The sequence below is a fragment of the Pseudomonas citronellolis genome (genome assembly GCF_900112375.1).
GTDB lineage: Bacteria > Pseudomonadota > Gammaproteobacteria > Pseudomonadales > Pseudomonadaceae > Pseudomonas > Pseudomonas citronellolis.
On sequence record NZ_FOLS01000001.1, the window covers coordinates 57672 to 170857 of the forward strand.

Genomic DNA, 113186 nt, shown 5'->3' on the forward strand with positions numbered 1-113186 from the left:
AGCCTGCAGCCGCTGTCGGTGCTGATGCTCGACCTGGACCACTTCAAGCGCATCAACGACCAGTACGGCCACAGCCACGGCGACGAAGCCCTGCGCTGCGTGGCCAAGGCGATCAAGGCCAGCCTGCGCAACGTCGACATGGTCTTCCGCTTCGGCGGCGAGGAGTTCCTCGTGCTGCTGTCCAACACGCCGAGCAGCAGCGCCGCCCAGGTCGGCGAGAGGCTGCGGCATGCCATCCAGGAGCTGGCCTTTGCCGTCGATGGCAAACCGGTGCCGCTGTCCGTCAGCCTCGGCTGCGCCACCCTGATCGCCGGCGAGCGCGTCGACGACCTGCTGCACCGGGCCGACGCCGCGCTCTACGCGGCCAAGCGCGACGGCCGCAACCGCCTGGCCTGCGCTGGCTGAGCGGACTTTCCGGAAGACGAAAAAAAGGGCTCCGCGGAGCCCTTTTTTTCATGCCTGACGCTTAGCGCTTGAAGCCCGGGCGCATGCCGTCGCCGGCCGGCTGCGGGCGGCGCTTGTTCAGCGGCTTGCGCGCCACCGGCTTGGACGGGCGCTCGTCACGCTCGGCGCTCGGCTTGGCCGGACGCGAACGCGGCGCCTCGCCGGCCGGGGCCTTGCCACGGCCTTCCGGACGCGGCGCGCGGGCCGGGCGCTCGGAATCCTGACGCGGGCCACGGGCCGGACGGTCGGAGTCCTTGCGCGGGCCGCGGGCCGGACGCTCGGCATCCTGGCGCGGACCACGGGCCGGACGCTCGGAATCCTGACGCGGACCACGGGCCGGACGATCGGAGTCCTTGCGCGGACCACGAACCGGACGATCCGAATCCTGGCGCGGACCGCGAACCGGACGATCGGAGTCCTGGCGCGGACCGCGAGCCGGGCGATCCGAATCCTGACGCGGGCCACGGGCCGGACGCTCGCTGGCGCCCGGACGCGGGCTGCGGCTCGGACGCTCGCCCTCGAAGGACTCCTTGCGCTGACGGTTGCCGCGACCGGCATCCGGGCGCTCGCTGCGCGCCAGCGGCTTGGCCAGCTTGCGCTGCTGGCGTTCGAGCTTGTCCTTGGCCTTGGTGGTCATCTCCGGCAGTTTCACCGGCTTCAGGCCGACCTCTTCGCTGAGGATGTCCAGTTCGCGCTGGTCCATCTCGCGGTAGCGGCCCATGGTCAGCTCGGAGGTGAGGAACACCGGGCCGAAGCGCACGCGCTTCAGGCGGCTCACCACCACGCCCTGGGATTCCCACAGGCGGCGCACTTCGCGGTTGCGGCCTTCCATCACCACCACGTGGTACCAGTGGTTGAAGCCTTCGCCACCGGGCGCCTGCTGGATGTCGCTGAACTTGGCCGGGCCGTCTTCGAGCATCACGCCGGCTTTCAGGCGCTCGATCATCTCTTCGTCGACTTCGCCGCGCACACGCACGGCGTACTCGCGGTCCATCTCGTAGGACGGGTGCATCAGGCGGTTGGCCAACTCGCCGTCGGTGGTGAACAGCAGCAGGCCGGTGGTGTTGATGTCCAGGCGGCCGACGTTGATCCAGCGGCCACTGCGCAGGCGCGGCAGGCGGTCGAACACGGTGGGACGGCCTTCCGGGTCGTCACGGGTGCAGACCTCGCCCTCGGGCTTGTTGTAGATCAGCACGCGGCGCACGTGCTCTTCGGCCTGCTCGCGGCGGATCAGGTGCTCGTCGACGGCGATGGCGTCGTGGCCTTCCACGCGCTGGCCGAGGCTGGCGACCACGCCGTTGACCTTGACCCGGCCTTCCTCGATCCAGGCCTCGACGTCACGGCGCGAGCCGACGCCCAGGCGCGCCAGGACCTTCTGCAGCTTCTCGCCGGCGGGGGAAATTTCGGTGGTTTCGTGCGTGTCGTTCATCTGGGCACCTCCCGGTGTGTCATGCAACGAAGAAAAAGGTCGCGCATCATACGCGCTTGGGCGCGGCAAAGCACCGTCCGTGATCGGGAAAGCCTAGCCGCTTTTGCCATTCGCGCCGCTTTCAGGGGGAAACCGAGTTGAGCGACGAATCCGCCTTCACCGGCGCCAAGCTGGCGCTGTTCCACGACGGCCACCTGGTGGTCTACCGCCGCGACGAAAAGCCCGGCATCCCCTTCCCCGGCTGCTGGGACTTTCCCGGCGGTGGCCGCGAAGGTGCGGAAACCCCGGCCGAATGCGCTTTGCGCGAGCTGGAGGAAGAGTTCGCCATCCGCCTGAGCCAGGAGCGCATCGAGTGGCAGCGCCGCTACCGCGCCACCCACGGCCCGGCGCCCTGGGCCTGGTTCCTGGTGGCGCGGCTGCGGGCGGCGGAGTTCGAAGCCATCCGCTTCGGCGACGAGGGGCAGTATTGGCGGCTGATGGCGGTGGAAGAGTACCTCGGGTTGGATGAGGGGGAAGCGGTGCCCTATCTGCAGGAGCGGTTGCGGGATTATCTGGAAGGCTGCTCGTCGTAGGGCGCATAACGTCTACGGCGTTATCCGCCGAATCGCGGACAGAGTCCGCTCCTACGGTTCAGGGAAGCACGGTCGTAGGAGCGGACTCCGTCCGCGATTGGAATCACCGAGCTCCCCGCCCCCATAAAAAAGCCCGGCACAAGGCCGGGCACGTCCGATCGTGGGACAGCTCAGTGTGATTCGAGCAGCGCCAGGGCCTCGCGCGACAGGCGCTCGACCGCGGCCCAGTCACCGCTGGCGACCGCAGCCTTGGGCAGCATCCAGGTGCCCCCCACGCACATCACGTTGTCCAGGCGGTAGTAGTCGTTCAGGTTGTCCGGCCCTACCCCGCCGGTGGGGCAGAAGCGCACCTCCGGGAAGGGGCCGGCGAAGGCCTTGAGCGCTTCCACGCCGCCGCACACCTTGGCCGGGAACAGCTTGAAACGGCGCAAACCGTGGCGGTAGGCGGCCATGATCTCGGAGGCGGTGGCCACGCCGGGCAGCAGCGGCACCGGGCGGCTCACCGCGTGCTGCAGCAGTTCCTCGGTGCAGCCGGGGGTGACGATGAACTGCGCGCCGGCCTCTTCCGCTTGGCGGAAGGTTTGCGGGTCCAGCACAGTGCCGGCGCCCACGCACAATTCCGGGCGCTGTTCGGCCAGGGTGCGGATGGCGGTCAGGCCCAGCGGGGTGCGCAGGGTCACTTCCAGCACGGTGATGCCGCCGGCGGCCAAGGCGTCGGCCATGGGCAGGATGTCCTGCTCGCGATCGATGGTGATCACCGGCAGGATGCGGGCGCGCTCGGCGAGGGCGTCGATGCGCTGGATGTGGGAATCAAGGCTCATGTTGCGGTAACTCCGTGCCTCAGGGGCACCAGTGGATCGACAGGGGAGCGCGGAGGAAGGCGCTCACCGGCATGCTTGCTTCGTCTTCGGCGGCCAGCGCGGCCCTCAGGGTGGCCAGCTTGGCCTCGCCCTGGATCGCCAGCAGTTGCACCCGCGAGGCGGCCAGCAGCGCACGGCTGAGAGTCAGGCGCTGGTGCGGCACGCTCGGCGCCCAGGCCGGCAGGCAATGGCGCACGCCGGCGGGGTCGAGGGCCTCGGCCAGGCCGGGGCTGGCCGGGAACAGCGAGGCGGTGTGGCCGTCGTCGCCCATGCCCAGCACCAGCACGTCGATCGGCAGGGCCAGCTCGGCGACCTGGCGGTCGGCGATGGCCGCCGTTTCCTCCAGGCTCGGCGCCGAGTGATACAGGCCGCAGAACAGCGCCTTGGCCGCCGCGCCCTTGAGCAGATGGCGGCGCACCAGGCCGGCATTGCTGTCCGGGTGGACTTCCGGCACCCAGCGCTCGTCGGCGAGGGTCACGGTCACCTTGTCCCAATCGAGGACTTCGCCGCTCAGGGCTTCGAGGAACGCCACCGGGCTGCGTCCGCCGGACACCGCCAGCAGCGCGCGGCCGCGCTCGGCGATGGCCCCGCGCAATTGTTCGGCCACATTGGCGGCCAGGCCGCGGGCCTGCGCCACCGGGCTTTCCCAGGCCGTCCAGCGCACGCCGGCCGGCAGTTTCAGATCAATGGTCGCCATACCAGTCCTTCCCGTCTCTCGCGATCAGCGCCACGGCCGCCTGGGGTCCCCAGGTGCCGGCGGCGTAGGGTTTGGGGGCATCGCCCAGGCGTTCCCAGCCGGCGATCAGGTGGTCGCACCACTTCCAGGCGAACTCCACTTCGTCCTTGCGCACGAACAGGTACTGGTTGCCCTGCATCACTTCCAGCAGCAGCCGCTCGTAGGCGTCCGGCACGCGCGCGGCCTGGTACGCCTCGGAGAAGCTCAGCTGCAGCGGCCCGGTGCGCAACTGCATGCCCTTGCCCAGGCCCTGGTCCTTGGTCATCACCTGCAGGGAGATGCCCTCGTCCGGCTGCAGGCGGATGATCAGGCGGTTGCTGATCAGCGAGCGCTGCTCCGGGGCGAAGATGTAGTGCGGCGGGTTCTTGAAGTGGATGACGATCTGCGACAGCTTCTGCGGCATGCGCTTGCCGGTGCGCAGGTAGAACGGCACGCCGGACCAGCGCCAGTTGCGGATGTCCACGCGCAGGGCGACGAAGGTCTCGGCGCCGCTCATGCGGTTGGCGTGTTCCTCTTCCAGGTAGCCGGGCACCGCCTTGCCGTCGATGAAGCCGGCGGTGTACTGGCCGCGCACCACGCGGCTGGCCAGTTGCTCCGGCGGGATCGGCTCCAGGGCGCGCAGCACCTTGACCTTCTCGTCGCGGATGCTGTCGGCGGAGAGGTCGCTGGGCGGGTCCATGGCGATCAGGCAGAGCAGTTGCAGCAGGTGGTTCTGCACCATGTCGCGCAATTGCCCGGCGCGGTCGAAGTAGCCCCAGCGGCCTTCGATGCCGACCTTCTCGGCCACGGTGATCTCCACGTGGGAGATGTGGTTCTGGTTCCACTGCGTCTCGAACAGGCTGTTGGCGAAGCGCAGGGCGATGAGGTTCTGTACTGTTTCCTTGCCCAGGTAGTGGTCGATCCGGTAGATGCGGTTCTCCGGAAAGAACTTCGCCACCGCCTCGTTCACCTCGCGGGAGGACGCCAGGTCGTGGCCGATGGGCTTCTCCAGCACCACCCGGGTGCGTTCGGCCAGGCCGAGGGCGGCGAGGTTCTCGCAGATGCCGCCGTAGACCGCGGCCGGGGTGGCGAAGTAGGCCACCAGCGGCAGGCCGGCCGGCACCGCATCGCGCAACGCCGGGTAGGAAGCGGCGTCGAGGAAGTCCATGCTCAGGTAGCTCAGGCGCTGCTGGAAGCGCGCCCACACGGCGTCGTCCCATTCGCGCGCCGGCACGGCCAGGCGCAGGCGTTTCTCGAGGGTGGCAAGGTGGGCGGCGGGGTCGCCTTCTTCGCGGGCCAGGGCGAGGATGCGGGTGTCGCCGTGGAGCAGGCCTTCACGGTCGAGCTGGTAGAGGGCGGGGATCAGCTTGCGGAGGGCGAGGTCGCCCAGCGCGCCGAACAGCGCCAGGGTGCAAGGCAGAACGCGGACATCAGGCATTTGTTGTTACCAAACAGATTTTGAGGAACATTTGCCGAATACACCGCGCCATTAAGGCAAAAATGTAGTAATTAAACAACATATTTTTCCCAAGGCACGGTCCAGTTGGTCGTCTGCCGACCTGACGTTAGGATAGCGCCGCTGGCCGCAGGCACGTCCCCGGCCGTCGATTGCCCCACAGGGGCCACCAAGGAGAACGGATGAAGAACCTGCTGGAGCAGATCCAGACGCGCCTGGAAGACTTGAACAAGGCCGAACGCAAGGTCGCCGAGGTGATACTGCAGAACCCGCAGCAGGCCACCCGCTTCAGCATCGCCGCGCTGGCCCAGGCCGCGAGCGTCAGCGAGCCGACGGTGAACCGCTTCTGCCGTTCCTTCGGCATGAGCGGCTACCCGGAGCTGAAGATCCAGCTGGCGCAGAGCCTGGCCAGCGGCGCGGCCTTCGTCACCCAGGCGGTGGCCGAGGACGACGGCCCCGAGGCGTACACGCGGAAGATATTCAGCAGCACCATCGCTTCGCTGGACGCCGCCTACAAGCTGATCGACGCACGCGCCGTGGACCGCGCAGTGGACCTACTGATCCAGGCCAGGCAAATCCACTTCTTCGGCCTCGGCGCCTCCAGCTCGGTGGCGCTGGACGCGCAGCACAAGTTCTTCCGCTTCAACCTGGCGGTGTCGGCGCAGAGCGACGTGCTGATGCAGCGGATGATCGCCTCGGTGGCGCACACCGGCGACCTGTTCGTGGTGATCTCCTACACCGGCCGCACCCGCGAGCTGGTGGACGTGGCGCGCCTGGCGCGGGACAACGGCGCCTCGGTGCTCGGCCTGACCGCCGCCGACTCGCCGCTGGCCAAGGTCTGCACCCTGACCCTGGACATCCCGCTGCCGGAAGACACCGACATCTACATGCCGATGACCTCGCGGATCATCCAGCTGACGGTGCTCGACGTGCTGGCCACCGGCGTGACCCTGCGCCGCGGCGTGGACTTCCAGCCGCACCTGCGCAGGATCAAGGAGAGCCTGGTGCCGACGCGGTACCAGTTGGACGAGGAAGACTGACGCCCCGTCGCGGTGATTTCGTAGGAGCGGATTCATACGCGATTTCGGCGCAGGGGATCGACCAATCGCGGATGGAGTCCGCTCCTACGCTGTTTTCTGGGTTCCCGCGTTCACGGGAATGACGGGTTGAGAATCGTGTTTTCCGACGTCATTCCCGCGAACGCGGGAACCCAGAGACTCTGGCGCCCTGCCCGCTCCTACAGTTCCAGGGAGGCACGATCGTAGGAGCGGATTCATCCGCGATTTCGGCGCAGGGGATCGGCCGATCGCGGACGGAGTCCGCTCCTACATGGCAGGAGGAGCACCGTCGTAGGATGGTGTTGAGCGAAGCGATACCCATCACCATGGTTCGATGGGTATCGCAAGCTCAACCCATCCTACGAAGAGCGCCTTGGCGCAGTCGGCAAGACCGTTGTTCCTACGCTCAAGCCCCGTGCAGCGGAAACCGTCAGACCAATCCGGCCTTCAGCCGCAGGCGCATGCGCTCGCCCTGGGCCAGGATCAGGCCGCCGGGGCGGTAGCCGGCGGCGCCGATGCACAGGAAGCGGTCGGCCTCGCCCGGCTCCACCTGCTCCACCGCGCGGCTGCCGGGGTGCCAGATGACGCTGCCGGCGGCGGCGTTCTTGTCGATGCGCAGGCGGCGCTGCCAGCCGGCGTCTTCCAGCACCAGCGCGCCGGTGTTGTACAGCACCTGCTTGACCGCGCCCCGCGGCGTCCAGGTGTTGGGCAGCGGCGCAGCCGGGCGCTGGCCGCCCTCCAGCTCCATGCCGTGGACCACGCTGCGGCGCAGCGAACCGATGCGCCAGTAGGGTTGCAGGGCGAAGCTGAACAGGCAGTCGCTGTCGTCCTCGTGGTAGCTGGACAGTTCCATCTCCAGCTCGCGGCCCAGGCGCGCGTCCAGGCGCACGTGCCAGTCCTCGATGTCCAGCTGCCAGCTCACCTGCACCAGGCTCTCGTCGGCGTGGGCGTCGAGCAGGCGCCATTCGCGCTGGCGGGCCCAGCCGTGGGGCGGCCAGTCGGGCTCGCTGGGGTGGCTGCCGAACCACGGCCAGCACACCGGGATGCCGCCGCGGATGGGCGCCGTGCTCAGCGCCGGCCACTGGCTGGAACACCACAGCATGGAACGCTCGCCCTGGGGCCGGAAGTGCAGCAACTGCGCGCCCTGGCGGCTGAAGACCGCCTGGCACAGGGGGTGATCGATCAGCAGCAGGTCGCGGCGCTGGAAGCGCACCCAGTCGAAGGGGCGCTTGGCACGCATGGAATGGAAGAAGCGCTGCAGCGGATGCTCGAGCATTGTCCGGAGGTCCTGAATCAATCCCTTCCCGGACGCTCCCGGGGCATGACATCTATGTAGTTTTACTACACGTTGGTGAAAAAAGCGCAGATTCTACCTGAAAAGCATAGAACCCCAGTCACATGTCCGGATTTTTTCGTCCGCGGGAGCAATAAGCCCCCGTAGGAGCGAGCTTGCTCGCGAACCGGACCACGAAAGCCGCTGTATTCCCGCGTTCGCGGGAATGACGGGGTAATAGAGGTATCAGCCATGTAGGGCGCATAACGCCTACGGCGTTATCCGCCGTCTAGCCTCGCTGCCCGGCGGCTCCCAGGGTGGCCTGGGCGTTGGCTGTAGCCCCCGGCTGCTCCAAGGTTGACCTGGGCGTTGGCTGTGACCCCGGCGTATCGGCGGATAACCGCGAACGGTTATCCGCCCTACGAACAAAAAACCCGCCCCGGTGATGGCGGGCGGGCCAAGTACAGCAGCACCTCAGGAGCGATTCGATTGGCGCATCAGAAGCTGGACTGGACCTTCAGGCCGGCGACCAGGGCGTTGTCCACCTCGTAGACGCCGCCGGGATGCTTGATGTACTGCAGGTTCGGCCGCACCGTCAGCCAGTTGGTCACGTGCACCCCGTAGTACAGCTCGGCGTCGTATTCGCTGTGCTGCACCGGCTGGAACAGCGGGTTGTCGTAGTCGTCGATGCCGGAGACTGCGTTGAGCTGCTTCTGGTGTTTGGTCACGTCGTCGTTGATGTGGATGCGCGCCACCGCCAGGCCGATGTCGTCCTTCGGCCGGGCATCGAACAGGCCTTTGTAGACCGCGCCCACCTGCTGGTAGTTGTCGATGCTGTTGGTCGCCTGGTCATGCACGGTGAAGTTGGCGAACAGGCTCAGGCCGCGCGCGGCGTCGCCGTTGTGCGCGGTGACCTGCTGCTGCGCCACCACCCACCAGCCGTGCTTGCTGCCGTGGGACTTGAAGGCATTGCCGGTCAGCGCCTGGGGCTGGCCATTGACGTCCTCGTAGACGTCGTCGGCCTTGGCGGTGCTGTAGTAGTAGCCCAGGCGGTATTCGCCCGGCAGTTGCTGCGCCCCCACCTTCGGCGACCACACCAGCTCCACCGGCAGGATGGCGCCCTTGGTGCCGCTGCCGCTGAGCTTGAAGCCGTTGCCGGTCTCCAGGTTCGAGGGGTTCTGCTCGTAGGCGCCGACCTGCACGAAGAACTCGGGGCTGAGGTTGTACTTCACCCGCAGCGCCCACTGCGCCACCGGCCAGTTGTACCAGATGCCGCCGACCCAGTTGCCCACCTGCGAGCCGCAGAAGGCCAGGTTCTGGAAGTCGCAGGGGAAGCTGTTGAAGTCCTCGCCCTCGCCGAACTGGCCGACCTTGATGTCCAGGGCGTCGTCGAGGAAGGTCTGCTTGTACCACATCTGCGTCAGCCGCCAGGTCTGGCCGCGGCCCCAGACTTCCTGCACCGAGCTGAGCTGGCCGGCGCGCGGGTCGCTGAGGCGGTCGTTGGAGAGGTTGTTGCCGCTGCGCTCGGTCACCGTCAGCTGGAACTCCGCGCCGTGCCAGCCGAGGATCTTCTGCAGGTCCAGGTGCGTGCCCAGCGCCCACTGGTCGGTGTAGCGTGCGGTCTTGTCGTCGTTGTAGCCGCCGTGCAGGTTGCCCGCGGCCTCGCCGACGTAGTCCAGCTTGAAGTCGTAGCCCTTCTCCAGCAGCTCGCTGCGGGTGCCGCCCCAATCCCCCAGGCCCCATTTCGAATCGGCGGAGAAGGCCTCATCGGCGCAGGCCAGGCCATTCAGGCCGACGGCGCCCAGGGCGAGCAGGCAGCCCAGGGCGGGCCGGATCTTGTTGTTCTTATGCATTGCTGACGTCCTCGTTGGTGAAATGCCTTGCGGCGTTCAGTGCTTGTGCCGGGCCAGCGGGGTGACCTTGGCCTCCCCCGCCCCGCCCGGTGCCTTGCGCAGGCGCTCGCCGCTGCCCGTGTCGAACAGCAGTACCCGCGCCGGGTCCATGCGCAGTTGCAGGGTCGAGCCCAGGGCCGGCGCGGCGTCCGGGGCCAGGCGGCAGCAGACCTTGGCGCCGTTGAGGGTGACGAAGGCCAGGGTGTCCGGGCCGGTGGGCTCCAGCACCTCGACCTCGGCGCGCACGTCCACCAGGCCGTTGCCGTTCTCGGCCACGCCGATCTGTTCCGGACGCACGCCGAGGATCAGCTCGCGGCCCTCGGCCACTTCGGCGTCCAGCTCCAGCGGCAGCTCGCAGCGGTCCTGGCCGCTGTCCAGCAGGCCGACCAGGCGGCTACCCTGGCGCTGCACGCGCAGCGGGATGAAGTTCATCGGCGGCGAGCCGATGAAGCTGGCGACGAACAGGTTGGCCGGGTCGTTGTAGATCTGCTGCGGGGTGCCGAACTGCTGGACGATGCCGTCCTTCATCACCGCCACCTTGTCGCCGAGGGTCATGGCCTCGATCTGGTCGTGGGTGACGTAGACCGTGGTGGTCTTCAGGCGCTGGTGCATCAGCTTGATTTCGGTGCGCATCTCCACCCGCAGCTTGGCGTCGAGGTTCGACAGCGGCTCGTCGAACAGGTAGATCTTCGGCCGCCGCGCCAGCGCCCGGCCCATGGCCACGCGCTGCTGCTGGCCGCCGGAGAGCTGCGAGGGCTTGCGCTGCAGCAGGTGCTCGATCTGCAGCAGCTTGGCCACCCGCGCCACCTCTTCGTCGATGGCCGCCTGGGGCAGCTTGCGGATCTTCAGGCCGAAGGCGATGTTCTCGCGCACCGTCATGGTCGGGTACAGCGCGTAGGACTGGAACACCATGGCGATGTCGCGGTCCTTCGGGCTCATGCCGCTGATGTCGCGGCCATCCACCAGGATGGCGCCGCCGCTGATGTCCTCCAGGCCGGCGATGCAGTTCATCAGCGTGGACTTGCCGCAGCCGGAGGGGCCGACCAGGATCAGGAACTCGCCGGACTCGATCGCCAGGTCGATGGACTTGAGGGTGTCCGCCAGGCCGCCGCCGTAGGACTTGTGCAGGTTGCGCAGTTCGAGTGTTGCCATGTCCGATTACCCCTTGACCGCGCCGGCGGTCAGGCCGCGCACGAAATACTTTCCAGCCAGTACGTAGACGATCAGCGTCGGCAGCGCGGCGATCATCGCCGCGGCCATGTCGACGTTGTATTCCTTGACCCCGGTGCTGATGTTCACCAGGTTGTTCAGCGCCACCGTGATCGGCTGGGCGTCGCCGCTGGCGAACACCACGCCGAAGAGGAAGTCGTTCCAGATCTGGGTGAACTGCCAGATCAGGCAGACCATGACGATGGGCGTGGACATCGGCAGGAGGATGCGCGTGAAGATGGTGAAGAAGCCGGCGCCGTCGAGTCGCGCGGCCTTCACCAGGGCATCCGGGATGGCCACGAAGTAGTTGCGGAAGAACAGCGTGGTGAAGGCCAGCCCGTAGATGCAGTGGACCATCACCAGGCCGGTGGTGGTGTTGGCCAGGCCGAGCTTGCCGAGGGTGAAGGACATCGGCAGGAGGATCACCTGGAACGGCAGGAAGCAGCCGAACAGCAGCGCGCCGAAGAACAGCTGCGAGCCGCGGAAGCGCCACATGGACAGCACGTAGCCGTTCAGCGCGCCGATGAAGGTGGAGATCAGCACGCCGGGCACCGTGATGCGAACCGAGTTCCAGAAGAAGTCGCCCACCGCGCCCCAGGCCTTCACCCAACCGATCAGGGTGAACACCTCCGGCAGCGCCAGCAGGTTGCTGTTGCGGATGTCCTCGGGGCTCTTGAAGCTGGTCAGCAGCATCACCAGCAGCGGGATCAGGTACAGCGCCACGGCGCCCCAGAGGGTGGCGTGGACCGCCAGGCGGCCGAGGCTCGGCTTGAAGGTCGCGTCACGCATGGCGCTTGCCTCGCAGTTCGGAATACAGGTAGGGCACGACGATGGCCAGCACCGCACCGAGCATCAGCATCGCGCTCGCCGCGCCCAGGCCCATCTGGCCGCGGGTGAAGGTGTGGGCGTACATGAACATCGCCGGCAGGTCGGAGGAGTAGCCGGGGCCGCCGGCGGTCATGGCGGCGACCAGGTCGAAGCTCTTGATGGCGATGTGCGCGAGGATCATCAGCGCGCTGAAGAACACCGGGCGCAGGCTCGGCAGGACGATGCGCAGGTAGATGGTCGGCAGGCTCGCGCCGTCCACCTGGGCGGCGCGCACGATGGCCGGGTCGACGCCGCGCAGGCCGGCGAGGAACAGCGCCATGACGAAGCCCGAGGCCTGCCACACGGCGGCGATCACCAGGCAGTAGACGACGCGCTGCGGGTCCACCAGCCAGTCGAAGCGAAAGCCCGTCCAGCCCCAGTCGCGCAGCAGCTTGTCCAGGCCCAGGCCGGGGTTGAGCAGCCACTTCCAGGCGGTGCCGGTGACGATCATCGACAGCGCCATCGGGTACAGGTAGACGGTGCGGATGAAGCCCTCGCGGCGGATGCGCTGGTCCAGCAGCACGGCGAGGAACACCCCGAGCAGCAGGCAGATGACGATGAACAGGCCGCCGAACAGCAGCAGGTTGCGGCTGGCCACCCACCAGCGGTCGTTGTCCCACAGGCGCAGGTACTGGCCGAGCCCGGCCCAGCTGTAGCTGGGCATGAAGCGCGAGTTGGTGAAGGACAGCAGCAGCGTCCAGCCGATGTAGCCGTACACGCAGACCAGCACCACGAGCATGCTCGGGGCCAGCACCAGTTTCGGCAGCCAGCGCTGCAGGCCGTCGAGCAGCAAGGCGCGCGGGGCCGCCGCGGGGGTGAAGGTGGGGTTTTCTGTCGCCATGGGTCTTCCCGGGTGCGAGTGAAGCCGTCCGGGCCATGGCGATGGCCCGGAGTGGGTCGGCTGGGAGTGGGGCGGCGCCTGGCGGAAGGCGCCGCGCGGCTTACTGCGCCGCCGCCTCGATGGCCGCGTAGAGCTGCTGGGCAGCCTTCTGCGGGTCCGCGGCGGGGTCGTTGAAGAAGTTGGTCACCACATCGAAGATGGCGCCCTGCACGTAGCTGGAGGCAGCCATGCTGTGGGCCATGCTCGGCACCAGGGTGCCGGCCGCGGAGGCCGCCTTGAAGTCCTTCATCGACTGCTGGGCGCAGGCGTCGAAGGGCGCCATGTCGGCGTCCAGGCGCACCGGGATGGAGCCCTTGGCCAGGTTGAAGTCCTTCTGGAACGCCGGGTCGAGCACCGCGCGGGCCAGGTCTTCCTGGGCCTTGCGGTTCTCGGCGTTGCTCAGCTTGAACATCACCAGGGAGTCGATGTTGTAGTCGAAGTCCTTCTGCGTGCCGGGGAACGGCAGGCACTGGTAGTCCTTGCCGGCGACCTTGTTGGCGGCGGTGAACTCGCTCTTGGCCCAGTCGCCCATGATCTGCATGCCGGCCTTGCCGTTGATGACCATGCCGGTGGCGACGTTCCACTCGCGCCCGGCGGCGTCGGCGTCGATGTAGCCGCGCAGTTTCTTCAGCGCGCTGAACACCTCGACCATCTGCGGCCCGGTGAGGGTGGCCTTGTCCTGCTCGACGAAGGCCTTGCGGTAGCCGTCCGGGCCCATCTTGCTGAGCACCAGGTTCTCGAACAGGGTGCCGTCCTGCCACGGCTGGCTGCCGTGGGCCAGGGCCACGAAGCCGGCGGCCTTGAGCTTGTCGGCGGCGGCGAAGAACTCGTCGAGGGTGGTCGGCGGCGTGGCGCCGGCCTTCTTGAAGACCTCGGGGTTGATGTACAGCCAGTTCACCCGGTGCACGTTGACCGGCACGGCGACGTAGTCGCCCTGGTACTTCATGACCTGCGCCACCTGCGGCGGCAGCAGCTGGTCCCACTTGCCCTCGGCGGCGACCTGGTTGAGGTCGGCGAGCAGGCCGAGCTGGCCCCACTCCTGGATGTCCGGCCCCTTGATCTGCGCGGCGGCCGGCGGGTTGCCGGACACGGCGCGGGTCTTCAGCACGGTCATGGCGGCCTCCCCACCGCCGCCGGCGACGGCGAAGTCTTTCCAGGTGTGGCCCTTGGCCTGGACGAGTTTCTTCAGGGTTTCGGCGGCGCGCGCCTCGCCGGGGGAAGTCCACCAGTGCAGGACTTCGACTTCGCCGGCGTGGGCCGGGGTGGCGAGATAAAGCGAGGAAAGACAGACAGCGGCGGAAAGGCGGCGGAGCGCATTCATGGGGGAGGACCTGTTCTTGTTATTCGGGGCAAGTCTGCGCTTGCGGTAGTCCGAGTCTATCCAAGGCATTTCCTGCTCCGGGTAACGAAGGGATGGTGGATTGTCACGGGGTGGTGACATTTGGGGTGGCTGGGTTGGGGTTGATTTGAAGAGCCAAGAGCCCCTCTCCCTAACCCTCTCCCTGAAGGGAGAGGGGACTGGTTCTGAGTGGCTATATGTCCTGAGTCATCCTGATAGTCGAATGTTGCCGGCGAGCGCCATCGCCTCGCTTCACTCCGAACTGCCCCCTCTCCCGTCAAGGAGAGGGGCTGGTCCTGAGGGGCTATATGTTCGGCGTCATCCTGATAGCAAGATGTTGCCGGCTAACTCCATGATTGCAGCCCGCGCCGAACGGCCCCCTCTCCCTTCAGGGAGAGGGCTGGGGAGAGGGTTGCGAACTCGAATCGAGCGCCAGGCGTATCGCCTCCAGCACCGAATCCATCTTCAACAGCACGTCATGGTTCCAGAACCGTAGCACCTGGAAACCTCGGGCGCAGAGCCAGGCGTCCCGCTCCAGATCGGTAGCAGAGCCCAGGTGCTGGCCGCCGTCCAGTTCGATCACCAGCATTCTTTCCAGGCAGATGAAGTCGACTATGTAGTGGCCCACGACCTTCTGGCGCTTGAACTTCAGCTCCATGAAGCGGTGGCCGCGGAGTCGTTGCCACAGGGCTCGTTCGGCGTCGGTCTGGTCCTTGCGGAGTTGGCGGGAGAAGTCGCGGTATGAGGGGGACATCCTTGATCTCCTTTTTTGTGAGATCAGGGAAGTTACTAGGCTCGGGTTGAAGAGCCCCTCTCCCCAGCCCTCGGCTGCGCGCCCCGCCCTGAAGGGAGAGGGGGCTGTCCTCTGCGAGATGGAATTACGGAGTACGCCGGCAATATCGGAGTCGGAAAGAAGAACCGTCCTTATTCCACAACCAACCTAGGCAACCGCAAGGTCACCCTCAGCCCCCCTTCCCGCCTGTTCTGCAAACTCACCTCCCCACCATGGGTATGCGCGATATTCCTCGCAATCCCCAACCCCAACCCATACCCCTGCCCCCGCTGCGACAGGCGCACCCGCGGTTCGAACACCTGCTCCAGACGCTGCTCCGGCACCCCGGGCCCCTCGTCGTCGACGTGCACGAGCAGCGCTTCCGGGCCGTCCTCGACCTGCAGTTGCGCGCGTTCGCCGTACTTCAGGGCGTTGTCCAGCAGGTTGCCGATGCAGCGGCGCAGGGCCAGGGGCTTGCCGGGATAGGGTTCGCCCGCCTCCCCCACCAGCTTCACGCGGCCGTCGGCCAGGTAGGGGCCGGCGACGTGCTGTAGCAGCTGGTTGACGTCCACCGGCTCGATGTTCTCGTGGATGTCGGTGTCCTTCACGCATTGCAGGGCGCCCTTGACCAGCAGTTCCAGCTCGTCGAGGTCCTGGTTGAGCTTGTCGCGCTGCGGCTCGTCGTCGAGCAGTTCGACGCGCAGGCGCAGGCGGGTGATGGGCGTGCGCAGGTCGTGGGAGATGGCGCTGAACAGCTGGCCGCGCTCGCTGAGGTAGCGGTCGATGCTCTCGCGCATGGTGTTGAAGGCGCGGCTGACTTCCACCAGCTCGCGGGCGCCGCGCTCTTCCAGCGGCGCCGCCGGGCTGCCCAGGGCGACTTCGCGGGCGGCGCGGGCCAGGCGCTTGAGCGGGCGGCTCTGCTGGTGCACCAGCAGGCCGGCGAAGAGCAGCAGCAACAGGCTGGTCAGGCCGATGGAGAGCAGTTGCTGCGGCTGCAGCGCCTCCGGCTCCAGGCTGACGTAGGGCGCCGGCATCAGGCTGGCGATGTAGAGCCATTCGTTCTCGCCGATGCGGATCTGCGTCACCAGCACCGGCGGGTTCACCGGCTCCAGGGTCAGCGCGTAGTGGGCCCAGGAGCGCGGCAGCTCCTCCAGCTTCAGCTGGCTGTTGAACAGGCGCAGGTCGTCCGGGGCGACGAACTCCACTTCCAGCTCCACGTCCTTGCCCAGCTTCTGCTGCAGCACGTCGCGGACGATGTCCAGCACCGCCTGCTTGTTCGGCGTGTCCGGCAGGCTCTGCATCTGCAGCGGGCGCTCGTTGAGCGAGACGAAGAAGCGCGTGCCGCCCATGCTGCGCAGTTGGTCCAGCACCAGCGGGCGGTAGCCGATGGGCAGCGAGCGGAAGTAGCTGACGCTCGCGGCCATGGAATAGGCCAGGCTGCGCGAGCTGGTGAGCAGGCCCTCGCGCTGGCTGGAGCGCAGGTGCGAGAGCCAGAACAGGCTGGACAGGCCCTGGGCGACGAGGATCGCCAGCAGCGTCAGCAGCAGCATGCGCCCCAGCAGCGAACGCGGGACCAGCGGCCAGCGCCGCCGCTCGCCCATCACAGCCCCAGGTGCGGGCGGACCTGCGCCGCCAGCAGGTAGCCGCTGCCGCGCACGGTCTGGATCAGCCGCGGCGCCTTGCCGGTGTCGCGCAGGCGCTGGCGCAGGCGGCTGACCGCCATGTCGACGATGCGCTCCAGCGGCAGCACCTCGCGGCCACGGGTAGCGTTGGCGATGGTGTCGCGGTCGAGGATCTGCTGCGGGTGGTCGAGGAACAGCTTGAGCAGGGCGAAGTCGGCGCCGCTGAGGAAGAACTCCTCGCCGTCCTCGTGGAACAGCCGGTGGCTGACCGTGTCCAGGCGCCAGTCGTCGAAGGCCAGCACCTCGCCGCCGCGCACCTGGGTGAACTGCGCGCGGCGCAGCAGGGCCTTGATCCGCGCCAGCAGCTCTCGCGGGCTGAAGGGCTTGCCCAGGTAGTCGTCGGCGCCCAGCTCCAGGCCGATCACCCGGTCGGTTTCGTCGGAGCTGGCGGTGAGCATGATCACCGGCATGCAGGCCAGGCGCTGGTGCGAGCGGATCCAGCGGCACAGGCTGAAGCCGTCCTCGTCGGGCAGCATCACGTCGAGGATGGCCAGGGCGGCCTCCTCTTCCAGCAAGGCCTGGCGGAAGGCCGCGCCGTCGGCGGCGCTGCGCACCTGGAAGCCGGCGCGGCTCAGGTAGGTTTCCAGCAGCTCGCGGATTTCCTGGTCGTCATCCACCAGCAGGATGGATTTGGCGGGTGCGTTCACGGGGCATCCCTTGTTGTTGTTCTAGTGGTTGCCGTTGGTCGTTCAGGCTTTTGCCAGCAGCGCCTGCTCCAGGGCCACGCCGGCGCCGAACAGGCCCGGATGGCTGGCGGTCATCACCCACACCGGCACCTGGCTCAGGTAGGGGCCGCTGGTCTTGCCGCGGGTGCAGAAGGCCTCGGCGAAGCCGCTGCGCTGGAAGCGTTCGAGGAAGCGCGGGACTATGCCGCCGGTGATGTACACGCCGCCCAGGGCGCCGACCGTCATCACGGCGTTGCCGGCGACCCGCGCCAGCCACACGAAGAAGTGCTCCAGCACCGCGTCGCAGTAGGCGTCGCCAGCCAGGGCGCGCTCGCCGATCTGCGCCGCGGAGAGCGCCAGCGGCTCGATGCCGTCGACCTTGCAGCTGGCCTGGTAGATGTTCTCCAGGCCGCTGCCGGACAGCGCGCGCTCGGCCGAGACGTGGCCGTACTTCTCGCGCAGTTGCTGCCAGATGGCGAAGTCGCGCTCGCCGGTCACCGGCAGGTCGACGTGGCCGCCCTCGCAGGGCAGCACGTCCCAGCCGCCGCCGGGCAGCGGCACCAGGCTGCCGACGCCCAGGCCGGTGCCGGGGCCGATGATCAGCTTGGCGCGGCCCGGCAGGGCCTGGCCGTCGCGCACCTGCACCAGGTCCTCGCCGCCCAGGCGCGAAGCGGCCCAGGCCATGGTGCTGAAGTCGTTGACCAGCAGCAGGTGGTTCAGGCCCAGCTCGGCGCGGAAGGCCTCGCGCCTGATGACCCAGTGGTTGTTGGTGAAGCGGAAGTCGGCATCGCCCACGGGACCTGCGCAGGCCAGGCAGACGCTATGGATGGCGCCGAGCGGCTGGCCGACGCGCTGCAGGTACTCCAGCACGGCGTCTTCCGGGCGCGGGTAGTCGGCGCAGGCCAGCACCTCGATGGCCTCCAGGCGCTGCTCGCGCCAGAGGGCGAAGCGGGCGTTGGTCCCGCCGATGTCGCCGACCAGCGCGATGCCGGTCGGTGCTTGGGATTTGTTGTTGGAATTCATCGCAAGCTCGGGCAACTGAAAGGTTTGAGCGGGTTCCGGGAGGCGAATGCTCCGCCAAGCATAGCCCCTACCGCAAGCTGTCCAGCTCGGCGGTGAAGGCGCAGGCGCCCTGCTCCGCGGAACTGAACGACTGGCGCATGAAGGCGAACAGCTCGCGGCCCATGCCGCTGCCGTCGTCCTCGGGCAGCGGCGCCAGCGGGCGGGCCTGCCATTCGGCGGCGTCGACCAGCACGCGCAGCTCGCCGGTGGTGCCGTCGACGCGCACCACATCGCCGTCGCGCAGGCGCGCCAGCGGGCCGCCGGCGCTGGCTTCCGGGGACACGTGGATGGCCGCCGGCACCTTGCCGGAGGCGCCGGACATGCGCCCGTCGGTGACCAGCGCCACCTTGAAGCCGCGGTCCTGCAGCACGCCGAGGAAGGGCGTGAGCTTGTGCAGCTCGGGCATGCCGTTGAAGCGCGGGCCCTGGAAGCGCACCACGGCGACCAGGTCGCGCTCCAGCTCGCCGGCCTTGAAGGCCGCGGCCAGGCTGGCCTGGTCGTGGAAGATGCGCACCGGCGCCTCGACCACCTGGTGTTCGGCGGCCACGGCGGAAACCTTCATCACGCCGCGGCCGAGGTTGCCTTCCATCAGGCGCAGGCCGCCCTCGGCGGAGAACGGGCGCGACAGCGGGCGCAGGATGTCCTCGTCCAGGCTGTCGGCCGGGCCCTCGCGCCAGACCAGCTTGCCGCCGTCGAGGAAGGGTTCCTCCAGGTAGCGGCGCAGGCCCTTGCCGACCACAGTCTGCACGTCTTCGTGGAGCAGCCCGCCGTCGAGCAGCTGGCGGATCAGGAAGGACATGCCGCCGGCGGCCTGGAAGTGGTTGATGTCGGCCTGGCCGTTGGGATAGATGCGCGCCAGCAGCGGCACCACCTCGGAGAGCTCGGCCATGTCCTGCCAGGTCAGCTGGATGCCCGCGGCCTGGGCGATGGCCAGCAGGTGCAGGGTGTGGTTGGTGGAGCCGCCGGTGGCCAGCAGGGCCACCACCGAGTTGACGATGGCGCGCTCGTCGATGACCTCGGCCATGGGCGCGTACTGGCCGTTCTCCGGGGTCAGGCGGCTGGCCTGGCGCGCGGCCTCGCGGGTCAGCTCGTCGCGCAGCGGGGTGTTCGGGTTGACGAAGGAGGCGCCCGGCAGGTGCAGGCCCATCACTTCCACCAGCAGCTGGTTGGTGTTGGCGGTGCCATAGAAGGTGCAGGTGCCCGGTGCGTGGTAGGAGGCCATCTCCGAGACCAGCAGTTCCTCGCGGCTGGCCTTGCCTTCGGCGTAGAGCTGGCGCACCGCGGCCTTCTCCTTGTTGGAGATGCCGGTGGGCATGGGCCCGGCGGGGACGAACACCACCGGCAGGTGGCCGAAGCGCAGCGCGCCGATCAGCAGGCCGGGAACGATCTTGTCGCACACGCCCAGGCACAGCGCGGCGTCGAACATGTTGTGGGACAGCGCGATGGCGGTGCCCATGGCGATCACGTCGCGGCTGGCCAGAGACAGCTCCATGCCCGGCTCGCCCTGGGTCACGCCGTCGCACATGGCCGGCACGCCGCCGGCGAACTGGCCCACCGAGCCGATCTCGCGCAGGGCGTCCTTGATCAGCGCCGGGAAGCGTTCCAGCGGCTGGTGCGCCGAGAGCATATCGTTATAGGCAGAGACGATGCCGACGTTGGCCTGGTTCATCAGGCGCAGCGCCTGCTTGTCGTGCTCGCCGCAGGCGGCCACGCCGTGGGCCAGGTTGCCGCAGGGCAGCGTGCCGCGGTGCGGGCCCTTGGTGGCGGCGGCCTTGACCATGGCGAGGTAGCGCTGGCGGGTGGCGGCGCTGCGTTCCTGGATGCGACGGGTGACTTCGAGCACGCGCGGGTGCATGGCAGCATTCTCCTGCAGACTAACGATTGTTGTTTTTACAACATAATCATCGGTTAAAGGATATTTACTTTTGTTTGACGAAAAAATTTAATTGTTTTTACCACAAAAACACAAAAGAGACGACCTCCATGACCATTCGCCTGGCGATCAACGGGTTCGGCCGCATCGGCCGCAACGTCCTCCGCGCCCTTTATACCGCCGACTACCGCCAACAGCTCGAAGTGGTGGCCATCAACGACCTCGGCGACGCCGCCATCAACGCCCACCTGCTGCAGTACGACAGCGTCCACGGGCGCTTCGCCGGGCAGGTCGAGCACGACGACGAGAGCCTCACGGTGAACGGCGACCGCATCGCCGTCACGGCCCTGCGCGACCCGGCGCAGCTGCCTTGGAAAGGCTTGGACGTCGATATCGTCCTGGAGTGCAGCGGACATTTCACCCAGCGCGACAAGGCCGCCGCGCACCTGGCCGCCGGCGCGCGCAAGGTGATCGTCTCGGCGCCGGGGGCCGGCGTCGACGCCACCATCGTCCATGGCGTCAACCACGAGCTGCTGCGCGCCTCGCACCAGATCATCTCGAATGCCTCCTGCACCACCAACTGCCTGGCCCCGGTGGCCCAGGTGCTGCACCGCGAGCTGGGCATCGAACAGGGCCTGATGACCACCATACACGCCTACACCAACGACCAGAGCCTGTCCGACGTGTACCACGGCGACGTCTACCGAGCGCGCTCGGCCACCCAGTCGATGATCCCCACGCGCACCGGCGCCGCCGAGGCGGTGGGCCTGGTGCTGCCGGAGCTGGCCGGCAAGCTCACCGGCCTTGCGGTGCGGGTGCCGGTGATCAACGTCTCGCTGGTAGACCTGACCGTGCAGGTCGGCCGCGACACCACGGTCGAGGAGGTCAACCAGTTGTTCAGGATAGCCAGCCAGGGCTCGCGCATCCTCGGCTACAACAGCCAGCCGCTGGTCTCGGTGGACTTCAACCACGACCCGCGCTCGGCCATCTTCGACGCCAACCACACGAAGGTCAGCGGCCGGCTGCTCAAGGTCATGGCCTGGTACGACAACGAATGGGGCTTCTCCAACCGCATGCTGGACAACGCCCTGGCGCTGTGGCGCGCACCGGCCTGAGGCGTGGCGGCGCAGAAGGCGGCAGGGCCTTGCGCCCCGCCGCTGCGAACGAACTCAGGCGAAGAACTCGACCTCGCCGCCGTTCAGGTGATAGAGCGCCCCGGCCAGCTTGATCCGCCCTTCCCGCTCCAGCTGGGCCAGCACCTCACTCTCCTTGCGGATGTGTTCGAGGGTGAGGCGCACGTTGGTCCTGGCCACGGCATCGACGAAGGCGGCATTTCTGGCGTTGCGCTCGCCGTCATAGGGCGTTGCGGCGACGGCCGGCTCGATCTTGTCCAGCAGGCCGGTCAGGTGGCCGAGCCGGGCATCGTCGATGGCGCCCTTGATCGCGCCGCAGCCGGTGTGCCCCATGACCAGCACCAGTTTGGCGCCGGCCACCGCGCAGGAGTATTCCAGGCTGCCGAGCAGATCGGCGTTGATCACGTTGCCCGCCACGCGGGTGTTGAAGGTGTCGGCGATGCCGAGGTCGAAGAGGATTTCCGCCGGCGCGCGGGAGTCGATGCAGCTGAGGATCACTGCCGCCGGATACTGGCCGTCGCGGCTGGCGCGCTTCTGTGCCAGGTAGTCATGCTGCGATGCCTGGCCGCTGCGGAAGCGCCGGTTACCCTGGCGCAGGCGTTCGATGACCTGGTCGGGCGTCAGGGCGTCGCGCTCGGCCTTGCCCAGCGCAGCGGCATGGGCCTGGCCCGGCGCGCCCAGCCAGCCGGCGGCCCCGAGCAGGCCGAGGGCGGCGAGGCCGGCGCCGCCCTTGAGCAGGGCGCGGCGGCGCGGGTCCTCGGGTGCATGGTGCGGGCAGCAGTGGGATTCGTTCATCGGGGCTCCTGGTGGCTCGGTTGAGGTTGGCGCCACTTAACATCAGAGCCCGGCTCTCGCTGAAGGCCCTGGTTCCGCGAGTGTCGTGGGCCTTTTCCTGTCCAGGGGGAATTGATAGCTGGCGTCCATCGGCCTTTGCGGCGGGTGCCTTACCGGAGACCCCATTGTTTGGGCGAACTCCGCTCCCTCTCCCCAACCCTCTCCCTGAAGGGAGAGGGGGCCGTCCGGTGCGGACGGCAAGTACAGAGCCAGCCTGCAAGGCCGTGCCAAGGCGCCCTTCGTAGGAGCGAGCTTGCTCGCGAACAGAACCGCAGGGCGGATAACCGTTCGCGGTTATCCGCCGCCATCCGTGCCACCGGGGCGTCCGGCGTGGCGGGGTGAGTCCAATCGCGGACGGAGTCCGCTCCTACGCCCGTGCTTCCCTGAACCGTAGGAGATGATTCCCTTGTCCGGGCGAACTCCGTTCCCTCTCCCCAGCCCTCTCCCTGAAGGGAGAGGGGGCCATCCGGTGCGGACGGCAAGTACAGAGCCAGCCTGCAAGGCCGTGCCAAGCCGCTCTTCGTAGGAGCGAGCTTGCTCGCGAACAGAACCGCAGGGCGGATAAACGTTCGCGGTTATACGCCGCCGCCGTGCCACCGGGGCATCCGGCGTGGCGGGTGAATCCAATCGCGGACGGAGTCCGCTCCTACGCCCGTGCTTCCCTGTCACCGCTAGCGGTATTTGCGCCGCCCCTGCGCCTGCAGCACCAGCAGGCGCATGTCGGCTTCGGCCAGCACCGCCAGGCGTTCGGGCTTGTCGAGTTTTTTCCAGGCCTTGACCTCGGCGCGGCTGCGGCCGCAGCCGCGGCAGACGCCGTCGTCGAATTCGCAGACCTTGATGCAGGGATCTTTCACAGGGCCTCCCGGTGCGTTCCGCACACCTCCACCATGGGGGTGCGCCGGGCCTACTTGAAGGCACAGGCGACGAAAGGTCCAACGCAGAAAAGACATCGCCCCGATTGGCCGGGCCAATCAGGGCGATGTCGTGGTTCGGCAAGCCGGCTCAGAGCAGGGTGAACTGGCCTTCCTTCACATCATCCGAGTCCAGGCCGATCATCACCTTGAACTCGCCCGGTTCCGAGGCGTAGCGCAGGTTGCTGTCGTAGAAGCGCAGGTCTTCCTCGCGAATCGGGAATTCCACCACCTTCGACTCGCCCGGCTGCAGCATGACCTTGCGGAAGCCCTTGAGCTCCTTCACCGGACGGCTGATGGAAGCCACCTCGTCGCGCAGGTACAGCTGCACCACGGTCTCGCCGGCGCGCTTGCCGGTGTTCTTCACCGTCACCCACGCCTTCAGGGTGTCACCCTTGTGCAGCTTCGGGCTGGACATCTGCACGTCGGAAACGCTGAAGCGGGTGTAGCTCAGGCCGTAGCCGAAGGGGTACAGCGGGCCGTTCTGCGAGTCGAAGTAGCGCGAGGTGTACTTGTTCGGGTGCTCGTGGTCGAACGGGCGGCCGGTGTTGAGGTGGTTGTAGTAGATCGGGATCTGCCCCACCGAGCGCGGGAAAGTCATCGGCAGCTTGCCCGAGGGGTTGTAGTCGCCGAACAGCACGTCGGCGATGGCGTTGCCGCCCTCGGTGCCGCTGAACCAGGTCTCCAGCACCGCGTCGGCGTTCGCGGTTTCCCAACGCAGGTCCAGCGGGCGGCCATTCATCAGCACCAGCACCAGCGGCTTGCCGGTGGCCTTCAGCGCCTTGAGCAGGTCGTACTGGCTCTGGGCGATGTGCAAGTTGGTCTTGCTCGATGCCTCGTGGGCCATGCCCTGGGCCTCGCCGATCGCCGCCACGATCACGTCGGCCTGCCTGGCCTTGGCCACCGCCTCGTCGATCATTGCCTGCGGGCTGCGCGGGTCGATCTTCACGTCCTCGTTGTATTCGTTGAGGTACTTGATGATCTCTTCGTCATTGGTGACGTTGGCGCCCTTCGCGTACAGCAGCGCGGCCTTGCCGCGGGTGGCGTGGCCCATGCCTTCGAGCAGGGTCACCGCCTGGAAGGCCTTGCCGGCGGCGGACCAGCTGCCCATCACGTCGCGCTTGCTGTCAGCCAGCGGGCCGACCAGGGCGATGGTGCCGCCGCGCTTGAGCGGCAGCACGTCGCCTTCGTTCTTCAGCAGCACCATGCCGCGGCGCGCCACGTCGCGGGCCTCGGCGCGGTGCAGGCGGCTTTCGGCGTCGGTGTCGAGCGGGTCGGCGCCCTGCAGGTAGCGGTACGGGTCCTTGAACAGGCCCATGTCCCACTTGGCCGCCAGCACGTCGCGGCAGGCGCGGTCGATGTCGGCCTGGGTGATGGCCCCGGTCTTGAGCAGCTCCGGCAGCTCCTTGCCGTAGAGGTCGTCGTTCATGTTCATCTCGACGCCCGCGGTCATCGCCAGGCGCGCGGCCTCGCGCGGTTCGCCGGCGACGCCGTGCTTGATCAGCTCCATCACCGCGCCATGGTCGCTGAGCAGCACGCCCTTGTAGCCCCACTGCTTGCGCAACACGTCCTGCAGCAGCCACTTGTTGGCGGTGGCCGGCACGCCGTTGACGCTGTTCAGCGAGACCATCACCGCGCCGGCGCCGGCGTCGATGGCCGCGCGGTACGGCGGCAGGTAGTCCTGGAACATGCGCGGCAGGCTCATGTCCACGGTGTTGTAGTCGCGCCCGCCTTCGCCGGCGCCGTACAGGGCGAAGTGCTTGACCCCGGCCATGATGGTGCCCGGCTGGTCCAGGCCCTTGCCCTGGTAGGCCTTGACCACGGTCCCGGCGATGCGGCTGACCAGGTAGGTGTCCTCGCCGAAGCCTTCGGACACGCGCCCCCAGCGCGGGTCGCGGGCGATATCGACGGTGGGCGAGTAGGTCAGGTTGAGGCCGTCGGCGCTGGCTTCTAGAGCGGCGATGCGCGCGCTGGTAGCGACCGCGTCCATGTCCCAGCTGGCGGCCAGGCCCAGGCCGATGGGGAACACGGTGCGATGGCCGTGGACCACGTCGTAGGCGAAGAACAGCGGGATTTTCAGGCGGCTGCGCATGGCCGCGTCCTGCAGGTCGCGGATGCCCGGGCGGACCACGGTGTTGAAGATGGCGCCGGTATTGCCGGTCTTGATCTCTTCCAGCAGCACCGGCTTGGGATGCTCGGGGCCGACGCTGACCAGGCGCAGTTGGCCGATCTTCTCGTCCTGCGTCATCTGCTGCATCAGTTGGCTGATGAAGGCGTCCTTGGACTGCCCCGGCAGCGGAACCGCCGGCCCCTCGGCAGCGAACAGGGAAACGCTGTTCAACCCCAGCAGGAGGCCGAGGCAGAGGTGTGTTCTCTTCATTATGTATGCGCACTCAGTGGCCCGCGCCAGGGCGGCGGCCGACTGTTGAATGTTGGAAGGATCGATGACGGCCATGCCCGGCGCTGTTCCGGCGGCTCCCCCAGGTGCTGCCGCCGGCGCCCGTGCGGCGCGGCACATAAGGTCGTCCCGCGCGCGATGGAAGTCAACGGTTGAAAGCTTTCAGGGGCGGCGCCCCCGACTTTCGGACGCGCGGATCAGTGGTCGCGTTCCCTGGCCATGGCCTCGAGTTCCTCACGCATGGCCTCGGCCAGGGCGCGCTCCTCGTCGTATTCCTCGGCCTCGGGCGCCGGCGCGGCGGGCTCTGCGGCGGGTTCCGGGGCTACCTCGACGGCGTCGTCGGGCGCTGCCGGAGGGGCTTCTTCGGCCGCTGCTGGGTCGTCCACGGCGTCCGCTTCGGCGACCGGCGGCGGTTCGATCAGGTCGTCGAAGTCGGTCTTCAGGCCCTGCTCCATCTCGTCCAGTTCGGCCAGCAGGCTGCGGAAGCTGGTTTCCTCGGGCTTCTCCTCCGGCGGCGCGGCTTCCGGCTCCTCGCCGGCCTCGCGCAGCGCCTGGTCGGCCAGGGCCTGGATGGATGCCGGCACGTAGTCCTCATCGAGGATCGGGCTGGGCAGGTGGACCGGCACCAGTTGCACGTCTTCCGGCTCGGCTTCCATCTCGCGCAGCTCGGCCAGCGGCGGCAGCTCTTCCAGGCTCTTGAGGTTGAAGTAGTCGAGGAAGGTGCGGGTGGTGGCGAGCATCGCCGGGCGCCCCGGCACCTCGCGGTAGCCGACGATGCGGATCCACTCGCGCTCCATCAGCGTCTTGACGATCTGGGTGTTCACCGCCACGCCGCGGATGTCCTCGATCTCGCCGCGGGTGATGGGCTGGCGGTAGGCGATCAGCGCCAGGGTTTCCAGCAGCGCGCGGGAGTAGCGCTGCGGGCGCTCCTCCCATAGCCGGCCGACCCAGGGTGAGAGCGGCTCGCGGATCTGCAGGCGGTAGCCGCTGGCCACTTCCTTGAGTTCGAAGGCGCGCCCGGCGCAGGACAGCGACAGGATCGCCAGGGCGTCGCGGAATTGCTGCGGCTCCGGGCGCTCGGCCTCCTCGAACAGCTCGCCGAGGCGCTCCAGCGACAGCGGCCGGCCGGAAGCCAGCAGGATGCCTTCGAGCAGGGTCGCCAGTTCGTGGGGGTCGGAGAGGTTCATCGGGTCGCTCGGTTCGGGTTGCGGGAATCGCCGGTCTGGCGGGAAAACTACTCAATGCGCGGCGCCAGGGCAACGCCGGCGGCTCAGAGCGGCTCTTCGTCGAAGTCCTCGGCGTCCGCCGTCTCGTCGAAGCCGCCGTCCTCGAAGGTCGGCTCCGGCGCCGGCGCCTCGACCGGCTCGAAGACGCCCTCGTCGCCCTCTTCCAGCTCCTCGAGCGGCGCTGCGCCCTCCTCCACCTCGATCCGGGCGCGCACGTGGATGGGCGCGAAGGCCTGGTTCTGCACCAGCTCCACCAGTTGTTCCTTGACCAGTTCCAGCACCGCCATGAAGGTCACCACCACGCCCAGGCGGCCTTCCTCGACGCTGAACAGCTCGATGAAGGGCACGAAGCCGGCGTCCTTGAGGCGTTCGAGGATTTCGCTCATGCGCTCGCGGGTGGAGAGCATCTCGCGGGTCACCTGGTGGCTCTCGAACAGGTCGGCGCGGCGCAGCACCTCGGCCATGCACAGCATCAGCTCCTGCATGTCCACCTGCGGCAACAGCTTGCGCGCCTTGGCCTCCGGCGCCGCCACGGTCGGCACCACGTAGTCGCGGCCCTGGCGCGGCAGGCCGTCGAGGTCCTCGGCGGCCTGCTTGAAGCGCTCGTATTCCTGCAGGCGGCGGATCAGCTCGGCGCGCGGGTCTTCCTCGTCCTCCTCGGCCTCGGCCGAGCGCGGCAGCAGCATGCGCGACTTGATCTCGGCGAGCATGGCGGCCATCACCAGGTATTCGGCGGCCAGCTCCAGGCGCACCGACTTCATCAGCTCGACGTAGGTCATGTACTGGCGGGTGATTTCCGCCACCGGAATGTCGAGGACGTCGATGTTCTGCTTGCGGATCAGGTACAGCAGCAGGTCGAGCGGGCCTTCGAAGGCTTCGAGGAAGACCTCCAGGGCGTCCGGCGGGATGTACAGGTCCTGGGGCAGCTCGGTGACCGCCTCGCCATAGACGAGCGCCAGCTGCACCGGTTCGCGATATTCGGCGGGGCTGGGCGGGGTTTGCGGCTCGTTCAGGTCGCTCATCGGCCTCTCGTCGGGCGGGGCGGGCTCAGAGCGGCATTATCCCTGCTTTTCAGCGGCGATGGTGAGGGAATTGGACGGAATGGCGCCCACCCACACCATCCCCTGTAGGAGCGCGCCCTGCGCGCGAATCGCGGGCAGGGCCCGCTCCTACAGGTTGCACGGTATTCCTCCCCCGTAGGAGCGGACCTTGTCCGCGATAGCCGGAACCGCCGGCGCGATTCGCGGATGAGATCCGCTCCTACGCTGCCCCACCCACGCCATTTCCCTGTAGGAGCGAGCTTGCTCGCGAACCGCATGGCACCGCGTTTGTTCGCGAGCAAGCTCGCTCCTACGAAAAGCCATGCTCGCCTGCAACGCAGGATTTTGTCCGCAATACCGGGCAACCTAGCGGTACACCAGCCCCATGGCCTGGCGCACTTCCACCAGGGTCTCGCGCGCCGCCTCGCGGGCGTGTTCGGCGCCCTCGGCGAGGATGCTGCGCACCAGTTCAGGGTTGTCCTCGTAGTCCTGGGCGCGCTCGCGGATCGGCGCCAGTTCCTGGTTGATCGACTCGATCAGCGGCCGTTTGCAGTCCAGGCAGCCGATGCCGGCGCTGCTGCAGCCCTCCTGCACCCACTGGCGGCAGGCGTCGTCGGAGTAGATCAGGTGCCACTGCCACACCGGGCAGCGCTGCGGGTCGCCCGGGTCGTTGCGCCGCACCCGCGCCGGGTCGGTGGGCATGCGCGCGATCTTCTCCTCCACTTCCGCCGGGCTTTCGCGCAGGCTGATGGTGTTGTCGTGGGACTTGGACATCTTCTGCCCGTCCAGCCCCGGCATGCGCGAGGTGCTGCCGACCAGCGTCTGCGGCTCGGGCAGCAGCACGCGGCTGCTGCCTTCGAGGTAGCCGAACAGCCGCTCGCGGTCGCCGAGGGTCAGGTTCTGCTGCTCCTTGAGCAGTGCCCGCGCGGTTTCCAGGGCATCCTCGTCGCCCTGTTCCTGCCAGGCCTTGCGCAGGCTGCTGTAGAGCTTCGAGGTCCTCTTGCCCAGGCGTGCGACGGCGGCCTGGGCCTTGTCCTCGAAGTCCACCTCGCCGCCATAGAGGTGGTTGAAGCGCCGCGCCACCTCGCGGGCGAACTCGACGTGGGCCAGCTGGTCCGAGCCCACCGGCACCAGGCCGGCGCGGTAGACCAGGATGTCCGCCGCCTGCAGCAGCGGGTAACCGAGGAAGCCGTAGGTCGACAGGTCCTTGTGGCCGAGCTTTTCCTGCAGCTCCTTGTAGGTCGGCACCCGCTCCAGCCAGGGCAGCGGACAGATCATCGACAGCAGCAGGTGCAGCTCGGCGTGCTCGGGCACCTGGGACTGGATGAAGAGGGTCGCGGCGCTGGGGCTGACGCCCACCGCCAGCCAGTCCACGGCCATGTCGCGGACGTGCTGGCGGATCGGCCCGACGTCATCGTACTCGGTGGTCAGGGCGTGCCAGTCGACGATGGAGAAGAAGCATTCGTACTCGTGCTGCAGGCGCACCCAGTTCCGCAGCACGCCGTGCAGGTGGCCCAGGTGCAGGCGCCCGGTGGGGCGCATGCCGGACAGCACACGGCGCTGGGATTCGACATTGCTCAAGCGCGGGACCTCGGCAAGGGCGGCAGTATGGAAGAGCGCTTCAGGCGTAGGCCTCGAAGGGGGCCGGGTCGCCGCAGCCGACGCGCACCACCTCCGGCTCCTCGCCGGTGAGGTTGATCACCGTGGAAGCCTCGACGCCGCCGTAGCCGCCGTCCAGCACCAGGTCCACCTGGTGTTCCAGCGCGCCGCGCATTTCATAGGGGTCGCTCATCGGCTCGGTCTCGCCGGGCATGATCAGGCTCACGCTCATCAGCGGCTCGCCCAGCTCCTGCAGCAGCGCCTGGGCGATCGGGCAGGCCGGCACGCGCAGGCCGATGGTGCGGCGCTTGGGGTGCAGCAGCATGCGCGGCACCTCGCGGGTGGCGTCGAGGATGAAGGTGTAGGGCCCGGGCGTGTGGGCCTTGAGCAGGCGGAACAGGCGGGTGTCGACCTTGGCGTACAGGCCCAGCTCGGACAGGTCGCGGCACACCAGGGTGAAGTTGTGCTTGTCGTCGAGCTTGCGCAGCCGGCGGATGCGCTCCACCGCGCCCTTCTCGCCCAGGCGGCAGCCCAGGGCATAGGAGGAATCGGTAGGATAGGCGATCACCCCGCCCTGGCGGACGATCTCCACCGCCTGCTTGATCAGGCGTGGCTGGGGGTTTTCCGGGTGGACCTGGAAGAACTGGCTCATGAAGTCTCCTCGAGGGCCCGGGCCGCGCCGGCGAAGCGCGTCCACAAGGGCGGAAGGTCGTCCGGCACGGGCCGGTACAGCCCCAGCTCCGACCAGTCGCTGGGGCCGTGGAAATCGCTGCCGGCGCTGACCAGCAGGCCGAATTCGCGGGCCAGGATGCTCAGCACGCCGACCTGCTCGGCCGGCTGCAGGCCGTTGACCACTTCGATGGCGTGGCCGCCGGCGTCGATGAAGTCGGCAATCAGCTTGCGCCGCTTGGTGCGGGTGAAATCGTACTGGTAGGGGTGCGCCAGGCTGACCCAGGCGCCCGCCGCGCGCAGGGTGCCCACCGCCTCGGCGAGGCTCGGCCAGTGCTGCTTGACGTCGCCCAGCTTGCCGGCGCCCAGCCACTTGCGGAAGGCTTCGGCGCGCTCGGCGACGTGACCGGCGCGCACCAGGAACTCGGCGAAGTGTGGGCGCGCCGGGGCATTTTCACTGTCGCCCAGCTCGCGCTGGACGGCCCGCGCGCCCTCGAAGGCGCCGGGCATGCCCTTGGCTTCCAGGCGCCGGCCGATCTCCTCGGCTCGCGCCCAGCGCCCGCGGTGCAGGTCATCGAGGGCGCGAACCAGTGGCTCGGCGGCGCTGTCGAAGGCGTAACCCAGGACGTGGATGGTCGCCCCGCCCCAGGTGCAGGACAGCTCCACGCCGTTGACCAGGGTCACCCCCAGCGCCTCGGCGGCGGCGCGCGCCTCGGGCAAACCTTCCAGGGTGTCGTGGTCGCTCAGGGCGAGCAGGCGTACGCCGCGCTGGTGCGCGCGGGCCACCACGGCGGCGGGCGGCAGCTGGCCGTCGGAGGCGGTGCTATGGCAATGCAGGTCGACACGCATGGGCATACCGGGACGGGTTTTACTTCTGTATAGACGCTGCGCGGCGGCGATTCACGGCGTGCGAGCGCAACGGCACGAGACGGGTGACTATTTCAGTTCTTCCGCAGGTTGGTATTATGCCGCCACAACTGGGCTCTGGCTGCCGTAATGAAGCAATTCATCGATTTCATCCCCCTCATCCTGTTCTTCATCGTCTACAAGCTGGACCCGCGCACGGTCGAACTCGCCGGACACTCCTTCAGCCTGGGCGGCATCTACAGCGCCACGGCGGTGCTGATCGCCTCCTCGGTGGTGGTCTACGGCGCGCTGCTGATCAAGCAGCGCAAGCTGGACAAGGGCCAGTGGCTGACCCTGGCCGCCTGCCTGGTGTTTGGCGGCATGACCCTGGCCTTCCACAGCGAGACCTTCCTCAAGTGGAAGGCCCCGGTGGTCAACTGGCTGTTCGCCCTGGGCTTCCTCGGCAGCACCCTGGTGGGCGACCGCCGGCCGCTGATCCAGCGCATCATGGGCCATGCCGTGCACCTGCCGGAACCGATCTGGCAGCGCCTGAACCTGGCCTGGGTGCTGTTCTTCGTGTTCTGCGGCTGCGTCCAGCTGTTCGTCGCCTTCACCTTCGAGCGTTTCTGGGTGGACTTCAAGGTGTTCGGCAGCCTGGGCATGACCCTGCTCTTCCTGATCGGCCAGGGTGTGTTCCTGGCTCGCCACATGCACGACGCCCCAACCGGCGAAAAGCCCAAGGACTGACATGCTCTACGCAATCATCGCCCGCGACATCACCGCTTCCCAAGAACGCCGCCTGGCCGCGCGTCCGGCGCACCTGGCCCGCCTCGAGCTGCTCAAGGACGAGGGCCGCCTGGTCCTGGCCGGGCCGCACCCGGCCATCGACAGCCCCGACCCGGGCGCGGCCGGCTTCACCGGCAGCCTGATCGTCGCCGAGTTCGAGTCGCTGGCCGCCGCCCAGGCCTGGGCCGATGCCGACCCGTACCGCGCCGCCGGCGTCTACGCCGAAGTCGTGGTCAAGCCGTTCAAGAAAGTCCTGCCGTAAACCGGCGAGCGGCGGCGTACGGACGGCGCCGCATGGCCGGACACACAGGCCCGGCCCCGCGACCGGACAGCGCCCGGAGCGCGGTGCCCGGCGGCTCATCAGCGTACAAGGAGTTCCGATGTCCCGACGTCATCTGCTGCCCCTGCTGTTCTGCCTGAGCCTGCCGCTCGCCGCCCACGGCGAGGAGCCCGTCACCGACGACCCCGGCGCCATGCCGGCTCCCACTGCCGCGCCGGCCCCGGCCAGCGACGACTTCGCCCAACTGCAACAGCGCCTGGACGAGAGCGAGAAGCAGCGCGCCGACCTCGCCGCCCAGCTGCAAGGGGCGGAAAGCGCCGTGGTGGGCCACCTGCGCCAGGAAAACCAGCGCCTGAAGCTGCAATTGCGCGAGCTGCAGGCCCAACAACCGCCGCGCCTGCTCAGCGACGAGCAGACCTGGTTCGCGACCGGCGGCGCCGTCGCCCTCGTCGCCTTCGTCCTCGGCGCCCTGAGCCGCGGCCGACGCCGCCGGCGGCGTGAATGGATCAACTGAAAGAAGCCCGAGCAATGAGTGAGCTGCTGCTGATCGACGACGACCGTGAACTGTGCGAACTGCTGTGCACCTGGCTGACCCAGGAAGGCTTCAGCGTGCGCGCCAGCCACGATGGCGGCGCGGCCCGTAGCGCCCTGGCCAGCCGCACGCCGGACGCCGTGGTGCTGGACGTGATGCTGCCCGACGGCAGCGGCCTGGAGCTGCTCAAGCAGCTGCGCAGCGAGCACCCCGACCTGCCGGTGCTGATGCTCTCGGCCCGCGGCGAGCCGCTGGACCGCATCCTCGGCCTGGAGCTGGGCGCCGACGACTACCTGGCCAAGCCGTGCGATCCGCGCGAGCTGACCGCGCGCCTGCGCGCCGTGCTGCGCCGCAGCCATCCGGCGCAGCCCAGCGCCCAGGTCGACCTCGGCGACCTGAGCCTGAACCTGGCCCGCGGCGTGGCCAGCGTCGCCGGCCAGGAGGTCAGCCTGACGCTGTCCGAGAGCCGCATCCTCGAGGCGCTGCTGCGCCAGCCCGGCGAGCCGCTGGACAAGCAGGCCCTGGCGCAGATCGCCCTGGGCCGCAAGCTGACGCTCTACGACCGCAGCCTGGACATGCACGTCAGCAACCTGCGCAAGAAGCTCGGCGCGCACCCGGACGGGCGTCCGCGCATCCTCGCCCTGCGCGGGCGCGGCTACTTCTACGCGCCCTGAGCGAACGGCCGGGAACCCCGCCCTAGAGCGGTAGACGCAATCTTTACCGAAGCTTTACCCGGCCCTGACCGCCCTTGACCTTGCCATCCCTAGACTGGGCACATCCGGTTCAGAAACCGGTCCACGAAAGGAGAAGATTCATGCGCAAGACCCTCACCGCCCTGATGTTCGCCGCCGCCCTGCCGACCCTGGCCATGGCCGCCACCCCGGCGCCGACCGACGCTCCCCCGCCGCCCGCCGGCGCCCCGATGATGGACGGCCACGGCCCGCGCTTCGGCCACGGCGACCGCGGCGGCCCGATGCGCGAGCTGAACCTGAGCAAGGAACAGCGCCAGCAGGTCGGCAAGCTGATGGGCGACTCGATGAAGAGCCGCCACGACATCACCGACAAGTACCTGAGCAAGCTCTCGGCCGCTGACCGCAAGGCCATGCAGGATGAGCTCAAGGCCAGCCACGACAAGACCCAGAAGGACATCCGCGCGCTCCTGACGCCCGAACAGCAGAAGAAGTTCGACGAGCTGAAGACCCAGCGCGAACAGCGCAAGGCCGAATGGGCCGAGTTCCAGCAATGGAAAGCGCAGAAGGATGGCAAGACCAACTGATAGCGCCAGCCACACGGGCGCCGGGCTCACCCCCGGCGCCTCGGCGTGCCCGCGCCCCTGACCCGAAACGGACATGCGACTGAACCGAAAGACCATGCGCTCGCTCTTCTGGCGAATCCTCGCCGCCTTCTGGCTCGCCCTGCTGCTGGTCGCCGGCCTGTCCATCCTGCTCGGCCGCGCGCTGAACCAGGACACCTGGATCATCGCCCGCTACCCCGGCATGCACGATCTCGCCAAACAGTGGACCCAGCTCTACGAGAACCAGGGCCCCGCCGCTGCCCAGCAACTGCTGGAGCAACGCCGCCGCGACTATGACCTGTCGGTGCAGGTGCTCGACGAAAGCGGCCAGCGCCTGGTCGACGGCACCTACCTGCCGCGCCCGCCGCGGCGCAGCAACGAAGGCTTCGACCGCCGCAGCCTGCCGCGCTTCCCCTGGCGCCAGCTCAGCCAGGAATACACCAGCGCGGACAGCGACCACACCTACCTGTTCATCTACCGGATTCCCCACGGCGCGCTGGAAGCCTGGCACCGCGGCAGCCTGCTGTGGCCGCTCAGCGCGCTGGGCATCGCCCTGGTGGTGCTGACCATCTTCAGCCTGCTGGTGACGTTTTCCATCACCCGCCCGCTCAACCGCCTGCGCCGCGCCGTGCACGACCTCGGGCAGACCGCCTACCAGCAGGACAGCCTGGCGCGCCTGGCCCGCCGCGGCGACGAGCTGGGCGTGCTGGCCCGCGACTTCAACCGCATGGGCGCGCGCCTGCAACGGCTGATCAGCAGCCAGCGCCAGCTGCTGCGCGACGTTTCCCACGAACTGCGCTCGCCGCTGGCGCGCCTGCGCATCGCCCTGGCCCTGGCCGAGCGCGCCACGCCGGAACAGCGCGCCAGCATGTGGCCGCGCCTGGAGCAGGAGTGCGACCGCCTGGAAGCACTGATCGCCGAAATCCTCGCCCTCGCCCGCCTGGACGCCGAGCCCGGGCCGACCAGCCGCGTCGAACTGCTGCCGCTGCTCGAACGCCTGCGCGAGGACGCCCAGTTGCTCGCCCCGGAACAGCACATCCAGTTGCAGGTCCCCGCCAACCTGGCCCTGGACGGCTGGCCCGACATGCTCGAACGGGCGCTGGACAACCTGCTGCGCAATGCCCTGCGCTTCAACCCGACGGACAAGCCGCTGGAAGTGGAGGCCGACAGCGACGGCGCCGTGCTGCGCGTGCGCGTCCGCGACCATGGCCCGGGAGCCGACGCCGAGCACCTGGCGCAGCTGGGCGAGCCCTTCTTCCGCGCGCCCAACCAGGACAGCCCCGGCCACGGTCTGGGCCTGGCCATCGCCCGCCGCGCGGTGGAGCGCCACGCCGGCCGCCTGCGCCTGGCCAATCATCCCGACGGCGGTTTCGTCGCCACCCTGGAAATACCGCTGGCGCGCCACGCCGCCTGACCCCGGAGCCCGATCATGAACCTAGCCGCCGAATACCTGCCGTCCCCCTCCCCGGCCCTGCCGTTGGCGGCCGCCGGCCTGCCACGCGAGCGCCCGCGGGACGAGCCGCAGAGCCTGGTGCTGGCGGTGGAGCTGGGGCTGCTGGCGCAGCGCTGGCGGCGCCGCTGGCCGGAACTGCGCCTGAGCCTGCCGCGCGGCGGCACCTGGCCGCTGCACAGCTGGCCGCAGGCGCTGCACGAAGCCCTGGATGAATTGCTGGATACCGCGGTGGAATGGCAGCAGGACGCCGCCATCGTGCTGGAACCGCGCCTGGAGCGCGGCCTGCTGCGCCTGGACCTCGGCGGCACCGACGAACAGGCCCGGCGCTGGCTGCCCCGGGCCCTGCGCGCCGCCCAGCGCCTGGCCGCCTGGCAGGGCGGCCGGCTGCTCTGGCGGGCCGGCGGGGCGCGCTGGAAAGTCCGCCTGAGCCTGCCGCTCAGCCCCGCCAGGCGCTGACGAAGGCCGCCGGGTCCAGCGGCGCCGGTTGGCGCAGCTCACCCATGGGCGTGCCCAGGTAGATGAAACCGACGATGCGCTCGTTGGCCGCCAGGCCCAGCCCCTGGTGCACAACTGGATCGAAAGCCATGGCGCCGGTGCGCCACATGGCCCCCAGCCCCTCGACGAACGCCGCCTGGACGATGCCGTAGGCAGCACAGCCGGCGGCCAGCATCTGCTCGATCTCCGGCACCTTGGGGTGCTCCTGCAGGCGCGCGATGGCCACCACCAGGGTCGGCGCGCGCAACGGCATGGCGCGGGCCTTGGCCAGCGCCTCGGGGCTGGCGTCGGGTTGCTCGGCGCTCAGCGCGCGGGCGAACAACTCACCCAGCTGCTGGCGCGCCTCGCCTTCCACCGTGAGGAAGCGCCACGGGCGCAACTGCCCATGGTCCGGCGCGCGCAAGGCAACGCGGAACAGCCGCTCGAGCTGCCCGGCAGTGGGCGCCGGCTCGCCCAGGCGGGCATGGGATACACGGTTGACCAGCGCTTCGTAGGCCTCCATGGGCTACCTCCTGTACACACAAGGACGGCCATTGTAGTCGCAAAGGCTTCTCATCTGCCTGCTCACCTGCAGCCAGGGTGCTTCGTATCCGTGTAGGAGCGAGCTTGCTCGCGAAGGGGGCTTACCGGCGACTCCTGCGTTTCGGGTTAGCTCCGATCCCTCTCCCCAGCCCTCGGCTGCGCGCCCCGCCCTGAAGGGAGAGGGGGCTTGTCCGTGCCGAGAAGGGCTCTGGTTTCAACCGGATACTCAATGCAAGCCGGCTAACGCCGAAGTGTCAGCACACCCCGAACGGTCCCCTCTCCCTTCAGGGAGAGGGTTAGGGAGAGGGCGCTCTCAGGATGAACACCAGCGTTCGCCGGTAGAGCTGTTCGCGAGCAAGCTCGCTCCTACAGGGAGCCCAAAGTCATGCGCCCACAGTCAAGCCACCCGCTCCGGCGACGGCGTGATGATCGGCTGCAGCGGCGGCAGGCCGTAGGCGGCGCGGGCCGTGTCGCAGTTGGGGTTGTGCTGGCCGTCGAGCCAGGAGGCCTCGAATTCCCGGCAGGTGCTGGAGCGCTGCTCGTAGACCGTGCAGCGCACGCCGCAACCGACCTCGCCCAGCAACCCCACGCAGCGCACCGGCTTGGCCTCGGTGCCGCGCATGGCGGCATGGTACGGGCCGACCTGCACCACCAGGTCGTCGGGTACGCTGCCGCCGGCGGAACGGCACTCGCCCCAGTAGAAGGACACACGGAAATACGCGCAGCAGGCGCCGCAGTTCAAACACGGATTGTCGATGGACATGATGTGCGAATGCACCAGAAGAAACCGGCGAGCGCCGGCGGGCAGCGCAGGATTCTAGCGATTGCGCAGCCGTTGTGAAGAGCCCTCCGGCGCGCTGCGCATCGCGCCGAGGGCAGGTACAATGGAGGGTTCATGTCCATCGAGTCCGCTTCATGGCGCTGCCGACACTACGCACCCTCGGATACATCATCGGCCTGTTCCTGATCACCCTGGCGGTGGCCATGCTGGTGCCCATGGCCACCCTGCTCTACTACCACCGCCCGCAGGAACTCTCGCCCTACATCTGGTCGAGCCTGATCACCTTCAGCGCCGGCCTCGGCTTGGTCCTGCCGGGCCGCCCCGAGCAGGCCCACCTGCGCCCGCGGGACATGTACATGCTCACGGTGTCGAGCTGGGTGATCGTCTGTTTCTTCTCCGCCCTGCCCTTCATCATCGCCCGCCACATGAGCGTCACAGACGCCTTCTTCGAGAGCATGTCGGGTATCACCGCCACCGGCTCGACGGTGCTTTCCGGGCTGGACAAGATGTCGCCGGGCATCCTCATCTGGCGCTCGATGCTGCACTGGCTGGGCGGCATCGGCTTCATCGGCATGGCGGTGGCGATCCTGCCGATGCTGCGCATCGGCGGCATGCGCCTGTTCCAGACCGAATCCTCCGACCGCAGCGACAAGGTCATGCCGCGCTCGCACATGGTCGCCAAGTACATAGTCGCGGTGTACGTCGGCATCACCATCCTCGGCACCCTGGGCCTATGGTGGGCCGGCATGGGCCTGTTCGACTCGCTGAACCACGCCATGTCGGCGATCTCCACCGGCGGATTCTCCACCTCCGACCAGTCCCTGGCCAAGTGGCACCAGCCGGCGGTGCACTGGGTGGCGGTGGTCATCATGATCCTCGGCAGCCTGCCCTTCGCCCTCTACGTCGCCACCCTGCGCGGCCATCGCAAGGCTCTGCTCAGGGACAGCCAGGTGCATGGCTTCATCGGCCTGCTGGTATTCACCTGGCTGGTGATGGGCACCTGGTACGCCTTCAATTCCGACCTGTCCTGGCAGGATGCCTTCCGCATCGTGGCGGTGAACGTCACCTCGGTGGTCACCACCACCGGCTTCGCCCTGGGCGACTACAGCCTGTGGGGCCACTTCTCGATCATGGTGTTCTTCTACCTGGGCTTCATCGGCGGCTGTTCCGGCTCCACCGCCGGCGGTTTGAAGATCTTCCGCTTCCAGGTCGCCTACATCCTGCTCAAGGCCAGCCTGTACCAGCTCATCCACCCGCGCGCAGTGCTACGCCAGAGCTACAACGGCCACCGCCTGGACGAGGAGATCGTGCGTTCGATCCTGACCTTCTCGTTCTTCTTCGGCGCCACCGTCGGCGGCCTGGGCCTGGCCCTGACCTTCCTCGGCCTGGACTGGATGACCGCGCTGACCGGCGCCGCCAGCACCGTCTCCGGCGTCGGCCCGGGCATGGGCCCGGTGATCGGTCCCTCGGGCAACTTCTCGTCCCTGCCGGACACCGCCAAGTGGCTGCTGTGCGCCGGCATGCTCGCCGGGCGCCTGGAGATCCTCACCGTGCTGGTGCTGTTCACCCCGGCCTTCTGGCGCCACTGAGGCGCGTCAGCCGAGGATGCCGGCGGCGATGTTGATGCTCAGGCCGAGGATCGCCGTGTTGTACAGGAAGCAGATGATCGACTGCGCCAGGGCCACCCGGCGCAGCGCCGGCGAGGCGATGGCCACGTCCGAGGTCTGCACGGCGACGCTGAGGGTGAAGGAGAAGTAGGCGAAGTCCCAGTAGTCCGGCTGCCGCCCGCGATCGGGGAACTGCAGCGGCGCCTCGCCATCCGCCGCCGTGTAGAACATGCGCGCGTAGTGCATGGCGAAGATGGTCCCGATGAGGAACCAGGAACCCAAAACCGTGCTGCCGGTGAAGGCGTAGCGCAGCAGCCGCTCGCTCCCCGGCAACTGGCGCGCGCCGGCCAGCTCATAGACGATCGCCACCAGGCTGGCGATGGCCGCGGCGCTGACCAGCACCAGCACCGCCTGGGCGTTCTCGTCCTCGATGGCAGCCAGGCGCTGCACCTGGTCCGCCCCGGCGCGCAGGGCGAGCACGGTGATCAGCAGCACATAGCCCCAGGCGGCGACGTTCCAGCCGACCAGCGTGCGCATCAGCGGCGGCAGGTGGTAGCAGGCCAGCCCCAGCGCCAGGCCGGCGGCGCAGGCGAGGAGCAGGCGCGGATGGGTGTGCAGCAGGGTACGGCTGAGCAGCATGCGTGGCGTTCCAGGCGGGGGACCTGGGCTGAGCCTAGCTCAGTAGACCGGCGGCCGCAGGCGCTGGGCGAATTCGTCGAGCTGCTTCTGTTCCTGTTTGTCAGCCAGCAGCCGCGCTTCCTCGCGGTAGCGTTCCACCAGCTTGCGCAGGCCTTCCAGGCGGGCGTACTTCTCCGACCAGGTGACACGCGCCTTCTCCACCACGTCCTGGTGCCAGGCCAGGCTGCGGTTCTGCTGCTCCACGGCGGTTTCCAGCTGCGCCAGGAAGCGTTGGTAGTCCAGCAGCCACTGGCCGCTGACGCCCTGGCGGCCGCGGTCGATCCACTGCTGCTGGTAGTCGGCGCGGAAACGCTCCAGTTCGGCCAGCTTGCGCTGCGCCTGGAGCAGTTGGTTCTGCGCCTGGCCGAGCTGGCGCGCGGCCTCGCGTTCGGCCTTCAGGGCCATTTCCACGACAGGAGCCAAACGGTCGGCGCGGCGATTCATGGCAGGCGGGCCTCAGGCATGATGCGGCAACCTCAGCCGGCCTTGCCGGACAGCACGGCGTCCAGCAGCTGGGCGCTGTCTTCCAGGCTCTGGCTTTCGTTCAGGCCCTGGCGGAGGAACTGGCGCATCACCGGGAAGCGCTGAATGGCCAGGTCGGTCTCGGCATCGCCGCCGGCGACGTAGGCGCCGACGCTGATCAGGTCGCGGCTCTGCTGGTAGCGCGACCACAGCTGCTTGAAGCGCTGGGCGTGCTGCAGCTGCTCGGGGCTGACCACCTGGGGCATCACCCGGCTGATCGAGGCCTCGATGTCGATGGCCGGGTAATGGCCTTCCTCGGCCAGCCGGCGCGACAGCACGAAGTGGCCGTCGAGCACGCCGCGGGCGGAGTCGGCGATCGGGTCCTGCTGGTCGTCACCCTCGCTGAGCACGGTGTAGAAGGCGGTGATCGAGCCGCCGCCCTTCTCGCCGTTGCCGGCGCGTTCCACCAGGCGCGGCAGGCGGGCGAACACCGATGGCGGGTAGCCCTTGGTCGCCGGCGGCTCGCCGATGGCCAGGGCGATCTCGCGCTGGGCCTGGGCGAAGCGCGTCAGCGAGTCCATCAGCAGCAGGACGTTCTTGCCCTTGTCGCGGAAGTATTCGGCGATGCGCGTGCAGTACATGGCTGCGCGCAGGCGCATCAGCGGCGCGTCGTCGGCGGGGGATGCGACCACCACCGAGCGCTTGAGGCCCTCCTCGCCGAGGATGTGCTCGATGAATTCCTTCACCTCGCGGCCCCGTTCGCCGATCAGCCCGACCACGATGATGTCGGCCTTGGTGTACTTGGTCATCATGCCCAGCAGCACCGACTTGCCCACGCCGGTGCCGGCGAACAGGCCCAGGCGCTGGCCGCGGCCGACGGTGAGCAGCGAGTTGATCGAGCGGATGCCGACGTCCATGGGTTCGTGGATCGGCTCGCGCTTGAGCGGGTTGATGGTCGGGCCGTCCATCGGCACCCAGTCCTCGGCGCGCATCCCGCCCTTGCCGTCCAGGGCGCGGCCGACGCCGTCGAGCACCCGGCCGAGCATGGACATGCCCATGGGCAGGCGGCTGCTGTCGGGCAGCGGCACCACGCGGGCGCCGGGGGCGATGCCGGCGAGGCTGCCGACCGGCATGAGGAAGATTTTGCTGCCGGAAAAGCCCATGACCTCGGCCTCCACCTGCACCGAGTGGTAGCCGCTATCGTTGATCACCATGCAGCGGCTGCCCACCGCCGCCTGCAGGCCCTCGGCCTCCAGGGTCAGGCCGACCATGCGTAGCAGGCGGCCCTCCACCACCGGCTGCGCCGGCAGTTTGGCGGCTTCCATATAGCCTTCCAGGCGCTTGGCGAAACTCACCCGGTCAAGGCGCATCGGGCTGGTCCAGGTCGATGTGCAGGTCCGGCTCCAGGGCGTGGGTGGCCTGCTCGCGCTGCTGCTCGAAGAGCTGCTTGGTGATCTGCGCCAGGCGCGTCTCGATGCTGGCGTCGATGCGCGAATGCTCGGTCTCGATGCGGCAGCCGCCGGGCAGCAGCTGCTCGTCCTCGAGGATGCGCCAGCTTTCCTCATGGCGGTCGCGCAGCGCCTTGACCAGCTCGAAGTCCTGCGGATTGACGTGGATGCGCACGTTGTCGCTGCCCATCGGCAGTTGCTTGAGCGCCTCGCGCAATACCTGGCGCAGCTGGCTGGAGTCGCCCTCCAGCTCGCGCTGGATGACCTGGCGCGCCACCTGGCCGACCAGGTTGACCAGCATCTGCTCGATCAGCAGGTCCTGCTCGGCGATGGGCTCGAACAGCTGGCCCATCAGTGCCTCCAGGCCAGCCAGGCGCTCCTGCAGCGCCGCCTCGGCCTCCTGCCGGGCCTTGAGCTGGCCGGCGTGGAAGCCGTCCTTCTCGCCGGTGGCGAAGCCTTCGTTGTAGGCGTCCTGGCGGATCGCTTCCAGCTCCTCGAGCGTCAGCGGTTTGACTTCCTCGACGGGGACTTCCTCCACCGCCGGGGTTTCCGGCTCCTCCGGCTCGGGCGCAGGCTCCGGCGGCCGCTCCACCACCGGGTCGAAGCTGGGCAACGCCCAGCGGTCGAAGCCGGCGACGTCGCGCGCGCGGATCAGGCCATCGTGTTCCTCACCCTTGGGTTTCGCGGGACCACTCACTTAGATCATCTCCTCGCCACCCTTGCCGCCGAGAACGATCTCCCCGGAGTCGGCCATGCGCCGGGCGATGGTGAGGATTTCCTTCTGCGCGCCCTCCACTTCGCTGACGCGCACCGGGCCGCGGGCCTCCAGGTCGTCGCGCAGCAGTTCGGCGGCGCGCTTGGACATGTTGCGGAAGATCTTCTCGCGGATGCCCTCGTCCGAGCCCTTGAGAGCCAGCACCAGCACGTCCGAGGACACTTCGCGCAGCAGCGCCTGGATGCCGCGGTCGTCGACGTCGGCGAGGTTGTCGAAGACGAACATGAGGTCCTCGATCTGCCCGGAGAGGTCTTCGTCGACATCGCGGATGGCGTCCATCAGGGCGCCCTCCACCGAGCTGTCGAGGTAGTTCATGATGTCCGCCGCGCGCTTCACCCCGCCCATGGTGGTGCGGGTGGCGTTGGCGTTGCCGGCGAACTGCTTCTCGAGGATCAGGTTGAGTTCCTTCAGCGCCGAGGGCTGCACGGTGTTCAGCGAGGACACGCGCAGGACGATGTCCAGGCGCACCTTGTGGTCGAAGTGGCTGAGCACTTCGGCGGCCTGGTCCGGGTCCAGGTAGGCGACGACGATGGCCTGGATCTGCGGGTGCTCGTAGCGGATGACGTCGGCCACGGCGCGCGGCTCCATCCACTTCAGGCTGTCCAGGCCGCTGGTGTTGCCGCCCAGCAGGATGCGGTCGATGAGGTTGTTGGCCTTGTCCTCGCCCAGGGCCTGGGTGAGCATCTTGCGGATGTAGCCGTCGGCGCCGACGCCCAGGCTGGTCTGGTCGCCGACCACCTCGACGAACTCGCTCATCACCTGCTCGACCTGCTCGCGATGCACGTTGCGCATCTGCGCCATGGCCACGCCGACCCTCTGCACTTCCTTCGGGCCCATGTGCCGCAGCACCTGGGCCGCGTCGGTCTCGCCGAGGGACAGCAGGAGAATGGCGGCCTTGTCGACCTTGGTCAGTTTGGCGTTCAACCGGGTCTCGCTCATACCGCATCACTCATCGGAGTTGATCCAATCCTTCACTACCTGGGCCACGCGGCCCGGGTCCTGAGCCACCAGGCTCTTGATCGCGTTCAGCTGCGCATCGTACCCCTCGCTGGGGCTGGGCAACAGGATGCTCGGCGGGCCGCCCAGGCTGACGCGGTCCTCGGCCAGCTCGCCTTCCAGGCCGCCCATCTCGCCCAGGGCCATGTCGCCGCCGGCGCCGGCCACCAGGGCCTTGTTCTTGTTGCCGGCGAGGTTGTTCAGCACCGGGCGCAGCACGCCGAACACCAGCACCAGAATGAAGACGATGCCCAGCACCTGCTTGACGATGTCCCAGAACCACGGCTGCGAGTAGAACGGCGGCGAGGCGATCTCCAGGTTCTGCTCCGGGGCGAAGGGCGCGTTGATCACGCTGACGCTGTCGCCGCGGCTGGCGTCGTAGCCCACCGCGTCCTGCACCAGGCGGGTGAAGCGCGCCAGTTCGTCGGCGCTCCAGGGCTTGTGGCTGACTTCGCCGGTCTTGGGGTCGGCGACCATGTGGTCGTCCAGCACCACCGCGACGGAAAGCCGGCGCAGGCGGCCCTGTTGCTGCTTGGTGTAGCTGATGGAGCGGTCCAGCTCGTAGTTGCGGGTGTTCTGCTCGCGCTTGTCGGTGGGGTACGGCGCCAGCACCGGACGGCCGGTCTTCGGGTCGATGATGGTCTGGCCGTTGGCGTCCTTCAGCGGCTGGCCCGGGGCGACGAAATCGCCGCCGGCGCTCTTGCCGGTCTGCTGCGGCGCGCTGGCCGGGCCCGGCGGCTGGTTCGACAGCGCACCCGGCACGCCCTGCGGGCCGTTGCTGTTCTGGCGTTCTTCGTTGTTCACCTGCTCGCTGCGCAGGGCCGGCTGGTCCGGGTTGTAGGACTCGGCGGTGGATTCCACGGCGCTGAAGTCGACGTCGGCGGACACCTCGGCCTTGTAGCGGCCGTCGCCCAGCACCGGCTGCAGGATGCTGTGCACGCGCTGGGTGAACATGCTTTCCATGCGCCGGGAATAGTCGAACTGCTTGCCGGCCATGGTCAGCTCGGACAGCTCCTGCTGGTCGGAGAGCAGGTTGCCCTTCTGGTCGACCACGGTGACCTGGGACTTGTCCAGTTCCGGCACGCTGGTGGCCACCAGGTTGACGATCGCCAGCACCTGGCTGGGCTCCAGGCTGCGCCCCGGGTACAGCTCGACCAGCACCGAGGCGGTGGGCTTGCGCTCGTCGCGGACGAACACCGAGCTCTTCGGGATGGCCAGGTGCACGCGGGCGGCCTTGACGTTGTTCAGGCTGGAGATGGTGCGCGCCAGTTCGCCTTCCAGGCCGCGACGGTAATTGGTCGCCTCCATGAACTGGCTGGTGCCCAGGGCCTGTTCCTTGTCGAGGATCTCGAAGCCGACGTTGCTGTCGGTGGGCGTCAGGCCGGCGCCGGCCACCTTGATGCGGGCGCGGCCGAGGTCGTCGGCCTTGACCAGCAGGGCGCCGGAGTTGGGGTCGACCTTGTAGTTGATGTCGGCGGCGTTCAGCGTCTCGACCACCTTGTTGGCGTCGACGCCGTTGAGGCTGCCGTACAGCGGCTTGTAGTCCGGCTGCTGGGACCACAGCACCATGCCGAAGCCGATGGCGATGCTCGCCGCCAACCCGACCAGCAGGCCGACCTGGCGCAGCACCGGCATCTCGGCGAGGCTTTCGAGGAACTGCAGGCCCATCAGCGGCTTCTTCAGCATTTCGGCTGCGCCGGCTTTGGCGGGGACCTGGTTGTCTATAGTGGCTTCGGCCATGAACTATCTACCTACCCCGTGGCTCAGATGGGCATCTGCATGATGTCCTGGTAGGCCTGGACCAGTTTGTTGCGCACCTGGGTCATGGCCTGGAAGGACACGCTGGCCTTCTGCGAAGCGATCATCACGTCGGTCAGGTCGACGTTGCTCTGGCCCACCTCGAAGGCATTGGCCAGCGCGCTGGCGGCCTGCTGGGTGGAGTTCACCTTGTTCACCGCCTGGCCGAGCATGTCCGAGAAGCTCGGCGCGCCCTCCACGGCAGCCGGCGCCGAGGCGGCCGGCTTGGCCTTGGCCATGGCGTCCATCTGCATGGAGCGCATTTCCAGCAGCAGGCGGTTGAACTCGATACCCTGACTCATTGGCTTTCCCTCTGACTACGGGCCGCGGCTTTTTTGACGCCGCGGCGCTTTGGCATAGGGGATTGCAACAAGGGTGCCAGGTTTCAGGGGGGACTTGTAGGATGTGGCTATTGGGGTAAAGAGCCCCCTCACCCCAGCCCTCTCCCGGAGGGAGAGGGAGCCCTCCTCTGCCGTGCGAATCAAGGCATGCAGCCTGGCATATCGGCGTCAGCCACACCTATGCGCCAGGAGAAAACCATCGCCTATCGCCGCGCCGAACGGCCCCCTCTCCCTCTGGGAGAGGGCTGGGGTGAGGGTGCTTCAACCAGACTCCAACACCAACAGAATGGCCTCCAACACCCCCTCCGTCCGCACCAGCACGTCATGGTTCCAGAACCGCAACACCCGCAGCCCCTGGCCCCTCAACCAGGCATCCCGCTCGACATCCGCGGCACTTCCCAGGTGCTGCCCGCCATCCAACTCCACCACCAACTGCCGCTCATGACAGTAGAAATCCACCACATACGGCCCCAGCGGCACCTGACGCCTGAATTTCCAGCCGAGTAGCCGGCGATCCCGCAAACGACTCCACAACAACCGCTCCGCGTCGGTTTGCCGACGCCGCAGTTCCCGGGCGAATTCCGTTGGCTTCGACATGCCCTGCCCTTCCTTCATGGAAAAGCAGAACCCTGCGCCACCCACTGCCCTCACGACTGCCGGCAAGCGCTGAAACCACCACGGGAAACTCCCCTCACCAGACAAAGAAAAGGCCCGCGAACAGCGGGCCCGAACAGGGGAAATCGGCGCCACTCAACTGGCGTACAAGTAGGCCTCCACATCCATCCCCGCATCACGCATCTGCGCCAGCTTGTAGCGCAGGGTACGCGGGCTGATGCCCAGGCGTTCGGCGGCTTCCTTGCGGCGGCCACGTTCGCTGCGCAGGGTGTCGATGATCATCTGGAACTCGCGGCGGCGCAGGTCTTCGCCGAGGCCGCCGGCGTTGTCCGCGGGCGCCGACGGAATTCCGGCGCTGGCGGCGGCCGCCACCGGGGCGGGCTGCACCAGGGGGATCACGGGCGCTACGGGCGCCATGCCGATGGGGGCGTTCAGGCACAGGTCCAGGGCGCGGACCTGGCCGCCCTGCTGCAGGATCAGCGCGCGCTGGATGGCGTTGTCCAGCTCGCGCACGTTGCCCGGCCAGGGGTGCGTCAGCAGGGCGTCGCGAGCATCGGCGGCCAGGCTCACCGCGCCCAGGTTCATCTTCTTCACGTACTTGGCCAACAGGCGCTCGGCCAGCGGCAGGATGTCCGCCGGGCGCTCGCGCAGGGCGCGCCAGGCCAGGGGGAAGACCGACAGGCGATAGTACAGGTCCTCGCGGAAGCGCCCCGCCGCCACCTCGCCGAGCAGGTCGCGGTTGGTGGTGGCCAGCACGCGGATGTCCAGTTCGATCGGCTTGCGCGCGCCCACGCGCTCCACCTCGCGTTCCTGCAGCACGCGCAGCAGCTTGGCCTGCAGCGCCAGGGGCATCTCGGAAATCTCGTCGAGGAGGATGGTGCCGCCGTCGGCCAGCTCGAACTTGCCCGGCTGCGCGGCGATGGCGCCGGTGAAGGCGCCCTTCTCATGGCCGAACAGGGTGGCCTCGAGCATGTTGTCGGGGATGGCCGCGCAGTTGATGGCGATGAAGGGTTTGTTGGCGCGCGGCGACTGCTGGTGGATGTAGCGCGCCAGCACTTCCTTGCCGGTGCCGGACTCGCCAGAGATCAGCACGGTGGAATCGCTGCGCGCCACCCGCGCGGCCAGCTCCAGCAACTGGCGGCTGGCCGGTTCCACGGCCACCGGCCCCTCGCCTTCGGCGACGGGCGCCTGGCCCAGGGCGTGGCGGGCCACCAGTTCCAGCAGCACCTTGGGCTCGAAGGGTTTCACCAGGTAGTCGGCGGCGCCCTGGCGCATGGCGTCGACGGCGCGCTCGACGGCGCCGAAAGCGGTCATCAGCAGCACCGGCAGTTGCGGGTAGCGGGCACGGATCAGGCCGAGCAACTGATGGCCGTCCATGCCGGGCATGTTGACGTCGCTGACCACCAGGCCGAAGGCCTCGCGCTGCAGGGCGACCAGGGCCGCCTCGGCGCTGTCCACGGCGGTGAACTCGCAGCCGCCGATCAGCAGGGTATCGGAGAGGGCTTCGCGCAGGGCGCGGTCGTCTTCGACGAGCAGGATTCTGGCGGGCATGGGGTTATTCCTTGTGTTCACGGACGGGGGCCGCGATCAGCGGCAGGACCAGGCTGGCGCAGGTGCCACGGCCCGATCGCGATTGCAGGCGCAGTTCGCCGTGGTGCGCCTTGGCCACCGCCTTGACCACCGCAAGGCCGAGGCCGGTGCCGGTGGTCTTGGTGGTGAAGAAGGGCTCGCCCAGGCGCGCCAGGGTGGCGGCGTCCATGCCCGGGCCGCTGTCGCTGATGGCCAGACGCAGGCTGTCGCCACGAGCGTAGAGATGGACTTTCAGGCGCACGTCCTGGCCGCCGGCCTGGATGGCGTTGTGCAGCAGGTTGAGGACGCTGCCGACCAGGGTGTCGCGGTTGCACAGCAGCTCGCCGCCGCGCACGTCGCATTGCCAGCGCAGTTGCAGGCCGGCGACATGGGCCTCGGCGGCGGCGCGCAGGCCGGCGAACAGCTCCGCCGGGCTCAGGCGATCCGGCAGCGGCAGGTCGCCGCGGGCGAACACCAGCATGTCGCGCACCTGGTTCTCCAGCTCCTGCAGGCGCTCCTTGAGGCGCCCGGCGAAGCGCTGCTGCTGCTCCAGCGGCAGCGCCTGCTCGCTCAGGTGGCCGGCATAGAGCATGGCCGCGGACAGCGGCGTGCGAATCTGGTGGGCCAGGGACGCGACCATCCGGCCCAGGGCCGACAGGCGCTCGTGGCGGGCCAGTTGGTCCTGCAGGCGGCGGGTCTCGGTGAGGTCGTTGAGCAATACCAGTTGCCCCGGCTCGCCGTTCAGCGAGCGGGTGGCGATGGACAGGCGGCGCCCGTCGCGCAGGGAAATCTCGTGGCCGTCATCCTTGCGCGGCGCGAAGCAGCGGGCGATGACCTGGCGCCACAGCATGCCCACCAGGGGCTGGCCGAGCAGGCCGCGCGCCGCCGGGTTGGCCTCGCGCACCACGCCCTGGCCGTCGATGACGATGACGCCGCCGGGCAGCAGGTCCAGCAGGCTCTGCAGGCGGTTGGCCAGGCGTTCCTTCTCCGCCAGCTCCTGCATGCGCTGGGCGCTGACCAGGGCCAGCTGTCCCTTCAGTTCGCTGACCCGCGCCTCCAGCATGCTGTACGACTGGTTCAGCTGGGTGGACATCTGGTTGAACAGGGCGAAGGCCTGGTCCAGGCCGGCGCGGCCGTTCTCCTCCGGCGCATCGCTGGAGGTCGGCTGGGACTGCTGGGGTACGGCTGGCATCATGCTGTCTCTCTTCCATCCGACGTCGTGAAAGCGTCGGCTGGCAGAGTCTTAGCAATCTGCGTGCCTAAAAATTAGTCCTTTATTTTCAGGCACTTATTGGAAGGCAGTGGCAAGCGGCGTCAATCCTCCGCCACTTCCTCCTCGCGACGGCTCATGCCGTACTTGCGCATCTTCTCCACCAGGGTGGTGCGGCGGATGCGCAGGCGCTCGGCGGCGCGGGCGACCACGCCGTTGGCGTCGTCCAGGGCCTGCTGGATCAGCCCCTGCTCGAGGTTGGCCAGGTAGTCCTTGAGGTCGATGCCCTCGGCCGGCAGCATCGCCGGCGAGTCTAGGCCCGGCAGCCCGGCGGTGATGGCGGCGCGCTCTTCCAGCTCCTCGCGCAGGCTGCTGGCGAGTTGCTCGTCCTCGTCGTCGACGTGGCGGAATTTCTTCGGCAGCTCGCCCACGCCGATCACCCCGTAGGGGTGCATGATCGCCAGGCGTTCCACCAGGTTGGCCAGCTCGCGCACGTTGCCCGGCCAGTCGTGGCGGCACAGCGACATGATGGCGGCGGAGTTGAAGCGGATGGAGCCGCGCTTCTCGTGCTCCATGCGCGAGATGAGCTCGTTCATCAGCAGCGGGATGTCTTCCACCCGCTCGCGCAGCGGTGCCATCTCGATGGGGAAGACGTTGAGGCGGTAGTACAGGTCCTCGCGGAAGCTGCCGCCCTCGATCATCTTCTCCAGGTTCTTGTGGGTCGCGGCGATGATGCGCACGTCGACGTTCTGCGTCTTGTTGCTGCCGACGCGCTCGAAGGTGCGCTCCTGCAGCACGCGCAACAGCTTGACCTGCATCGGCAGCGGCATGTCGCCGATCTCGTCGAGGAACAGGGTGCCGCCGTTGGCCAGCTCGAAGCGCCCGGCGCGGCTGGTGATGGCGCCGGTGAAGGCGCCCTTCTCGTGGCCGAACAGTTCGCTTTCCAGCAGCTCGGCGGGAATGGCCCCGCAGTTAACCGGCACGAAGGGCGCTTCGCGGCGCTTGGAGTGGTAGTGCAGGTTGCGCGCCACCACTTCCTTGCCGGTGCCGGACTCGCCGAGGATGAGCACGCTGGCGTCGGTGTCGGCCACCTGCTGCATCATCTGCCGTACCTGCTGGATGGCCCGGCTGGTGCCGACCAGGCTGCGGAACAGGTTGGGCTCGCGCTGGCGGCCGCGCTCACGGGCCTGGTCGTACATCTCGCGGTAGACCTGGGCGCGGTGCAGGGAATCGAGCAGCTTGTTGTAGCTGGGCGGCATCTCCAGGCTGGCCAGCACGCGGCGGCGCAGCTCTTCCGGCCAGTCGGTCGGCGCCGAGTCGCCGATCAGCAGCACCGGCAGGAATTCGTCCCAGGCCGAAAGCTGCTTGAGCAACTCCAGGGCGCCGCCCTTGTGCTCGACGCTGCCGAGCAGCACGCAGAGCACGCCGCGGCTGCCGTTGGACAGGTCGTCGACCGCCAGACGCCATTCGCGGCTGCGGCAGGACAACTGGTCCTCGCCGAGGAAGTTGAGGATGGTGGAGAGTTCGCGGCAACGCTCCAGGTCGTCGTCAATCAGCAGAATCTTGGTTTCACGCCACATCTTGCTCTTGTCTTCCGAAGGCATGTGGGCCGGCGAACGGCAACGGGAAAGAGGCGGAAACAATCCGCCATCATTTAGCCACCAAGTAAAGTCAAAAATGTGGCAGGAGTCAAATTTATGGCGTGATTTATTCGTTGTTTCCGACGGAAGAACTTACCTGCTGGCACGAACGGCGGCAACGGCGAAAACGGGGGGCCGCGCCGAACGGGCGACCCGCGGGGCTCAGCCGAAAAGCTGATAGACCTTGGCGCCTTTGTGCGACCGATTGACGCGGATGATTTCCTCGGCCACGCCCTGACGCTGACGGGTGACTTCCTGGACCAGTTCACGGTACAGCACGAGCAGGCCTTCGAGGCTGCGCTTGAGGTCGCTGTCGTCGTCCAGCGGCTCGTGCATGGCGGCATCCACGTGCTGGCGGCACTCCAGGTCCAGCCGGGCGATGGCTTCCCAGTCCTGCTCCGCCAGGGCGGTGCCCAGGGCGCTGCGGGTTTGTTCGATACGCTCGACGGCGAGGGTCATGCTTCGTGTCTCCTGGAGGGACGGTATTACTGCGGGATACCGTCCCAACCTTCCTTGATGCTGCGAAGCAGGTTGGCCACTTCGTCGAGCATATGTTCGTCGTTCTGCCGGTTGGCCTCAAGCAGGCGGCGCCCCATGTAGATGTACAGGGCGTTCAGGCGCTCGGCATAGTCGCCGCCGGCTTCCAGGTTCAGGCCGTCGCGCAGGCCACCGACGATGGCCACGGCCTTGCCGATCAGCTGGCCCTTCTCCGCCATCTGGCCGCGCTGCATGGCGCCGCGGGCCTGGGCGATGCGGCTCAATCCGCCTTCCATCAGCATCTGGATCAGGCGGTGCGGACTCGCCTCGTGGAGCTGTGCCTGGACACCCACGTTCTGATATTGGCGAAGCGCTGCCATCGCATTCATTTCGAGATCCCCTGGTGTGGAAGGTTTCATATCCGATGTCCAGGGTATCGGCGCGGCGGCGCCAGACTTTAATCGCGAATTGCGTCTGCGCCGGGCGCTGCCGGTCGGCTAGACGCCGCCGGCATCAGTCGTCGGAGCTCTTGTTCAGCGCGTTCAGCGTGGTCATCACGCTGTTGCTGGTGGCATTGAGCTGGGCGACCAGGCTGTCCATGGCGTTGTACTTGGCGTACAGGATGTCGGTCAGCTTGGTGGTGCGGTCGTCGAGATCGGTCTGCTGCTTTTTCAGGCTGGCGATGGTGGAGTTGATCGAATCGGTCTGCTGGTCGAGCAGCCCGTCGGTCTTGGCGTAGGTGTCGACGGCGTTGTACATGCGCTTGAGGAAGCCGTCGCTGCCGGTGAAGAAGCTCTGGATGCTGCTCGAGTAAGTCGCCAGGCCTTTTTTCAGCTGGGTGCTGTCGACGCTCAGGGTGCCATCTTTCTGGCTGGTGATGCCCAACTGCGACAGTACCTTCAGCGAACCGCTGCTGCTGGAGAGGTTGACGAACTCGTTACGCAGGCTGTTGAGCAGGCTGCGGGTCATGGCATCGCTGGCCAACGGCCCGACGCTATTGCTGGTGGTGCCGTCCTCGTTGGTGGTAGTGGTGATGTCGGTCAGGCTGGACACAGCCTTGATGAGGGTGTTGTACGCATCGACGAACTGCTGGATGTTGGCGGTCAGGTCGTCGGTGTTGGTCGCTACCGTCACTGTGGAGCTGCCAGTGCTCACCAGGTCGAAGGTCACACCGCTGACGGCCTTGTCCAGGGTATTGCTGGAACTGGTCATCGACAGACCGTCGAGCTTGAATTCGGCATCGCCGGCCTGCACCAGGTAGCCACCGGTGGAACTGCTGTAGGCGGCGCTGCCATCGATGGCCAGCTTGCCCAGGGTGCTGTCACCCGAGGTCTTGACGCTGATGTCGGTGCCGGCGCCGGTGGTGGTGGAGCTGAGCACCAGGCGCGAACCGCTGGAGTCGGTGACGACGTTGGCCGAGATGCCGCTGGTTTCGCTGAGCTTGTTGATGTTGTCGCGGATGGTCGACAGCGAATCGCCGGCGGACACTGTCACGAAGTAGCTCTTGCCGCCCTGGCTGAGGGTCAGGCGGCCGGCGCCGTACTTGTCGGAAGTGCCGACATACTGGCTGGCCACCTTGGAGGAAGTCGCCAGTTTTTCGACGTCCAGGGTATAGGTGCCCGGGGTCGCCGAAGAGGTGGTGCTGGCGGTTACCGCGTCCTCGTTGGAGGAAGTGGCCTTGAGCCCGGAGAAGGAGTCGGCGGTGTTCAGCGTCGCCAGCGCCAGCTGGAAGGTCGACAGGGCGCTCTTGAGCTGGCTGGTCGCCGACAGCTGGGTGGTGCTCTTGGTGGTGAGGTTGGTGATCTGCGTCTGCTTGGCGCTGGTCTGTGCCTTCACCAGGGCGCTGACGATATCGTCAATTTTCAGGCCCGATCCCAGACCTGTCGAAGCGATACTGCCCGTTGCCATTGCCAACCTCCTTCAATCGATTTCTTGACGCATCGGCGTCTGTGCCCGTGCTTTCAGCAAGAAGCAGGCCAGGCTGTCAGGCCTGCTCGCGGAACAGCAGGTTGCCGGCTTCCTTGATGCTCTCCGCCAGCTTCACCGCGACCTCCGAGGGAATCTGCCGGATCACGTCGCCACTGGTGCTGTCCACCACCTTGACCACGGTGATGCCCGACTCCTGGTCGACCGAGAACTCCAGGTTGCGATGGATGACCTGGGCATTGCTGCGCAGGCTGTCCAGCGCACGATCCAGGGTAGCCTTGTCCGGCTCGGCCTGGGCGCTGCCGGTGGACGGCGAGCCCTTGCCGTCGACGGCAACGGTTTTGCCGCCGGCCGCGATGGGCGTGGCCGCCTGGGCCTGGTCAGCCCTGACGGGGGCTCCCAGTCCGATCGTAGAGAAAGTCACGCTCATCATCGACTCCTCATTATTCTGGACAAATGCAGGAAGGGCGCAGTGCGCCCTTCCTTCGTATCAACCGCCGATGACCTTACTGCAGCAGCTTGAGTACGGCAGAAGGCAGCTGGTTGGCCTGAGCCAGTACAGCGGTGGCTGCCGACTGCAGGGTCTGCTGCTTGGTCATCTCCGCCGTTTCCGCGGCGAAGTCGGCATCCTGGATCGTACTGCGTGCCGAGGTGGCGTTCTCCGCGATGTTCTGCAGGTTGGAGATGGTGCTGTCCAGACGGTTCTGCACCGCACCGAGGGCCGAGCGCTGGGTGTCGATCTGCTTGAGCGCGCCGTCGATGACCTGGATGGCCTTCTGGGCACTGTCTGCGCTCTTGATGTCCAGGGACTGGATGTTCAGCGAGCCGGAGGTCATGGCCGCACCGGTCACGTCGGAACCGCCCAGCGCCTTGCTGGAGGTCAGGGTGATGCTGCCCGAGCTGTCGGCCACGGCGGTGATGCCGCTGATGTTGCTGTTGAGCGCGCTGACGATGTCGTTGACGGTGGCGCCCTTGTCGTAATCGACAGTGTAGGCCTTGCCATCGACGCTCAGGTTCAGCGAACCGGCAGCGCTGGCACCACTGGTGGTGGCATCGAGCTTGGAGGAGATGTCGACGGTGCCCGAAGCCGAGGAGTAGGTGCCCTTCAGCGCCTGGGCGCTCATGTCGTTCAGGGTGAAGCTGACGGTTTCGTTGGCGTTGGCGCCGACCTGGAAGGTCATGGTGCCATTGGTGCCGGCGTTGCCGTTGAGCAGGGTCACCGCGGTGCTGCCGCCACCGAAGGTGGTGGTGTCGGAGATACGGGTCAGTTCGGCGGTCAGCGATTCGAACTCCTGGTTCAGCGAGGAGCGGTCGTCTTCGCTGTTGGAGCCGTTGGCGGACTGCACGGCCAGGACACGCATGCGTTGCAGGATGTTGGTGGATTCCTGCAGCGCGCCTTCTGCGGTCTGGGCGATGGAGATGGCGTCGTTGGCGTTGTCCACTGCCTTGTTCAGGCCGTTGATCTGGCTGCTCAGGCGGTTGGAGATCTGCAGACCGGCGGCGTCGTCCTTGGCGCTGTTGATGCGCAGGCCGGTGGAGAGCCGGGTCATGGCAGTGTTCAGGTTTTTCTGAGCGTTGTTCAGGTTCTTCTGAACGGTCAGCGAAGAGATGTTGGTATTGACGGTAAGGGCCATGACGAGATCCTCGTGGATAGGCGACTGCTTTCAGTTGGTCCCTGGCCGCTGGCTAGTGCCGCCCGATATGGCCTGGAGAACCTTCGTTAGGGTTATCGTCCGTGGCGGATTTTGCTTTAGGGCGATTTTCGATTTTTTTTCAAGCCCTTCTTGCACAGGGCTCCGGAAAAAAGTCGAAAGCCCCGGGAAACGGGGCTTTCGAGGTTCCGCACGGACAGGCGAAAAGCCTCAGTCCGGCTGCCAGGCGTAGTGCCAGGCCTGCAGGTTGTCGCCCTGCAGCATCCATTCGGCACGCACCCTGTCACGCAGCTCGTCGCCCATTCGCGCCGTGGCGTCGAGGTCGGCCAGGTGCATGCGGATCGCCTCCACCCAGTCGCGGAAGCGGTTCTTCACCCGGGTCACCGGCAGGTCGCCGGCATAGGCGCGGTTGTCGCTGCACACCACCGGGAAGCCGCAGGCGCCGTATTCCAGCAGGCGCAGGTTGCTCTTGCACTGGTTGAACAGGTTGTCTTCCAGCGGCGCCAGGGCCAGGTCGAGATCCAGGCTGGCGAGCTTGGCCGGGTATTGCTGTATCGGCAGGCCCGGGTGGAACTCGTGCACATAGGGACGGATCCTTTCCGGGCACATGCCGAAGAAGACCCACTCGACTTCGTTGGCCAGTTCCTTGACCACGTCGGCGATCAGTTCCAGGTCGCCGGTGTGGCTGACACCACCCGCCCAGCCCACCCGCGGCTTGGCTCCACGACGGCGCAGGCTTGACGGCAAGCCGCCCCACCAGCCCGGAGCGAGGCAGTTATGGGCGACGCGGATGTCCGGGTGCAGGTCGGCGAACGCCTCTGCCAGCGGCTCGGTGGAGACCACGAAGCGATCGACATAACCCAGGCCCCGACGCAGCGAACGGACGATGTCCTTGGGCATGTGGCTGCGGTGCACGCTCTTGACCGGCAGGTTGGGCAGGTAGTCGTCGAGCTCGTAGACCTTGAAGGCGTTCGAGAAGGCCTTCATGCGCCGCATGGCGTCCAGGCGCTCGTCGCCGATCTGGCGCTGCAGCAGTATCACGTCCGGCGCGAAGCGCTCCAGGTCGACCACCGGCAGCAGCGAGTGGGTCACCACGCCCTCGATCAAGCCCTGCTCGCGCTGCGCGAGGTACGGCTGGATGACGCGGTAGTGGCCGCAGCCGAAGGTATCGGCGAAGTGCGCCAGCACCGTCGGCACCGGCTGCCAGGTCAGCGGGCGCCAGGTCAGCTGGGTATCCGTGAGGACGAAGCCGGCGCGGCTGCGGACCCGCGAGAAGTTCGGGTTGTACGCCGGGTCGCGGGCCAGGCGTGGCAGCCAGCGGGCGTAGAAGGCGTCCTGCAGCTCCACCGGTTCGGCTTCCGTAGCCGGGCTGTGCAGCAGGGTCGCATGGGGCGTCCACACCACCAGGTAACCGGCCTCGCCGGCGCGCAGGCAGAGGTCGACATCGCCGCCACGCTCGGCGAAGTCGCCCTCGTCCAGGCCACCCAGTTCGTCGAACAGCGCCTTGCGGATCATCAGGCAGCCATCGGAGACCGCACTGTAGTTCTGCGCCACCTGCAGGCGGTTCATGTAGCCGGTGGCGTTCATGTCCTCGCCGATGAAGGCGTGCCCGGCGATGCCGCGCAGGCCCAGCACCAGCCCGGCATGGGTGATGCGTCCGTCACCGTCGATGGTCCGCGCGCCGACGACGCCAACCTCCGGACGCTGCGCCTGGTTGACCAGCTCGCCCAGCCACTCGCCCTGGAAGACGGCGGCCTCCGGGCGCAACAGCAACAGGTAGTCGCCACGGGCGTGGGCAGCAGCCAGGTTCTTCAGGCGCGCATCGGCCAGCGGCTCGCCCGAGCGCAACACGCGGACGCGCTCGGCGGCCATCTGCTCGACGCCTTCCAGCCACTGGCGGGTGGCCGGGTTCTCGCTGGCGTTGTCCACCAGCAGGATTTCGTAGTTGGGGTAGGCCGTGTGTTCGAGCAGGCTCATCACGCAGCGCTGCACGGCCGCGAGCTGATCGCGCAGGACGATGAGGATGGATACCGGCGGCTGTCCGGCATGGCCATAGTCGATCTGGTAGCGGCCCGGCAGCGGACTCAGGACCCGCGCCCGCTCGTAGCCACGCGCCAGCAGGTGGCGCTGCAGGGTGCGCTCCTCGTCGGGGTTGGCCTGCAGGCGCGCGGCCGGGGTGCTGAGCAGCGGTTCGGAAAGATGCGCCAGGCCGCCCAGCCCGCCCTCTTCCACCAGGCGCAGCAGCAGGTCGAATTCCAGGGCCCGTGGATAGCCCGCATCGAAGCCGCCCATTTCGAGGAGCGCCTCGCGGTTGTACAGGCAGTGACGCGCCTGGGACGCCGGGAAGCTGATCAGCAGGTCGAGGTTGAAGTCCGGGCGCAGCGCCGGCCCCTGGGATCCGTCCTCGCCGCGCATCACCAGGTCGGTGGAAACGGCTCGGCACCCCGCGGCCGTCATCAGTTCGAGGCCGGCGATCATCAGGCCGGAAGTGGTGAAGATATCGCCGGCGTCGGCCAGCAGGAGCCAATCCGCCGTACTGCCGTGCAGCGCCGCGTTGAGCGCTACGCCAAGACCATCGGCATCCACCGGCTGGTGCCGCAGGCGCAGCCCGTTGTGCAGTTTCGGAGGCTGGTCGGCCAGCAGCGTCACGCTGACGTTCGGATAGAGCCCGGCGGCGACCGCCAGGCTGTCGAGCGTCGCCTGCAATGCCGCGGCATCCTCGCCCACCAGCAGCACCTCGATGTGCACGCCCATGCCGTTGGCCTGCAGGTGCTCGTCGATCAGGCGCTTCTGTACCGGGCTGGGCTTGCGCGCCTCCAGCCACTCGTCGAAGCGCTCGATCATCTCGCTCAGGGCATGGGCCTGGCGCAAGGCGGCAAGCAGGTCGACGCGCTCCGGAACTTGTTCCCGATGCAGCGGCGAAACACCAACCAGCTGGTCGCCGCCCTCGATGTACCAACCCAGGTCACGCACGGCCTGGCGGAAGTCCTGGTGGCCCTTGTCGCCGATGCCCGGCTTGTCGCGGCCGAGCTGGCTGAACTGCTCGCGGGAGACGCGGAAGTCCACCAGGGGGGCGGAGAGGAACGCCAGGTCCCCCTTCTGCAGCAGCTTGACATAGAGCGCCAGGTCGCCCACCCAGCGGATGGGCACGCCATTGAGCGCCATGACCTGGTCGCCGAACGCAGCCACCGCCTCCCGGCGGCACAACACGGTGCTGGGCTCGCCGATGAAGTTGACCGTGTGTTCGGCCAGGAACGATGTCAGGCCGATACCATCGACCAGCGCATCCTCCACGAACGGCAATGCGGTGGCCAGGATGTCCGGCAGCTGCCGTCCCTGATCGTCGATGCGCCGCCGCCGCGAACTGACCAGTTCAATCCCCGGCCGCTCGCGCATGGCGTCGACCATGCGTTCGACGCACTCCGGATGCAAGACGTCGTCGTCATACAGGAACTTCAGGTATTCGCCGCTGGCCAGGCTGACGCACTTGGCCAGGTTCTTCGATTCGTGCAGGCGCGTCTCGTTGTACGAGTAGTGCACGGGGAAATCGAGAATGCCGCGGTACTCGTCCACGACCGCCCGGACTTCGTCCGTCCGGCAGTCATCGCAGATCACTAGTTCCAGGGGGCGATAGGTCTGATCCTGCAGGCTCTGCAGGGCCTCCTTGAGGTAGGCCGCCTTATAGGCCGGCATTACGACGCTGACCAGCGGGTTGATATCGTTGGGTTGGTTCACCATCACACCTCAACTTGGCTTCAGGCAATCCGCGGGCACCATGCCCACGGCTTGCGAATTGAACTCGTCAGAACAGCAGATCCATCGCATCCACATCGAATACGGGAATGCCATGGCGTCGGGACACGTCCAGACGTTCGGGAAAATGGTTGTCGATGAAGATCGCCGGCGCGCGCACATGGTCGGACTTGGGCTCGCCTTCACGCAGATGGACGATCCGTTCGAACATCGTCAACGGGATATGCGCGGCCTCCAGGGTGGCCGTCAGATCACCGGCATGGCGCGTGAGCAGCACCAGCCGCTTGTCCAGTTGCAGCAACCGGTAGGCAAGGCGCATCGCCTGGGGGTTGGCGCGGCCAGCGCACACCAGGGTGTCGTCCAGGTCCAGGTAGCAGGTATCGAAGTCGTAATCGAGCACCGCCTTGTTCTCCAGGCGGCGCTCGACCAGTTGCAGGCGCGGCTCCGGCAACAGCAGCAAGTCTCGCCCGAGGTAGTCCTGCACCGCCAGCAATGGCAGGTTGACACCAAGGGCGCGCGCCACGACCGAGCCGGTGGACAAGCGACTGCTGAACTCCAGCAGTTTCCAGTCGCCCTGGCGGTCCCGGCGAACCTGGAAGAACCAGGGCCCACGCAGGGCGAGCCGGGCGTTGAGCGTGGTGGCGATGTCGTTCAGTTGCGTATCGGTGGGCCGAGGTCCCGAGCGCATGGCGATGCCGCCCACCACACGCTCGCGGGAGCGCGCCCCGACGTGCAGCAGTTGGCCACGATGACTGGTGAAGCAATCCACGGTCAGCTCTTCGCCCGGCAGGTACTCGCAGACCAGCGGTTGCTGCACGACAGCCTGCGCCACGGCCAGCTCATCGGCATCGGCGACCAGGGTCACCCCCTGCCCGCCCTGCCCCTGGTCGGGCTTCACCACCACGGGCCAGGCCTCCACGGCCGCGGCATTGGCATATCGACGCGGAACCCATGGCGTATCGTCCAGCAATTCATAGGTCAACGATTTGCGCCGGGCGATGCGCGCCGTTCGAGCGTCACCGTTGACCAGTTGCACGCCAAGGCCTTCGACACGGGGCGCCAGGTAGTCCTGCACGCTGTCGTGGGTGGCGAACACCAGGTCGATGTTCCACTGCGCCAGCAAGTGCGCGAAGCACTCATCGAAGGTCGCATCGGCAATGTTGGGCAGGTGTGCGTGCCGGACATAGGCCTGCTCGCCGTGGTCGACACGGCTGGAGGCGCCGTGCAGCTCGACGTGCAGCGAGTGCTCCAGGGCACGGGCGATCTCCAGCCCCACTTCGGTGCCGCAGGGAAACACCAATACCCGGACCTTGCTCATTCCGACGGCGCCAGGTGGTGGTCGGCGAAGTATTGGGAAATGCACTCGCCGATAGCCGGATCGCGGTAGAAGAACACGTAGCGCTTGCGCGGGCCGCCAGTACTCATCTTCAGCGCGATGGCGGGGGTGCGGAAATCAACCTTCACGCCGAAGCGCCTGCCGATCTCGATGAGCGAGCGACCGGAATAATAGGAGGTGTGCCCTTCTTCGAACGGATAGGTGACAGTCTCCAGCGGCAGGTCATCGCGCAAGTTGGTACTGGCGATGACCAGCCCGCTATCGCGCACTTTGTGCAGCAGGTTGGCGAAGTCCTCGTCCAGGTCGACGAAGTGCTCCACCACTTCGCAGGCGACCATCAGGTCGAATTCCGCCTCGCGCGAATCGAAGGAGACGAAATCCTGCGCTTCCTGGAAATTGCCCAGGTCGGATACGGCGACCCTGGAAACCGGCAATTGCTGCTGGATCAGCACATGGTCCTGGGACAAGCCGGCGCCATAGACCACCACATCGGGAGCGAAGGCTTTGCCGAAGTGATTTTGCAGGATCTCGATGCCCATCTCCGCCATCCGGTACTCGCGGCGCGGAGTAACCCCATCGCCAGCGCGCACGCTGGTCTCGGGCTGGCTGCCGGGGTCGAAGGGGGCGCAACGATAATCGTGGGTGTTGCCCGGGTTGCCAGCGTACCCGCAGCAACTGCAGATCACGAAGTCACAGGTTTTACCCAGCCATTTCTGGATGGTGCAGGTAACGGTTTCGAAGGAAAGGTCGGTGCTTCCGCACGCGCTGCATTGTAGGGTGGTCATGATTCTGATCCTTGCGGTTCTGGCAACCTGTTTCGCTTAAGGCAGGGGGCGGCGCAACTCGGCCGAGTGCCCGACGGGCAACTTGGGCGGGCGCTGCAGTATCGGTAGGCTGGTGATGACGTAGAGCAAGGCCAGCCAGCGCGGCGAACGAGCCAGGGACGTGTCCAGCGACTGGGACCTGATCGGCTCCCCCCGCAGGTTGCGCACGATGTCCGCCAGCGTGAGCGCAGGTGAGTATTCGGTGTTGCTTCCATGGCTGTACATGGAGTCGGTCAGGTGGGAAATCTCCTTGACCACCTCGGGGTTGAATCTGTTGCGGGCGAAGTGATCGATCGACCAGTCGAACAATGTGCGCATGGCGTCGACTTCGTCCTGCAGCGGCAGCCGGCAGAGTTCGCGGGCGAACTTCGGCAGTTCGCGCTCCATGGCCTCATGCAATGCCATGTCGCAGTCGCGCGGCGGAATCACCGGCATGAAGTCTCCGTCACGCAGCTCATAGCCGCTGGTGCTCGCATAGGGCAGGTTGGCGAAGAGGGTCTCCACGAACAGCAGCGATGCCCTGCTCACCGTCAGGTTGTACCGCGCCCTGCCGGGCTGGCTGCGGTAGATGCTTCGCGCGTAGTAGAAATCGGCAGGCACGGGGCTGCCCGCGGCCAGCTCCAGGAGCCGCGCCAGGCAATCCTGGGTATAGCCCCGCCCCCAGTACTCGACGAAAGCGAAGCGTTGATCGAAATCGATCTGCGAACGCAGGTAACCAATCGCCGTGGGGCGCTCCCGGTTCCCCACCTCCAGCAAGTGCCGACGGTATCGCTCGGCGTTCTTCGCTTCGTGCACCACCAGGGTGACGAAGGTCGTCGGCAGATCATCCCGCCTGGCAGGCACGCTCAGGTCGGGGAAGAACTCCGCGAACTGGCTGGCGTCAAGCCGCAGCCCTTCCAGCAGGCCGTCGAAGGAAATCGCCCCCGTGTAGGCGAGAATGCTGGCGAAGAACTCCGCATCGATCTCATCGACATAGGACGCCACCCACCAGGCCTGGCGCGAGCCATAGAGATAGCGGGTCTGCAACGGCAAACCGCACTCCTCTATGATCGCATCGGCGATGCGCTTGAGATGGTGGCCATCGCGGGCGACGAAGTACAGGCACTCGATACCGCGCGCCAGCGCATCGCGCACCACCCACATCGCATAGCAAACCAGATACAGGGAGGCCCGGGTGTAGGCATAGCAGGCCTTGCCATCCTGATTCCGATGGCGGAAGCGAGCCATGAGCGCGGCGACGCAATAGGCGTCATAGCTGCCCAGGCTCTCGACGATCTCCCGCTCGAATGCATCGAACTGCGGTAGTTCATGCAGTACCGGAGCGATTCCCAGCGCAGCGGCACTCTTGCCGTCGGCGTTGGGGTTGTCGCCATGGTGGAGCCATCTGGAGAAACGATATCCCGCCTCCCGGAACGCATCCAGATAAAGGGTACGGGTGCTTTTCTGGGTGCCTCGCGTGGACGAAAGGAACAGCGGCAGCTCGGCCAGGCGCGGCTCGGCCTTGGCCAGCAAACGCCGGATGAAGTCCTCGGGCAGGTACATGTCGGACAGCAGGATCACCCGTTCGCCGCGCTGCAACAGTTCGAGAGCGTCAGCGATCTTGTCCGGGCATGGCTGGCAGGAGACGAACTCGCTTTCCAGCTCCTGCTCGCGCAGGAATGCCGCCTGTTCCGGCGTCAGCCCATAGACATCGGCCAGGCGCTCGATGACTTCGTCAAAGGTGATTTCCAACAAGTCGCTGCCACGCTGAAGCTTCGTGGCGCTGTACATGTAGCGAACGTTGGACTCGGCCCCCATGCGCGCTTTCGGGTAGTCGGACAGCAGCGATTGAGGGAAGCCCAGGCCGGAATCGCGCATCGCCCGCTGTACCCGGAAGAACACCCCTGCAGGTTCCAGCGTCGTGCGCTGAATGAGGGTGTCGAACACGTCGAACGAATACAGGGTGGGTGAGACCAGGGCCGGCGTACGGAAGGCGCGCGCCGACTCGATCAGGTAGTCGTTGTTGTCCGCCCGGGAGTACGACCAGAACAGCTCGGAAATGGCCGCCCGCTCGTGGTCGGACTGCTCGCGGTAGCGACCTAGCGCCTGCAGAAGCTGGTCGAAGTCATCGCATTCGAGGCCACAGGTCATTTCCCGGCAGTCGTAGACGAAATCGCGGCAGTTGCCGTTGGTGCCGTAGTCGAAGAAATAGCGGATGAAGTACGGAACCCCGGCTGCCAGCAAGTCGTAGAAGATTGACGAGTAGTCGATGATCGCCGCATCGACCTGGCCCATGACCTCGTAGAAATCCTCGTGGTTGTCCCAGAACAGCAGACGAGGCTGGTCGGCATAGCGCTGCTTGAGCGCCTTGTACTTCTGATACCCCTCGATCATCGGATGGACCTTGAGGATGAACAGCAGACCGTTCTCCTCCAGCGTGCCGAGCAGCTTCTCCATGTCCGGCAGGGCGCGATTGAAGAAGTCGTTATGCGACTTCTCCCGATAGGTGGGGCAATAGGCGACGATCCGAGTGTCCGGCGGCAGGTTCCTGCGCCCCAGCAGGTCGTGGTCGAAGGTCTTGACCGCGACCGTCTCATGGCAGCGGGGATAGGCTCCCCGCAGGATCGAATGAGGCTCCAGGGCGCACTGCTCGATGAAGTGCTTCTCCATCAGCGGAGAAGTGGTCAGAAACAGCTGGTGATTGCGATAGGTTTCGTGATGGACGATGTGCTTCTTGACGATCCTTTCATGCAGGAAACCGCTGCTGACGCCCCGCTCGACCGTCTTGCAGCCCACGCCGTGCCACAGGTTGAGGATGGTGATCCCCTGCAATTCCTCCTGGATGACTTCCTTGAAGTTCTCCACCACGTACACGCCGGCTTGCCGCATGATCCGGCGGGCAGCCGGCGAGTCGTAGCGATGGGCGCTCCAGCCTTGCCGGCGCACCAGCGCAATGGTCTGGTCGTCGTCGCACAGCCAGTGCGCCTGGATATCGGGCCGCTTGTACTGGATGTAGGCAAACAGCCATTTCGGATTGCCAGCGAAGTTCATCCCGGCATTGAACACCCAGATGCTGTCGTTTCTGCTGTTCTGTGACATGGTGCGGTCCATTGGTCAGCTTGTTGCAGGCGCTCATGCGCCATCGGCGGAAGTCAGGGAAGCCAGGGCTATGCGGTGGCCGGAGTGGCGTCGCTCCAGCGGAGGCAGTTGCCGGAAGTCGCCATAGATGCTGGTGAGATAGGCCTCGGTCTGCTCCGGCGCGCGGAAATCGCGCCCTTCGAACACGACCGAAGCCCCCTTGCCGAACACCTGGGTGGGCACTATTTCGCGCTCGCCATACAGGCCGTACAGGTTGCCTTGCCACCCGCTATCGCTCAGCGAAACCATTGCCACCAGGCGGTCGTAGGCGGCGAAAAGCAGGGCGCGGGGCACCAGGCTCGCAGCCAGCGCCACCAGCGCGAAACGCCAACGCTGGCCCGGCGGGACGGGACGCGGGTAGTAGCCCTTCTGTTTGTTCATGGTCATCGAGCGCAGCAGCGCGATGGACTTGTGCAACAGACGGCGACGCAGGCCGGGAGGCGGAACACCGTCCAGCGGGAAGACGTCCACCCCGATGCCCCGGTCGAACGGGCGTGCATAATCCACCACCCAACGCGAATGGCGATCGGTCACCACCAGGAACGGATAAGGCGTATGGGCATCGATGGACGGATGGATCGCCCGCAACGTCGACGGCAATCGATCCAGCAACCCGAGCAGACGGCGGTAATCCTTGCGCGGCACGACAATGTCGATGTCGTCATCCCAGGGAATGAAACCGCCATGGCGCACGGCGCCCAGCAGCGTGCCACCGACCAAGTAGTAGTCGATTGCATGGGCCCGGAAGAAATCGACCAGCGCGCACAGCACGGCGAAGGCCCGCTGCTGGATCTGCTCCAGAGGCACGCCGGCCACCGTGGCCCGATCAAGCATGACGGCGGACATCGAACACCATGCCTGTCAGGGTCGAGCCCAGCGCCTGCAGGGTAGCGAGCGCCACCGCCGAAGGGTCCAGCAGGCTCTCGACCGGCTCGGCACCGAAGTTGCGCGTGCGCATCGGCGTGCGGGTCCGTTCGGGGTTGATGCAGACCACGCGGATTCCTTCGCTCGCCCACTCCTCGGCCAATGCCTGGGTGAGGTTGACCACGCCGGCCTTGGTGGCGCTGTAGGCGGCGTAGAATGCGCGGCCCCGGGTGTAGGAGCTGGAGGCGAAATTCACCAGGCAGCCGCGGCTTTCTCGCAGATACCCATGGGCGGCCTGGGCCAGGTGGATGGTGCCGGTGAGGTTGGTGGCGATGAGTTGCTCGACCTCGGACTCGCTCAGCAGCGTCAATGGCTTGTGCAACAGCATGCCGGCGGTATTGACCACCGCGTCTATCCGCCCTTCACGCTGTGCCACTTCGGCCAGGAAGCGTTCCACGTCGCTGCGCCGGGAGATATCGATGTTGCCGTCGCCACGGCTGGCGCCATGGACGCGAGCGCCATGGGCCCTGGCCAGCTCGGCCACCGAAGCGCCGATGCCGTAGCTTGCGCCGATCACCACCACCACGCGGTCACGCAGCAGCCCTTGCAGGCCGTCGTCCTGCGCAGCCTCGGTGCTGCGGATCTGGATCAGCTTTTCGGCGATATACAGGTCCACCCCGTCGGTAATCTTCAGATTGGACGGAGAGCCGGAAACAGTGGCGATGGTCACCTCGGGCATCTCCCGGCGCAGTACGCCGCAATCGCAGGTCACGCCCTCCAGTCCATGCCGCAGGGCGAGCCGATAGGCTTCACGCAGGATGCCCAGCCGGAACCCTTGCGGCGTCTGCCCACGGCGCAGCCGGCTGCGGTCGGGGATGTCGCGGATGTGCCCCTCTTCTGCCACCTCGACGATGGTGTCGCTGGCTGGCACCACCACGTCCACGGCCTCGTATCGCTCCAGCGCATCGAGGCAACGAACGATGGTCGGCTGGTCCAGCAGCGGGCGAGCCGCATCGTGAATGAGAATCCGCGCCTGTTCCGGCTGCCCGTCCAGGGCGGCGATGGCCGAAGCGGTGGAGTCGGCACGGTCGCGGCCACCGGCGACGATCTTCGCCACCTTGCGCCAGCCGTTGCGGGTGACCGCCTCCCACAGCACGCTTTCGTAGCCGCCGGGCACCACCAGCACTATCTGCTCCACTGCCGGCGAGTGCTCGAAGACTTCGACGGTATGCTCGATGACCATGCGCCCAGCCAGCTTGACGAACTGCTTGGGCACCTCGCTGCCGAAGCGCAGGCCACGCCCTCCAGCGAGCACTACGGCGATGACCGGGGATTCGATTGCACGGGTGGTCATGCTGCATCCTCCAACTCGCCCATCGACAGCATCCGCTCGACGGCCTGAGGCGGGTTGTGCATCAGCACATCGATCATCGACAGGCCTGGCATGAAGTTCTCCACTTTCTGTTGCTGGTAGGCAGGAAAGCAGCCATGCACGAAACGCAGTTGCACGTGCTGTTCCCGGAACGCGGCGGCGCTGTACAGCGAACGGCCACCGCTGGCGTTGTGGTAGGTGTCGGCGTCAAAGAGCCGGCAAAGCTCCAGAATGCGCTCCTGCCCCCGAAGCGCGCTGGGCCTCTGCGAAGCGAAGGAAACCGAAAACGGCCTGCCGAGATAGGCGAACACCGCCTGGATGGACGCGGCGCAGACGCTGGCGACGCTCTGCTCGGGCATCCTGCAAATGGACTCGACCAGGGCGAAAACCTCGTCGAAGAACGGAGCCTGCCGGTAGGCATGACGCAGCACCTGAAGGAACTTGTCGTGCTCACCGACGAAATGGTGCTGGTCGATCCGCATGTTCTGGCTGGCCCCAGCCACCGGCAGCGTGAAGCGGAACGGCTGGCCGTCGAGCAGGATGTTGTTGCGGTGGATGAACCCCCGGCGGATGAATGCCACATCGTCCAGGAAGACGAAGTGATCCACGCTCCCCGCCAACTGGTAGTAGCCCAGGTAGGGGAAGAAATAGGGTTGCATGACCGCGAGAATCACGCCCGGACTCCTGCGCTGACGACCAGGTCGCAGATGCGCTCGACATCCTCGTCGGCCAGGTCCGGGTAGATCGGCAGGCACAGGACGCGGCTCGCCACCTGGCGGGCGACCGGCAGGTTGCTCGGCTCGGCCGACGGCAGCCCGCGGTACATCGGGAAGTCGCTGATCAGCGGATAGAAGTAGCGGCGCACCACGATGCCCTGATCGCGCAGCAGTTCGTACAGCCGGTCGCGCTCCAGGGCGAAGTCCTCGTCGATCAGCACCGGGAAATAGGCGTGGTTGGGCACGCAACCGGCGCGGAACTCGATGAAGCTCAGCCCCGGCAAGCCGGCCAGGCGCTCGCGGTAGAGGCCGTCGATTTCCTTGCGCCGCGCCAGCGCGCGGTCGATGTGCTGCAGCTGCAACAGGCCGAAGGCGGCGTTGATCTCGCTCATCTTGCCGTTGATGCCGGGGGCCACCACCGTGGTTTCGTTGACGAAGCCGAAGTTCTTCAGGTGGCCGATGCGCCGGTAGGTCTTCTCGTCGGGGCAGATGATCGCCCCGCCCTCGAAGGTGTTGAACACCTTGGTGGCGTGGAAGCTGAGCACGCTCAGGTCGCCATGGCGCAGGATGCTGCCGCCGGCGTCGCGCACCGAGAAGGCATGGGCCGCGTCGTAGATGACCCGCAGGTTGTAGTTGTCGGCGATGGCCTGGATGGCCTCGACGTCGCTGGGGTTGCCGTAGCAGTGCACCGGCATGATCGCGGTGGTCTGCGGGGTGATCGCCGCCTCGATCTTCGCCGGGTCCAGGCTGAACGTCTGCGGGTCGATGTCGACGAACACCGGGCGGATGCCGTTCCACAGCAGCGAATGGCCGGTGGCGACGAAGGAGTAAGGCGTGGTGATCACTTCCCCGGTGACGCGCAATGCCTGCAGGGCGGTGACCAGCGCCAGGGTGCCGTTGGCGAACAGGGCGATGTGTTCGACGCCCAGGTACTCGCACAGCGCTTTCTCCAGCGCACGGTGCATGTCACCGCCATTGGTGAGGATGCCGCTGGCCCAGACCCGTTCCAGGTAGGGCAGGAATTCTTCGAGGGGCGGCAGCAGGGGCCGGGTGACCGGGATGATCTTGGTCATGACTACTCCCTGCCGACCGACATCGGACAGACGCAGCGACGGGAATACGACAGGGGGAAGTCGGGCTTCCCCTCGTATCCATCATTCATGCGGAGGCGGTTCGAAGACTCCTGGCCAATACCGGACCTGGCCGGGGCTCCAGAGGGAATGATCGTGTTCGACATGCTGCATCTCTCCCCGCCTGCCGCTGCGGCAAGGTCTGGCGAAGGTTCCGAAAGCACTGGCGGTTGAGCTCCCGTAGGAATCCAGCCAGTGGACGGGGCGTCAATTCGCTGACTGAAAGAACCGCCCCGACAGGACCTCAGCAAATTGAATGCCATCTTCCGCGAAGGTGCGCGGGACGCGGCGTATGAGGGATTGGGGAAGGCTTGAAGCGCTGGCAGGAGAAGGCGGGAGGCAGCGGCAAGGGATTGCCGCCGAAGGAAACGCCGCGCGCCCTCCCACGGAAGACGCACGGCGATCGAGTAGGCTCAGAGCTTGTTGAACAGACTCAACTGGCTGACCCGGGCGAAGGCCGCCTGGGCCGCTTCGAGCATGGTCTGCTGCAGCACCAGCTTGGAGGTGGCCTCGGCCATGTCGGTGTCGCGGATCGACGACTGGGTGGTGCTGTTGGTCAGGCTCAGGCTCTGGTTTTCCTGGCTGAGCACGTCGATGGTGTTCAACCGCGAGCCCACCGACGACTGCACGTTCATCACCTGGTTCATGCCGTTGTCGATGTTGGTCAGCGCCGAGGCCACCATGTTGCGGATGTTCAGCTGGGCCTGGGGATCGTCGGCGGTGGAGGCGCTCAGCGCAGTGCGCAGGTCGCCGATGGTGTTGAGGATGTTCTGCCGCTCCGGCGAGCTGGCGGTGACGCTGAACTGATCGCCGGCGGCCGGCGAGGCGCTGATCGAGAGGTCGACGCCGGCCACGCTGATGGTCTGCGGGAAGGTGCCGCCGAGGGTCCCGCTGGAGATCGGCGTGGCGCCCTGGCTGGCCGGCAGCGCGTAGACCTCGTAGTCGGTGGCGCTGGTGAACTTCAGCTGCACGCCGTTGGCCGGGAACTGGGTGGCGTAGGCGGTCTGGTTGCTGACCGTGCCGCTGGTGATCTGCGCGCCCGAGGTGTTGGTGGCGCTGCGCTTGATCGAGATGTCGTCGGGGGCCATGCCGAAGCTGAAGCTGTAGCCGCCGACCAGGCTGTCCATGTCGCTGGCGTCGTCGCTGCTGGGCAGCGAGACGTCGAGCTGGAACTGCGCGCCGCGGAAGCTGATGGCGTTGCTGTCCGCGGAGGTGGCGTCATAGGTGCCGTTGGTGTTGGCCTCGCTGGTGACGTCGTTGCCGTCCTTGTCGAGGATCTGGTACTGGGTGCCGCTGAGCACGTTCAGGGTGTAGGGCGCGCCATCGCGGAAGCTGGCGTTGTAGGTGCTGTCGCTGGTCACCGTGCCCTGGGAGAGGAACGCCCGCTGCACGCCGTCGCTGTTCGGGTTGCTGCTCAGCGAACTGGTGGTGCGGCTGGCGTTGGCCGCCATCTCGAAGATGCTCCAGCCGTTGTCGCTGGTCGGCAGCAGCAGGTTGTCGGCGATCTGCAGGTTCAGCGAGCTCTGGTCGCCCTGGTAGCTGTAGGTGCCGTCGGCGTTCTGGATGAACGGCTGCACCGTGCTCTTGCTGCCGGAGAACAGGTAGTTGCCGCTGGCGTCCTTGCTGTTCATCAGCGTCAGCAGTTGCTGCTGGATCTGCCCGAGCTGGTCGGCCAGGGCCTTGCGGTCGTCGTCGGTGAGGGAGCCGTCGCCGGCGCGTACCGCGACCTCGCGGGCCTGCTGCAGCACGTTGGTGATCGAGGACAGCACGCTCTCTTCCTGGTTCAGGGCGTTCTGCGCGGTGGTCATGTTACTGCTGTATTGCGTCAGCAGCGCCTGCTGCTGTTGCAGTTGCAGCAGGCGTGCGGCGCCGACGGGGTCGTCGGCGGGGGTCTGGATGCGCACACCGCTGGAAATCTGCTCCTGGGTCTTGGCCAGGCTGGCGTAGCCGCGGTTGTAGTTGTCGATGTTGGAACTGAAGATCTGCGGGGTGGAAATACGCATCACGGCCGCCTCAGATGTTGTTGATCAGGGTGTCGAAGAGCGTCTGCGCGGTCTTGATGATCTGCGCGGAGGCCGTGTAGTACTGCTGGAACTTCACCAGGTTGGCCGCTTCCTCGTCGAGGTTGACCGCCGACAGCGAGTCGCGGGTGTTCTGCGCCTGGGTCAGCACCGCATTGGTGGCGGTGGCGTCCAGCTGGGCCTGGTTGGCCTGGGCGCCGACGGTCTCGGTCAGGCTGCTGTAGGCGCCGGTCAGGCTCATGCCGCTGCCACTGCCGGTGCCGCTGCCCACGGTCTTGGCGCTCTGCAGGTCGATGAGCTTCTGCGCGTTGCCATTGTCGGCGTCGCCATCGGAATTGAAGGCGACGGTGAAGCTGTCGCCGCTGCCGGGGTAGCCGCCGATGCTGGTCTGGAAGCTGAACGACGGCGTGCCGGGCACGGTGACGCTGATGTCGTTGCTCTGCCCCGGCACTATGCTGCCGGTGCCCAGCGAGTTGCCGGCGGAATCGTAGATCGTGTAGCCCTGGGTGCCGTCGCCGGCGGCGGCGTCGAACACCAGCTTGACCGGCATGCCGGCCTTGATCGCCGCCGCCAGGTCGGCGCTGTTGCTGGCGTCGAGCTCGGTGGTCAGGCTGGTGCCGCTGATGGTGCCGCTGCCGATGTTGCCGGTGGTGGTGGTGGAGACCAGCGGCGAGGCCAGCGCCAGGCGGTTGGCGTCGGTCATCGCCACGGAGATGTCCGCCGCCGCGGTGCGCGTGGGGATCACCGTGAAGCGGTCGCCGGCCTGGATGGTGCCGACGCTCTGCTGGCTGAGGCTGAAGCCGTCGAACTCCTTGGGCGGATCGTCGGTGAGGTCGCCGCTGCCCATCACCTCGCCATCGGACAGGCGCCTGACGGTGTAGCCGGTGGCCGAGGTGAAGGTCACCTCGTAGTCGCTGGTGGTCAGCGCGCTGCTGTCGTCGATGCTGACGTTGAGGTTGCCGGTGCCGCTGTTGAGGCCGTTGGCCAGGCTGCGGTTGCCGATCACGCTGGCGTCGTTGATGTCCTTGAACAGCGCGGCGCCGAAGTTGCCGTTGAGGTCCAGGCCCTGGGCCAACTGGCTGTTGAAGGTGTCGGCGAGGACGATGGCCATGCGCCCCAGTTCGTTCTGGGTGGTGTTCAGCACCTCGCTGCGGTAGCGCAGCAGGCCGCCCATCTGGCCGCCGGTGACCACCGAGGTGACGTCCACGGTCACGCCGCTGGAGCTGGAGTTCAGCGACAGGCTGTACTGCGACGGGTTGCTGGCGCTGGGCGCGGCGCTCAGGGTCGAGGCGTTGCTGCCCACCACCAGCGGCTGGCCGGAGCCCAGGTAGAGGTTGTAGCTGCTGCCCTGCTTGACCACGCTGACGCCGATCATGTCCGACAGCTGCACCACCGCCTGGTCGCGCTTGTCCTGCAGGTCGTTGGCGCTGGCGCCGGCGGACTCGGCGGCGGTGATCGCCTGGTTGTACTGGGCGATGGTCTTGGCCAGGTCGCTGACCTGCCCGGCCAGGCTGCTCATCTGGGTGTTGACGTAGCCGTTCTGGGTGCCCAGCTGGGTGGAGATGGAATTGAAGCGTTGCGCCAGGTTCTTCGCCTGGGTCAGCACCAGTTGCCGCGAGGCGGAGTCGGTCGGGGTGCCGGCCGCGGTCTGCAGCGAGGCGAAGAAGTTCTGCATCACCGAGGACAGGCCGGTGGTGCTGTCCGACAGCAGCGAGTCGACCTGGTTGACCTGGCTCAGGTAGGTCTGCGCATCGCTGTTCACCGCCGTCGCGCCGCGCAGCTGGTTGGCCAGGAACTCGCTGTACATCCGGCGCACGTCCTGCACCGTGGTGCCGGTGCCCACGTAGTAGCGCCCGGAGAACTGCGCTGCCGAACTGACCTGCATCGACTGCTGGCGGGTATAGCCGGCGGTGTCGACGTTGGTGATGTTGTTGCCGGTGGTGCTCAGCGCCGTTTGCGAGGCGTTGAGACCGGACAATCCTATGGATAACAGGCTCATGGGCTTTCCTTAGAGCGTTCCATTCTTCAAAGCGTACGGGTCGGGGCGTCGGCCATGGCCACGGTCTGGTAGACCTGCACCTGCCTGGCGATCTGCGAGACCTTGCGCGCGTATTGCGGGTCGGTGGCGTAGCCGGCGCGCTGCAGCTCCTTCATGAACTGCTCGGGGCGCGCGGCGGAGTCCAGGGCGCCCTGGTAGCGGTCGTTGTTCTGCAGGAAGCTGACGTAGTCTTGGAAGCTCTGCTCGAAGGAGTTGTAGGCACGGAACGAGGCCACTTCCTTCACCTGCTTGCCGTTCTCGTACTCGCTGGTGACCGCTCGCGCCGAGTCGCCCCTCCAGCTCGAACCGCTCTTGATGCCAAACAGGTTGTGGCTGCTGCTGCCGTCGCGCTGGGCGATCATCTTCTTGCCCCAGCCGGTTTCCAGCGCGGCCTGGGCCACCAGGTAGCGCGGGTCGACGCCGATGCGCTTGGCCGCGCGTTCGGCCATGGGCAGCATGGTGGCGACGAAGTCGTCGGCCGAGGCGAACATGGACTTGCCCGGCTTGGTCGAGATGGCCGAGGTATCGGCGACGGCGGCGCTGCCGGCGGTATCGTCCTGGCGGGCGTAGCCCCTGCCGTTGCGCCAGTCGCCGCTGGCCAGCTGCGTCGGCTGGCTGGCGCTGGTGGCATTGGCGTCCGGCACTATGCCGGCGGCTATGCGCTTGGCCAGCGTGCCCGGCAGGGCCAGGCGCCGCGCGTTCAGCGCCTGGCGGTCGTCGCGGCCGGGCTCGGGCTGCGCCAGCGGCTTGCCGCTGGCGGACCACAGGCTCCTGGCCCGCTGCCGGTCCTGCCCCGCTACAGCCTGGGTGGCCTGGGTAGCCTGGGTGTCGGATTGCGCCTGCACCTGGGCGAAGGGGTTGTTGCCGGTGTGGCGCACGCCCTGCATCTTCTCCATCTGCTTGACCAGCACGTCGGCCAGGCCGATGCCGTGCCCCTCGCGCGCCAGGGACACCGACAGCTGGTGGTCGTACATGTCCTGGTACTGCTTGGCGGTCTCGCTGTTGAGCGGGTTGTCCTTGGCGAACACTTCGTTGGCCGAGCGCATCGACTTGAGCATCTCGTTGAGGAACAGCGACTCGAACTCCTGGGCCACCTTGCGGATGTTGCCCTGGCTGTTGCGGTCGCCGCTCTTCAGCTGGCTCAAGCGGTTGAGGTCGGTGTAGGCCTGGCTGTCGCTGGCGCTGGTGCCGGAGTTGAGCAGTCGTGCGTCCATGGCGGCGTCCTCAGATGACGATCAGCTCGGCCTGCAACGCGCCGGCCTGCTTGAGGGCTTCGAGAATGGCCATCAGGTCGCTGGGCGCCGCGCCCACCTGATTCACCGCGCGGACGATCTCGTCCAGGGTGGTGCCGGGGCCGAACTTGAACATCGGCTTGGCTTCCTGCTCGGCGTTCACCCGCGAGCGCGGCACCACCGCGGTCTCGCCGTTGGAGAAGGGGCCGGGCTGGCTGACGATCGGGTCCTCGGTGATGGTCACGGTGAGGCTGCCGTGGGTGACGGCGGCCGGCGACACGCGCACGTTCTGGCCGATGACGATGGTGCCGGTGCGCGAGTTGATGATGACCTTGGCCACCGCCTCGCCGGACTGGATCTCCAGGTTCTCCAGCACCGACATGTAGTCCACCCGCTGGTTCGGGTCCAGCGGCGCGCTGACGCGCACCGAGCCGCCGTCGATGGCCTGGGCCACGCCCGGGCCGAGCATGTCGTTGATGCGGTCGACGATATGCTTGGCGGTGGTGAAGTCCGGACGGTTGAGGTTCAGCGTCAGGCTGTTGCCCTGGTCGAAGCCGCTCGGCACCGCGCGTTCGACGGTGGCGCCGGAGGGAATGCGCCCGGCCGACGGCACGTTGACGGTGATCTTCGAGCCGTCGCGGCCCTCGGCGTCGAAGCCGCCCACCACCAGGTTGCCCTGGGCGATGGCGTAGGTCTGGCCGTCGATGCCCTTGAGCTGGGTCATCAGCAGGCTGCCGCCGCGCAGGCTCTTGGCGTTGCCGATGGAGGAGATGGTCACGTCGATGGTCTGGCCCGGCTTGGCGAAGGGCGGCAGGTCGGCGTGCACCGACACCGCGGCGACGTTCTTCAGCTGCACGTTGCCGCTGCCGGCCGGCACCTTGATGCCGAACTGCGCCAGCATGTTGTTGAAGGTCTGCAGAGTGAAGGGCGTCTGCGTGGTCTGGTCGCCGGAGCCGTTGAGGCCGACCACCAGGCCGTAGCCGATCAGCTGGTTGCTGCGCACGCCCTGGATGCTGGCGATGTCCTTCAGGCGCTCGGCGTGGGCCGGCAGGCAGAGGAACAGGCACAGCAATGCCAGGCCGTAGGCGCGAGCTTGCTCGCGAACCCTTCCAGCGCCGATTTTCGCGAGCAGTCTCGCTCCTGTGAAAGCCATGTCGGCCACCCTCAGAACGGCCACAGCGGGCTGAGGAAGAAGCGGTCCAGCCAGCCCGGCTGGCTGGCGTCGGCGAAGGCGCCGGTGCCCGAGTAGGTGATGCGCGCATCCGCCACGCGGGTCGAGGACACGGTGTTGTCGGTGGCGATATCGTCGGCGCGGATCAGCCCGGCGATGCGCACCAGCTCGTTGCCGGTGTTCAGCGTCATCCACTTCTCGCCGCGCACGGCGAGGATGCCGTTGGGCATGACTTCGGCCACGGTCACGGTGATCGAGCCGGTCAGGCTGTTGCTCTGCCCCGCCGCGCTGTCGCCCTTGGTCTCGCGGTTGCCGCTGTACTCGGCGCTGAGGCTCAGGTCGCCGCTGCCGAAGGGGTTGTTGGTGGTGGCCTTGCTGCCGAACAGCGAGGTCAGCCCCATCTTGTTGCTGCTGTCCTTGGAGATGTCCGAGTTGGCCTTCTTGCTCGCCTGGGTCTTCTCGTTGAGGGTGATGGTGATGATGTCACCGATGCGGAAGGCCTTGCGGTCGCCGTAGAGGTTGTTTTCGAACCCGGCCTGGTAGATGGAACCGTTGTTCTGCGCCGCGGGCATGGGCGTGCGTGGCATGACCGGCGCGTAGTACGGGTCGTCCGGCTTCGGCGGAGGACTGACGCAACCGGCCAGCGCGGCGAGCGCCAGCAGCGGGAGAAGATGGGAACGGTTCATTGCAACTACCTCTCGGGGAGAGCCACTAACTGGCGGGCCGCGGGGCCCGCGTCATGCATCAAAGGTTCTGGGTGATGAAGGACAGCATCTGGTCGGCGGTGGAGATCACCTTGGAGTTCATCTCGTAGGCGCGCTGGGTGGTGATCATGTTGACCATCTCCTCCACCACGCTGACGTTGGAGTTCTCCAGGGTGTTCTGCTGCACGGTGCCGAGGCCGTTCAGGCCCGGGGTGCCGACCTGCGGCGCGCCGCTGGCGGCGGTTTCCAGGAACAGGTTGTTGCCGGTCGCCTGCAGGCCCGCCGGGTTGATGAAGTCGGCGGTCTGGATGTTGCCGATGATCTGCGGCTGCGAGTTGCCGGCCACGGTCACCGAGACGGTGCCGTCGTTGCCGACGGTGAAGGTCTGGGTTTCCGCCGGGACCACGATGGCCGGCTCCAGGGCGTTGCCGTTGGAGGTGACGATCTGGCCGTCGGAGTTCAGGTGGAAGCTGCCGTCGCGGGTGTAGGCGACGGTGCCGTCCGGGGTCAGCACCTGGAAGAAGCCGCGGCCGTTGACCGCCATGTCCAGCGGGTTGTCGGTGGTCTGCAGGCTGCCGGCGGTGAAGTTCTTCTGGGTGCCGACGATGCGCACACCGGTACCCAGCTGCAGGCCCGAGGGCAGCTGGCTGTCCTGGGTCGACTGGGCGCCGGGCTGGCGCTTGATCTGGTACAGCAGGTCCTGGAACTCGGCGCGATCGCGCTTGAAGCCGGTGGTCGAGACGTTCGCCAGGTTGTTGGAAATGGTGGTCAGGTTCATGTCCTGGGCGGACAGGCCGGTCTTGCTGACCCACAGTGCCGGAAGCATATGTCTTCTCCTCGGGCGTCGGATTCATGACGCCTCGATCTGGTGATTAGCTAAATTGCAAAACCCGCGCCATGGCCTGGGAATCGTCCTCGGCGGTACGCATCATCTTCACGTGCAGCTCGAACTGGCGGGACAGCGCCAGGATCGAGGTCATCTCTTCCACCGCGTTGACGTTGCTCGCCTCGAGGAAGCCGGACTGCACGCTGGCGTTGGCGTCGGGCTGCGGCGCCGGCTGGCCCTGCTTCATGCGGATCATGCCGTCGGTGCCCTTCTCCAGTTGCTTCGGGTCCGGGGTGACCAGCTTGATGCGGTCGACGGTGGCCAGCGCGTTGGGATTGTTGCCCTGGCCGCGGACGGTGATGGTGCCGTCCTCGCCGATCTCGATCTTTTCTTCCGGCGGAATGGCGATCGGCCCGCCGTTGCCGAGCACCGGCAAACCGTCGCCGGTGCGCAGTTGGCCGAGGGCGTCGATTTCCAGGCTGCCGGTGCGCACGTAGGCTTCGCCGCCGTCCGGGGCCTGCACGGCGATCCAGGCGTCGCCCTTGGCGGCGACGTCCAGGTCACGTCCGGTTTCCTGCAGGGCGCCGGCGGTGAAGTCGGTGGCCGGGCGTTCGCTCATGGCGAACACGCGCGCCGGAAAGCTGTCGCCGAAGACCGGCATCGCGCGCGCCTGTTCGAAGTCGCGACGGAAACCGGTCGTGGAAATGTTCGCCAGGTTGTTGGCGTGAGCCTGCATGGCCTGCGTGTTCTGGCTCGCGCCGCTCATGGCGACATACAGCATTCTGTCCAAGGCATTCCTCCAGTGCCGGGTCGGATTCCCGGCGGTGCTGGAGGTGTCTCAGCAAGGGCTGTGCCAGAATTGAAAAATCAGCGCAAGCCGCTGATTCGAAAGGACGAATGAAAAAGAAAAGGCTCCCGAAGGAGCCTGAGGGGCCGTCAGGCGGCGAGGGGCTGCCGCCTGCGGCAAGAGCGCTTTGCCGCCATCAACGCAGGTTGATGATGGTGTCGGAGATGGTGCTCTCGGTCTGCACGGTCTTGGCGTTGGCCTGGTAGTTGCGCTGCGCGACTATCAGGTTGACCAGCTGCGCGGTGAGGTCGACGTTGGACTCCTCCAGCGAGCCGGAACCCACCGAGCCCAGGGTGCCGGAGGTCGGCGTGCCGATCACCGCCTCGCCCGAGGCCAGCGACTGTTTCCAGGCGGTGCTGCCGACCGGGGTCAGGCCCTGGGTGTTGGCGAAGTTGGCCAGCACCAGTTGGCCGATCACCTTGGACTGGCCGTTGGTGTAGGTGGCATACATCTGCCCGTCCACGTCCACCGACAGGCCGGACATCTGGCCGGTGGCGTAGCCGTCCTGGGTCACCGCGGTGACCGCGAAGGCGGCGTTGGTCTGGGTGGTCTTGGTCAGGTCGAGGCTGATGCCGCCGGTGGCCCCGGCCGCGCCGTTGGCGCCCCAGGTCACCGGGTCGGTGGTGGAATCGGTGATCGCCGCCGGCACCCAGCCGGTGAGGGTCATGGTCTTGTCCGCATTGACGGTCATGCCGGTGGAGGTGACGCCGGTCAGTTGGCCGGAGCTGTTGAAGCTCAGCTGGCTGGTCAGCGGCGTGGTGCTGGTCGGGTCGGTCGGCGAGCGGCCGTCCACCAGGGTGTGCATGGTCCAGTTGTTGCTGCTGTCCTTGACGAAGTAGTTCGTCATGGTGTGCGAGTTGCCCTGGGAGTCGTAGATGTCCACCGAGGTCGACCAGTTGTAGCTGTCGGAATCGGCCGGGTCGAAGGTGGCGTTGGTCGGCGTGCTGGCCGCCGAGTTCAGGCTCAGCGTCGAGGTGATCTTCGAGGTCGGGCTCGGCGGCTGGTTGGCGGTGTCCACCTTCAGGTCGGTGATCACACCGTTGACGACCGAGCCGTTGCCGTTGACGCCATAGCCCTGCAGGCGGTTGCCGGAGCCGTCGACGATGTAGCCGTTGGCATCGGTATTGAAGGAACCGTTGCGGGTGTACAGGCGGCTGCCGTTGTCGCTGACCATGAAGAAGCCGTTGCCGCTGATGGCCAGGTCCAGGCTGCGGCCGGTGGAGGTCAGGTTGCCCTGGGTGAACTGCTGCGAGACCGACTGGGTGATCACGCCGCTGCCCACGGCGTTGCGCCCGGTGCCGAGCATCGAGGCGGCATACAGGTCGGCGAACTCGGTGCGCGAGGACTTGAAGCCGGTGGTCCCGACGTTGGCGATGTTGTTGCCGGTCACGTTCAGGTCCGTGCTAGCGGCGTTCAAACCACTCAGGGCGGTATTGAAAGACATGGTCAGCTCCCGTGCCGAAGGACGGCGTTATTTTCCGATGGTCTGAATGCTGGAGGCGGAGACACTGCCTATGCCAGCTAGATTGAGGGTCATTTCCCCGCCGCTCTGGCCCAGCGTGACGCTGTTGACCGTGGCCGGCAGATAGGTGGTCAGGGCGGTGCTGGTGCCGTCCAGCGAGGCCGTGGCCTTGATGGTGTAGGTGCCGGAGGCCACCTGCTCGCCGCTGTCGTCCTTGCCGTCCCAGGTGAAGTCGATGTTGCCGCTCTTCTGGCTGCCCATGTCGATGGTGCGCACCAGCTCGCCGTCGTCGTCATAGATTTTCAGGGTCACGCCATCGCCGTTGGACGGCATCACCAGCGAGCCCTGCACGCCGGCGCTGGGGTCGTCGACCTGGACCTTGCTGGAGTTGACGATCACCGAGCGGCCGACCAGGGACGAGGCCTGCAGCGCCTGGGACGACTGGAACGAGGAATAGAAGTTGCCCAGGGTGGTATCCAGGTTCTCCATGCTCTCCAGGCTGCTGAACTGGGCGAGCTGGGAGACGAACTGGGTGTTGTCCTGCGGGTCCAGCGGGTTCTGGTTGTTCAGCTGGGTGACCAGCAGTTGCAGGAACGAATCCTTGCCCAGCGCACTGGTGCCGGTTTCCGAGGTGGAAGACGAGGAACTCGACCCGGCGTTCAGCGACGAGAGGATCGAGTTCGAAGTGCTGCTGGTGTTATCGATGCTCATGGGGCGTCCTCTGCGCTTACTGACCCAGGGTCAGGACCTTCTGCATCATCTGCTTGGCGGTGTTCATCATTTCCGCATTGCTCTGGAAGGAGCGGCTGGCGGACATCATGTCGGCCATCTCCTCCACCACGTTGACGTTGGGGTAGTACACGTAGCCGTTGGCGTCGGCGGCCGGATGGTTCGGCTCGTAGCGCGGCACCAGCGGGCTCTGGTCCTCGACCACGCCCATCACCTGCACGCCGGTGCCGGCCTGGTCGGTGTCCTGGAACAGCGAGCCCTGGCCGCTCTGCGCCTGCTGGAACATGGCGGAGAACACCGGGTGGCGGGCGCGGTAGGTCTGGTCGATGCTCGAGGACACGCTCTCGGCGTTGGCGATGTTCGAGGCGGTGGTGTTCAGACGGGTGGTCTGGGCACTCATGCCGCTACCGGCGATGTTGAAGACACTGGCAAGGGACATGGCTATCACTCTCCGCGCAGGGCGCCCATCAGGCCTTTGAACTTGCTGTTGAGGAAGGTGAAGCTGGCCTGGAACTGCACGGCGTTCTGCGCGTAGTTGGCCTGCTCGACCTGCTCGTCGACGGTGTTCTGGTCGATGGAGGGATTGGTCGGGATGCGGTATTTCAGCGAGTCGTCACCCATGGCCACTCCGTCGGCCTCGATGTGCCGGGCGTTGGTGACGGCGGTGCTGAAGGTGCCGCTCTTGGCCTTGTCGGCCTGGGCCGCGAGCACCGAAGCGAAGTCCAGGTCGCGCGCCTTGTAGTTGGGGGTGTCGGCGTTGGCCAGGTTGTTGGCCAGCACTTCGGCGCGCTGCGAGCGGAAGCTGAGCGCTTGTGCGTGGATGCCGAGGGCGGAGTCGAAGCTGATGCTCATGGTCACGAACCTGTTTGCCGGTGTGGGCTTGCCAGCACTTCAGCAAGGTGCGTGCCAAAACGTTAAATCCTTATGAATCAATGAATTGCCGATGATCCGCGAGCGGCAAAGGGCGGCAAACCGCGGCAAGCGGCAAGGCCTTACCGCCCGGCGGCAATGCGTTCTGCCCATTCGAAGGGGTGAGCGGTGACGTAGGTGTTGGGCTCAAGAACACCCTCCGTGCCACCGGGGCGTCCGGCGTGGGCGGTGGGTCCAATCGCGGACAAGTCCGCTCCTACGCCCGTGCTTCCCTGGAACCGTAGGATGGGTTGAACCTGCGAAACCCATGCGGTGGTGACGATGGGTATCGCTTCGCTCAACCCATCCTACGGGGTGTGGTGTTTGCCGGAAGCGTAGGAACGGACTCCGTCCGCGATTCGGCGGATAACGCCGCAGGCGTCATGCGCCCTACGATGAAACCTCCGCACACTCCGAAACGCCCCTTCAATCCATCCGACGAAAGCCCCCAGGCACAGCCGGCAAGACGGCGAACGGCTCGTGCGGATAGGCGAAGGGCGCCCCAGGGGCGCCCTTCTGTGATCGGCATAATGCCCGGCTACTTGGCCTTGTAGATGATCCCCGGGTTGCACTGGACCATCTGGTAATGCTCCGGCAGCCCATTGAGCGCCTCGGAAGCGCCGAGGAACAGATAGCCGCCGGGCTTGAGCGCCGCGTGCATGCGCAGCAGGATGTCGCGCTTGACCTCGGCGGAGAAGTAGATGAGCACGTTGCGGCAGAAGATCAGGTCGAACTTGCCGAGGGTGGCGTAGCTCTCCAGCAGGTTCAGCGCGCGGAACTCGACGCGGCCCTTGATCGCCGGCTTCACCGCCCAGCGCCCCGGCCCCTTGGTGTCGAAGTAGCGCTGCAGGCGCTCCTGGGACAGCCCGCGGCCGATGGCCAGGCTGTCGTACTCGCCGGCCTTCGCCGCGTTGAGCATGGAACCGGAGAGGTCGGTGGCGACGATCTGCACGCCGGCCTTGAGCTGGCCGAGGTTGGTCTTCTCGAACTCGTCGATGGTCATCGACAGCGAATAGGGCTCCTGCCCCGAGGAGCAGGCCGCCGACCAGATGCGCAGGCGCTGGCCCGGGTTGGCCTTGATCAGCTCGGCGAGGATGCGGTTCTTCAGCACCTCGAAGGGGTAGGTGTCGCGAAACCAGAGGGTCTCGTTGGTGGTCATGGCATCCACCACCTGCTCGCGCAGCTGGCTGCGGACCTGGATCTTCTGCACCAGCTCGCCCAGGCTCTTGATGCCCTGCTGCTCCATCAGCTTGTTCAGGCGGCTGGCGACCAGGTACTGCTTGTTGGCACCCAGGACGATGCCGCAGGCCTTTTCCAGGAAGTCCCGGAACAGCTCGAATTCCATGTTGGTCGATGTCACCGATCACGCCTCTTTCCAGTTGGCCGGGCGTCGATCCCGACGCCAGGCGGCCGGGGTCGCCCCCGGCCGTTGCAGACTACCCCGAAGTGCCCTCCTCAGCGTGCGTCCGCCGCCTTGATGCGCTCGACGACACGCGCCGCCAGATCATCGGGCCGGAACTTGGCGAGGAAGTCGTTGGCGCCGACCTTCCGCACCATCGCCTGGTTGAACACCCCGGACAGCGAAGTATGCAGGAGAATGTGCAGGTCCTGCAGCCGCGGATCGTGGCGAATCTCCGCGGTCAGGGTGTAGCCATCCATTTCCGGCATCTCGATGTCGGAGATCACCATCAGCAATTCCTGGCCCGGATTGCCACCGGCGGCCAGCATCTGTTGAAGGTAGTCCAGCGCCTGGCGTCCGTCATTGAGCGCGAGCACTTCCACACCGACAGTCTCCAGGCAGCGGATCAGTTGCTTGCGCGCCACCGAGGAGTCGTCCACCACCAGCACCCGCTTGGTCACCGCCTGGGCCTGGGTGTCGGCGTCGATCACGCCTTCGGAGATGTCCTCGCTGGTGGGCGCGACCTCGGCGAGGATCTTCTCCACGTCGATGATCTCCACCAGTTGCTTGTCCACCCGCGTCACCGCCGTCAGGTAGTGGTCGCGGCCGGTGCCCTTGGGTGGCGGATGGATCTCCTCCCAGTTCATGTTGACGATGCGTTCCACCGAATGCACCAGGAAGCCCTGCACCTTGGTGTTGTACTCGGTGATGATCACGAAGCTGTTGTCGATCTCGCGCAGGCCGCGACGGCCGGTGGCCATCGACAGGTCGAGGATCGGAATGGTGCCGCCACGGATGTTCGCCACCCCGCGCACCACCGGACTGGACTTGGGCATCACGGTCAGGCGCGGGCACTGCAGTACCTCCTTCACCTTGAACACGTTGATGCCGTACAACTGGCTGCCATCCAGCCGGAACAGCAGCAGTTCGAGACGATTCTGCCCAACCAGCTGCGTTCGCTGGTTGACCGAATCCATGACTCCGGCCATTGCGCCCCCTTCGTATCCGCCGTGCCGCCCAGGGCGGCAATCGGCACGAGCCTTGCTTGAAGTCGTGGCATGAAACTGCCAACGACGTTTTTCCGACGGTCCCGAGCCCATGCCCTGTCACTCTGCGGAGTGCTCGGCATGCTGGGCGCGTTCGCCCCGGGTCCGACCTGGGCCGACGACTTCACCGCGCCCGAGATTCTTATCGGCTCCACCCAGGGCTTTCTTGAGTTCAAGGTGGAAGATTATCTGCAACGCAGCGGTATCGACGCACGCTACGAGATAGAAGTGGCGCGCATCGACCCGCGCCTGCGCCTGGCGGCCTGCGACAAGGACCTGACGCAATCCCTGGAAAGCCCCGCGCAGCCCGTGGGGCGCGTCTCGGTGCTGGTGCGCTGCGAAGGCTCCTCGCCCTGGTCGGTGTACGTGCCGGCGCAGGTCAAGCTGTTCCGCCAGGTGGTGGTCACCACCCAGCCGCTCAAGCGCGACCACGTGCTGGAGCCGGGCGACATCAGCCTGATGGAGCGCGACATCGGCCTGCTCAGCCAGGGCTACCTGACCGACCCGCAGCAGGCCGTGGGGCAGAAGCTCAAGCGACCGGCGGTCAGCGACCAGATCCTCGCCCCGGTCTTCCTCGAACAGGCCGCGGCGGTGCGCAAGGGCGACCAGGTGGTGATCCGCGCGCAGACCGGCGCGGTCAACGTGGTGATGCCCGGCGAGGCCATGGCCGACGGGGTGCCCGGCGAGCAGATTCGCGTGCGCAACCTGCGTTCGCAGCGCATCATCAGGGCCCGGGTGGTGGAACCAGGCGCGGTGCAGGTCACGCTCTAGCGGCGGAAGTCTGGCGCTTGCGCGCCAGCCTTCACTAAACTGTGCGAAGGCGCACGAAAAACCGCCCTAAAGTTTTACGGATGTCAGCCGAAACCTACAGGCAAGCGTCCTAAACCCGCAGAGGTTCACTACCATGGTCATCGACTTCAACCGGCTGAACAATGCCAGCGCGCCGGTCTCCACCGGCAGCACCGGCAAGCCCCAGGCCGGCCGCAGCGAAGCCGCCGGCAGCGAAAGCGCCGGCAGCGCGTCGGCCGCTGGCAGCGGTGAGTCCGTGCAACTGAGCAGCACCGCCCAGCAATTGCAGAAAGCCAGCGACCAGCTGAAAGACCAACCCGTCGTCGACTCGGAAAAGGTCGCGCGGCTGAAGCAGGCCATCGCCGATGGCAGCTACCAGGTCGACAGCCAGAAAGTCGCCGGCAAACTGCTCGACTTCGAATCCCAGCGCTGAGCGCGGGGTTCCCCAAGGACGCCCTGAACGCCGAGCCGTCATGCCAAACGCCAGCCTGCTCCACCTGATCACCGAGGATATCGGCGCCGCCGAGGCTCTTCTGCAGCTGATCGAGGACGAATTCCACGCCCTCGACGCGCGTGACCTGGAGCGCCTGCAGGGCCTGCTCGACAGCAAGCTGCCGCTGCTCCAGCAGTTGGAGCGCAATGGCCGCCAGCGCAGCGAGACGCTGCGCCAGGCCGGCGTCAGCAGCGACCGCGCCGGCCTCGCCGCGCTGGCCGCGCAGGGCAAGGTGGAGCCGGGCACCGTGGAACTCAGCGAGCGCCTGGCGGCGCTGCTGGAACAGTGCCAGCAGGCCAACCTGCGCAACGGCCGCATCATCCGCAACAACCAGCACGCCACCGGTCGCCTGCTGGACATCCTCCGCGGCCAGGACACCCCCAGTCTCTACGACCGCCGCGGCGGCGCGACCCAGGGCAGCCGCCAGCGTCCCCTCAGCCAGGCCTGAACCCTGGCGCCCGGCAGGGCGATGCGGCAGAATGCCATCGCCTTGCAAAAGAAAATTCCCACAATAAATACATCTGGAGATCGTAGGACAGTGGCAAGCCCGTTCGCCGAGGAAAATGGCCCGCAACCGCCGAAAACGCTCAAGGCGGCCGTGGAGATCCAGGCCAACCTGCGAATCCTGATGGATAGCCATGACCCGCTGGTGATCAGCTTCGCCGAGCGCAACCAGCGCTTCCAGAGCTTCGTCGTCGCGGTGGACCGCGAACGCAACCGGGTAGCCCTGGACGAACTGATCCCCAACGACGGCGAGCGCTTCCTGCAAAACGGCGAAAACTTCCGCATCGAGGCCTTCCACGAAGGCGTGCGGATCGCCTGGGAATGCCAGCAGGCCGCGCAGTTCAGCGAACTCGACGGCGCCCGCTGCTACTGGCTGCCGATGCCCGCCGAGATGCTCTACCACCAGCGCCGCAACGCCTACCGCGCTGCCCTCAAGCAGACCCAGCCGGTCGCCGTGGAACTGGCCGGCGACAAGCTCAAGGCCGCGCTGAGCGGCAACCTGCTGGACATCTCCGCCACCGGCTGCAAAGTGCGCTTCGCCGGCGACGTGCACGAGCGCCTGCAACCCGGCCAGCTCTACGAGCGCTTCACCGCCCGCCTGCCGTTCGGCGCCATCACCCTGGAAGTGGAACTGCGCCACGTGCACTTCGACGAGAAGGTCAACGCCAGCTTCGCCGGCCTGCGCTTCAACCGCCTGAGCGGCCTGGAGCAGCGCCACATCGAGCGCTTCGTCTACCAGCTGCAGCGCGAAGCGCGGCGCTTCGAGAAGGACGAACTGTTCTAGCGCCCGCCCTTCCCCGCCCTACCCCGGCCGACTTTCCTCTTCCGCCTCGGGCACGCCGGCTGTCTCGGGCGCCGCAGGCGCTGGCGCCGGGGTGGTCTTCATCTGTTCTTCCACCGTTTCGTCGGCCACCCGCGGGTCGAGCGCCGCCGACAGCGGCGAGCTGGCCAGGCTGTCCGGCGTGGGCACGTGCTTCACCGGCGCCTCGTCGACACGGTGCAGGCCGCTGACCTTCTCCGGGCGCACGCGCCAGATGACGATCAGCGCGCAGGCCGCGGCGAAGGCATAGAGCATGTTCGGGCCGAACGCCCGCATCAGCGCGCCGGTCGCCAGCGGGCCGATGCAGGCGCCGACGCCGAAGGTGACCAGCAGCATGGCGGTCAGCGACACGCGCCGCTCGCCCTCGACGTGGTCGTTGGAGAAAGCCACCGCCAGCGGGTAGAGGGTGAACTGCACCAGGCAGACCATGAAGCCCATCGGCACCATGGCCTCCATCGGCAGCGACGGCAGCACCGCCAACGGCAAGGCGAACACCAGCAGCAGGATGCCGGCGTTGCGGATCAGCAGCGCGCGGTCGTAGCGGTCCGACAGCCAGCCCAGCGGCCACTGCACCAGCAGGCCGGCGAAGATGCACACGCCCATGAACACGCCGATCTGCTCGACGCTCAGGCCCTGCTCGGTGGCGTACAGCGGCGCCAGGCCGTAGAAGGAGCCGATCACCAGCCCGGAGACCAGCACCGTGGTCAGCGACTGCGGCACCCGCTGGATGAAGAAGCGCGGCTCCAGCGGCGCCGGGCGCAGCGGCGCGGGGTGGACCTTGTGGGTGATGGACACCGGGATCAGCGACAGGGCGAAGGCCAGCGCGATCATCATCGGCAGGTCCGGGCCCAGCCCCGGGTGCGCCACCAGGATCAGTTGGCCGGCCACCAGGCCCAGGTAGGAAGCCACCATGTAGCCGGCGAACACCGCGCCGCGCTGGCGTGCCTCGGCCTGCTCGTTGAGCCAGCTCTCGATGACCATGTACTGGCACATCATGCCCAGGCCGATGAGCGTGCGCAGCAGCAGCCAGATCGCCGGCCAGTTGGTCAGGCCGATGCCCAGGACCGCCGCCACCACCAGGCCGCCGCAGGCGACATAGGCGCGGATGTGGCCGACGCGGGCGATCAGCCGGTGGCCGATCTTGCCGCCGAGCACCAGGCCCAGGTAGTAGGCCGCCATCATGGCGCCGATCCACAGGCCGTCGACCTTCTCGGCGGCCAGGCGCAGGCCCAGGTAGGTGCTCAGCAGGCCGGAGCCGGTGAGCAGGGTGAGGGTGGCGAAGTAAAGCGCACGGAAGGCAGTGAAAATCCGCATCGGACCTCCGGTCCAAGACGGGCGGCAGGACGCCGCCGTACTACACGAAGCACGCCCGCGCGAAGGCGGGCGTTCGCTACCAGCCTAGAGCCTGCCGCAGGGCGCGTCGAGCCCTTTGACGGGTACACAAAGGAAGGTGTCGTCCACGGCAAAGCCGGCGGTCGGAACCCGCCGTGGCGGGCTCCGCTCGGCCTCAGGCCTGGGCGGCCAGCACCCGGCGTTCCCAGGGGGTGATTTCGTCGAAGAAGCTGGTCAGTTCCAGCTCCTTGCTGGCCACGTAGCCGTCGACGAATTCGGCGCCGAACATCCGCCGCGCCAGCTCGCTGCGCTTCAGGCGGCGCAAGGCGTCGTACATGGTGCAGGGCAGCAGCAGTTCGTCCGGCACCTCGAACTCGCCCTGGATGGCTGCGCTGGGCTCCAGCTCGTTGTCGATGCCATGCAGGCCGGCAGCCAGGCTGGCGGCGATGGCCAGGTAGGGGTTGGCGTCGGCGCCTGCCAGGCGGTTCTCCACCCGCCGCGCCACCGGCGGGCTGGCCGGGATACGCAGGCCGGCGGCGCGGTTGTCGTGGGACCAGCAGGCGTTGTTCGGCGAGGCGTAGGGGTGGCACAGGCGCTGGAACGAGTTGACGTTGGGCGCGAACAGCAGGGTGAAGTCGGCCAGGCAGGCCTGCAGGCCACCGATGAAATGACGGAAGGCCGGCGTGGCCTCGCCCTCGGCGTCGCTGAAGATGTTGCGGCCCTCGCCGTCTACCACGCTCTGGTGGATGTGCATGGAGCTGCCCGGGGTGTGCGCCAGCGGCTTGGCCATGCACACGACGAGCAGGCCGTGCTTGAGCGCCACTTCCTTGAGCAGGTGCTTGAACAGGAAGGTCTGGTCGGCCAGCAGCACCGGGTCGCCGTGCAGGAAGTTGATCTCGAACTGGCTGGTGCCCATCTCGTGCATGAAGGTGTCGCGCTCCAGCCCCACCGCGGCCATGCAGCGGTAGACGTCCTCGAAGAACGGACGCAGGCCGTTGTTGGACGACACGCTGAACGCCGAATGGCCCATCTCGCGGCGGCCGTCCAGGCCCAGCGGCGGCTGGAACGGCTGTTGCGGGTCCGGGTTGGGGGCGAAGACGAAGAATTCCAGCTCGGTGGCCACCACCGGTTGCCAGCCATGTTCGGCATAGAGCGCCACCACCTGCTTGAGCAGGCCGCGGCTGGACAGGCCGGAGGGCTGGCCGTCCAGCTCCACCGCGTCGCAGATGGCCAGGGCGCGCGGAGTGTCGCTCCAGGGCAGGCGGTGGACCTGGGTGGGCTCGGCGACCAGGGCCAGGTCGCCGTCGTCGCTGCCGTAGAAGCGCGCCGGCGGGTAGCCGCCCATGATGCACTGCAGCAGCACGCCGCGGGCCAGCTGCAGGCGCCGCCCGGAAAGGAAGCCCTCGCCGGTCATCACCTTGCCGCGCGGCACCCCGTTGAGGTCGGGGGTGACGCATTCGATCTCTTCGACTCCAGCCAGGCGCTCGGCGAGCGGGCTGCGTCCTTCGCTAGTCATGACTTCTTATCCTTGTAGTACGGCCGCACACAGGCTGTGCGACCTGTACAAAATACGCACCGGTCGTTCGATATTTCAAGCAGGCAAAAGGGATGTTTTTTGTTCGCGAGCAAGCTCGCTCCTACGAAGAGCACGGCCCCACTCTGTAGGAGCGCGCTTGCTCGCGAACCGCCGCTGGTTTCCCGCGTTCGCGGGACGCTGCTCCATCGCGAACAGTGGAGGCGATGGGTATCGCTTCGCTCAACCCATCCTACGGGGCTGCGCCGCCCGCGCCATTCCCATGTAGGAGCGCGCCCTGCGCGCGATATCGCGGGCAGGGCCCGCTCCTACGGGTACGCCACACACCGCGCCCATGAACGAAAACGCCGCCCCGAGGGGCGGCGCTGCGAACCTGGCTATCCGTCAGAACAGCTTGGTGAACAGCCAGTACAGCGAGGCGGACAGCACGATGGCCGCCGGCAGCGTCAGCACCCAGGCCATCAGCAGGTTGCGGATGGTGCGCATCTGCAGACCCGAGCCGTTGGCCGCCATGGTCCCGGCCACGCCGGAGGACAGCACGTGGGTGGTGGACACCGGCAGGCCGTACATGTCCGCCGCGCCTATGGTGAGCATCGCCACCACCTCGGCCGAGGCGCCCTGGGCGTAGGTCAGGTGGCTCTTGCCGATCTTCTCGCCGACGGTCACCACGATGCGCTTCCAACCGACCATGGTGCCCAGGCCGAGGGCGATGGCCACGGCGATCTTCACCCACAGTGGGATGAAGCGGGTGGCGTCGTCGATCTTGCCCTTGAAGGCCATCAGCCGCGCCTGGGTATCAGCGTCGAAGTCGCCGGCCTTGTCCTTGTCCAGCACGCGGATGGTCTCGGAGGCCAGGTACATGTCGTTGCGCACGTTGGCCATGGCCTCGGCGGGCACCTTGGCCAGGCTGCCGTAGCTCTTCACCTCGGCGCCGATGCTGCCGGTCAGCGCGGCCAGCGAGGGCACCACGGCCGGTTTCACTTCATGGGTGCGGATGTACTCCGAGAGCACCGGGCGCGGATCGGCCGGCGCCGTGCCCTGGGCGCTACGTTGCAGGCCCTGCTGGGTGGCTTCGGCGAGGACCACGAAGGCGGTGGTCTGGTCGGCCGGGATGGTGCGGTTCAGCGCATAGGCCATGGGCACGGTGCCGATCAGGATCAGCATGATCAGGCCCATGCCCTTCTGCCCGTCGTTGGAGCCGTGGGCGAAGGACACCCCGGTGCAGGTCAGCACCAGCAGGCCGCGGATCCACCACGGCGGCGGCGCCTTGGCCTTGGGTGCCTTGTACAGCGCGCGGTTCTTCACCAGCAGGCGCAGGGCCAGCAGCAACAGCGCCGAGCAGGCGAAGCCGATCAGCGGCGAGAGCAGCAGCGAGTAGCCGACCTTGGTCGCCTGCGCCCAATCCACGCCGCTGGTGCCGTCGCGGCCGTGCATCAGCGCGTTGGCCACGCCGACGCCGATGATCGAGCCGATCAGGGTGTGCGAGGACGATGCCGGCAGGCCCAGCCACCAGGTGCCGAGGTTCCACAGGATGGCGGCGATCAGCAGGGCGAAGACCATGGCGAAGCCGGCCGAGGAGCCGACCTGCAGGATCAGCTCCACCGGTAGCAGGGCGATGATGCCGAAGGCCACCGCGCCGCTGGAGAGCAGCACGCCGAGGAAGTTGAAGCAGCCGGACCAGACCACCGCGAAGTGCGGCGGCAGCGAATGGGTATAGATGACGGTGGCCACGGCGTTGGCGGTGTCGTGGAAACCGTTGACGAACTCGAACCCCAGGGCGATCAGCAGCGCCACGCCGAGCAGCAGGAAAGGCGTCCAGGTGGTGACCGCGCTGGCCACCTCGTCGACGTCGTGGACCAGGCTCCAGGCGGAGAACAGCAGGCCGACGGCCAGCAATGCATAGAACGCCAGGGCGGTGAGGCGGCCGGGCTTGCTGTCCAGGTGCGGACGGCCTTCGAGAACGGCGGCGCCGTCCCTGGCCAGGGTTTCGCTAGTCATGCGGGAATCCGGTTGCGGGGGATGACCGCGCCAGCATGACGGGCAAGTGTGACAATTTATGTCTTGGAGGCCGAGAACATCCCTGGCGTAGGGCGTATAACCGTTCGCGGTTATACGCCGCCTCACCCTCCTCTCCGCCCCTGCCCCGGTCGAACCGGGGAAATGCGTGACCTGCGCCAAGCTCGACACCGAGCGGGCCGGCGACCAAGGTCAAACGGCGGATAACGCCAGAGGCGTTATACGCCCTACGCGAAGGCCGAACCTGGCGTAGGGCGTATAACCGTTCGCGGTTATACGCCGCCTCACCTTCCTCTCCGACCCTGTCCCGGCCGAACCGGGGAAATGCGTGACCTGCGCCAAGCTCGACAGCGAGCGGCTGGCGGGCGAGGTCAAACGGCGGATAACGTGGAACGTTATCCGCCCTACGCCTGGTCTGGACTCAATAATGCTCCGGCACCACCATTTCTCCCGGCGTGGGAATGCGCACGTAGTCGGCATGGCGCTGGCGCATCGGCAACTCGACGTGCAGGTGCGCCACTTCCTCGTAGGGCACCTGGCCGAGCAGGTGGTGGATGCAGTTCAGCCGCGCGCGCTTCTTGTCGTCGGCCTGCACCACCCACCAGGGCGCCTCGGCGATGTGGGTGCGTTCGAGCATGATCTCCTTGGCCTTGGTGTAGGCCTCCCAGCGGCGCCGCGATTCCAGGTCCATGGGGCTGAGCTTCCACTGCTTGAGCGGGTCGTGGATGCGGCTCAGGAAGCGCATGTGCTGCTCCTCGTCGGTGATCGAGAACCAGTACTTGACCAACTGGATGCCCGAGCGCGCCAGCATGCGCTCGAATTCCGGCACGCTGCGGAAGAACTCTTCGTACTGCTCGTCGTTGCAGAAACCCATCACCCGCTCGACGCCGGCGCGGTTGTACCAGCTGCGGTCGAACAGCACGATCTCCCCCGCCGCCGGCAGGTGTGAGACGTAGCGCTGGAAGTACCACTGGGTGCGCTCGCGGTCGTTCGGCGCCGGCAGCGCCGCGACACGGCACACGCGCGGGTTGAGGCGCTGGGTGATGCGCTTGATCACCCCGCCCTTGCCCGCCGCGTCGCGGCCTTCGAAGAGGATCACCAGCTTGTGCCCGGTCTTGACCACCCAGCTCTGCAGCTTCACCAGCTCGCCCTGCAGGCGGAACAGCTCGCTGAAGTAGCGGCGGCGGGCGATCTTCTCCTCGTCGCCGTCGGGGATGTGGTCGTCGAACAGCTCGTCGAGGTTGCGCACGTCCTCCAGCAGTTCCAGCTCCAGTTCCTCGTCGCTGTGGTCGAGAAGCTCGCGGTGGATGCGGCGGATCAGGTTATCGTTGCTCAGTGGCATGGCCGGGACCTCGCTGGCGGGATGCGTGTCGCGCCAGCCTAGGCCGCGCCGGTGTCAGCCGCGTGACAGTTCAGGCGTCGTTGCGCTTGCGGAAGGCCCAGCGCCAGGCCAGCAGGGTGAAGCTGGCCACCAGCATCACCAGCAGCCAGAAGCCGTGGGGGTTCTCCGCCAGGGGAATGCCGCCGACGTTCATGCCGAAGAAGCCGGCGACTATGTTGATCGGCAGCGCCAGCACCGTGACCACCGTCAGGGTGAACAGAGTGCGGTTGCTCTGTTCGTTGAGCTGCGCGGCGATCTCTTCCTGCAGCAGCTTGATGCGCTCGCCCAGGGAGGTGAGGTCGCTGATCACCAGGGAGAATTCCTCGGTGGCCTCGCGCAGATCGCGCACGTCGGCCTCCTGCAGCCATTCCGGCGGGCGGTTGAGCAGCCGCAGCAGCGAGCCCGGCTCCAGCGCCAGCAGGCGCTGCAGGCGCACCAGCACGCGGCGCATGGCGCCCAGGTCGGCGCGGTTGTCGGAGAGGTTCTGCGACAGCAGGCGGTCCTCGATGCGGTCCACGCCCACGGTGGTCTCGCGGACGATCTGGGTGAGGATGTCGCCCTGGTCGCGCAGCAGGTGCACCAGCAGCTCCAGCGGCGAGCGGAAGCACTCGCCGTGCTTGACCGAGGAGCGCAGGCGGTCCACCGAGCGCAGCGGCTGCATGCGGGCGGTCACCAGCAGGCGGCGGCGCGCGCAGACCCACAGGGTGGCCACGTCCGAGGAGACGCTGCCGAAGTTGAACACCACGTCGTTGACCACTGCCAGCAGCGCCGCGTCGACGTGCTCGATGCGCGTGGAGCGCGAGCCCTCGCGCAGGGTCTCGAAGAAGGTTTCGGGCAGCTCCAGGTGGCTCTTCATCCAGCGCTCGCAGGCGGCGTGGGCGAGGTTCAGGTGCAGCCAGACGAAGTCCTCGCCCTCCCCCGGCGCCTCCAGCCAGCGCAGCGCGGCGCTGGAATCCAGCTCCTGGCCGCGCTGCCCGGGGTGGAAGCGGAAGCCGTAGAGCAGCCCGAACAGGTCGGAATCCCAGGGGGCCTGGGTGAAACGTTGGTTCATGCGCGCTCGCTGAATGTGGCATCGCCCTGGGCCGGGCCGGCGACCTTCCTGCTTAGCAGGCCGGCATGACGTTCCGGTGACAAGACGATGACGAATGCTTCAGCCGAACAGCCCGGCGATGGTCCGCTCGCCCAGCGCCGGCCCCACGCTCATGCCCACGCCGGTGTGCATCAGCACTGCGCTGATGCCCGCCTCCACCTGCAACACCGAGAACGGCGCCGGGCCACGCGCGCCGTACACGCCCTGCCAGCGCTCGACCACCTCGACGCGCATGCCCAGGGTGTCCTCGGCCAGGTCGAGCATCAGGCGGTCCACCACTTCGGCGTTGAAGGGCGCGGCATCGCTGCCGTAGTCGTGGGAATCGCCGATGATCAGCTCGCCGTAGGGCGTAGGGCTGATCAGCAGGTGGATGCCATGGCGCTCCAGCGCCGGCGTCTCGCGGCGGATCTGCGCGTGGATCGCCTGGGCCTGCGGCAGGTCGGCGAAGGCGCCGTAGTGCACGCAGCTCAGCCCGGTCAGCAGCGCGTGGCCCAGGCCCAGGTCGCGCTCGGGGCGGGCGCGGAGCATCTGCAGGCGGCACACCTGCGGCTTCAGCGCGGCCAGTTGCTCGGCCAGCAGGGTCTGGTAGTCGTGGCCGGAGCAGACGAGGATCTGTCCGGCCTGGAAGGTGCCGGCGGTGGTGCGCAGCAGGCCCGGCTCGATGTCGCGCACCAGGGTGGAGAAGTGGAATTCCACCTTCAGCTCGCGGCGCAGCCAGTCGATCAGCGCCGGCAGCGCCTCGCGGGAATACAGCTGCTGGTCGTCGAGGCTGTGCAGGGCCGCGCGATGCTTGCTGAAAGCGCCGTCGTAGAGCGCGTCCAAGGCCTTGCCGCGGAGCAGTTCGGCGCGGTAGCCGTGCTCCCTGGCGCGACCGGCGCAGAAGGCTTCCAGCAGGTTTTCCTCGGCCTCGCTGCGGGCGAACAGCAGCGAGCCGTTGCGGCGGATGGCGAAGCCGGCGCGCTCGGCCCATTCGGCCCACAGCGGGCGGCTGGCGCGGGCCAGGTCGAGCATGACGCCCGGCGGCTGGCCGCCGACCAGGGCCTGGCCGAAGTTGCGGATGGAGGCGCCGAGCGGCGTGGCGCTGCGTTCGAAGACGCGCACGCGCAGGCCGCGGCGGGCGGCGGCATAGGCGTGGGACAGGCCGAGGATGCCGGCGCCGATGATGGCGATGTCGGTGTTTTGTTGGGACATGGGTGGATTCCTGGGATCGAAGAGCCCCTCTCCCCAACCCTCTCCCTGAAGGGAGAGGGGGCTGTTCGGTGCGTGGATCGGCATCGGAGCCCGCCTGGAACCTCAGGATGAACTCGGTGATGGCAACCAGTGCAGAGGAGGGTTCCCTCTCCCTTCAGGGAGAGGGCTAAGGAGAGGGTGCTCTCCTCTGCTTCGCGCTTACTGCTGCGCCACCTTCTCCGACTTGCCGTCATAGCGCTTGCGCCATTCGGCCAGGATGGCGTCGCGGTTCTTCGAGGCCCAGGCGAAGTCGTTCTTGATCAGGCGCTGCTCGTAGTCCGCCGGCAGTTCGGTCTGCGGCTTGGCGATGCCCGGCTGGGCGAGCACGGCGAAGTTCTCCTTGTACAGCTCCATGGCCGCGGGGCTTGCGGAGAAGTCGGCGAGTTTCTTCGCCGCATCCAGGTGCTGGGTGCCTTTGACGATGCCGGTGGCTTCGATTTCCCAGCCCAGACCTTCCTTGGGCAGCACTATGTCCAGCGGCGCGCCCTGGCGCTTGAGCTGCACGGCCGGGTACTCGAAGGAGATACCGATCGGGAACTCACCGGCGGCGGCCAGCTTGCACGGCTTGGAGCCGGAGTGGACGTACTGGCCGATGTTCTCGTGCAGGGCGTCCATGTAGGCCCAGCCCTGTTTCTCGCCGAAGGTTTGCAGCCAGGCGGAGACGTCGAGGAAGCCGGTGCCGGAGGACGCCGGGTTGGGCATGACGATCTTGCCCTTGTACTCGGGCTTGGTCAGGTCCTGCCAGCTGATGGGCTTCGACAGGCCCTGCTTCTCGGCTTCCACGCTGTTGAAGCAGATGGTCGCGGCCCACACGTCCATGCCCACCCAGGCCGGCGGGTTGGCCGGGTCGCGGTAGTTCTTGCCGATCGCCGCCAGGTCCTGGGGCGCGTACTTCTCCAGCATGTCCTGCTGGTCGAGGATGGCCAGGCTGGAGGCGGCCAGGCCCCAGACCACGTCGGCCTGCGGGCGGTCCTTCTCGGCCAGCAGCTTGGCGGTGACGATGCCGGTGGAGTCGCGCACCCACTTGATCTCGATGTCCGGGTTCTGCTTCTCGAAGGCTTCCTTGTAGGCCTTCAGTTGTTCCGGCTCCAGGGCGGTGTAGACGGTCAGTTCGGTGGCGGCGCTGGCGTTCAGGCTGAAACCGGCGAGCACGGCGGCGGCGAGGGCGAGGCGTTTGAACATGGTGCGCTCCTTCTGTTTATTGGGCCCCCGCGTTCGCGGGGGTGGCGGTCAGGTGCAACGTGGGTCGTGGGGAATCAGTGGCCGCTCCGGCGCCAGGCCTGGGACCGGCGCAGCAGGCCGCGCGAGGCCAGGGCCAGGACGATGGAAGCGGCCGCCGAGGTGAGCAGGATCAGAGTGGACATGGCGGCGGCGCCGCCGACGTTGCCGGCGTCGTCCATGTTCAGCACGGCGACGGCGGCGAGGATGCTGTCCGGGCTGTAGAGGAAGATCGCCGCCGACACCGTGGTCATCGCCGAGACGAACAGGTAGCGGACGATGTCCAGCAGCGCCGGCAGGCAAATCGGCAGCGTCACCTTCAGGTAATGGCGCCACAGCGGCATCTTCAGCGACAGCGCGGCGGCCTCGAACTCGCCGTCGAGCTGGCGCAGCGCGGTGGTGGCGGTCATCTGCGCGGTGGTCAGGTAGTGGGCGATGGTGCACACCACCAGCAGGGTCATGCTGCCGTAGAACACGTGCAGCGGGTTGCCCGGCAGGTTGAAGAAGAACACGTAGCCCAGGCCCAGGACCAAGCCCGGCACCGCCATGGGCACGAAGCAGAACATGCGCAGCAACTGGTTCAGCCAGGCCTGCTCGCGAGTCTTCTCGATCAGGTAGGCGCCGGTGAAGATCAGCGCACTGCCGAACAGCGCGGTGCAGCAGGCCAGGGTCAGGCTGTTGCGGTAGGCCAGCCAGCCGCCGCCGGCGGTTTCCTCGAAGGCGTAGTGGCGCAGCGACAACGACAGGTTGTACGGCCAGAACTTCACCAGCGAGGAATACACGGCCATGCCCAGCACGCCGAGGATCACCGCGCTGACCAGCAGCACCAGCGCCAGGTAGGCGCCGTCGCGGCGGCGCGAGGGCTTGGGCTGGTAGACCTGGGCGCGGCCGCTCATGGCGCCGCCCTGGCGCCGGCGCAGCCAGGCGTCCACCGCGAAGCTCAGCAGTGCCGGCAACAGCAGGAGCATGCCGATCTGCGCGCCGCGGCCGAACTGCTGCTGGCCGACCACTGCCTTGTAGGCTTCCAGCGCCAGCACCTGGTAGTCGCCGCCGACCACGACGGGCACGCCGAAATCGGTGATGGTCAGGGTGAACACCAGGCAGAAGGCGGCGAACACGCCCTGCCGCGAGGCCGGCCAGGTGATGCTGCGGAACGCCTTCCAGGGGCTGGCGCCCATGCTCGAGGCGGCGTCGAACAGCCGCGCGTCGGCCAGCGACAGCGCCGAAAGGAGGATCATCAGCGCGTGGGGGAAGGTGTAGATGGCCTCGCCCAGGACGATGCCCCAGAAGCCATAGATGTTGTCCGGTACCCAGCTGCGCAGCAGGCCCTGGTTGCCGAACAGGTAGATCAGCGCGATGCCCGGCAGCATCGACGGCGCCAGCAGCGGCAGCAGGGAAATGCCGCGCCACAGGCCCTTGGCCGGGATCAGCGTGCGCTGCAGGGCGTAGGCGAAGCCATAGGCCAGCGGCACCACGATGGCCGCCACGCTCAGCGAGACCTTCAGGCTATTGCCCAGCAGCCAGTGGAAGTTGGCGCTGGCCAGCAGCTCGGCCATGGCCGCCAGGCCGCCGCCCTGCCCTTCGGCGCCGCTGAAGCCGCGCCAGAAGATGGCCAGCAGCGGCAGCAGCACGGCCAGGGCCAGCAGGGCGAGCAGCAACAGCTTGCCGCCGAGGATGAACAGGCGGTCGCCGAGGTCGCCGCGGGCCTGGCCGGCGGCCAGGGTCGGGTCGAGTTTCATCACCGCGCTCATGTCAGGCGAACACCTGCAGGCTCTGCGGCGGCAGCGAGACCCAGATGTCCGCGCTGCCCAGGCGCGGCATCTGTTCCGGGGCCAGCTCGGCCAGCAGCGCGTGGCCGGGCAGCTCGTGCAGTTCGAAGCTCATGCGGCAGCGGTTGCCGAGGAAGGTGATCTCGCGGACCTGGGCGCGGAACAGGTTCTCCTGGTGCACCACCGGGTTGATGCCGATCGCCTCCGGGCGGCAGAACAGCCGTCCGCGCGTGGCGTTGGCCCGCTCGCCATGCAGGCGCAGGCTCAGGCCGCCGACCCGCGCCAGGCCGTCGGCGCCACGCTCGAAGGGCAGCCAGTTGCCCTGGCCGACGAACTCGGCGACGAAGGGCGTGGCCGGGGCGCTGTAGATGTCCTGGGCGGTGCCGTACTGCTCGACCTTGCCGTGGTTCATCACGGCGATGCGGTCGGCCATCAGCATGGCCTCGTCCTGGTTGTGGGTGACCATCAGGGTGGTGATGCCCAGGCTCTTCTGCAGCTGGCGCAGCTCGCCGCACAGGTGCTCGCGCACCCGGGCGTCCAGCGCCGACATGGGCTCGTCGAGCAGCAGCAGCGACGGCGCCGGGGCCAGCGCGCGGGCCATGGCCACGCGCTGCTGCTGGCCGCCGGAGAGCTGGCCGGGGTACTTCTTCTCGCTGCCGGCCAGGCCGACCAGCTCGAGCATCTCGCCCACGCGCTGGCGCGCTTCCTCGCGGCTGGCGCCGGTCAGGCCGTAGGCGACGTTCTGCTCGACGCTGAGGTTGGGGAACAGCGCGTAGGACTGGAACAGGATGCCGTAGTCGCGGGCCTGGGGCGGCAGGCGCGAGACGTCGCGCTCACCGATATGGATGATGCCGCCGTCCTGGCGCTCCAGCCCGGCGATGCAGCGCAGCAGCGTGGTCTTGCCGCAGCCGGAGGGGCCGAGCAGGCAGACCAGCTCGCCGCCCTCGATATCCAGCGAAACGCCGTCGAGGGCGGCGAAGTGGCCGAAGCGCTTGTGCATGTCGCGCACCCGCAGCGGGGTGCCGGTGGGGAGGGAATCGTGCATGGCGGAACCTCTTGCAGCTGGCCCGCGGCGACAGACCGCGGGGCTCGATGGAGGGCCATGCTAGGGAAGGAATGCGAAGGCTCTGTTGCGATGGGTGCAACTGCGCCGATAGAGGTATAGGCAGATTTGCGATGGCGAAAGGCTTTTTGCAGGAGCGGGCCCTGCCCGCGATTCGCACGCAGGGCGCGCTCCTACAGGGGAACGGAGCGGGTGGCGCAGCGTAGGAGCGGATCTCATCCGCGAATCGCGCCGGAACGTCCGGCTATCGCGGACAAGGTCCGCTCCTACGGTACGGGCAGGCCCGGCTTCCTACGAAAAACCCCAGGCAATTGCAGTTACGCGGCGGGCGCGGTTTCCCGTGCCAGGGCCAGGAAGGCGCTGGTCAGGCGCGCCTGGCGGCGTTCCTTCAGGCAGAACAGGTATTCGTCGATCAGCGGCGCGCCCTGCAGCTCCAGCACGCGCAGCTCGGGGTTATCCGGCACTTCCTGGCGCGAGATGATGCTCACCCCGAGGTTGCGGATCACCGCCTCGCGGATCGACTCGCGGCTGCCGATCTCCAGCATCGAGGCCGGCGTCACCGCGGACTCGCGCAGCAGCTTCTCGGTCAGCTCGCGGGTGGTGGAACCGGCCTCGCGCATCAGCAGGCAATGGTTGCGCAGCTCACCCAGGGCCACCGAGCGCTGCGCCGCCAGCGGGTGGCTGCGGTGCACCGCCAGCACCAGCGGGTCGCGGCCGAGCACCAGGTGGATCAGCCGCGCGTCCTCCACCGGCTGCGACGAGGCCGCCAGGTCCACCCGGCATTCGTAGAGGGCCTCCAGCACCTGCTGCGAATTGCCGATCTCCACCGATACCTCGATCTGCGGGTAACGCTCGCGGAAGGCCTTGATCAGCCCCAGCACGTAGTAGGGCGAGGTGGCGCCGATGCGCAGGCTGCCCTGCATCTGCCCGCAATTGCGCAGGAAGAACTCGATATCCGACTCCTGCTGCAGCAGCGCCTGGACCATGGGCAGCAGGCGCGCGCCTTCGTCGGTGAGGGTCAGGCGGCGGCCGCCGCGGTAGAACAGCTCCACGGCGTACTGGCCTTCCAGGCTGCGGATCTGCGTGGTCACCGTCGGCTGGCTGAGGCCGAGCTTCTTCGCCGCCTGGGTGATGCTGCCCAGGCGCGCCACCATATAGAAGGCCTTGAGTTCGGCGCTCAGCATCGCTCGGACCGCTCAGGGAAATGGCTCATCGCTTCTCCGTCATCGCCAGACGTCTGGATTCGACTATCGGGTATCGGTGCCAGGCGCGCTACGAATCCAGGCGCAATGGCAAGAAACCGGGGGCAATGAGGAAACGGCGGGAAGGATGGCGTCCCCAACTGGATTCGAACCAGTATCTAGCCCTTAGGAGGGGCTTATTCTATCCCTTGAACTATGGGGACACGCCTGGGCCCGCGGCGGCTGCCGGGACCGGGTGGGCATGTTAACCAGCGTCGGCGCATTTGTCATGCCACGGCGCGGATTTCGCACCTGCCGAGAAGGCCCGCCTGAACGAACAGCGGCGTCAGCCTGGCGTTGCCGCTGCGCTGACCCCGGCGTCGTCCAGCAAGGCCAGCAGGCCGCCCACGCTGGTCTCCAGGCTGGCGGAGTTGTCCAGCACCCGCAACGGCGGCGCCAGGCCCTCGGCGAAGGCGGCATTGCGCGCCAGGCGCGCCTCGATCTCCGCCAGGGTTTCCCGGCCGCGGGCGACCAGGCGCTGGCGCAGCACCTCGGGGGCGACCTGCAACAGCACCGCGAGCAGGCCGGGATAGCGTCGTCGCGCTTCCTCCAGATAGCCGCGCGAGCCGTTGACCAGCACGACGCGCCCCTGGGCCAGCCAGTGGTCGATCTGCCGCGGGATGCCGTAGCACAGGCCGTTGGCCCGCCAGCTCATGGCGAAGGCGCCCTCGCGCTCCAGGCGCTCGAAGGCTTCGGGGGTCACCGCTTCGGCATCCTCGCCGCGGGCCTCGGCGGAACGGGTGATCACCCGCCGCACGACGTGCCCGCCCCGCTCGGCCAGCGGCGCCGCCGCAGCCTGGAGCAGGCTGTCCTTGCCCGAGCCCGAAGGCCCCATCAGATAGATCAACTTGCCGCTCATGCTCATCTCTGCACCGCGCCTCCCGGGGCGCGGACGCCGCGTATGATACCCGCCCGCCGGCGCCGCGGAAGCGGGAAAATGGCCGGCCCGGCGCTGCATGGCGAGCCAGGTTGTGACATCATCCGCGCCCCTCGTGAACCATTGCCCGTGCGGGTGGTCGGATGATGGCGCAATGGCGGCCGGGACCTGGGACTTGAGCTAATCTGAGCGAATGGAGCCCATGGGCCGCGCCACCCATCGAAAGAAAGATATGCAGATAGCCTCGCATTTCGGACGATTGGTGCTGGCATTTAGCCTTCATGCGACGCAAAATACGTCGCAGAATTGACGTCAAGTAATTGGTCGGCCACCTGATTACTGCCCTTGCGCTGAACGGCCAACGGATTTCGCTGTCATAGGGACTCGAACACAGACCCCTTGGCACCGTTTCCCTGACTTACAGGTTTAATGTATGCGCCCATTGAAACAGGCAACCCCAAGCTACTCCAGTCGCACCGCCGACAAGTTCGTCGTCCGTCTGCCCGAAGGCATGCGTGAGCGTATCGCCGAGGTCGCCCGCAATCACCATCGCAGCATGAACTCGGAAATCATCGCCCGCCTGGAGCAGAGCCTGCTGCAAGAGGGCGCCCTGCAGGACAACCTCGGCATCCGCCTGGACAGCCCCGAGCTGAGCCTGCACGAGCGTGAGCTGCTGCAACGCTTCCGCCAGCTGACCCACCGCCAGCAGAATGCGCTGATCGCCCTGATCGCCCACGATGCGGAAATGGCCAGCAACGCCTGAGCCCAACTGCACCGAAGAAGCGCTGTTCGCTTAAAGAGAAATGCCGTTTCTCCCATGGGGGAAACGGCATTTTTCATTCCAGCGGGCCATGCCCCGTCCGGCGTGGCCGGTGAATCCAATCGCGGACAAAGTCCGCTCCTACGCCCGTGCCCTCCCTGAACCTTAGGCTTGCGCCGAGGTGCTCTTCGTAGGATGGGTTGAGCTTGCGAAACCCATCGCCCCCTGATGATGGGTATCGCTTCGCTCAACGCCATCCTACGAAAAGTCGTGCTTCCCGGAACCGTAGGAGCGGACTCTGTCCGCGATCCGGCGCTCAGGAGGTCCTGCGATACGGATGTAGCGAGAGCCCCGATTTCCTGCCCGCAAAGCCCCGCCCCTGAAATGCAAAAACCGCCCGAAGGCGGTTTCTCGCGGCCACTGTGAGCCTACATCAGGAACAACGTGGCCAGGCCCAGGAAGATGAAGAACCCACCGCTGTCGGTCATGGCGGTGATCATCACACTGGAGCCCATCGCCGGGTCGCGCCCCAGGCGCAGCAGGGTCATCGGAATCAGCACCCCCGCCAGCGCAGCCAACAGCAGGTTGAGGGTCATGGCCGCGGTCATCACCACGCCCAGCTCCCAGTTGCCGTACAGGTAGAAGGCCACCACGCCTATCACCCCGCCCCAGACCAGGCCGTTGACCAGCGCCACGCCCAGCTCCTTGCGCAGCAGGCGCGTGGCGTTGCTGGTCTGGATCTGGTCCAGGGCGATGGCGCGGACGATCATGGTGATGGTCTGGTTGCCCGAGTTGCCGCCGATGCCGGCGACGATGGGCATCAGCGCGGCCAGCGCCACCAGCTTCTCGATGGAGCCTTCGAACAGGCCGATCACCCGCGAGGCGACGAAGGCGGTGATCAGGTTGGTGGCCAGCCAGGTCCAGCGGTTGCGCACCGACTTCCACACCGAGGCGAAGATGTCTTCCTCCTCGCGCAGACCGGCCATGTTCAGCACTTCGGTCTCGCTCTCCTCGCGGATGAGGTCGACCATCTCGTCGATGGTCAGGCGGCCGATCAGCTTGCCGTTCTTGTCCACCACCGGGGCGGAGATCAGGTCGTAGCGCTCGAACGCCTGGGCGGCGTCGTAGCCGTCCTCGTCGGGCTGGAAGGTCACCGGGTCGGTGGCCATGACCTCGGCCACCTGCTTGTCCGGGTCGTTGACCAGCAGGCGCTTGATCGGCAGCACGCCCTTGAGCAGGCCGTCGTAGTCGACCACGAACAGCTTGTCGGTATGCCCCGGCAGCTCCTTCAGGCGGCGCAGATAGCGCAGCACCACTTCCAGGCTGACGTCGTCGCGGATGGTGACCATCTCGAAGTCCATCAGCGCGCCGACTTCGTCTTCCTCGTAGGACAACGCCGAGCGCACGCGCTCGCGCTGCTGCGCATCGAGGGTTTCCATCAGCTCGTGGACGACGTCGCGCGGCAGTTCCGGCGCCAGGTCGGCGAGTTCGTCGGCGTCCATCTCCTTGGCCGCGGCGAGGATCTCGTGATCGTCCATGTCGGCGATCAGCGTCTCGCGGACGGCGTCGGATACTTCCAGGAGGATGTCGCCGTCGCGCTCGGCCTTGACCAGCTGCCAGACCGTCAGGCGGTCGCTCAGCGGCAGCGATTCGAGGATGTGGGCGATGTCGGCGGGGTGCAGGTCATCGAGCTTGCGCTGCAGCTCGGCGAGGTTCTGCCGGTGTACCAGGTTCTCGACGAGATCCTGGTGCTGGCCTTCCTGGCGGTGCGCCAGGTCTTCGACCAGCTTGTGCTTGTTCAGCAGCTCGACCACCTGGTTCAGGCGGTCCTGCAGGCTTTCCTGCGGCTTCTTGGCTTCTACTTCGGTCATAGCACGCTCCACCCCCAGCGGCGGAGCGCGCACGGGGGCTTAAAACATCAGGTCGTGTTGAGGCAATCGGGGTTCTGGGTAACTACTGGGTAAGTCCATGGTGGTGTGCCCACGCGCCCATATCGGGCAGATAGGAGAAATGATAACACTCCGGAGCCTGTTCAGCGTTACAAAATAGCGGCTAGAACAATCGCTTGCGGCACAAAGTTGAGGGTGACTTCACTCGCTATCACAGACGCCGGAAAAAGCTGTCGAGACACCCGGAAATTTCGCGAAGGCCAGGCGGGATAGGCTGCATGCAACCCTGTCACGGAGGATCGGAGATGCGCCTGTCGCCCCTGTACTGCCTGCTCCCGCTGCTCGCCCTCATGCCAATGGACCGCCCCGCCGCCACGCCGTTCCGCTGCGAGACCGCCGATGGCCATGTCAGCTTCCACCAGCATGGCTGCCCGCCGGGCCAGGCGCAAAGCCGGCAGCGGGCGCACAACCCGACGCCGGGCAGCGGCAGGCCGGTGCCCCTAGCCCACCCTCCCCACGAGAGCCGGCGCGCGCCATCCGACAACCCGCTGGTGGTGGTTGGCGAGCGCGAGGATGGCTGCGGCAACCGCCTCGACGAGCGCGAAAGGCGCACCGCGATCCTGCAGAAGCGCATCCGCACCGGCATGACCCGCACGGACGTGGAAAGCGCCTTCGGCCGCCCGGACCGGATCAGCCAGTTGGATGACCGGCAGCGCTACCACTACGACGCCAGGCCCGGCCAGGGCCGGCGCACGGTGACCTTCGACGAGTTCGGCTGCGTGCAGGGCAAGGCCACACGCAAGCGGCGCTGAGCCCGGCCCGACGCGAAAAAACGCGGGGCAAAGAAAAAGGGCCTGCATTTCTGCAGGCCCTTTCGGTGTATGGCGCACTCAGGAGGATTCGAACCTCCGACCGCTCGGTTCGTAGCCGAGTACTCTATCCAGCTGAGCTATGAGTGCGCTGGTTGGTGCAGTTTAGCCAGGTTCACCAACTGGTGCAGCTTCTGGGGCCGAGGCCTTTCGTCGCTGCTGGCGTCCGCTTGCGCGTACCGCCTGTGTAGTGGCGCACTCAGGAGGATTCGAACCTCCGACCGCTCGGTTCGTAGCCGAGTACTCTATCCAGCTGAGCTATGAGTGCGCTGATGGGGCGCAGATTCTAGTTCGAAAATTCAGACGTGTCAAACAGATTTTTCAATCTTTTCAGTAGCTTAGCTACCTGACTCGTCATTCGCACCAGAACGTGCAAATGGCGGAGAGGGGGGGATTCGAACCCCCGACACCCTTTTGAGGTGTACTCCCTTAGCAGGGGAGCGCCTTCGGCCACTCGGCCACCTCTCCGCAACACGGGGCGCATGATATCCATGTTTTCCCCGTTTGCAAAGAATTTTTTATAGAAAAATTAATGGTTTGGTTCTTGGTCTTTCTCTTTCTGGATGCGCTGGTAGATCTCTTCGCGGTGAACAGCGACTTCCTTCGGCGCGTTCACGCCAATGCGCACCTGATTTCCCTTGACGCCCAGCACGGTCACAGTGACGTCATCACCAACCATCAGGGTCTCTCCGACCCGGCGAGTCAGAATCAGCATTCCTTTCTCCTTTCGTGTTTCGGATAAGCAGTCTGCAAAAAAAGAAATGGCGGCAGAGCCACTGAATATCAAGTGTGTGCTCCTTCACCCAAGTATTGACCAGTCCGCGCGGAATGAAAGTTCCGGTGGCCCGGTCAAAAACGACAAAAGGCGCGGGATGAGCCGCGCCTTTTGCATGATGCCCTCTTACTCGCCCTGGCGGGCCGGGGCATCCAGCTCGAAGGCGGTGTGCAACGCACGTACCGCGAGCTCCAGGTATTTCTCCTCGATGACCACGGACACCTTGATTTCCGAGGTGGAGATCATCTGGATGTTGATGCTCTCCTTCGCCAGCGCCTCGAACATGCGGCTGGCGACGCCGGCGTGGGAACGCATGCCGACGCCGACGATGGAGACCTTGGCGATGTTGGTGTCGCCGGTGGCCTCGCGCGCGCCGATGTTGGCGGCGGTCTGCTTGAGGATTTCCAGGGCCGCGAGGTAGTCGTTGCGGTGCACGGTGAAGGTGAAGTCGGTGGTGTTATCGTGCGAGACGTTCTGCACGATCATGTCGACTTCGATGTTCGCGGCACTGATCGGCCCGAGAATCTTGAAGGCCACTCCGGGGGTATCCGGTACGCCACGGATGGTCAGCTTGGCTTCGTCGCGGTTGAAGGCGATGCCGGAGATGATCGGCTGTTCCATGGATTCCTCTTCATCAAGGGTAATGAGGGTGCCCGGACCCTCCTGGAAGCTGTGCAGCACGCGCAGCGGAACATTGTACTTGCCGGCGAACTCCACCGAGCGGATCTGCAGCACCTTGGAGCCGAGGCTGGCCATTTCCAGCATTTCCTCGAAGGTGATCTTGTCCAGTCGGCGGGCCTGCGGCACTACGCGCGGATCGGTGGTGTAGACGCCATCGACGTCGGTATAGATCTGGCACTCGTCGGCCTTCAGCGCCGCGGCCAGGGCCACGCCGGTGGTGTCGGAGCCGCCGCGGCCGAGGGTCGTGATGTTGCCGTGCTCGTCCACGCCCTGGAAGCCGGCGACCACGACCACGCGGCCGGCCTTGAGGTCGCTGCGGATGTTGGCGTCGTCGATGCTCAGGATACGCGCCTTGGTGTGCGCGCTGTCGGTCAGGATGCGCACCTGGTTGCCGGTGTAGGAAACCGCCGGCACGCCGCGCTTGATCAGGGCCATGCTCAGCAGGGCGATGGTCACCTGCTCGCCGGTGGAGACCATGACGTCCAGTTCGCGCGGAACCGGCTGGTCCATGATCTGCTTGGCCAGGCCGATCAGGCGGTTGGTCTCGCCGCTCATGGCGGAAACCACCACCACGATATCGTCACCCGCCTCGCGGAATTTCTTCACCTTCTCGGCTACCTGCTCGATACGCTCGACGGTGCCGACGGAGGTCCCTCCAAACTTCTGTACGATCAAAGCCATTTCAAAAGCCGCCTGATTCCTGAAGGGCGCCCATTAGACAGACATCGCTGCCCCTTGCCAAGGCCCGCCGGGCGCGCCGCGGGCCTGGCCTTGCCGGTGCTTACCGGCCCTGTTCGACGAAGGCCTTGGCCAGGGCCAGGGCCTCGTCCAGCTTGCCGGCGTCGGTGCCGCCGCCCTGGGCCATGTCCGGGCGACCGCCGCCCTTGCCGCCCACGGCTGCCGCGGCCTGCTTCATCAGGTCGCCGGCCTTGAGCCTGGCGGTCAGGTCCTGGGTCACCCCGGCGACCAGCACCACTTTCTCCTCGAACACGCCGCCGAGCAGAATCACGCCGCTGCCCAGCTTGTTCTTCAACTGGTCGACCAGCGCCAGCAGCGCCTTGCCGTCCAGGCCGTCGAGACGCGCGGCCAGCACTTTGACGCCCGCCACGTCCACGGCCGAGCCGGCCAGGTCGTCGCCGGCGGCGCTGGCGGCCTTGGCCTTGAGCTGTTCCAGCTCCTTCTCCAGCTGGCGGTTGCGCTCCAGCAGGCCGGCGAGCTTGTCCAGCAGGTTGTCGCGGCTGCCCTTGACCAGGCCGGCCGCTTCCTTGAGCTGCTCTTCTGCGCCGTTGAGGTAGGCCAGCGCAGCCGCGCCGGTCACCGCCTCGATGCGGCGCACGCCGGCGGCCACGCCGCCCTCGCTGGTGATCTTGAACAGACCGATGTCGCCGGTGCGGCCGACGTGGGTGCCGCCGCACAGTTCGACGGAGAAACCGCCGCCCATGGTCAGCACGCGCACCTGGTCGCCGTACTTTTCGCCGAACAGCGCCATGGCGCCCTTGGCCTTGGCGGTGTCGATGTCGGTCTCTTCGGTCTCGACCTCGCTGTTGGCGCGGATCTCGGCGTTGACGATGTCTTCCAGCCGCTTAAGTTGCTCAGGCTTGATCGCCTCGAAGTGGCTGAAGTCGAAGCGCAGGCGCTGGCTGTCCACCAGCGAGCCCTTCTGCTGCACGTGATCGCCCAGCACCTGGCGCAGCGCGGCGTGCAGCAGGTGGGTAGCGGAGTGGTTCAGCGCGGTGGCCTGGCGCACGTTGGCGTCGACCTCGGCCTTGACCGCGGCGCCGACGCTCAGGCTGCCCTGGGCGACGATGCCGTGGTGCAGGTGGGCGCCGCCGGCCTTGGTGGTGTCGCGCACGTCGAAGCGCACGCCGGCGCCGGAGAGGGTGCCGCAGTCGCCGACCTGGCCGCCGGATTCAGCGTAGAACGGCGTCTGGTCGAGGACGACCACGCCCTCCTCGCCCTCATTGAGCTTCTCGACGGCCTTGCCGTCCTTGAACAGCGCGATGATCTGGCCCGCGCCGGACACGCCCTGGTAGCCCAGGAAGCGGGTGTCGCCGTCGACTTTCACCAGGGCGTTGTAGTCCATGCCGAAGGCGCTGGCGGAGCGGGCGCGCTCGCGCTGGGCCTCCATCTCGCGCTCGAAGCCTTCCTCGTCGAGGGTCAGGCTGCGCTCGCGGGCGATGTCGTTGGTCAGGTCGACCGGGAAGCCGTAGGTGTCGTACAGCTTGAACACCACGTTGCCGGGGATGACGCTGCCCTTCAGCTCGCCCAGGTCCTGCTCGAGGATCTTCAGGCCCTGCTCCAGGGTCTTGGCGAACTGCTCTTCCTCGGTCTTGAGCACGCGCTCGATGTGCGCCTGCTGCTGCTTCAGCTCGGGGAAGGCCTCGCCCATCTCGGCCACCAGCGCGGCGACGATCTTGTGGAAGAAGCTGCCCTTGGCGCCCAGTTTGTTGCCGTGGCGGCAGGCGCGGCGGATGATGCGGCGCAGCACGTAGCCGCGGCCCTCGTTGGACGGCAGCACGCCGTCGGCGATGAGGAAGCTGCAGGAACGGATGTGGTCGGCCACCACTTTCAGCGACGGCGCGTCGTCGTTGGCGCAGCCGATGGCTTCGGCGGAGGCTTTGAGCAGGCTCTGGAACAGGTCGATCTCGTAGTTCGAGTGGACGTGCTGCAGCACGGCGCTGATGCGCTCAAGGCCCATGCCGGTGTCCACGCTCGGCGCCGGCAGCGGGTGCATGACGCCGTCCGCGGTGCGGTTGAACTGCATGAACACGTTGTTCCAGATCTCGATGTAGCGGTCGCCGTCCTCTTCCGGGGAACCGGGCGGGCCGCCCCAGATGTCGGCGCCGTGGTCGTAGAAGATCTCGGTGCAGGGGCCGCAGGGGCCGGTGTCGCCCATCGCCCAGAAGTTGTCGGAGGCGTAGGGGGCGCCCTTGTTGTCGCCGATGCGCACCATGCGCTCGGCGGGCACGCCGACTTCCTGGGTCCAGATGTCGTAGGCCTCGTCATCGCTGGCGTAGACGGTGACCCAGAGCTTGTCCTTGGGCAGGTTCAGCCACTTGTCCGAGGTGAGGAATTCCCAGGCGTAGTGGATGGCGTCGCGCTTGAAATAGTCGCCGAAGCTGAAGTTGCCCAGCATTTCGAAGAAGGTGTGGTGGCGCGCGGTGTAGCCGACGTTTTCCAGGTCGTTGTGCTTGCCGCCGGCGCGGACGCACTTCTGGCTGGTGGTGGCGCGGGTGTAGGCGCGCTTTTCCAGGCCGAGGAAGCAGTCCTTGAACTGGTTCATGCCGGCGTTGGTGAACAGCAGGGTCGGGTCGTTCGCCGGAATCAGCGAACTGGACGCTACGCGGGTGTGCCCCTTCTCTTCGAAGAAGCGGAGGAAGGCTTCACGGATTTCAGCGCTTTTCATAGGTTCTTCCACGGAAAAATGCGGCCACGAATCGCCGGCAAAGGGCCGCATTATATCGGCCCTGCGCACCGGGTACAGTGTGTTTCTACGATAGATGGCAGCTATTGCGCCTCCATCCTAGTCAGTCGCGACGAAAGGCGGCGAAAGCCTCGACGATACGGGGAATGTCCGCGGTTTTCACGTCCAGGTGGGTAACCAGGCGCAGGCGCGGGGCAGCGCTGACGCGGATGCCGCGCTCGCCGAGGAAGTCGCGCAGGGCCGCGGCACGCTCGCCGAGGTCGACGTAGACCATGTTGGTCTGCACCGGCTCGACGGCGTAGCCCAGGTCCGCCAGGCCACGGCCGAGGGTTTCGGCGTTGGCGTGATCCTCGGCCAGGCGCTGCACCTGGTGGTCCAGGGCGTACAGCCCGGCCGCCGCGAGCCCGCCGGCCTGGCGCATGCCGCCGCCGACCATCTTGCGCAGGCGCCGGGCCTTGCCGATCAGCCCGGCGCTGCCGCACAGTACCGAGCCCACCGGCGCGCCCAGGCCCTTGGACAGGCACACCGAGACGGAATCGAAGTGGCGGGTGATCTCGCCGGCGTCCACACCCAGCTTGACCGCGGCGTTGTACAGGCGCGCGCCGTCCAGGTGCAGGGCCAGGCCGCGGCGCTGCGTCAGCTCGCGGGCGGCGGCCAGGTAGGCCAGCGGCAGGACCTTGCCCTGCATGGTGTTCTCCAGCGCCAGCAGGCGGGTGCGGGCGAAGTGGAAGTCGTCCTGCTTGATGGCCGCCTCGACCTTGGCCAGGTCCAGCGAACCGTCGGCCTCGCCCTCGATGGGCTGCGGCTGGATGGAGCCGAGCACCGCGGCGCCGCCGCCTTCGTATTTATAGGTGTGGGCCTGCTGGCCGACGATGTACTCGTCGCCGCGCTCGCAGTGGGCCATCAGCCCGAGCAGGTTGCTCATGGTGCCGCTGGGCACGAAGAGCCCGGCCTCGAAACCCAGGCGCTCGGCCAGGGCGGCCTCCAGGCGGTTGACGGTGGGGTCCTCGCCATACACGTCGTCGCCCAGTTCGGCCCGGGCCATGTCCTCGCGCATCCCGGCGCTGGGCAGGGTGACGGTGTCGCTGCGAAGGTCGATGACGGACATGGCGGGGCTCCTGGAAAGCGGGGAAAGAGCCCGATGCTATGTGCTTGGCTGCCTGGGGACAAGGCTCGGAAGGCGGCTCTTCGCGGGCAGGGGAATGGCGCGGGTGGAGCGGCGTAGGAGCGGATCTCATCCGCGAATCGCGCCGGTGGGTCCGGCTATCGCGGACAAGGTCCTACGGCGGGAGGAATACCGTGCCTCCCGGCAACCTGTAGGAGCGGGCCCTGCCCGCGATTTCGCGCGCAGGGCGCGCTCCTACAGGGGAATGGCGTGGGTGGTTCCGGCTATTGCGGACAACGTTGCAGGCGAGCCTGGTTTCTCGTAGGAGCGAGCTTGCTCGCGAACCGCATGGCACCGCAGCCGCCGGGAAAATCTGTTCGCGAGCAAGCTCGCTCCTACGAAGAGCCCCAAACGCCAGGCGCTCAGAGTTCCGTGGGCACCACGAGGATGCCGGCGCGCAGGCCGTTCCTCACCCTCGGGTTGGGGAAGATGATGCGCGCGCCCTTCTCTTCGACTATCCAGCGGGTGCCGCCGATGTCCTCGGCGAGCAGGTAGCCGTGGTCCAGCTCGGTGAAGTTGTCCACAGCGTCGTCCAGGTGCAGGCGGAAGTGGTCGCTGTGCTTGATCACCTCGCGGGACACGGCGAACAGCTGCAGGCCGTCCAGCCCGCCCTCCCCGGCCGGCGCCTCGCTGCCGTCGACCAGCACCTGCAGCAGCGCCTCCAGGCGGCCCAGGTTGACCACCTGGTTCTGCCCGAAGGGCCGCGCCTTGCCCAGCTCCAGGGTGAAGGCCTCGGCGCCCAGGCGGCTGTAGGTGTAGGAGCTGAAGGTGATGCCGGTCTTGTTCTGCAGCAGCACCGCGTCTATCCCGGCGCTGCGCAGGCGCGCCAACTCCGCGCGGGAATGCTCGCGGCCCTCGCTCCAGGGGTAGAGGGCGAACTGCTCGATCTTCGAGCCGCGGATCGCCGTGTGCAGGTCGTAGTGCAGGCGCTGGCGCCCATCGCGGGCGAAGAAGGCCGCGGCCAGGCGTTCCAGTTCGGCGGCGCGCAGGGCCTCGCTGCCGCTGCCGTCCTCGTGGCGGCCGCAGAACAGGCGGTTGATGTCCTGTTCCAGGTAGCGCTCGCCGCGGCGCATGGCCTCCGGGTTGCCAAGCAGGAACAGCAGGCGCGCCGCCGGCTTCAGCTCGCCGCGGGCGATGCGCTGGACGAGGCGGTCGAGCAGTTCGATGGGCGCCGTCTCGTTGCCGTGGATGCCGGCCGAGAGCAGCAGGTCCAGGCCATTGTCGCGGCCGCTGGCGGGGGTCACCTCGAGGGCGCCTTCGGCCAGCCAGTGCAGGCGCGTGCCGTCGGCGGTGAGCTGGATCTTCTCGGTCGGCTCGCGACCGACGAGGGTCAGGTCGAGCAGCTTGCCCAGTGCTAGCATGCGCGGGTCTCCCGGTTGGCCGCCGGCACCTGCGGGCGGCGGCCCCTGCGATCAGTGATGGTCACATCCACAGTCTGGACCATGTTCGTGGACTTCGGCGGCCTCCAGCTCCAGGCTCAGGCTGAGCTGGTTGACCGCCTGCGGGCGGACCACCAGCAGCGGCACCTCGGTGTCCTCCTCGAAGGACTCGGCGTAGATCAGCAGGCCGCCCTTGCCGTCGGCCTCCAGCCACAGGTCGCGGCCCTCCAGGCGGATGGCCAGGCGGGCGCTGTGGGTCTCGCGACGGGCGCCGGTGGCGTCTTCGAGGATCAGCGGAAGGCTTTCGGTGGTCATGATGTTCAACTCATCTGGAAGGGATAGACGGAGCCCAGTTTAAGGATCCGGCTCAGTTCATCCAATGCCGTCCGGCACTCCACCAGCAGCTGCGGGTCGGCCAGGTCGGCTTCGGACAGGCGGTCGCGGTAGTGCTTGTCGACCCAGGCCACCAGGGTGTCGTACAGCGCCGGGGTCATGACCACGCCGGGGTTCACCGCGGCCAGCTCGGCTTCGTTGAGCGCCACGCGCAGGCGCAGGCAGGCCGGGCCGCCGCCGTTCTGCATGCTCTGCTTGAGGTCGAAGACCTTCACTTCGCGGATCGGCCCGCCCCCGGCGGTCAGGCGCGACAGGTAGTTCCACACGCGCTCGTTCTGCCGGCACTCTTCCGGGACGATCAGCAGCATGCTGCCGTCGGCGCGGCTGAGCAGCTGGCTGTTGAACAGGTAGGACCTGACCGCGTCTTCCACGCTCACCTGGTCGCCCGGCACGCAGACCGGCTGGAAGCGGCCGCCGCGGCGGCCCAGCTTGGCGTCCAGCTCGGCCAGTACCTTGTCGGTGTCGAGGAAGGCGTCCTGGTGGTAGAACAGCACCTCGCCGTTGCCCACGGAAATCACGTCGTTGTGGAACACGCCCTGGTCGATCACCGCCGGGTTCTGCTGGGCGTAGACCACGCCCTCCTCGCCCAGGCCGTGCAGGCGGGCCACCGCCTGGCAGGCTTCCAGGGTCTGCCGCGCCGGGTAGCGCTGCGGCGCCGGGAAGCGGCTGTCGAAGGCGCTGCGGCCGAACACGAAGAACTCCACGCCGGCCTCGCCGTAGCCCTTGCAGAAGCGCGTGTGGTTGGCCGCGCCTTCGTCGCCGAACTGCGCCACCGCCGGCAGCGCCGCGTGGTGGGCGAAGTGTTTCTCGTCGCGGAACATGGCGCCGAGGATGCGGCTGGTGACCGGGTGCTCGATGGAGCGGTGGAACTTGCAGTTCAGATTGGCCGCGGTGAAGTGCACGCGGCCATCGGCGGTATCGGCGCTGGGGCTGACGGTGGCGGCATTGGCCGTCCACATGCAGGAGGCCGAGCTGACCGCGGCGAGCAGCGGCATGGCTTCCTTCGCCGCCTTGGCGATCACCTCGGCGTCGCTGCCGCTGAAGCCGAGGGCTCGCAGCGAGGCCACGGCCGGGCGTTCCTGCGGGGCGAGCACGCCCTGCTTGAAGCCCATTTCCATCAGCGCCTTCATCTTCGCCAGGCCCTGCTTGGCGGCTTCCTTCGGGTTGGACGCCACCTGGCTGTTGCTCTGCGAGGCGACGTTGCCGTAGGACAGGCCGCCGTAGTTGTGCGTCGGGCCGACAAGACCGTCGAAGTTCATTTCATAGGCGGTCATCACAGGCTCACTCCCGGAGTCAGGGTTGCAGGCAGGGCAAGGCTTTCGCTTTCCAGCGAGGCCACCGGATAGGCGCAGTAGTCGGCGGCGTAGTAGGCGCTCGGGCGGTGGTTGCCGGAGGCGCCGATACCGCCGAAGGGCGCGCTGCTGGCGGCGCCGGTCAGTTGCTTGTTCCAGTTGACGATGCCGGCGCGGCTGTCGAGCAGGAAGCCCTCGAAGCGCTCGCGGGAATCGGACAGCAGGCCGGCGGCCAGGCCGTACTGGGTGGCGTTGGCTTCGCGCACTGCTTCGTCGAAATCGCCATAACGGATGACCTGCAGCAGCGGGCCGAAGAATTCTTCGTCCGGGCGCTGCGCCACGCCGGTCACGTCGAGGATGCCGGGGGTCAGCAGGGCCGCGCCTTCCAGCGGCTGGGACATGGCCAGCAGGGCCACGGCGCCGTTGGCCAGCAGGTGCTCCTGGGCCTTGAGCAGGTGCTCGGCGGCGGCCAGGGAAATCACCGAGCCCATGAAGGGCGCCGGCTGTTCGTCGAAGCGGCCGACCTTGATGCTCGCGGTCACCGCCACCAGGCGCGCCAGCAGGGCGTCGCCCCACTCGCCCGCCGGCACCAGCAGGCGCCGCGCGCAGGTGCAGCGCTGGCCGGCGGAGATGAAGGCGGACTGAATGATGGTGTAGACCGCGGCGTCGACGTCTTTCACTTCATCGACGATCAGCGGGTTGTTGCCGCCCATCTCCAGCGCCAGGATCTTCTGCGGCTGGCCGCCGAACTGGCTGTGCAGCAGATTGCCGGTGCGGCTGGAGCCGGTGAAGAACAGGCCGTCGATGTCCGTGTGCGCAGCCAGGGCCACGCCGGTGTCGCGGGCGCCCTGCACCAGGTTGAGCACGCCCGCCGGCAGGCCGGCGTCGATCCAGGCGCGAACGGTCAGCTCGGCGACCTTGGGCGTCAGTTCGCTGGGCTTGAAGATCACACAGTTGCCGGCCAGCAGCGCCGGCACTATGTGGCCGTTGGGCAGGTGGCCGGGGAAGTTGTAGGGGCCGAACACCGCGACCACCCCGTGCGGCTTGTGGCGCAGCACGGCGCTGGCGTCGGCCAGCGGGCCGCTCTTGATGCCGGTGCGCTCGCGGTAGGCCTGGACCGAGATGGCCACCTTGTTGACCATGCTGGTGACTTCGGTGCCGGCTTCCCACAGCGGCTTGCCGGTTTCCTCGCCGATCGCCCGGGCCAGTTCGTCGCTGCGCGCCTTGAGGGTGGCGGCGAAGGCTTCCAGCACGACGATGCGTTCCTCCAGCGGGCGCCGCGCCCAGGCCGGGAAGGCGGCGCGGGCGGCGGCCACGGCGGCATCGACCTGTGCAGCACTGGCGGCGCGGCCGCTCCAGACCACGGCCTGGCTGACCGGGTCGAGGGATTCCAGGGTAGCGCCCTCGCCCGCCTGCCACTGGCCGGCGATGTAGTGGGTAGTCATCTCTTGTTCTCCTCCGATCCGCGCGGGATCAGCGTTTTCCGGCGGACAGCGGCACCGCGCGCACCGAGGCGCCGGCGGACAGGCGCAGGCGCTTGGCGGTCTGCGCGTCGACCACCAGGGAGCCGGCGGCGACCCGCGCCGGGGCCGCGGCGATGCGGCATTCCTCGCGCTTGCGGTTGTGGATCAGGTAGGGCTCGGCGTCATCGCCCGGCGTGCCGATG

The 113186-nt window shown here is 67.3% G+C and carries 100 protein-coding genes, 4 tRNA genes and 1 pseudogene (2 of these 105 cut by a window edge); 18 read left to right on the top strand and 87 right to left on the bottom strand.

What is annotated here, in order from left to right; translation table 11 throughout:
- A protein-coding gene (locus BM060_RS00260; RefSeq protein ID WP_074976246.1) for a GGDEF domain-containing protein crosses the window boundary here: on the top strand, positions 1–405 show its final stretch. 525 nt of this gene lie to the left of the window's left edge; only the last 405 of its 930 coding nucleotides appear in the window; its start codon lies off the left edge, out of view; its stop codon occupies positions 403–405.
- A gap of 277 nt (positions 406–682) precedes the next feature.
- Here BM060_RS00260 and rluB read toward each other — a convergent pair.
- Positions 683–1873 (bottom strand): annotated as a pseudogene (gene rluB / locus BM060_RS00265) (23S rRNA pseudouridine(2605) synthase RluB); the annotation flags it as partial.
- A 137-nt stretch (positions 1874–2010) separates the two neighbouring features.
- Between rluB and BM060_RS00270 the strand changes: the two are divergent.
- The gene (locus BM060_RS00270; RefSeq protein WP_074976252.1) at positions 2011–2445 is read left to right on the top strand and encodes an NUDIX hydrolase; all 435 of its coding nucleotides are present in this window, start codon (positions 2011–2013) and stop codon (positions 2443–2445) included.
- A 170-nt stretch (positions 2446–2615) separates the two neighbouring features.
- On the opposite strand, the gene BM060_RS00275 is transcribed toward BM060_RS00270, so the two are convergent.
- The 3 genes from BM060_RS00275 to zwf are packed head-to-tail and all read right to left on the bottom strand — an operon-like array spanning position 2616 to position 5458.
- Positions 2616–3266 carry a bifunctional 4-hydroxy-2-oxoglutarate aldolase/2-dehydro-3-deoxy-phosphogluconate aldolase gene (locus BM060_RS00275; protein WP_074976254.1) on the bottom strand — a complete coding sequence of 217 codons (651 nt, stop codon included), beginning with the start codon at positions 3264–3266 and terminating at the stop codon, positions 2616–2618.
- A gap of 19 nt (positions 3267–3285) precedes the next feature.
- Positions 3286–4002, bottom strand: coding sequence for a 6-phosphogluconolactonase (pgl, locus tag BM060_RS00280; RefSeq protein ID WP_074976257.1), 717 nt, complete (start codon positions 4000–4002; stop codon positions 3286–3288).
- A complete protein-coding gene (gene zwf / locus BM060_RS00285; RefSeq protein ID WP_074976260.1) occupies positions 3989–5458 on the bottom strand; it encodes a glucose-6-phosphate dehydrogenase in 1470 nt (489 codons plus the stop codon). The genes pgl and zwf overlap by 14 nt, the downstream gene beginning before the upstream one ends.
- A 200-nt stretch (positions 5459–5658) precedes the next feature.
- Here zwf and BM060_RS00290 point away from each other — a divergent pair, with 200 nt between their 5' ends.
- On the top strand, positions 5659–6516 hold the full coding sequence (locus BM060_RS00290) for a MurR/RpiR family transcriptional regulator (RefSeq protein ID WP_074976263.1): 858 nt from the start codon (positions 5659–5661) through the stop codon (positions 6514–6516).
- Between the two features lie 448 nt (positions 6517–6964).
- On the opposite strand, the gene BM060_RS00295 is transcribed toward BM060_RS00290, so the two are convergent.
- The 11 genes from BM060_RS00295 to edd all read right to left on the bottom strand — a co-directional run bounded on the left by BM060_RS00295 (position 6965) and on the right by edd (position 20030).
- Positions 6965–7810 (bottom strand): D-hexose-6-phosphate mutarotase, encoded by an 846-nt coding sequence (locus tag BM060_RS00295; protein ID WP_009620929.1) that lies wholly within the window; start codon positions 7808–7810, stop codon positions 6965–6967.
- 494 nt (positions 7811–8304) lie between these two features.
- On the bottom strand, positions 8305–9660 hold the full coding sequence (locus BM060_RS00300) for a carbohydrate porin (RefSeq protein ID WP_074976265.1): 1356 nt from the start codon (positions 9658–9660) through the stop codon (positions 8305–8307).
- Between the two features lie 36 nt (positions 9661–9696).
- Positions 9697–10851, bottom strand: coding sequence for an ABC transporter ATP-binding protein (locus tag BM060_RS00305; protein WP_074976267.1), 1155 nt, complete (start codon positions 10849–10851; stop codon positions 9697–9699).
- 6 nt (positions 10852–10857) lie between these two features.
- Positions 10858–11697, bottom strand: a complete 840-nt coding sequence (locus BM060_RS00310; RefSeq protein WP_058488833.1) for a carbohydrate ABC transporter permease — start codon at positions 11695–11697, stop codon at positions 10858–10860.
- Positions 11690–12616, bottom strand: a complete 927-nt coding sequence (locus BM060_RS00315; protein ID WP_074976269.1) for a carbohydrate ABC transporter permease — start codon at positions 12614–12616, stop codon at positions 11690–11692. Before BM060_RS00315 ends, BM060_RS00310 begins: the two co-directional genes overlap by 8 nt.
- Positions 12617–12716: 100 nt before the next feature.
- A complete protein-coding gene (locus BM060_RS00320) occupies positions 12717–13976 on the bottom strand; it encodes an ABC transporter substrate-binding protein (protein WP_074976272.1) in 1260 nt (419 codons plus the stop codon).
- Positions 13977–14382: 406 nt separating this feature from the next.
- Complete coding sequence (locus BM060_RS00325; RefSeq protein WP_074976275.1) at positions 14383–14748, bottom strand: endonuclease domain-containing protein; 366 nt, start codon at positions 14746–14748, stop codon at positions 14383–14385.
- A gap of 170 nt (positions 14749–14918) precedes the next feature.
- Positions 14919–16367: an ATP-binding protein gene (locus tag BM060_RS00330; RefSeq protein ID WP_074976276.1), complete on the bottom strand. Its 1449-nt coding sequence runs from the start codon at positions 16365–16367 to the stop codon at positions 14919–14921.
- Positions 16367–17095, bottom strand: a complete 729-nt coding sequence (gene gltR / locus BM060_RS00335; protein ID WP_074976279.1) for a two-component system response regulator GltR — start codon at positions 17093–17095, stop codon at positions 16367–16369. The genes BM060_RS00330 and gltR overlap by 1 nt, the downstream gene beginning before the upstream one ends.
- Positions 17096–17137: 42 nt before the next feature.
- Complete coding sequence (locus BM060_RS00340; protein ID WP_074976281.1) at positions 17138–18136, bottom strand: glucokinase; 999 nt, start codon at positions 18134–18136, stop codon at positions 17138–17140.
- Between the two features lie 67 nt (positions 18137–18203).
- On the bottom strand, positions 18204–20030 hold the full coding sequence (gene edd, locus BM060_RS00345) for a phosphogluconate dehydratase (protein WP_074976283.1): 1827 nt from the start codon (positions 20028–20030) through the stop codon (positions 18204–18206).
- Positions 20031–20158: 128 nt separating this feature from the next.
- On the opposite strand from edd, the gene gap reads away from it, so the two are divergent.
- Positions 20159–21163 carry a type I glyceraldehyde-3-phosphate dehydrogenase gene (gap, locus tag BM060_RS00350; protein ID WP_074976285.1) on the top strand — a complete coding sequence of 335 codons (1005 nt, stop codon included), beginning with the start codon at positions 20159–20161 and terminating at the stop codon, positions 21161–21163.
- Positions 21164–21217: 54 nt separating this feature from the next.
- Here the strand turns inward: gap and BM060_RS00355 are convergent, their stop codons facing one another.
- The 8 genes from BM060_RS00355 to BM060_RS00390 form a co-directional block, all read right to left on the bottom strand.
- Entirely contained in the window at positions 21218–21976 is a 759-nt protein-coding gene (locus BM060_RS00355) for a carbonic anhydrase family protein (RefSeq protein WP_074976288.1), read from the bottom strand.
- A 710-nt stretch (positions 21977–22686) separates the two neighbouring features.
- The gene (locus BM060_RS00360; RefSeq protein WP_074976291.1) at positions 22687–22869 is read right to left on the bottom strand and encodes a DUF1289 domain-containing protein; all 183 of its coding nucleotides are present in this window, start codon (positions 22867–22869) and stop codon (positions 22687–22689) included.
- Between the two features lie 148 nt (positions 22870–23017).
- Complete coding sequence (gene bglX / locus BM060_RS00365; RefSeq protein ID WP_074976777.1) at positions 23018–25306, bottom strand: beta-glucosidase BglX; 2289 nt, start codon at positions 25304–25306, stop codon at positions 23018–23020.
- Between the two features lie 215 nt (positions 25307–25521).
- Positions 25522–26511: an SMC-Scp complex subunit ScpB gene (gene scpB, locus BM060_RS00370; RefSeq protein WP_074976294.1), complete on the bottom strand. Its 990-nt coding sequence runs from the start codon at positions 26509–26511 to the stop codon at positions 25522–25524.
- A gap of 83 nt (positions 26512–26594) precedes the next feature.
- Entirely contained in the window at positions 26595–27572 is a 978-nt protein-coding gene (locus BM060_RS00375; protein ID WP_074976296.1) for a segregation and condensation protein A, read from the bottom strand.
- A 384-nt stretch (positions 27573–27956) separates the two neighbouring features.
- The gene (locus BM060_RS00380) at positions 27957–29171 is read right to left on the bottom strand and encodes a tryptophan--tRNA ligase (protein ID WP_074976299.1); all 1215 of its coding nucleotides are present in this window, start codon (positions 29169–29171) and stop codon (positions 27957–27959) included.
- Positions 29172–29211: 40 nt separating this feature from the next.
- Positions 29212–29841 carry an L-threonylcarbamoyladenylate synthase gene (locus BM060_RS00385; RefSeq protein ID WP_074976301.1) on the bottom strand — a complete coding sequence of 210 codons (630 nt, stop codon included), beginning with the start codon at positions 29839–29841 and terminating at the stop codon, positions 29212–29214.
- The gene (locus BM060_RS00390) at positions 29838–30707 is read right to left on the bottom strand and encodes a PHP domain-containing protein (RefSeq protein ID WP_074976779.1); all 870 of its coding nucleotides are present in this window, start codon (positions 30705–30707) and stop codon (positions 29838–29840) included. Before BM060_RS00390 ends, BM060_RS00385 begins: the two co-directional genes overlap by 4 nt.
- Before the next feature lie 147 nt (positions 30708–30854).
- Between BM060_RS00390 and BM060_RS00395 the strand changes: the two genes are divergently transcribed.
- The 7 genes from BM060_RS00395 (at position 30855) to BM060_RS00425 (ending at position 35505) form a co-directional block, all read left to right on the top strand.
- Complete coding sequence (locus tag BM060_RS00395) at positions 30855–31451, top strand: septation protein A (RefSeq protein WP_009620899.1); 597 nt, start codon at positions 30855–30857, stop codon at positions 31449–31451.
- Between the two features lies 1 nt (position 31452).
- Positions 31453–31752, top strand: a complete 300-nt coding sequence (locus BM060_RS00400) for a YciI family protein (protein WP_009620898.1) — start codon at positions 31453–31455, stop codon at positions 31750–31752.
- A 118-nt stretch (positions 31753–31870) separates the two neighbouring features.
- Positions 31871–32284: an SH3 domain-containing protein gene (locus BM060_RS00405; protein ID WP_064582363.1), complete on the top strand. Its 414-nt coding sequence runs from the start codon at positions 31871–31873 to the stop codon at positions 32282–32284.
- A gap of 14 nt (positions 32285–32298) precedes the next feature.
- Complete coding sequence (locus tag BM060_RS00410) at positions 32299–32976, top strand: response regulator transcription factor (protein ID WP_058488823.1); 678 nt, start codon at positions 32299–32301, stop codon at positions 32974–32976.
- Between the two features lie 140 nt (positions 32977–33116).
- The gene (locus BM060_RS00415) at positions 33117–33578 is read left to right on the top strand and encodes a Spy/CpxP family protein refolding chaperone (RefSeq protein ID WP_074976303.1); all 462 of its coding nucleotides are present in this window, start codon (positions 33117–33119) and stop codon (positions 33576–33578) included.
- 94 nt (positions 33579–33672) lie between these two features.
- Positions 33673–35010 (top strand): sensor histidine kinase, encoded by a 1338-nt coding sequence (locus tag BM060_RS00420; RefSeq protein ID WP_074976306.1) that lies wholly within the window; start codon positions 33673–33675, stop codon positions 35008–35010.
- A gap of 15 nt (positions 35011–35025) precedes the next feature.
- A complete protein-coding gene (locus tag BM060_RS00425) occupies positions 35026–35505 on the top strand; it encodes a hypothetical protein (RefSeq protein ID WP_083426696.1) in 480 nt (159 codons plus the stop codon).
- Here the strand turns inward: BM060_RS00425 and BM060_RS00430 are convergent.
- Positions 35486–36046 (bottom strand): nitroreductase family protein, encoded by a 561-nt coding sequence (locus BM060_RS00430; protein ID WP_009620892.1) that lies wholly within the window; start codon positions 36044–36046, stop codon positions 35486–35488. The genes BM060_RS00425 and BM060_RS00430 overlap by 20 nt on opposite strands.
- Positions 36047–36463: 417 nt before the next feature.
- On the bottom strand, positions 36464–36829 hold the full coding sequence (locus BM060_RS00435) for a YkgJ family cysteine cluster protein (protein ID WP_074976309.1): 366 nt from the start codon (positions 36827–36829) through the stop codon (positions 36464–36466).
- 152 nt (positions 36830–36981) lie between these two features.
- Here BM060_RS00435 and BM060_RS00440 point away from each other — a divergent pair, with 152 nt between their 5' ends.
- Positions 36982–38436, top strand: a complete 1455-nt coding sequence (locus tag BM060_RS00440; RefSeq protein ID WP_074976311.1) for a TrkH family potassium uptake protein — start codon at positions 36982–36984, stop codon at positions 38434–38436.
- A gap of 6 nt (positions 38437–38442) precedes the next feature.
- On the opposite strand, the gene BM060_RS00445 is transcribed toward BM060_RS00440, so the two are convergent.
- From BM060_RS00445 to BM060_RS00625, 37 genes are all read right to left on the bottom strand, one after another.
- The gene (locus tag BM060_RS00445) at positions 38443–39093 is read right to left on the bottom strand and encodes a DUF1345 domain-containing protein (RefSeq protein WP_058488820.1); all 651 of its coding nucleotides are present in this window, start codon (positions 39091–39093) and stop codon (positions 38443–38445) included.
- Positions 39094–39132: 39 nt separating this feature from the next.
- On the bottom strand, positions 39133–39576 hold the full coding sequence (gene fliJ, locus BM060_RS00450) for a flagellar export protein FliJ (RefSeq protein WP_043267636.1): 444 nt from the start codon (positions 39574–39576) through the stop codon (positions 39133–39135).
- A gap of 32 nt (positions 39577–39608) precedes the next feature.
- The gene (gene fliI / locus BM060_RS00455) at positions 39609–40964 is read right to left on the bottom strand and encodes a flagellar protein export ATPase FliI (RefSeq protein ID WP_074976314.1); all 1356 of its coding nucleotides are present in this window, start codon (positions 40962–40964) and stop codon (positions 39609–39611) included.
- Complete coding sequence (gene fliH / locus BM060_RS00460; RefSeq protein WP_069861339.1) at positions 40954–41739, bottom strand: flagellar assembly protein FliH; 786 nt, start codon at positions 41737–41739, stop codon at positions 40954–40956. Before fliH ends, fliI begins: the two co-directional genes overlap by 11 nt.
- On the bottom strand, positions 41740–42756 hold the full coding sequence (gene fliG / locus BM060_RS00465; protein ID WP_009620873.1) for a flagellar motor switch protein FliG: 1017 nt from the start codon (positions 42754–42756) through the stop codon (positions 41740–41742).
- Between the two features lie 6 nt (positions 42757–42762).
- Complete coding sequence (gene fliF / locus BM060_RS00470) at positions 42763–44553, bottom strand: flagellar basal-body MS-ring/collar protein FliF (RefSeq protein ID WP_074976317.1); 1791 nt, start codon at positions 44551–44553, stop codon at positions 42763–42765.
- 23 nt (positions 44554–44576) lie between these two features.
- Positions 44577–44912 (bottom strand): flagellar hook-basal body complex protein FliE, encoded by a 336-nt coding sequence (gene fliE / locus BM060_RS00475; RefSeq protein ID WP_009620871.1) that lies wholly within the window; start codon positions 44910–44912, stop codon positions 44577–44579.
- Between the two features lie 300 nt (positions 44913–45212).
- The gene (locus BM060_RS00480; RefSeq protein ID WP_210147045.1) at positions 45213–45548 is read right to left on the bottom strand and encodes an endonuclease domain-containing protein; all 336 of its coding nucleotides are present in this window, start codon (positions 45546–45548) and stop codon (positions 45213–45215) included.
- Positions 45549–45701: 153 nt separating this feature from the next.
- The gene (fleR, locus tag BM060_RS00485) at positions 45702–47117 is read right to left on the bottom strand and encodes a sigma-54-dependent response regulator transcription factor FleR (protein ID WP_074976323.1); all 1416 of its coding nucleotides are present in this window, start codon (positions 47115–47117) and stop codon (positions 45702–45704) included.
- Positions 47118–47121: 4 nt separating this feature from the next.
- Complete coding sequence (locus tag BM060_RS00490) at positions 47122–48327, bottom strand: sensor histidine kinase (RefSeq protein ID WP_135499869.1); 1206 nt, start codon at positions 48325–48327, stop codon at positions 47122–47124.
- A gap of 122 nt (positions 48328–48449) precedes the next feature.
- Entirely contained in the window at positions 48450–49925 is a 1476-nt protein-coding gene (locus tag BM060_RS00495; RefSeq protein ID WP_043319360.1) for a sigma-54 dependent transcriptional regulator, read from the bottom strand.
- Between the two features lie 222 nt (positions 49926–50147).
- The gene (gene fliT / locus BM060_RS00500; RefSeq protein WP_043267646.1) at positions 50148–50444 is read right to left on the bottom strand and encodes a flagellar protein FliT; all 297 of its coding nucleotides are present in this window, start codon (positions 50442–50444) and stop codon (positions 50148–50150) included.
- A 26-nt stretch (positions 50445–50470) separates the two neighbouring features.
- On the bottom strand, positions 50471–50851 hold the full coding sequence (fliS, locus tag BM060_RS00505; RefSeq protein WP_074976328.1) for a flagellar export chaperone FliS: 381 nt from the start codon (positions 50849–50851) through the stop codon (positions 50471–50473).
- A 124-nt stretch (positions 50852–50975) separates the two neighbouring features.
- Positions 50976–52370 carry a flagellar filament capping protein FliD gene (gene fliD, locus BM060_RS00510; protein WP_074976330.1) on the bottom strand — a complete coding sequence of 465 codons (1395 nt, stop codon included), beginning with the start codon at positions 52368–52370 and terminating at the stop codon, positions 50976–50978.
- Positions 52371–52446: 76 nt separating this feature from the next.
- The gene (locus BM060_RS00515) at positions 52447–52812 is read right to left on the bottom strand and encodes a flagellar protein FlaG (protein ID WP_159458805.1); all 366 of its coding nucleotides are present in this window, start codon (positions 52810–52812) and stop codon (positions 52447–52449) included.
- A gap of 82 nt (positions 52813–52894) precedes the next feature.
- Positions 52895–54022 carry a flagellin N-terminal helical domain-containing protein gene (locus BM060_RS00520; RefSeq protein ID WP_074976335.1) on the bottom strand — a complete coding sequence of 376 codons (1128 nt, stop codon included), beginning with the start codon at positions 54020–54022 and terminating at the stop codon, positions 52895–52897.
- Positions 54023–54250: 228 nt separating this feature from the next.
- Positions 54251–57778: a glycosyltransferase gene (locus BM060_RS00525; protein ID WP_074976337.1), complete on the bottom strand. Its 3528-nt coding sequence runs from the start codon at positions 57776–57778 to the stop codon at positions 54251–54253.
- A gap of 64 nt (positions 57779–57842) precedes the next feature.
- Entirely contained in the window at positions 57843–59111 is a 1269-nt protein-coding gene (locus BM060_RS00530; RefSeq protein ID WP_074976339.1) for an ATP-grasp domain-containing protein, read from the bottom strand.
- On the bottom strand, positions 59108–59914 hold the full coding sequence (locus BM060_RS00535) for a methyltransferase domain-containing protein (RefSeq protein ID WP_083426697.1): 807 nt from the start codon (positions 59912–59914) through the stop codon (positions 59108–59110). The genes BM060_RS00530 and BM060_RS00535 overlap by 4 nt, the downstream gene beginning before the upstream one ends.
- A gap of 36 nt (positions 59915–59950) precedes the next feature.
- Positions 59951–63031, bottom strand: a complete 3081-nt coding sequence (locus tag BM060_RS00540) for a CDP-glycerol glycerophosphotransferase family protein (protein ID WP_074976784.1) — start codon at positions 63029–63031, stop codon at positions 59951–59953.
- Positions 63032–63064: 33 nt separating this feature from the next.
- A complete protein-coding gene (locus BM060_RS00545) occupies positions 63065–63916 on the bottom strand; it encodes a LicD family protein (RefSeq protein ID WP_074976344.1) in 852 nt (283 codons plus the stop codon).
- The gene (locus tag BM060_RS00550; protein WP_074976347.1) at positions 63897–65288 is read right to left on the bottom strand and encodes a bifunctional cytidylyltransferase/SDR family oxidoreductase; all 1392 of its coding nucleotides are present in this window, start codon (positions 65286–65288) and stop codon (positions 63897–63899) included. The genes BM060_RS00545 and BM060_RS00550 overlap by 20 nt, the downstream gene beginning before the upstream one ends.
- Positions 65285–65980 (bottom strand): WbqC family protein, encoded by a 696-nt coding sequence (locus tag BM060_RS00555; protein ID WP_083426699.1) that lies wholly within the window; start codon positions 65978–65980, stop codon positions 65285–65287. Before BM060_RS00555 ends, BM060_RS00550 begins: the two co-directional genes overlap by 4 nt.
- Positions 65977–67095 (bottom strand): DegT/DnrJ/EryC1/StrS family aminotransferase, encoded by a 1119-nt coding sequence (locus tag BM060_RS00560; protein WP_074976350.1) that lies wholly within the window; start codon positions 67093–67095, stop codon positions 65977–65979. Before BM060_RS00560 ends, BM060_RS00555 begins: the two co-directional genes overlap by 4 nt.
- Positions 67096–67565: 470 nt before the next feature.
- Entirely contained in the window at positions 67566–69155 is a 1590-nt protein-coding gene (locus BM060_RS00565) for a flagellar hook-associated protein 3 (RefSeq protein ID WP_058072089.1), read from the bottom strand.
- Positions 69156–69165: 10 nt separating this feature from the next.
- Positions 69166–71172 carry a flagellar hook-associated protein FlgK gene (flgK, locus tag BM060_RS00570; protein ID WP_074976352.1) on the bottom strand — a complete coding sequence of 669 codons (2007 nt, stop codon included), beginning with the start codon at positions 71170–71172 and terminating at the stop codon, positions 69166–69168.
- Between the two features lie 26 nt (positions 71173–71198).
- The gene (gene flgJ / locus BM060_RS00575) at positions 71199–72425 is read right to left on the bottom strand and encodes a flagellar assembly peptidoglycan hydrolase FlgJ (protein WP_074976354.1); all 1227 of its coding nucleotides are present in this window, start codon (positions 72423–72425) and stop codon (positions 71199–71201) included.
- Positions 72426–72435: 10 nt separating this feature from the next.
- The gene (locus BM060_RS00580) at positions 72436–73596 is read right to left on the bottom strand and encodes a flagellar basal body P-ring protein FlgI (protein ID WP_245322963.1); all 1161 of its coding nucleotides are present in this window, start codon (positions 73594–73596) and stop codon (positions 72436–72438) included.
- Between the two features lie 11 nt (positions 73597–73607).
- Positions 73608–74300 (bottom strand): flagellar basal body L-ring protein FlgH, encoded by a 693-nt coding sequence (gene flgH / locus BM060_RS00585; protein ID WP_009620840.1) that lies wholly within the window; start codon positions 74298–74300, stop codon positions 73608–73610.
- A 58-nt stretch (positions 74301–74358) separates the two neighbouring features.
- Positions 74359–75144, bottom strand: coding sequence for a flagellar basal-body rod protein FlgG (gene flgG / locus BM060_RS00590; RefSeq protein ID WP_074976357.1), 786 nt, complete (start codon positions 75142–75144; stop codon positions 74359–74361).
- Between the two features lie 46 nt (positions 75145–75190).
- Positions 75191–75934: a flagellar basal-body rod protein FlgF gene (gene flgF / locus BM060_RS00595; RefSeq protein ID WP_058072092.1), complete on the bottom strand. Its 744-nt coding sequence runs from the start codon at positions 75932–75934 to the stop codon at positions 75191–75193.
- Positions 75935–76127: 193 nt separating this feature from the next.
- Positions 76128–77435, bottom strand: a complete 1308-nt coding sequence (gene flgE / locus BM060_RS00600) for a flagellar hook protein FlgE (RefSeq protein ID WP_009620835.1) — start codon at positions 77433–77435, stop codon at positions 76128–76130.
- 27 nt (positions 77436–77462) lie between these two features.
- Positions 77463–78164 carry a flagellar hook assembly protein FlgD gene (gene flgD / locus BM060_RS00605; protein ID WP_043267665.1) on the bottom strand — a complete coding sequence of 234 codons (702 nt, stop codon included), beginning with the start codon at positions 78162–78164 and terminating at the stop codon, positions 77463–77465.
- A 16-nt stretch (positions 78165–78180) separates the two neighbouring features.
- A complete protein-coding gene (gene flgC, locus BM060_RS00610; RefSeq protein ID WP_043319383.1) occupies positions 78181–78621 on the bottom strand; it encodes a flagellar basal body rod protein FlgC in 441 nt (146 codons plus the stop codon).
- 5 nt (positions 78622–78626) lie between these two features.
- Entirely contained in the window at positions 78627–79034 is a 408-nt protein-coding gene (gene flgB / locus BM060_RS00615) for a flagellar basal body rod protein FlgB (RefSeq protein ID WP_009620829.1), read from the bottom strand.
- Between the two features lie 595 nt (positions 79035–79629).
- Positions 79630–80436, bottom strand: a complete 807-nt coding sequence (gene cheR, locus BM060_RS00620) for a protein-glutamate O-methyltransferase CheR (protein ID WP_301296036.1) — start codon at positions 80434–80436, stop codon at positions 79630–79632.
- 110 nt (positions 80437–80546) lie between these two features.
- Positions 80547–81479: a chemotaxis protein CheV gene (locus tag BM060_RS00625; RefSeq protein WP_009620824.1), complete on the bottom strand. Its 933-nt coding sequence runs from the start codon at positions 81477–81479 to the stop codon at positions 80547–80549.
- A gap of 138 nt (positions 81480–81617) precedes the next feature.
- On the opposite strand from BM060_RS00625, the gene flgA reads away from it, so the two are divergent.
- The 4 genes from flgA (at position 81618) to BM060_RS00645 (ending at position 84106) form a co-directional block, all read left to right on the top strand.
- Positions 81618–82307, top strand: a complete 690-nt coding sequence (gene flgA / locus BM060_RS00630) for a flagellar basal body P-ring formation chaperone FlgA (protein WP_135499860.1) — start codon at positions 81618–81620, stop codon at positions 82305–82307.
- A gap of 133 nt (positions 82308–82440) precedes the next feature.
- Positions 82441–82758, top strand: a complete 318-nt coding sequence (flgM, locus tag BM060_RS00635; protein WP_009620820.1) for a flagellar biosynthesis anti-sigma factor FlgM — start codon at positions 82441–82443, stop codon at positions 82756–82758.
- 40 nt (positions 82759–82798) lie between these two features.
- Complete coding sequence (locus BM060_RS00640; RefSeq protein WP_043319397.1) at positions 82799–83266, top strand: flagella synthesis protein FlgN; 468 nt, start codon at positions 82799–82801, stop codon at positions 83264–83266.
- Between the two features lie 90 nt (positions 83267–83356).
- On the top strand, positions 83357–84106 hold the full coding sequence (locus BM060_RS00645) for a flagellar brake protein (RefSeq protein WP_135499861.1): 750 nt from the start codon (positions 83357–83359) through the stop codon (positions 84104–84106).
- Positions 84107–84124: 18 nt separating this feature from the next.
- Here the strand turns inward: BM060_RS00645 and BM060_RS00650 are convergent, their stop codons facing one another.
- From BM060_RS00650 to phnN, 12 genes are all read right to left on the bottom strand, one after another.
- Positions 84125–85456, bottom strand: a complete 1332-nt coding sequence (locus BM060_RS00650) for an MFS transporter (RefSeq protein WP_074976365.1) — start codon at positions 85454–85456, stop codon at positions 84125–84127.
- 193 nt (positions 85457–85649) lie between these two features.
- The gene (locus BM060_RS00655; protein WP_167858380.1) at positions 85650–86888 is read right to left on the bottom strand and encodes a glutamine synthetase family protein; all 1239 of its coding nucleotides are present in this window, start codon (positions 86886–86888) and stop codon (positions 85650–85652) included.
- Positions 86889–87392: 504 nt separating this feature from the next.
- On the bottom strand, positions 87393–89006 hold the full coding sequence (locus tag BM060_RS00660; RefSeq protein ID WP_074976370.1) for an inorganic phosphate transporter: 1614 nt from the start codon (positions 89004–89006) through the stop codon (positions 87393–87395).
- Positions 89007–89445: 439 nt separating this feature from the next.
- Positions 89446–90366, bottom strand: coding sequence for a polyphosphate kinase 2 (gene ppk2, locus BM060_RS00665; RefSeq protein WP_009620802.1), 921 nt, complete (start codon positions 90364–90366; stop codon positions 89446–89448).
- A 70-nt stretch (positions 90367–90436) separates the two neighbouring features.
- Positions 90437–91456 (bottom strand): transporter, encoded by a 1020-nt coding sequence (locus BM060_RS00670; protein WP_074976373.1) that lies wholly within the window; start codon positions 91454–91456, stop codon positions 90437–90439.
- Between the two features lie 99 nt (positions 91457–91555).
- The gene (locus BM060_RS00675) at positions 91556–92686 is read right to left on the bottom strand and encodes a TIGR03364 family FAD-dependent oxidoreductase (RefSeq protein ID WP_074976376.1); all 1131 of its coding nucleotides are present in this window, start codon (positions 92684–92686) and stop codon (positions 91556–91558) included.
- Positions 92687–92884: 198 nt separating this feature from the next.
- Positions 92885–93907: a putative 2-aminoethylphosphonate ABC transporter substrate-binding protein gene (locus tag BM060_RS00680; RefSeq protein ID WP_074976378.1), complete on the bottom strand. Its 1023-nt coding sequence runs from the start codon at positions 93905–93907 to the stop codon at positions 92885–92887.
- Between the two features lie 74 nt (positions 93908–93981).
- Positions 93982–95694, bottom strand: a complete 1713-nt coding sequence (locus BM060_RS00685; RefSeq protein ID WP_135499862.1) for a putative 2-aminoethylphosphonate ABC transporter permease subunit — start codon at positions 95692–95694, stop codon at positions 93982–93984.
- Between the two features lies 1 nt (position 95695).
- Positions 95696–96757: a putative 2-aminoethylphosphonate ABC transporter ATP-binding protein gene (locus tag BM060_RS00690; protein ID WP_074976381.1), complete on the bottom strand. Its 1062-nt coding sequence runs from the start codon at positions 96755–96757 to the stop codon at positions 95696–95698.
- 335 nt (positions 96758–97092) lie between these two features.
- Positions 97093–97959: a LysR substrate-binding domain-containing protein gene (locus BM060_RS00695; protein WP_009620785.1), complete on the bottom strand. Its 867-nt coding sequence runs from the start codon at positions 97957–97959 to the stop codon at positions 97093–97095.
- A gap of 146 nt (positions 97960–98105) precedes the next feature.
- Positions 98106–98180, bottom strand: a tRNA-Arg gene (locus BM060_RS00700).
- 122 nt (positions 98181–98302) lie between these two features.
- A complete protein-coding gene (phnN, locus tag BM060_RS00705; RefSeq protein WP_074976794.1) occupies positions 98303–98875 on the bottom strand; it encodes a phosphonate metabolism protein/1,5-bisphosphokinase (PRPP-forming) PhnN in 573 nt (190 codons plus the stop codon).
- A 451-nt stretch (positions 98876–99326) separates the two neighbouring features.
- Between phnN and amrZ the strand changes: the two genes are divergently transcribed.
- On the top strand, positions 99327–99656 hold the full coding sequence (gene amrZ, locus BM060_RS00710) for a transcriptional regulator AmrZ (protein ID WP_009620783.1): 330 nt from the start codon (positions 99327–99329) through the stop codon (positions 99654–99656).
- A 425-nt stretch (positions 99657–100081) separates the two neighbouring features.
- Here amrZ and mgtE read toward each other — a convergent pair whose 3' ends face one another.
- Positions 100082–101524, bottom strand: coding sequence for a magnesium transporter (gene mgtE, locus BM060_RS00715; protein ID WP_074976383.1), 1443 nt, complete (start codon positions 101522–101524; stop codon positions 100082–100084).
- Between the two features lie 323 nt (positions 101525–101847).
- On the opposite strand from mgtE, the gene bamE reads away from it, so the two are divergent.
- Positions 101848–102354, top strand: coding sequence for an outer membrane protein assembly factor BamE domain-containing protein (bamE, locus tag BM060_RS00720; protein WP_074976386.1), 507 nt, complete (start codon positions 101848–101850; stop codon positions 102352–102354).
- Between the two features lie 70 nt (positions 102355–102424).
- Here bamE and BM060_RS00725 read toward each other — a convergent pair.
- From BM060_RS00725 to astA, 12 genes are all read right to left on the bottom strand, one after another.
- Positions 102425–102501, bottom strand: a tRNA-Arg gene (locus BM060_RS00725).
- A gap of 101 nt (positions 102502–102602) precedes the next feature.
- Positions 102603–102679: transfer RNA gene (locus BM060_RS00730), tRNA-Arg, on the bottom strand.
- Between the two features lie 109 nt (positions 102680–102788).
- A tRNA-Ser gene (locus BM060_RS00735) sits at positions 102789–102879 on the bottom strand.
- Positions 102880–102940: 61 nt separating this feature from the next.
- Positions 102941–103126: a carbon storage regulator CsrA gene (gene csrA / locus BM060_RS00740; RefSeq protein WP_003085981.1), complete on the bottom strand. Its 186-nt coding sequence runs from the start codon at positions 103124–103126 to the stop codon at positions 102941–102943.
- Positions 103127–103312: 186 nt separating this feature from the next.
- Positions 103313–104548, bottom strand: coding sequence for an aspartate kinase (locus BM060_RS00745; protein ID WP_074976389.1), 1236 nt, complete (start codon positions 104546–104548; stop codon positions 103313–103315).
- Positions 104549–104648: 100 nt separating this feature from the next.
- The gene (gene alaS, locus BM060_RS00750; protein WP_074976391.1) at positions 104649–107273 is read right to left on the bottom strand and encodes an alanine--tRNA ligase; all 2625 of its coding nucleotides are present in this window, start codon (positions 107271–107273) and stop codon (positions 104649–104651) included.
- Positions 107274–107394: 121 nt separating this feature from the next.
- Positions 107395–108399: a low-specificity L-threonine aldolase gene (ltaE, locus tag BM060_RS00755; RefSeq protein ID WP_074976394.1), complete on the bottom strand. Its 1005-nt coding sequence runs from the start codon at positions 108397–108399 to the stop codon at positions 107395–107397.
- 419 nt (positions 108400–108818) lie between these two features.
- On the bottom strand, positions 108819–109817 hold the full coding sequence (gene astE, locus BM060_RS00760) for a succinylglutamate desuccinylase (RefSeq protein ID WP_074976396.1): 999 nt from the start codon (positions 109815–109817) through the stop codon (positions 108819–108821).
- A gap of 51 nt (positions 109818–109868) precedes the next feature.
- Entirely contained in the window at positions 109869–110150 is a 282-nt protein-coding gene (locus BM060_RS00765) for a hypothetical protein (RefSeq protein ID WP_009620763.1), read from the bottom strand.
- A 5-nt stretch (positions 110151–110155) separates the two neighbouring features.
- Positions 110156–111502 carry an N-succinylarginine dihydrolase gene (astB, locus tag BM060_RS00770; RefSeq protein WP_074976398.1) on the bottom strand — a complete coding sequence of 449 codons (1347 nt, stop codon included), beginning with the start codon at positions 111500–111502 and terminating at the stop codon, positions 110156–110158.
- Complete coding sequence (gene astD / locus BM060_RS00775; protein WP_074976400.1) at positions 111502–112965, bottom strand: succinylglutamate-semialdehyde dehydrogenase; 1464 nt, start codon at positions 112963–112965, stop codon at positions 111502–111504. Before astD ends, astB begins: the two co-directional genes overlap by 1 nt.
- 28 nt (positions 112966–112993) lie before the next feature.
- On the bottom strand, positions 112994–113186 hold the end of the coding sequence (gene astA / locus BM060_RS00780) for an arginine N-succinyltransferase (protein WP_074976402.1). Its footprint extends 827 nt past the window's final position; the window shows 193 of its 1020 coding nt (coding positions 828–1020); the start codon falls outside the window, past its right edge; the stop codon is at positions 112994–112996.

Bases quoted from the DNA above. Each gene is read 5' to 3' on its own strand.
- BM060_RS00295 (WP_009620929.1), bottom strand. From the start codon at position 7,810: ATGCTCGAGCATCCGCTGCAGCGCTTCTTCCATTCCATGCGTGCCAAG.
- BM060_RS00340 (WP_074976281.1), bottom strand. From the start codon at position 18,136: ATGAATTCCAACAACAAATCCCAAGCACCGACCGGCATCGCGCTGGTC.
- flgK (WP_074976352.1), bottom strand. From the start codon at position 71,172: ATGAGCCTGTTATCCATAGGATTGTCCGGTCTCAACGCCTCGCAAACG.
- BM060_RS00765 (WP_009620763.1), bottom strand. From the start codon at position 110,150: ATGACCACCGAAAGCCTTCCGCTGATCCTCGAAGACGCCACCGGCGCC.
- amrZ (WP_009620783.1), top strand. From the start codon at position 99,327: ATGCGCCCATTGAAACAGGCAACCCCAAGCTACTCCAGTCGCACCGCC.
- BM060_RS00495 (WP_043319360.1), bottom strand. From the start codon at position 49,925: ATGTGGCGTGAAACCAAGATTCTGCTGATTGACGACGACCTGGAGCGT.
- BM060_RS00315 (WP_074976269.1), bottom strand. From the start codon at position 12,616: ATGGCGACAGAAAACCCCACCTTCACCCCCGCGGCGGCCCCGCGCGCC.
- BM060_RS00680 (WP_074976378.1), bottom strand. From the start codon at position 93,907: ATGTTCAAACGCCTCGCCCTCGCCGCCGCCGTGCTCGCCGGTTTCAGC.
- BM060_RS00385 (WP_074976301.1), bottom strand. From the start codon at position 29,841: ATGAGCCAGTTCTTCCAGGTCCACCCGGAAAACCCCCAGCCACGCCTG.
- ppk2 (WP_009620802.1), bottom strand. From the start codon at position 90,366: ATGCCACTGAGCAACGATAACCTGATCCGCCGCATCCACCGCGAGCTT.
- csrA (WP_003085981.1), bottom strand. From the start codon at position 103,126: ATGCTGATTCTGACTCGCCGGGTCGGAGAGACCCTGATGGTTGGTGAT.
- flgC (WP_043319383.1), bottom strand. From the start codon at position 78,621: ATGTCCCTTGCCAGTGTCTTCAACATCGCCGGTAGCGGCATGAGTGCC.
- BM060_RS00405 (WP_064582363.1), top strand. From the start codon at position 31,871: ATGTCCCGACGTCATCTGCTGCCCCTGCTGTTCTGCCTGAGCCTGCCG.
- flgM (WP_009620820.1), top strand. From the start codon at position 82,441: ATGGTCATCGACTTCAACCGGCTGAACAATGCCAGCGCGCCGGTCTCC.
- cheR (WP_301296036.1), bottom strand. From the start codon at position 80,436: ATGGAATTCGAGCTGTTCCGGGACTTCCTGGAAAAGGCCTGCGGCATC.
- fliF (WP_074976317.1), bottom strand. From the start codon at position 44,553: ATGGCCGAAGCCACTATAGACAACCAGGTCCCCGCCAAAGCCGGCGCA.
- BM060_RS00695 (WP_009620785.1), bottom strand. From the start codon at position 97,959: ATGCTGAGCGCCGAACTCAAGGCCTTCTATATGGTGGCGCGCCTGGGC.
- BM060_RS00675 (WP_074976376.1), bottom strand. From the start codon at position 92,686: ATGTCCCAACAAAACACCGACATCGCCATCATCGGCGCCGGCATCCTC.
- fliS (WP_074976328.1), bottom strand. From the start codon at position 50,851: ATGAATGCGATGGCAGCGCTTCGCCAATATCAGAACGTGGGTGTCCAG.
- bamE (WP_074976386.1), top strand. From the start codon at position 101,848: ATGCGCCTGTCGCCCCTGTACTGCCTGCTCCCGCTGCTCGCCCTCATG.
- BM060_RS00435 (WP_074976309.1), bottom strand. From the start codon at position 36,829: ATGTCCATCGACAATCCGTGTTTGAACTGCGGCGCCTGCTGCGCGTAT.
- fliG (WP_009620873.1), bottom strand. From the start codon at position 42,756: ATGAGCGAGACCCGGTTGAACGCCAAACTGACCAAGGTCGACAAGGCC.
- BM060_RS00420 (WP_074976306.1), top strand. From the start codon at position 33,673: ATGCGCTCGCTCTTCTGGCGAATCCTCGCCGCCTTCTGGCTCGCCCTG.
- phnN (WP_074976794.1), bottom strand. From the start codon at position 98,875: ATGAGCGGCAAGTTGATCTATCTGATGGGGCCTTCGGGCTCGGGCAAG.
- BM060_RS00525 (WP_074976337.1), bottom strand. From the start codon at position 57,778: ATGGTGAACCAACCCAACGATATCAACCCGCTGGTCAGCGTCGTAATG.
- BM060_RS00565 (WP_058072089.1), bottom strand. From the start codon at position 69,155: ATGCGTATTTCCACCCCGCAGATCTTCAGTTCCAACATCGACAACTAC.
- astB (WP_074976398.1), bottom strand. From the start codon at position 111,502: ATGACCGCCTATGAAATGAACTTCGACGGTCTTGTCGGCCCGACGCAC.
- BM060_RS00430 (WP_009620892.1), bottom strand. From the start codon at position 36,046: ATGGAGGCCTACGAAGCGCTGGTCAACCGTGTATCCCATGCCCGCCTG.
- BM060_RS00375 (WP_074976296.1), bottom strand. From the start codon at position 27,572: ATGAGCGACCTGAACGAGCCGCAAACCCCGCCCAGCCCCGCCGAATAT.
- BM060_RS00655 (WP_167858380.1), bottom strand. From the start codon at position 86,888: ATGACCGGCGAGGGCTTCCTTTCCGGGCGGCGCCTGCAGCTGGCCCGC.
- BM060_RS00490 (WP_135499869.1), bottom strand. From the start codon at position 48,327: ATGCCAGCCGTACCCCAGCAGTCCCAGCCGACCTCCAGCGATGCGCCG.
- BM060_RS00305 (WP_074976267.1), bottom strand. From the start codon at position 10,851: ATGGCAACACTCGAACTGCGCAACCTGCACAAGTCCTACGGCGGCGGC.
- flgD (WP_043267665.1), bottom strand. From the start codon at position 78,164: ATGAGCATCGATAACACCAGCAGCACTTCGAACTCGATCCTCTCGTCG.
- alaS (WP_074976391.1), bottom strand. From the start codon at position 107,273: ATGAAAAGCGCTGAAATCCGTGAAGCCTTCCTCCGCTTCTTCGAAGAG.
- BM060_RS00355 (WP_074976288.1), bottom strand. From the start codon at position 21,976: ATGAACGAATCCCACTGCTGCCCGCACCATGCACCCGAGGACCCGCGC.
- BM060_RS00625 (WP_009620824.1), bottom strand. From the start codon at position 81,479: ATGGCCGGAGTCATGGATTCGGTCAACCAGCGAACGCAGCTGGTTGGG.
- BM060_RS00445 (WP_058488820.1), bottom strand. From the start codon at position 39,093: ATGCTGCTCAGCCGTACCCTGCTGCACACCCATCCGCGCCTGCTCCTC.
- BM060_RS00540 (WP_074976784.1), bottom strand. From the start codon at position 63,031: ATGTCACAGAACAGCAGAAACGACAGCATCTGGGTGTTCAATGCCGGG.
- BM060_RS00670 (WP_074976373.1), bottom strand. From the start codon at position 91,456: ATGAACCAACGTTTCACCCAGGCCCCCTGGGATTCCGACCTGTTCGGG.
- BM060_RS00310 (WP_058488833.1), bottom strand. From the start codon at position 11,697: ATGCGTGACGCGACCTTCAAGCCGAGCCTCGGCCGCCTGGCGGTCCAC.
- BM060_RS00415 (WP_074976303.1), top strand. From the start codon at position 33,117: ATGCGCAAGACCCTCACCGCCCTGATGTTCGCCGCCGCCCTGCCGACC.
- BM060_RS00320 (WP_074976272.1), bottom strand. From the start codon at position 13,976: ATGAATGCGCTCCGCCGCCTTTCCGCCGCTGTCTGTCTTTCCTCGCTT.
- fliT (WP_043267646.1), bottom strand. From the start codon at position 50,444: ATGACCCTCGCCGTCGAGCGTATCGAACAAACCCGCAGCGCCCTGGGC.
- flgH (WP_009620840.1), bottom strand. From the start codon at position 74,300: ATGAACCGTTCCCATCTTCTCCCGCTGCTGGCGCTCGCCGCGCTGGCC.
- fliI (WP_074976314.1), bottom strand. From the start codon at position 40,964: ATGCGCCTTGACCGGGTGAGTTTCGCCAAGCGCCTGGAAGGCTATATG.
- fliJ (WP_043267636.1), bottom strand. From the start codon at position 39,576: ATGAATCGCCGCGCCGACCGTTTGGCTCCTGTCGTGGAAATGGCCCTG.
- zwf (WP_074976260.1), bottom strand. From the start codon at position 5,458: ATGCCTGATGTCCGCGTTCTGCCTTGCACCCTGGCGCTGTTCGGCGCG.
- fliD (WP_074976330.1), bottom strand. From the start codon at position 52,370: ATGGCAACGGGCAGTATCGCTTCGACAGGTCTGGGATCGGGCCTGAAA.
- BM060_RS00640 (WP_043319397.1), top strand. From the start codon at position 82,799: ATGCCAAACGCCAGCCTGCTCCACCTGATCACCGAGGATATCGGCGCC.
- astE (WP_074976396.1), bottom strand. From the start codon at position 109,817: ATGCTAGCACTGGGCAAGCTGCTCGACCTGACCCTCGTCGGTCGCGAG.
- BM060_RS00535 (WP_083426697.1), bottom strand. From the start codon at position 59,914: ATGACCACCCTACAATGCAGCGCGTGCGGAAGCACCGACCTTTCCTTC.
- edd (WP_074976283.1), bottom strand. From the start codon at position 20,030: ATGCACCCGCGCGTGCTCGAAGTCACCCGTCGCATCCAGGAACGCAGC.
- fliE (WP_009620871.1), bottom strand. From the start codon at position 44,912: ATGAGTCAGGGTATCGAGTTCAACCGCCTGCTGCTGGAAATGCGCTCC.
- BM060_RS00580 (WP_245322963.1), bottom strand. From the start codon at position 73,596: ATGGCTTTCACAGGAGCGAGACTGCTCGCGAAAATCGGCGCTGGAAGG.
- fleR (WP_074976323.1), bottom strand. From the start codon at position 47,117: ATGCCCGCCAGAATCCTGCTCGTCGAAGACGACCGCGCCCTGCGCGAA.
- flgJ (WP_074976354.1), bottom strand. From the start codon at position 72,425: ATGGACGCACGACTGCTCAACTCCGGCACCAGCGCCAGCGACAGCCAG.
- BM060_RS00410 (WP_058488823.1), top strand. From the start codon at position 32,299: ATGAGTGAGCTGCTGCTGATCGACGACGACCGTGAACTGTGCGAACTG.
- BM060_RS00745 (WP_074976389.1), bottom strand. From the start codon at position 104,548: ATGGCTTTGATCGTACAGAAGTTTGGAGGGACCTCCGTCGGCACCGTC.
- BM060_RS00325 (WP_074976275.1), bottom strand. From the start codon at position 14,748: ATGTCCCCCTCATACCGCGACTTCTCCCGCCAACTCCGCAAGGACCAG.
- scpB (WP_074976294.1), bottom strand. From the start codon at position 26,511: ATGAACCTCTCCGACCCCCACGAACTGGCGACCCTGCTCGAAGGCATC.
- bglX (WP_074976777.1), bottom strand. From the start codon at position 25,306: ATGAAGAGAACACACCTCTGCCTCGGCCTCCTGCTGGGGTTGAACAGC.
- flgA (WP_135499860.1), top strand. From the start codon at position 81,618: ATGCTGGGCGCGTTCGCCCCGGGTCCGACCTGGGCCGACGACTTCACC.
- BM060_RS00400 (WP_009620898.1), top strand. From the start codon at position 31,453: ATGCTCTACGCAATCATCGCCCGCGACATCACCGCTTCCCAAGAACGC.
- mgtE (WP_074976383.1), bottom strand. From the start codon at position 101,524: ATGACCGAAGTAGAAGCCAAGAAGCCGCAGGAAAGCCTGCAGGACCGC.
- BM060_RS00300 (WP_074976265.1), bottom strand. From the start codon at position 9,660: ATGCATAAGAACAACAAGATCCGGCCCGCCCTGGGCTGCCTGCTCGCC.
- gap (WP_074976285.1), top strand. From the start codon at position 20,159: ATGACCATTCGCCTGGCGATCAACGGGTTCGGCCGCATCGGCCGCAAC.
- BM060_RS00520 (WP_074976335.1), bottom strand. From the start codon at position 54,022: ATGGCCCTTACCGTCAATACCAACATCTCTTCGCTGACCGTTCAGAAG.
- BM060_RS00395 (WP_009620899.1), top strand. From the start codon at position 30,855: ATGAAGCAATTCATCGATTTCATCCCCCTCATCCTGTTCTTCATCGTC.
- BM060_RS00690 (WP_074976381.1), bottom strand. From the start codon at position 96,757: ATGCACGATTCCCTCCCCACCGGCACCCCGCTGCGGGTGCGCGACATG.
- BM060_RS00425 (WP_083426696.1), top strand. From the start codon at position 35,026: ATGAACCTAGCCGCCGAATACCTGCCGTCCCCCTCCCCGGCCCTGCCG.
- flgG (WP_074976357.1), bottom strand. From the start codon at position 75,144: ATGCTTCCGGCACTGTGGGTCAGCAAGACCGGCCTGTCCGCCCAGGAC.
- BM060_RS00560 (WP_074976350.1), bottom strand. From the start codon at position 67,095: ATGACCAAGATCATCCCGGTCACCCGGCCCCTGCTGCCGCCCCTCGAA.
- BM060_RS00650 (WP_074976365.1), bottom strand. From the start codon at position 85,456: ATGCGGATTTTCACTGCCTTCCGTGCGCTTTACTTCGCCACCCTCACC.
- BM060_RS00440 (WP_074976311.1), top strand. From the start codon at position 36,982: ATGGCGCTGCCGACACTACGCACCCTCGGATACATCATCGGCCTGTTC.
- flgE (WP_009620835.1), bottom strand. From the start codon at position 77,435: ATGTCTTTCAATACCGCCCTGAGTGGTTTGAACGCCGCTAGCACGGAC.
- BM060_RS00685 (WP_135499862.1), bottom strand. From the start codon at position 95,694: ATGAGCGCGGTGATGAAACTCGACCCGACCCTGGCCGCCGGCCAGGCC.
- BM060_RS00545 (WP_074976344.1), bottom strand. From the start codon at position 63,916: ATGTCCGCCGTCATGCTTGATCGGGCCACGGTGGCCGGCGTGCCTCTG.
- BM060_RS00480 (WP_210147045.1), bottom strand. From the start codon at position 45,548: ATGTCGAAGCCAACGGAATTCGCCCGGGAACTGCGGCGTCGGCAAACC.
- BM060_RS00530 (WP_074976339.1), bottom strand. From the start codon at position 59,111: ATGAGCAAGGTCCGGGTATTGGTGTTTCCCTGCGGCACCGAAGTGGGG.
- astD (WP_074976400.1), bottom strand. From the start codon at position 112,965: ATGACTACCCACTACATCGCCGGCCAGTGGCAGGCGGGCGAGGGCGCT.
- BM060_RS00275 (WP_074976254.1), bottom strand. From the start codon at position 3,266: ATGAGCCTTGATTCCCACATCCAGCGCATCGACGCCCTCGCCGAGCGC.
- ltaE (WP_074976394.1), bottom strand. From the start codon at position 108,399: ATGTCCGTCATCGACCTTCGCAGCGACACCGTCACCCTGCCCAGCGCC.
- BM060_RS00550 (WP_074976347.1), bottom strand. From the start codon at position 65,288: ATGACCACCCGTGCAATCGAATCCCCGGTCATCGCCGTAGTGCTCGCT.
- pgl (WP_074976257.1), bottom strand. From the start codon at position 4,002: ATGGCGACCATTGATCTGAAACTGCCGGCCGGCGTGCGCTGGACGGCC.
- BM060_RS00660 (WP_074976370.1), bottom strand. From the start codon at position 89,006: ATGACTAGCGAAACCCTGGCCAGGGACGGCGCCGCCGTTCTCGAAGGC.
- flgB (WP_009620829.1), bottom strand. From the start codon at position 79,034: ATGAGCATCAGCTTCGACTCCGCCCTCGGCATCCACGCACAAGCGCTC.
- BM060_RS00330 (WP_074976276.1), bottom strand. From the start codon at position 16,367: ATGGGCGAGCGGCGGCGCTGGCCGCTGGTCCCGCGTTCGCTGCTGGGG.
- BM060_RS00390 (WP_074976779.1), bottom strand. From the start codon at position 30,707: ATGCGTGTCGACCTGCATTGCCATAGCACCGCCTCCGACGGCCAGCTG.
- BM060_RS00290 (WP_074976263.1), top strand. From the start codon at position 5,659: ATGAAGAACCTGCTGGAGCAGATCCAGACGCGCCTGGAAGACTTGAAC.